A 111635-nucleotide genomic window follows, 5' to 3' on the forward strand; every position below is an offset into this window, starting at 1 on the left:
CGATTAATCTTTACTGCGGTGAGCCTTAACTTGCATAAGGCCTACGGTGATGCGTTTTAAATCGATGAAAACTGCATCGGGGTGTGATCTGGCCGGTGCTGATCCCCGGCGTGCTGGCTTGGAAGCGGAGCCATCCAGCTGCTCTAATCACGGCATTTCTGCCTATGGCCGCTTGTGCCCAGTAAACAGCGCATCAGCCTGCGCATTCAGATCACACACCGATGCAGCCTGGTGATGGGGAACCAGGTAGATCGGGCAGTTAACGTCAGGCTGACGTGGCGCTGGTCGTTCAGTAGCCGAAGTTGTCTTCGGCCCTTCGCATTGCAGCAGCTTCACGCTCACAAGCCTGGGATTCCATTTCGTCCTCCCACTCCTGCAGCTCTTCATCCTCTTCGTCCGGCACACCCGGAATCTCATTGCTCATTTCTGCACCTATCGGCCGTATGGGCCGAAACGAACAAAGCGACCGAACCTGCCCGTGCGAAACCTCTCCGGCAGAGCGATGTTTACCCTCACGGGTCAGAGCACCGGTTACCTTTGGCTTCGGGTTCACCACAGTCGTGGCTACTCTTCCCTAAATCCGCACGTTGGCGACGTATCGCTTTGAACGTTTCGACTTCCCGTCTGGCCCTGTCGCCAAGGCCAGCCAGTGAAATCTGCCGCGACCCGCTACTGGCGTCGGTCGCTGGCTCAAATCTCGTTGTTCCTCCAGCCACGGGCCTTTCGGCTTGTTCTCCCGCTGGATAACTGGTCTCGGCGATTTACGCTGCACGCCCGGGGCAGTTGCCACCCCTCTGGACTGTTGAGGCCTGTCCATCGCTGCCTTCGAATCTGGGCCGGTGTCGATCCGGCAAGGTGTGTCGCTAAAGAGCGGTGAGGCTTGAGGGCCTCCCGAGGGGCTGTGTAGCGCCGCTCGGTGATGTGAACATTAGGCATTCCTTCTTTTCTCGTCAATAGGTATTCCTAACTTTTTTCGCGCAGGAACAAAAAAGCCCGCGCGAGGCGGGCTTCAGGCGGCGGATTTTTTTAATTCGAGAATTTAACCTCGGTGGCCAGAGCCTGCTTGGCGGCCTGGTAATCAGACTTTGCGCGATGATCAGGAATTCGGTATGGGCTCATCGAGGAAAGATAGGCGGACCACTTGGCGTAAAGATCCTTGCTCAGCTCCAGTTGCTTGGGCGGCACCTTGGACGCTTTCAGTCGAGTTACAGCCTCATTGCCCTGGGCGTGGGCGAATTTCACGCACTCCATGAATGAGTTGCTGTACTCGGTTTGCAGGTCGCGCAGGCCATATCGAACAGCATCACGCGCCAGCATTGCCTCCAGATCGCACTGGAATGCCGGCATATCGAGCTGGCTGGCAAAGTTGGCCGCCTCTGGCGATTCCTTGTCATAGGTGTAGGGGCGCGGCTTGAAAACGTGAGGCTCTTTCTTGGCTGGCGCTGCGGCATATCCGCCGGAGCCAGGCTGAACCGGAGCACAGCCAGTCAGAAAGGTTGCAGTAATGATAAATGCTGCCAGGGTGTTTCGCATGACTCTCTCCTTGAGGAAAGGCGTCATGCTATCACTAGGTGGAGCTTGATCGACCTAAAGGAAGATCGACTTCGGCATTTTCCCGTCGACGACTGTCCCTACGATCTCCCAGGTGTCATCTACCGCTCTGGTCGGGTAGGAGCTGTTGAGCGGCTTCAGGTACAACTCGCCCGCGTCGCGCACCAACTGCTTGAAGGTGGCTTCGTTGGTGCTGATCATCCTGGCGACAACGAACTGTCCAGGCCTCGGCTCGATGTCCGGGGCTATCAGGATCAGGAAGCCCTCGGGGAATGAGGGACTACCAGACGAAACAGTCATTGAGTCGCCCGTCACCCTCAACCAGAACGCATCCTCACCAGCCCATACATCTGAGGTGTGCTGAGGGCATAGCGCAACATTACCCATCTCAACCGCCTCCCTTGCGGCGCCCGCCTGAACCCAGCTGATCTCCGGGTAGGAAAAGGACCTGGTTGGCTGTAGCGCAGCCTCTACATTCGACCCCTCGGCCAGGCCTGCGGACTTACGCACTGGCCCGCGACCCGTAGCAAGCCACTTGGGCGCAACCCCCAGAAAGTCGGCAGCAAGAAGCAGGTTCTGACCCTCGATGGTCTTGGTTTTGCCTGAAAGCCAGTCGTTTACGGATGGCGGCTTGATGCCGCACGCCCGCGCCAAAGCGGCCTGCGAGATTTTCGGAGGCCCGGCCATGATCTGCCGAAGTCGTTCTTGAAGTGTGCTCATTAGGGGAGCCTAACAGCTGCCATCTAAGGTATTCCTATTGACCTGCATAAAAGGTATGCCTAATATCTCTACCTAAGATTCCAGCCGGAGAGACCAGGCATGAACCCCAGCGCAATTATCGACGCTCTGGGCGGGACATTTCGCGTAGCCGAGCTGTGCGAGGTACGCCCGCCATCGGTGAGCGATTGGAAAAAGCACGGCATTCCTCGTGCCCGAATGATGTTCCTGCGCGTAGCTCGCCCGGACGTCTTCAAGGCGCTGGAGGAAGAAGCCCAGGAAGAAGCTTCCCAGCCCAGCGCTAGCGCAAAGAAAACCGCTGCTTAACCACTTTCAACCACAAAGGAACCCACCGTGTCGTACTTCGACCCCGACCACCTGCACAACAAGCCCACCAAGGTTCGCTTGGATGAGGCTGCCGACGATCTGCTGTCGGCGATGGCTCGCTTCAAGCGCACGCAGAAGGCAGTGCTCGCCAGGGAAATTCTGGAGCGCGGTCTCGACCAGATGATGCAAGAGCTTAACGCGAAGACTGACGTGGCCTGAAGTGGCCGAGGAGGCCCTGTGCCAGAAAGCAAAGAGCTGGAGATCCAGCTCGACGGGAAGGGCAATTCGGATCTGGCGTATCTCGCCAGGCAGAAGGGCTTAACCCCTGAGCAACTGGCGGCACGAATCATCAATGAGGCTCTCGACCGAATGACGAGAACAGAGCCTGGCCGAAGCAACGTTCGGTCGTTTCGCAAGGGCTTATAAGCCCCTGAGGGACTCATGAGGAACTGCCGTTGAACGCAGCAAAACCCAAACCGCAGGCGCAAAAAAACCGGGTGGCCGCCCGGTTCTTTGTACTGCATTCGTAACGCTTGTGTGAGGTCATCATATATGCACCAGACCACCCAAAGCAATACCGTGGCCCTCGCGCCACAAAATGCGAGCCACAATTTCGTGGCGCGCACAGTCAACCTGTTCAATTTCGAAGGGTTCGACGTTCGCGTCGTACTCATCGAAGGAGAGCCTTGGTTCTCTGCCAGGGATGTGGCGGAAGGCCTGGGCTACTCCAACCCACAGAAAGCAGTGCGCGACCACTGCAAAGGCCCGCGCCCGGTGGGGGTGAACGATTCGTTCACCATCGGTCCATCGGCAAACATCATCCCCGAGCGGGACGTGTACCGCCTGGTAATGCGCTCCAAGCTGCCCCAAGCCGAACGCTTCGAGGAATGGGTGGTTAGCGAAGTGCTGCCCAGCATTCGCAAAACCGGCGGATACACCGCGTCAGCCCAGCCCGCCGACCTGAGCAAGCTGGAAATCCTCCAGATGGCCCTGGAGTCGGAGAAGGCCCGCGTCCTGCTCACCGTCCAGGTCGAGGCCCAGGCCAAGAAGATCGACCACCTTGAGAGCCTCTTCAAGGAAGGCATGAGCCCGGTCCAGTTCTGCAAGGGCCTCAATGGCGTCAACGTCATGCAGGTGAACGCCTTCCTCAAGGCCAAAAACTGGCTCTACACCGAGGGCAGCAGCGGCACGCGCTACCGCGTCCGCAACTACGCCCGCGACAAGTACATGACCGAACACCAGCAGGAGATCACGCCGCACGGGAAAGAGGCGTTCATCAGCTACACGCCGATCCTTCTGCGCAAGGGCGCCGTACGCCTGTACGAGCTGTACCTGGCCGGCGAGCTGCCCATGAAGAAGAACTGGGACGGCTTGCACACCCACGACAAGGCCGTGCGGGGTGCAGCATGAGCGGAAAAATTAACCGCGTCGATACCTATAAAGACCTCGAATCCATTCAAGGCCAAAGCTCCGAGGTGATCGTCGTTGGAGGAAGCGGAGCCTTGCCGCTCATGACCTACCAGATCTTAAATCACGCGTGGACATCTCTCGGCTGTCGCGGGGTGTTTCCAGCCTTGGTCAAGCCTATGCCTTCCCCTGAATCTAAAGGCCCCCGCGGCCGCTGGGGAGGCTTGAAATGAGCGTCCAATCCATGATGTGGGCATTGGGGCAGCAAGAAGTCGATCCGCTCGAAAAGTTCGTGCTGCTCTGCATCTGTGACAACGCGCAGGAGCCGTTTTCCAGCGTCAGTACCGCCTCTATCGCGCGCTACACCAACGTTCCGGAGGATCAGGTCAAGCGCCTCATTGAGGGCCTTGAAGATCGAGGTCTGATCGAGGTTGCGGGGCGCGATCGTTTCATCTTGGCCTTCGAAGGTGATGCTCCCGCCAAACCATCCTACCGGAAGAAGGTGATCGGCCCGAGGGTTCGGCTATCCGTGTTTGAGCGCGACGGGTACGCCTGCCTGCGCTGCGGTAGCCGGGCCGATCTGCGGGCCGATCACGTAGTCCCAGAGATCCAGGGTGGCGAAGCCACGGAAGACAACCTTCAAACCCTGTGTGCCCCTTGCAACAGCTGGAAGGGCACGAAGACCGTAGATTTTCGTGGTCAAGGGAGGCGCACAGCATGAGCATCATCCGCGCGCCTCGCCCTGAGGCCAATTTCTACATGCTCAACAAGTCGATCAGCGAGGACGGGCGCCTGAGCTGGGCTGCCCGTGGCCTCCTGGTGTTCCTGCTGGGCAAGCCAGACCACTGGGCCGTGTCCGTCACCCACCTGCGCAACGAGACCGCCAATTCGTCGAAGCCTACCGGTCGTGACGGCGTGTATGGCCTGCTGCAAGAGCTTATTGCAGCGGGCTATGTCGAGCGCCGCCAGGACCGTGGCGAGTCCGGTTTGCTGGGTGAAACCCACTACGTCGTCTCGGAAACACCGCTTCCGGCTTTGCCGTATCCGGTTGAACCGCTTCCGGCTCAGCCGTATCCGGCAAATCCGACACTAGTAAGTATTGAAGGTAAGCAAGGACTGAAGGGAGTAAGGACTGACTCTCGCGAAGGCGAGTTGGTCGACTTCGAACGGTTCTGGTCGCTGTACCCGCGCAAGGTGAGCAAGGCCGACGCCAAGAAAGCCTGGGCGAAGATCAAGGTCACCGCTGATCTGTTCGACCTGATGGCCAAAGCCCTGGCTGCCTGGACCGTGTCGACCGACTGGACCAAGGACGGCGGCCAGTTCATTCCGCACGCATCCACCTGGCTGAACGGCAAGCGCTGGGAAGACGAACTGCCCCAGCCGGCAGGCGCCGCCCCGTTCGCATCCCGCTGCCCGGCCAGCGGCCCCGACTTCAACGATACCAGCTGGGCTGATGACCTGGGGGGCTTATGAGCGCACAACCGAAACTGCGCAGCGTCACGCAGATCATGGCGGCGACCAAGAACGTGCCTGACGAGGTGCAGGCCCCGGCCAAGCAGCTGGACCCGGGCACCACCGAAGTCGTCAACGCCCTGTTCAAGGAGCTGCAGGCCATCTTCCCGGCGTGGAAGCAGGCCTGGCCTGATGATGACTCGCTGAAGGCTGCAAAACGCAGCTGGATCAAGTCCTTCGTTGCGGCGGACATCAACACGCTCGAGCAGATCCGCTTCGGCATCCAGAAATGCCGAGTGCTTGGTACCGACTTCGCCCCGAGCAGCGGCAAGTTCATCAAGCTGTGTCAGCCGACGCCGGAAGAGATGGGCATTCCGCCGCTTGCGAGGGCCCTGGCAGAGGCGCTGGAGAACTTCCACCCCAGCAGGGCAGGTGCACGCCAATGGTCGCACGCAGCGGTGCGCCACGCGGCCCTGCAGTGCGAAGCGCAGAACCTGGGGCAGATGGAGCCAGAGCGGGCCGAGAAGGTCTTCGCCCGCGCCTACGACATCACCATCCGCATGCTGGTCGCCGGCGAACCCCTGAGCGACATCGCCACCGGCATCGGCCACGACAGCCAGAAGAGCCTGATTGAGTTGGCCGACGAGTACGCAAGCCAACGCCAGGCCCGCCTGCTGGACCTGCAGCAGATCCCATCAACCGCTGCCGCGTGCCGTGCACACCTGCTGGCCAAGTTGAACATCAAGCGCGCCGGGCAGCCGGCCGGGGAGGGCGTATGAACCTTGAAGATCGTGAATTGCTCGACCTGGCCGCCAAGGCTTCGGGTGTAAACATTTGGTGGGATGGAGATTCGCCGAAGGAGGTCGTTCAGCACTGGAGCGGAAATCCTGAAGATGGCGGTGAGACCAGAGACTACCCCTGGAATCCACTTGCCGATCTGGACCAGGCAAAAAACCTTCGGCACAGGCTCTGCCTGAGCACCGGATATGACGATCGATTCTTCGGTCCGTGCGCCTACGCCACGTACCCGACCGGCCCTGACTCTTGCAATTCAATCATGCAGAGCGTGGCAGATGCCGGTGGCAAGCGTGCAGCACTGCGCCGAGCCATCGTCCGAGCCGCCGCCGAGATGGGCAAAGCGATGCAGGAGAAGCACTGATGGACACCAACAAGATGCGCGAGCAGTTCGAGGCGTGGGTGCTGCGCGATTACCCAAACCAGAACATGCGTCGCTTCAATAACGGCGAGTACTGCAGCACGACGGTCGAGCACTGCTGGCTTTCCTGGCAGGCCTCTCGCGAGGTCGTGGTGGTGGAGCTGGGTGCGCCATCGCACTGGGTCGCCGACTACGCAGCCTGTGGCGGCGGCCAGACCGTGTTCGATGCCGAAAAGGCTAGCAAGGTTACCGACCCCATGTGCTCGAAGACTCCTGCTTACACCATCCATGCGCTGGAGAAAGCCGGCCTGAAGGTGGCGCCATGAGGAACATCAAAACGCGCGAAGGTTTCGAGTTCTGGGATCGGCTCAACGCCATCCCGCGCTTCAGCTTCCTGCTGGCGCCTTCAGGCACCCGAATCCAGAGGTTCGAGGACATCAGCGGCAACTGGATCGATGTGCACGAGGCGCAGAAGTTGATGGACGCCGCTCAGGAAGAAATCAACGACCTGCGCGAGCGGCTGGAGCGGCTCCAGCCGAAGGCGGTGGCGCCATGAACGCTTTTGCCATGTGGCTTGGCTATGCGGTCATGGCGTGCGCTGGAGCTGCCTTGGTCGCCCTGGTTCTCTTCGCCCTGTCCTACGCCTGCGTCACGATCGTGAACAAGTGGATCAAGGCGATGATGCGCGCCTACGACCTGAACATCCTGCGCAAGACCATGCGTCAGCTGGAGGCCGAGGGGAAGGTGAGCAAGAAGACAGGAGTTCGACCATGACTGACTTCGTGATGCGGAGCATGGAAGACGCCAGCCGGCTGTTCGGCCTGCTCCAGGCCCAAGACTTCACCCGACCCAAGAAGATCGTCATCAAGGACCAGGACCGCAGCGCCGAGCAAAACAAAAAACTCCACGCCTGCCTGAGCGATATCGCCAAGCAGGTCGAGCATGCCGGCAAGAAGTGGGACGTCCTGATCTGGAAGCGCCTCCTGACGGCCGCCTGGCTGCGTGAGAGCGGTGAACAGCCTCAACTGATACCGGCGCTCGACGGGAATGGCTTCGACGTCGTGTACGAGCGCACAAGCCAGCTCAGCGTGAAGCAGTGCGCGAGTCTGCTGGAGTGGATTCAGGCTTTCGGCGCGGAGCATCAGGTGCGCTGGAGTCAGAAGGATCTGTGGGAGGGGCGGTACTGATGAGTCATCAATTCAAGCCAGGCGACTTGGCACTTGTCATCGCCTCTCCCCGCAAAGACAACCCGAATGTAGGCCGATGCGTTGAGCTTCTGTGCCTGGTCATGCCTGGCGAAACAGTTCCAATGCCATCTGGTCGCGGACTCCACAACGTCAGCGATAGGTCTGCGTGGATGTGCTACGCCCCTGGCCTGTTGTTGGGCGACCTGGATGCTGGGGGCATCGACCTGATACTCCCTGAGCGCCTATCACCGCTGCGCGGGGACTTCACCCCGGAGCAGCAGAAAGCCAAGGAGGCTGAGCCATGCGCGTAGCCGAGATTAAGCCGAAGAAATGCAAGGCGCCAGGTTGCGGCCAGCGCTTCAAGCCGACAATGACCACCCAGAAGGTGTGCAGCATCGCCTGTGCGCTGGCTGTGTCGAAGGATTCGAAGGTGCAGAAGGTGGCGGCCAAGGCCATCACCAAGCAGGCCCGTCAGGACCTGCAGGAGCGCCGGGAGAAGCTGAAGACCCGCCGCGAGCACATGGCCGAGGCACAGACCGCGTTCAATGCCTACATCCGCGCGCGCGACGCCGGCCTGCCGTGCATCAGCTGCGACGCGAACCCAAGCGACCACGACCTCATCACCGGCAGTCGCTGGGACGCTGGCCATTACCGGTCGGTGGGCGCCTGCCCTGAGCTGCGCTTCGAGCCGCTCAACGTGCACCGCCAATGCGTGAAGTGCAATCGGAACTTGTCGGGCAACGCGGTCGAGTACCGCATCCGCCTGGTGAAGCGCATCGGCGCCGCGGCCGTGGAGTTCCTCGAAGGGCCTCATAAGCCCCAGCGCCTGACCATCGAAGACCTGCAGGCCATCAAGGCCCTGTACAGGCAGAAGCTCAAAGATCTGAGGAGGGCAGCAGCATGACACCAGCATGGGGATTCCTGATTTTGGCCACCCTCATGGTGGTGGGCGGCGTATCGCTGTCCTGGGCGGGAGCGGTGCGCCGCAAGCGGTACTACGAAGAATTCATTTTGAGCAAGGCCAGGCGGGCAGGGGGTAAACCATGAAGTACCAGAGCGTTTTGGCAGCGGTGGTTCGCGCCCTTGCGGCAGAGACCATGAGTGGCGTGGGCGGCAGTGACTTCGAGCCAAAGGTCCAGGCATCGAAGCTGAAGGGCGAGATCACCGGGAAGGATGCGGCGATGCTGGTGGATTGCTGGGTGCACGCCCGCCTGCACAGCAAGCTGATCCCACGGCACTGGAATGCGCTGACGGCCAGGTTCTCGACCCACAAAGCCAAGAAGGTCGAGGCCATTGGCAAGTTGGTGCCGCTGATCGCCACCCAGGCGCCTAACCTGTTCCGGTACAAGGCGGTCACCGCCTGGGCGATCCCTCCTGTGAAAGGAGTGCAAACGCATTCGGGGCATGAGGTGGCCAGCCGTGCGGCCCGTGAGCGTGCACAGTTCGACTCGCTGCATGCAGGCGTGGTCAAGCACCTGGAGGGCGGCGAGATGCCCGAGGACGCCGGCCAGGCGCGCCGCGAGCAGTACGTGAAGCGCTCCACCGACATGATCGTGCTCCCGGCCGAGTTCTACGACATCAACACCTGGGATGGCCAGGGCCTGAACAGGACCACGTATTGGCGCTGGAAGAAGGCGATCGAGAAGGTGCTCGATGAGATGGTCGCCGAGGCTTTGGCTGCCTCCAGCAAGATTCTGGAGGACGAAGGCGTTTTGATGGCAACTGCCGCTTGACAACTCTGCAACGGTGCAACAAAATTCTTGCATCCTGTCATTCCTGCGCGTGTTGAGGAGTGATCAAAAAGAACCCGGCCAAGTGCCGGGTTTTTTATTGGCCCCACGAGGGCCTCAAGAGGCCCGGTCATAAGTCAGGATTTAGGGTTCCATACCCGGATAAACGATCTTCGGAGTGCCCACGGCATACGACTCGACACCGGTGATCTGCAAGCGCAAGCCAAACAGGGCCAAGGCATTTTCGACGCTCTCAAGCTTCGACGAGTGCTCGAAGTCAACCAACCTGCCTGCGGCGACAGGAGAGATGCTCAGCATTTCCGCCAGGTCGGACCGGGTCTTGTTGGTCTTAACAAGCATGTTCCAAAGCAGTGCCTTGGCTACGATAACGCCAGGGAGCCGTACATGGTGATCTCCTCGATCAGTCGAATACGGGATTGGCTGTCGCCGCTCAACGTAGATCGACATGGCCAAGGTGATGCCCTCAACTGCGTTTTCTAGCAGTTCGACAAGGGTATCCCCGACGCTGTGCGCCTCTGGAACATCCGGGCAGGATGACCAAAAGTGCCCGTTTTCCTCGTGTGCCACGATTTTGTAATCGAACATAGTTCCTCTCTTGGGGCTGACTGGAAGTGCGTTCAGGGAGGTGGGGCCTCATTTGAGGCCCAGTTGCTTGATGATTTCCTTCCTAAGCCCTTCACCAATCTCCTTGGATCCGTGGCTTGGGAAGATCGTCTGGCGGTCCTTGTAGCGAATCTTGAAGTGGCTGCCGTTGGCTGACTTCGAGAACTCGACCCCTTGGGCCTCCAACCATCTCCTGAACTCGCTGTACTTCATCAACCCTCCGTTGTGTGTTGATGGGTTCATTGTATAAACATTTATGTTCAGTGTAAACACAAATGTTAATTTTATTTGTTGCACTGGGGATCTGATATGGCCGAACCAACAAGCGCCGCTGCCAGCGTAGTGCTGGGCAAGTACGGGGTGGTGATGGCTGCATTCATCGGCTCGATCCTGTCGCTTGGCTTTCTGAAGGATCTGACCCGCTTCCAGGCCGCTACTGCGGTAGCCACTGGCTTCGGCTTCTCGGTCTACCTGACCCAGCCCGTCACCGCCTGGCTTGCCCCAAAGCTTGAGCTTGCGGTCACCGATGATCTGCTGTGTGGAGTAGCGTTCGTGCTTGGCCTCACCGCAATGAACATCATCCCCGCGATCAAGGCTGCCATGGGGTCGTTCGTCACGGCGCGAGGTGCCTGATATGAACAACATCCTGGTTTCAGCGATGACCGCCCTGGACGTGTTCCTGTGCGTCATGGTCGTGCTCGCTGCCTGCGATTACCTGCGCAAGGTCCGCCCGGTGGATCAGCCACTGCTGAGCATCGCCTTCTACCTGGTAGCCATCGGCGGATTCGGTGCGTTCGTCACATCCCTGCAAGGACACTGGGTAAACCCATTCGGCGTGATGCTTCACGCCGGGGTGGTTGCCTATGCCTGGGCCCGTCGCGGTCACGTCTTCAGCTGATCCGCGCCACAAAATCGAGGTGCGCCGTTTCGTGGCGCGGAGAACCGCATGACCACCATCGCATACAAGGACGGCGTGATCGCCTACGACTCCCGGCAGACCCGCAGCGGCTCGATCGTTTCGGATGACGCAGTCAAGCATCAGGTCGTGGATAGCGTGAGCTTCTTCCTTTCCGGCGCTGTATGCGACGAGAAGGCCCTGATCGCGGCCTACTTCGGTACGCCATCACCGGTTCCTGTCGAGTGCTCGGGCTATGTGGTAGATGGCGGAAGGCTGCAGATGGTCGGCCATGACGACAAGACCGGCGTATGGCGGCAGGATCTCGACCCGACCAACCCTGATGCGATTGGCAGCGGGTATGCCTATGCCCTGGCTGCAATGGACATGGGGGCAAGCGCTGAGGAAGCGGTGCGCGCCGCCATGAAGCGTGACATCTACACCGGCGGGAAGGTTCGCACAGTTCGAATCGCCCGCGATCAGTAAGGATTCGACATGAACACCAAGCAACCCGACTGGGAGGCGATCGAACGAGCCTACCGGGCCGGGTCGCTTTCGGTTCGCGCTATTGGGGAATCTCAAGGCGTCAACCACGCCACCATCCTCAAGCGAGCGAAGAAGGAAGGGTGGGCTCGCGATCTGACCGAGCAAGTCAGGATAGCGACAAAGCAGAAGGTAACCACATCGGTAACCAGCACCAGTAACCAGGCACCACCGGTTACCGACGCCGATATAATCGACGAAGCATCCAGCCAGGCTGCTTCGGTAGTGCTCGCTCACCGCACTGGCTTGGCCAACTGGCGTTCGATCGCCGACAAGCTCTCGGTTGCTTTGGCCGATATGGACGTCAACGAAGAGAACCTGGGCGACTTCTCCCGGGCGCTCAATGCTGGCGTCGATGCTCAGCTCAAGGTCATCAAGGGCGAGCGGCAGGCATATGGCCTGGACAGCGAGGAAGGCAACAAGACGGTTGACGAGCTCGCCGCCATGATGGATGAACTCTCGAAGGATGCCTGACCATGAAGCCCGAGCACATGAAACTGCTCCGGGACCGGTTCTGGCGGCTGAACAACCTGTATTTCATCACGGACAAGCAGGGCAAGAAGGTCCGTTTCCGCATGACGCAGGAGCAGATCGATTACTTCCAGGGGATGCACACCCGCAACATCATCCTCAAGGCCCGGCAGCTGGGGTTCACGACCCTGGTCTGCATCGTCCAACTGGATGCCGCGCTGTTCGAGGCTGCCAAGTGCGCCCTGATCGCCCACACCCTGAACGACGCAAAGCGGCTGTTCCGGGAGAAGATCAAGTACGCCTACGACCACCTGCCGAAAGAGATCAGGGCGGCCAACCCAGCGCGCAATGACGCTGCGGGCGAACTGGTGTTCAGCAAGGGCGGGTCGTTGTACGTATCGACCTCCTTCCGCGGCGGCACGCTGCGCTATCTGCACGTTTCCGAGTTCGGGAAGATCTGCGCGAAGTTCCCGCACAAGGCGCGCGAGATCGTCACTGGTGCGTTCGAGGCCGTGGCCGCTGAGTGCTTCGTCACCATTGAGTCGACGGCAGAAGGCCGGGCCGGATACTTCTTCGACTACAGCCAGTCCGCCGAGAAGCAGCAGCTGGCCGGCGTGCCCCTGGGCCTGCTGGACTGGAAGTTCTTCTTCTTCAGCTGGTGGCGCAACCCGTTGTACTGGCTGGACCCGACAGACGTCCTGATCCCGGACCGACTCACAAAGTATTTCGACGACCTGGGCGCCAAGTACGGGATCGTCACCAACACTGGCCAGCGCGCCTGGTACACCGCCAAGGAAAAGACCCTCGGCGACGACATGAAGCGCGAGTACCCGTCGATTCCTGCCGAAGCCTTCCAGCAGACCATCGAGGGCGCCTACTACGCCAAGCAGTTCACCAAGCTCTACGCCGCCCAGCGCATCGGCAAGCTGCCCGACAACAGCCACCTGCCGGTGCACACGTTCTGGGACATCGGCGTGGGCGACTCCACGGCCATCTGGTTCGTCCGGATCGTCGGTGAAGAATTCCACGTCATCGACTTCTACCAGAACAGCGGCGAGGGCCTGCGGCACTACATGAAGGTGCTGAAGGATCGCGGTTATACCTACGGCGAGCACTGGGGCCCCCACGACATCGACAACCGGGAATTTGGTAGCGACGGCAAGACTCGGCGAGAAATCGCGCGAGAGGGCTACGAGATCGACGGACAGCGCTATTCGCTCACCTTCCAGGTGGTGCCGAAACTGAGCATCGACGAAGGCATTGAGCAAACGCGGGAGATTCTGCCACGCTGCGCCTTCGATGAGGCCAAGTGCGAGGAGGGCATCACCGCCCTGGAGAGCTACCGCAAGGAATGGGACGACAAGCGCGGCTGCTGGAAAGACAAGCCGCTTCATGACTGGTCATCCCACCCGTCCGACGCCTTCCGCTACTTCGCCGTAGCCAAAACCAAGCGCTCCAGGGTTGAGCACATACCCGTCACGTTCACATTCTGAGGCCACCATGCCGAATTACAGCGCTACCCGGCAGGAGTACAACGACGCTCTGCCGAGCTGGCGCCTGGTCAAGCGATGCGTGGCCGGCGCCCGAGAGGTGCGAAAGCACGACGAATACCTGCCAATGCCGGACCCGACAAACCAGTCGGCGGAAAACCTCGAGCGGTACCGCCAGCTGAAGAAGCGGGCCATGTTCCTCAACGTGACCGGGCGCACGCGAACCGGCCTGCTGGGCGCCGTGTTTCGCAAAACGGCTGAGGTGCAGTTACCAACTGGCGTGCAGTACCTGCTGGAGAACGCCAGCGGCGACGGCACCAGCCTCGAACAACTGTCCAAGGAGGCCGTAGGCGAGTGCCTGGACACTGGTCGCGGCGGGTTCCTGACCGATTACCCCAAGCTGGAAGGCGAGAGCGGCCGACCACGCACAGCAGCAGAGTCAGCTGGCAATCAGGCCTGGGTGCACCATTACCCGGCCGAGAGCATCGTCAACTGGCGCGAGGATGTGGTTCAGGGGCGCAAGCGGCTCACCCTGGTCGTGCTGCGTGAGCTGATCAACAAGCCCAGCGAAGATGGCTTCACCTTCGACCCGGTGGAACAGTACCGCGCACTCTTTCTCGAGGGTGGCGTCTACAAGCAGCGCGTCTACAGCGAGGACGCACCGGAAGGCGCGGAGAGCATTCCCGCCGACCAGGCTGGTAACGCCTTTGGCCACATCCCATTCCACTTCTACGGCGCCGAGAACAACGACGCCGCGGTGGACAAAGGGCCGCTGGAAGACATCGCCGACGTCAACATCCTGCACTACGGCAACAGTGCCACGGTGGAGGAGGCCGGCTTCATCAGCTCGCAGCCGACGTTGTTCATGACCACCAGCATCACGCCGGAGGACTTCGCCAAGTTCAACCCGAACGGCGTGCACATCGGCTCTCGACGCGGGATCAACCTGGGCGCCCAAGGCAGCGCCACCATGCTGCAGGCCAAGGAAACCCAGCTGGCCCTGGAGCTGATGCGCGACAAGCAGGACCAGATGCTGATGATCGGCGCCCGCATCGTCCAGAAGGGCGGTGGTGCCGAGACGGCAGAGGCCGTGCGCATCCGCTACAGCTCGGACAACAGCGTGCTGGGCACCATCGCCGGCAACGTGTCCGAGGCGCTGAAGCTGGCCATACTCGACGCCGAGCGCTTCATGATCGGGCAGCCTGACCTGGCTGGTACGGTGTTCTGGCTCAATCAGGAGTTCTTCGACGAGGCCATGGATGCCCAGATGATCCTGGCCCAGGTCCAGCTGTGGCAGCAGGGCATCATCGCCAAGCGCGACCTACGCACCAACCTGCGCCAGGCCGGCACCATCGAGTCGGACCGCACGGACGACGATATCGACGACGACATCGAGGCCCAGCCGCCGGTAGCGACCAGCGATCCCGTGACCGGTGGCGAAGATGAGCAGTGAAGGCTATCTGTCTGACGCGGCGACCCGCCACCAGGTCTACGTCCAACGGTACGCGGCCGGCAACCTGAAGCGGGTGGCCAAGTTCATCACCAAGGCCATCAACACGGCAAAGACTGCCGTTCGCGGCGGCCTGAGCGCCTACGGAACGCGCCGTTACACCAGCGAGATCGACGCCTTGCAGCGCGACCTGCAGGGCATCTACAGCGACCTCAAGGGCCAGGCAATGCTGGATCTCGGCGAGTTTGCCGGGTACGAGTCGGCGTTCAGCGCGCGCATGCTTGGTCAGGTGGTCACCGCTGTAGTCCAGACGCAGGTTCCGGCCGCCGACCTTGTCGCAGCTGCTGCGCTGGCTGAGCCAATGCAGCTTGAAGCTCGGGCTGGTGTTCAGCGCATCAGCATTGCCGGCGCTCTTGACCAGTTCGGTACTGCCAAGTCGGCACAGATCGTGGGTGAAATCCAGATCGGTTCCGCCCTTGGCGAGACCAGCCAGCAGATCTCCCGGCGCCTGACCAGCATGCACCAGCTGCAGCAGGACCAGGCATCAGCGCTGGTGCGCACCATGACCAACCACATTGCTAGCACGGCTCGGGCCGAGACGTTCAAGGCCAACGAAGACATCCTGGCCGGGAAGCGACGCATCGCCACGCTGGACGGGCGCACATCGCCGTTCTGCCGGTCGATCGATAACACGGTGGTGCCATTCAGCGCACCGTCGCCGCCTTTCCACTGGAACTGCCGGACCTCCGAGATACCGGTGCTCAAACCCGAATTTGAGCGTGAGATACCGGGCTCGGTCAGGCCGGCAGTGGGGCCGGATGGCGCTGAGCAGGTGTCGAGCAAGACGACATACCAGCAGTGGCTCGCCCGCCAGCCTGTCGCGTTCCAGATCGATGTCCTTGGGCCGGCCCGCTACAAGCTGTTCAGTAAGGGCGAGCTGACCCTGGACAAGTTCGTGGACCAGAACGGCAAGCAGATCACGCTGGACGAGCTCAGACAGCTTGAACCGCGCGCCTTCGAGCGTGCAGGACTTTGAACAGCCGGCCATGAGCCGGTTTTTTTACGCCCGCGGCTGAGCCAACGGCAAATCATCCGGGGGATGACATGAAATACCTGATCGACAAAGCAGCATTCGACGCACTCGAGCCAGCCCTGCAGGCCCTCTACAAGGCCCAGGGCGAAAACTACGTGCTGGCGGTTGAGGGATTGCCTCAGTCCGAGGACGTGGAAGGCCTGAAGCGCCAGAACCAGACCCTGCTGGACGAAGCGAAGGAAGCCAAGCGCAAAGCGCGCGAAGCCCAGGATCAGCTGACCCAGAAGGAACTGGACGCAGCCAAGGCCCGGGGCGACTACGAGTCGCTCTACACCAGCAGCGAGCAGGCCTTGGCCGCCGAGCGCCAGAAGCTGGCAGACCTGCAGGCGGGCATCGAGAAGCGCGACCTGTCCGGTGCCGCTTCCAAGGTCGCGGCGCTGATCGCTGACGGCCCGAACGCCGAGATCCTGGCCGAGTTCCTGGAGCGCCGGCTGCGCATTGTCGATGGCCAGGTACGTGTCACCGATGCCAGCGGGAACCTCACGGTATCCACGCTGGAGGATCTCGGGAAAGAGTTTCAGAAAGAGCCGCGCTATGCCTCCCTGGTGCGCGGCTCCCAAGCCAACGGCGGCGGGGCTGCTGGTGGCAAAGGTGGCGGGGCCGCCAAAACCCTCAGCGACATGAGCGAGCCAGAGCGCATTGCTCTGCAGCGCGATAACCCATCCGAGTTCCAGCGACTGCTGGACCAGGCAAAACGTAAGGAGTAAGGCCCCATGCCTATCACCACCATTGGTGACATCGTTACCGGCAACATCCCGGTACTCACCTCGTACCTCACCCAGGACCCGGTGGAGAAGACCGCGTTCTTCACCTCGGGCATCCTGACCCCGACCCCGTACGCCTCCCAGATCGCCAACGGCCCGTCGAACATCGCCAACATCCCGTTCTGGAAGGCAATCGACGCATCGATCGAGCCGAACTACTCGAACGACGTGTACGCCGACGTTGCCGAGCCGCGCGCGATCAACACTGGCGACATGCTTGCCCGCGTTGCGTACCTCAACGAAGGTTTCGGCCAAGCTGACCTGACCGTCGAGCTCACCAGCCAGAACCCGCTGCAATCCGTGGCGTCCCGCCTCGACAATTTCTGGCAGCGCCAGGCTCAGCGCCGCCTGCTGGCGACCTCGCTGGGCATGTACAACGACAACATCGCAGCAACCGATGCCTACCACACCCAGAACGACATGGTGATCGACGTGTCGGCCGCTGGTGGCTTCGATGCCGGTGCCTTCATCGACGCCACCCAGACCATGGGTGATGCGCTGATGGGGCCAACTGGCCAGGTGCTGGGCGTCATGGCCATGCACAGCTTCGTGTATGGCGACATGCGCAAGAAGCAGCTGATCGACTTCATCCGTGACGCCGACAACAACACCCAGATTGCCACCTACCAGGGCTATCAGCTGGTGATCGACGACCAGATGACCGTGATCGGCACCGGCAACGCCCGCAAGTTCATCAACGTGATCTTCGGTCGCGGCGCCATCGGCTACGGCGAGGGCAGCCCGCAGCACCCGGTCGAGTACGAGCGCCAGGCGGCCCGTGGCAATGGTGGCGGTGTCGAGGTGCTGTGGTCGCGCAAAACCTGGCTGCTGCACCCGCTGGGCTACAGCTTCCTGAGCGCCACCATCACCGGCAACGGCACCGAAACCACCCCGCGCTCCGCGTCGTGGTCGGATCTGGCCTTGGCCACCAACTGGAACCGAGTGGTCGAGCGCAAGCACGTGCCAGTCGCCTTCCTGGTCACCGGCGTACCTGCCGCCTAATCCACCCGGGGCGGTTCGCCGCCCCAATCAGGAGATGAACGCATGGCTACCCCGAAAACTGGCAAGGGCCTGCCCCGATCCATGAAGAATGCAAGGCCCGCAGCGTCGACCGTGCAGGTTGCCGCAGATGCAACCAACGGCGTCACTGCTGGCGACCTTCAAGCCACCATCAGCGCGCTGGCCGCGCGGATCAAAGCACTGGAGAGCGCGTGATGAGCGACAACAACGTGAAGAAAACCCGTTTCGACGGCCTTGAAGTCGGAAGCGATGGCCAGGTGAAGCTCAAGTCTGCCGATGTGCCCGATTCGGAACTGCTTCCGGCAGATCCCCAGTCAGGTGGTGAGCACTTCAACGGCGGCGGCGAGCTGCAAGCACAGTTCCTGCGGCTCAAGGACGAAAACACAGGTCTGGCTGCCGAGAATCAGCAACTGAAGGCCCGCGTATCCGAGCTTGAATCGGCCGAAAGCGATCGCCTCGCGGCTGAGAAGGAAGAGCAAGACCGGCTGGCTGCCGAGAAGGAAGTCGAAGAGCTGAAGGCCAAGCTCGACGCCGCCGGCGTCACCTACCGCGCCAACGCCTCGAAAGAGTCGCTGCAGAAGCTGGTAGACGACCTGCCCAAGTAACACCGGGGCTTCGGCCCCCATTCATCTCAGCGGAGGCCTGATGGCTACCTACATTACCGTCGCGGATGTCGACGCCATCCTGGGTCCAGCCTGGGCGCCCGACGACAAGAAGGCCATGGCGGTAGCGCAGGCCAACGCATACCTCACCTCGTTGCGGCTGTGCGGCATCGACATGGATGCCGTGCCGGAGGAGGTGAAGCAGGCCGGGGCTCAGCTGGCCCTGGTTGCGTCCACCGGCCAGTTGTACCAGCAGCAGACCGAGGGCTCGCTCGAGGCGAAGAGCGTGAAGGCTGGCTCGGTATCAACCAGTCGCACGTATGCCGCGCTTGATCGGACCAGCACTGGCGCGCAGCCAGAGGGCGTTCAATTCGCTCTGGCACTGGTCTCGCCCTGGCGCTGCAACCCGTTCACATTCGCCGTGGACAGGGGGTAGCCATGGGTTTACGCGATGACGTACAAATCGACCTGGCTGCGGCCTTCGACGATGACCTGGCCGATGCCGTGCAGGCATTCGCTGGCACCTACATGGGGCCTGGCGTCACTGATCCAGTAACCGAGGAAACTACCGCCCAGCCGGTAACCTACACCGGTCGAGGCGTGTTCGATAACTACGACAGCCGTCGGATCGACAACATCAACATTCTGGTGGGTGACGTCCTGCTGATCTGCCTGGCCAACGAGGTCACGGACAAGCCAGCCGTAGGCCACGAGATCACCGCCGACGACCTGATCACAGGCGTGCCGGTGAAATACCGCATCGTCAGCCCCGGCATCGACCCGGCCAAGGCCCACTACGAGATCCAACTGAGGAAGTGACCATGTCCAGAAGGGGCTGGAGCACACCGCCCAGCTTGTTCGCTGGAGTGGTGGAGGAGCAACTGAGCCAGCGCGTTCGAGTCATCGCCATCGCGCTCCTCAACGAAATCGTTCTGCGCTCGCCGGTGGACACTGGGCGATTCCGTGGCAACAACATCGTCAGCGTCGGCGCGCCGGTTTACACCAGCACCGTCAACGTCGACCCAACGGGCGCAGAAACCCTCCAGGCGGGTGTGCGGACAGTCACCGGCCTGGAGCCATACACGCAGGTCTTCATCCAGAACAATCTGCCGTATGCAGGCCCGCTTGAGGATGGCCATTCCCAGCAGGCGCCGGCCGGCATCTACGCGGTGTCGTTCAACGGCGTTGCCGAGGCCTACAGGACATGACCTTCGAACAGATCCGGGCCATCGTCACTGGCCGCATGACGCAGTGGGCGGGCATTCCCGCAGACGCTGTCGATTACCCGAACAATCCGCAAGGGCCTTTCAACCCGGCTGGCAAGTCCATATGGGCACGACTGGCAGACGTACCAGGCCTGGCCAGCGCGCCAGAGACCGGGATCGGCCCCTGCGTTCGCCGCACCGGCATCATCATGATTCAGCTGTTCGTCCCCAGCTACAAGGGAACCTTGGCCATCACCAAGGCCGCCGACACGCTGGTGCAGCACTTTGAGTTCTACAGCGACCCGACCGGGCCATTTGACTGCTACGCGGCATCGGCCGCGACGATTGGCGATGACGGCCATGGCTGGTACCAGGTCAACGTGTCGATCCCATACCGGGCCTACTGAACCCTCAACATCCACCGCCACATGGCGGTTTTTTTACGCCTATCGATAGGAGAAACCGCATGTCGAGCGGAGCCAAGGTCCAGCTGGCCTGGATCAAAGAAGTAACCCCCGGCGTGACCCCGGCCGGCGACTGGAACGTGCTGACGCGCATCAGCAACGGCCTGATGCCGACCTTCAACTCGGAAGAAAACAACGAAATCGGCTTCACCCGCATGTCGCAGGGCACTGCCCAGACCACCGTGGACGTGGGCGGCGACATCGAGACCAAGTGGCGCTTCGGCGCGCTGGACGAATTCATGGCCTCCTGCTTCGGCAAGGCCTGGGCGGCGAACGTCCTGACCATGGGCGACGACCGCATCACGTTCTCGATCGCCTCGTACGCGACCGACATCGGTGTGTCGGCCATTGCCCGCGGCGTGCAAGTCGCCACCATGAACTTCGATTTCCCTGGTGACAACGAGGTCACGGTCACTACGACCATGGCCGCGCGCGCCTGGGATGACAAGGGCGACAACACCTCGTTCATCATCAACGCCCAGCCCGAGACCAGCCAGCGCCGCTTCAGCTTCAAGGACATCAGCGGCCTGAAGATCAACGGCGTCCAGGTTGGCGAAGACAACGCCTGCGTAGACAGCTTCAACCTGCAGTTCGACAACGCCGTCCAGACCCAGCGCTGCATCGGCAACGGTAATCCATACCCGGGCAACATCATTGCCACCACGTTCACCCCGTCCGGCGCGATCACCATCAGCTGGTCGAAGATGGCCTACGAGCTGTGGAAGGCCCAGAAGGGTAACGACGCCATCAGCTTGGAATTCACCATCGGCAACGCCGACGGCGGCTACAAGTTCCTGATCCCTGAGATGGAAGTCACCGCAGACTGGCCTGATGGCGGATCGACCGACATCATCCAGGTAGAACTGAACTACACCGCCCGCCGCGTGGCCCCGACCATCACCCGTCTGCCGGCGCCGATCGTTGTGGCTACCGTGGATGTCACCCCGGCCACCCTGAGCCTGGAAGTAGGCGATACCGGCGACCTCGAAGTCGTGGTCACCCCGGCCGGTGCCAGCCAGCAGGTCACCTGGACCAGTTCCGCCCCGGCAATCGCCAGCGTGAGCGAGACAGGCTTGGTGAAAGGCCTGACCGTCGGCACCGCCACCATCACGGCCACCAGCGTCGCAGACGGCACCAAGACCGATACCTGCGCTGTCACCGTCACCGCTTAACCCTTTGCCCGGCGCGCCCTGCGGTGTGCGTCGGGCCTTTTACCGCAGAGGAATACCATGGGCATCACCATTGCACGAAAGCCTGAACTGGATATCAACGGCGAGCGCTGGGTGCACTTCAAGGTCGGCCCGGGCGGCCTGGCTGTGAAGTGCGATCAGGGCCCGGACACGGCGGCGATTCTGGTCGCATCCATTGCCAACCCAATCTACAAGTCGCACCAAGCCGTAATCCGCCGGCACCTCGCCGCGCTGAATCAGCAAGCTGGCGTGGGCACGGCAGGCTTCACCATCGACTCCATCCCCGATGTTGAGCTCGAAACCGACGACGATCTGTTCATCGACCTCGCCACCAAGCACCTGATCAAGGACTGGCAGGGTATCGACGTCGAAGAGCGCCCGGGCGAGCCGGCCAAGTACACCCCGCAGCTGTGCAAGGCGCTGATCGAGCAGATGCCAAGCATCTACTTCCTGGCCCTGCGCACCGGCCTGGACATTGCCAAGCGCATCGAGGAGCAGGCCAAGGCCACTGCGGAAAAGCAGTAGCGGCATATCGCTGGGGTAGGGACTGGGCCGGGCTGGAGAACGAGAAGAAGCGCTGGAAGCATGAGCGCCTTGGCCTCAAGGCCCAGGAGCCCCCAGAGATCGACGACGTGGTCGCCGAGATCCTTGAGGCCTACGGGCATATCGGAAGGTCCAGGCAGTACGTCGGAATGATGGGGGCTCCGGCCCCGATCGCACCGGCAGCCATTGCTGAATACCTCGACCGCTACCCCTCTGTGATATGCCGCGAAGAGTTCGACGCCGCCATCTTCGCCCTGGACGACGAGTTCCGCCGGCGGTGGGATGAGCAGAATCAAAAAGAGGGTGAAAAAGTCAGGTCCAAGAAGTAGCCGCTGCTCAGGCCATCCGTTGGTCCGTGCACCCATGAAGTGCTAGCATCCAGCCATACGTTCATACAGGGATGAGTTTATGTTTGCAGTGAGATTCGTGGTTTTGGCATTTCTGGCTGCTTACAGCTTGGGCATGGGGACCATACCAGCTAATGAGCTGAATGCTTTTGGCAAGCTCGTCGTGTTTTCTGGGCTGATCAGCGTGCCGCTGCTTTACATGCTTCCCACGATCGAAGCTAAGTTGCGCGGGCACACCAATATCGCCTCAATTGCGCTCGTTAACCTGTTCCTCGGCTGGTCGCTGATTGGCTGGGTAGTCGCACTGGTATGGGCCTTCAAAAAGCCAGAAACGGCACCTGCAGTGGCCGCTCCGAACAAAGAGGCGCCGGTAGTGGAACAGGCTGCCGCAGCCACAAAAACCTGCCCATTCTGCGCTGAAGATATCAAGGTGGAAGCCATCAAGTGCAAGCACTGTGGCAGCTCCCTAGTGGTGAGCTAACACCAAACACATACAAGACCCGCTTCGGCGGGTTTTTTTATGCCCGGAGAAAGGTATGACCCAGGAATCCCGCCTGGCGGTAACGATCGACTCGAGGGGCGCGAAGCGCAATGCGGACGACCTAACATCATCCCTTGAGCGCATGGAGAGGGCCGGCGATGCAGCGGCCTCATCTGCCGATGGTGTGAGCAGTAGCCTTGATGATCAGCGCAAAGAGCTCGCCCAGTTGCTGGGTCAGATCAACCCCACGGTTGCCGCCTTGGGCCGTCTTGATGACATGCAGGAAAAGCTGGCCAAGCTGAAGAAGGCTGGAGTCGTCGAGAGCGACACATTCGTCGAGTACACCCAGCGCATCAATACGATGCGAGAAGCTCTCGGCGAAACCACCACGACCATGAACAAGGCTGGAATGTCGGCCAAGGCTTACCAGGCAGCATTGCGTGGAGTGCCTGCTCAATTTACCGATATCGCGGTTAGCCTTCAGGGCGGGCAAGCGCCGCTCACGGTGTTCCTGCAGCAGGGCGGTCAGCTCAAGGATATGTTCGGCGGCGCTCTACCTGCGGCCAAGGCCCTTGGTGGTTACGTCCTTGGCCTGGTGAATCCGTTCACAGTGGCGGCCGCAGCAGCTGGCACACTGGCTCTGGCGTACTACAAGGGATCCGAAGAGTCGGATCGACTGACTGATGCGATTACCAGGAATGGGAACGCAGCAGGTACGAGCTACAGCGAACTTGCCAACCTTGCCGAGCAGGTGGCTAACACTGGCACGACTGTTGGCGCAGCGTCTAAGGTTCTCGAGCAGCTTGCCGGGGCCGGCAACGCTCTCACCCCCATGTATGCGCAGATCACAAAAGCGTCACTGGCCTGGACCAAGCAGACGGGGGAAGACGTTACCAAGGTAGTTCAGTCCTTCAACGAGATCGCTAAAGGTCCAGTTGAGGCAGTGAAGAAGCTCGACGCAGAGCTCAACTTCCTCACTGCCAGCCAGTACGCGAACATCATCTCTCTGGAAAAGCAGGGGAAAACCATCGATGCCGCAAGGGCGGCGACGGATCTGTATGCAACAGCATTGAGCTCCAGATCGGCAGAGATGGAAAGCAATCTCGGCTCCCTGGAGTCCGCCTGGCAATCCCTTGGCAGCTTCGCCAAGAAAGCCTGGGATGCGATGCTTGATGTTGGGAGAAAGACCACTCCTGAACAGGAACTGGCCGATGTCTATAACCAGATCGCCGAGGCACGCAAGTCCATAAGCAAGTACGGGTCTGCCGCGAGCAGCCTTATGGGCGTAAACCCCGACAGCCTCAAGGCGCTGGAAAAGCGAGCCACTGAACTGCAGGGCCGTATTGCCGACGAAGCCTGGAAGGCGTGGGAAGGCAATACCAACAGATTTGTTCAAGACGCCGGCAAGAAAGGCGTGGATCTGATCAACTCGACGTTCACTGCCGCGCAGACCCAGACCCAGAAGCTGCAGAAGCAGCTGGAGGACCTCGACAAGGCCCGCGCCGATGCGATGGCGGCCGGCGGCTTCAATTCCGAACAAGAGACAAAGTACGCCACTGCCCGCAAGAACATCGAGCAGGAAATAGCGGACATCAAAGCCCGCGAGGCAAAGAAAAACGCTCCGAAGAACGTCAACCGTGGCGTGGCCGAGGCCGAAAACACCTTCGCCCGCCTATACGGCCAGTACGACCCAGCAGCCCAGGCCGCCCGAGCCCTCACCAAGGAGCAGGGCCAGCTCGACCTGGCGCTCACCAAGGGCAAGATCACGCAGGAGGAGTACAGCAAGGCGCTGGCCCAGGCTTCGATCAATTATGCCGCGGCGTTAAAGGGTGCCCAAGGGCTCACGGCTGCGGAGCAGTATCGAGCGCAGGTGAACCGCCGGCTGGCCATTGAAGAGGAAGGCTACAGGGTTGAAGCCAACTCTGTTGGCATGGGAGATCTTCAGGCGGACCGGTACCGCCAGCGAGTTCAGCTCGAGCGGCAGATGAACGATGAGATCATCGCCTTGCAGGACAACCTCAGGTTGGCTGAGAACGCCTCACAGCGTGCAGCCATCCAAGAGCAGATAAAGATCCTCGAAGATGCCAACCCGGCCAGGCTTCAAGCCCTGCAGAAGGGCTGGGCGATGATGGACCAAGCCATGCTCAACCCTATCAACGGGTGGACGGCGGCGGTTCAGAACTTCGGCAACCAGGCGCGCGACATCGCCGGGCAGACGGAGTACATCTTCTCCAGCGCGTTCAACAACATCTCGACCGACATCACCGACGCGATCATGGATGGGCAGTTGTCGTTCAGCAACCTGGGTGACATCGCCGGTAACGTCGTGCGCGACATCCTCGCGGGCTTCGTGAAGATGGGCGTGCAGATGGCGCTGAATGCGGCGCTGAATGCCACCTTGGGTACGGCTGCTGCTGGCCAGAGCATGATCCTGGCTGGGACCACGGCCACCGCCTGGGCCCCGGCTGCGGCGATGGCATCCCTTGCAACGCTGGGCGCCAACTCCGTGCCCGCGGCGGCGGCGCTGACTTCGACCACGGCCCTGGCATCCAGCCTGGCCGTGATTCCTGGCTTCGCCACCGGCGGCTACGTGTCCGGCGCCGGTACCGGCACCTCCGACAGCATTATGGCCCGGCTGAGCGACGGCGAGTTCGTAGTCAACGCCGCAGCGACCAAGCGTAACCGGGCGCTGCTGGAGGCGATCAACTCGAACGAGCGGGTATCGGTGGCTGGCGGCGGAGGTTCGGCTGTTACTACGCAGTCTTCGGCGCAGGGCGGCGGAGCGCAGACCAGCCAAGTAATCCATCAGGTCACCATTGAAAACTACAGCCAGAGTCAGGTGGAGGCCAGGACCGATCCGGACGGGCGCCTGAGGGTGCTCGTACAGGCCGTCAAGGAGCAGATCGCTGACGAGTTTGCCGCTGGGTACGGCCCCGTCGTTGATGCGGGCGAGGCAGCATATGGATGGAAGAGGAATCCATACTGATTATTTCTGAGTGGCATATGGCCATTTCAGATGGTTAGACTGGAAAATCCTTCATTGAGGTTTTCACATGGAACAGGAATCTTCAAAGCTTGCCCATCTAGAGCCAATTTCGGACAGCATTGACCGGGATTGGCTGCTGCAGCACCTGGTGACTCATGCCAACCGCACGCAGGATTTCGCTATCCCTATAACCCTTTGGGTTGGTGGAGGCCTGATTTCCGGCATGCTTGTTTCCGGTAGTAAGTTCTTTGACGCCTACACAGAGGAAATTGTGAAAGGCGTCAAAGAAGAAGGCAAAGAAGCCACGCGTAAATTCTTCCGTGAGATGGGAGGCGCTTACTACGAGCCTTCCGATAGCCCAGCGCATAACACGGCATTCATTCATCTGCTTGATGCGAAGTTCTGGAGCCCGTCCGGACAGATTCCATCGTCAAAGCATAACGGTCCGGCGTGGCGCGGGCGAATTAGCCAAATCACCGGCTACAGCCTTGGTCAGCTGATGACCAGGGATTAAACAGAAGCCCCGTCAATCGGGGCTTTTTTATGGGCGCTATTCAGCTCATGCCGCATTCTCTCGAAACCCAGCCAAGAGCAGACCATGACCACCGAAACCGAAGAGGCCGACGACGAGCCGGGCGCAACTGTGCCCGACCCTGTCGTCCAGCCTGATGAGAAAGAGCTACTGCTGCAACGGCGGCTGGCCCGCATCGAGGAAGCGCTGGGCCTCAGCCCTCTCACCTAAACGCAAACCTCAGCTGAGGAATGGCAATGATTCAATACCCGGCAGAATTGCCACTTCCGCTGCAAGATGGGTATGGCTACACGACAGTCGACCCTATACGAGCTACCCCAATGGTGACTGGCAGACGCCGCTACCGAAAGATAAGTAGTTACGTGCCTTCAGCGCTGACGCTGAACTTCAACTTCAGTGAAGCTGAGGCCGGCTTTTTCGAGGCCTGGTATTCGAGAACCCTGAATGAGGGCATGGAGTGGCTGGAAATGCCGCTCCAGTTACCGGCTGGTTTCAAGAAGTATCCGATTCACTTCACTGGGATCTACGGCAGGGTAGAACTGACGCAGATAAAGCGGTGGCGTTACTCCATCGGAGCTGAGCTCAAGAAACGAGAACTCATTCCAGAGGGTTGGGAGCAGTTCCCGCAGTTCTGGCTGAACAAAGACATCATCGACTTGGCGATCAACAGGGAGTGGCCTGAAGCATGAGCCTGATCGAGGAGTGTTATGCCTCGGGCAGAGGCGAGCTGGTCGACACCATCGAGGCGCGGGAGGAGGGCGGCACTGTCTCCCACCTCTACTGCTCTGGCTGGGAAGACCGGGTGTGCACCACCGAGGACGGCCGCACGCTGACCTTTGTCGCGATGGCCATGGACTTGGCCCTACCCAGGAACGACAACAGCGCGTTCCAGAACCTGGTGCTGGGCCTGGACAACGTCACAGGCGAGGTGCAGGAGGTGGTGGAGGCGGCCAAGGCTGCCGACAAGCGCTTCATCATCACCTTCCGGCGCTACCTGGCCGAGGATCTGTCCTTCCCGCAGGAGCGGTACCGTATGACGCTGCTCAGCCGGGAGTATGAGGACGACGTGGCCAAGCTCACTGCCGGCTTCTTCGACCTGCTCAACACCAACGGTCTGCGCACCGTCCTGACCCCATCCTTGGCACCTGGCCTGACGTACCTCTAACCATGATCGACAAATTCATGCGCGCCCCGTATCGCGAGGGTGCACGGGGGCCTATTGCCTTCGATTGCTGGGGGCTGTGCATCGCAGTCCGCCACCAGGTGTTCGGCCTGCCGCTGCTCCCAAGCTTGGGCGTCGTGGGCAAGAACAAGCTTAGGGCCAACACCGAGGCCTATCACGACCTGCGCCAGGGCATGGAAGAGTGCGCTCCGGAGCCTGGAGCCATTGCCGCCGTGTTCCGCGGCGCGCTGTGCCTGCACGTCGGCGTGGTGGTGGAAAGCGAAGGCCGGCTGAAGGTGCTGGACACAAACCCCGGCGGCGCCTGCCTCCGGACAACCGGCGAGTTCGAAGCCGCTCATCCCAAGGTGGTCTATTACCGTGATCGAGTTCTACCCGAACAAGCTCAGTGACACCGCGCCGCTCGGCACCTGGAAGACCGACCGCCGCATGTCGATCGAGGAGTGGCTGAAGTCCCTGGCTCCGTCGTATGAGCGGCGGGAAAGCCCGCCAATCAGCGTTGTGCTCAATGATGAACTGATCGAGCAGCAACTGTGGCACAAGGTGAAGTTCAAGCCTTCCGACCTGCTGCAGATCTACCGCGAACCGAAAGGTACCGACCCGTTCTCCATCACCTTCGCCCTGTTCAAAGGCGCCAAAGCGGTGCTGAAGTCGATCATGCCCAAGATGCCCGGCATGCCTTCCAGTGCAGGCACTCAGCAGGGCGACCCTCTAACCGAGGCCAGCGCGAAGGGCAACAAGGTCAAGCTGGGCGAGCCGGTGCGCCAGATCGCAGGGCACCAGCGGGTCTATCCGTCCTACCTGACCCAGCCCCGCCGGGCGCATGTCGCACCGCGTGACCAGCGGGTGGAAATGCTGCTGTACATCGGCGAGGGCGAGTACGACGTCCCGCTGGCCAAGGTCAAGGTGGGTGAGACCCCGCTGATCTCCCTGGGGTCAGACGCGACCTTCACCATCTACCCGCCAGGCGCTGATCTGTCGGCCGATCCGGCCCACATCAACTGGTTCAACGTGCCCGAGGTCGGGGCAAGCTCCAGTGGGTCGGCCGGCCTGGAACTGACCATGGCCACCGACCTCACCAGGTCGGCCACGGCTTCGGCGTACCAGTTCGTTGGCGACACGATCAGCGTACCGGCTGGCTCCGGCCAGTTCCCGGCCGACTGGTCGAACGGAATCATCATCCGCGTGCTTGCGCCTTACACCTACACGGTGATCGACGGCGGTGCCGGACGCGACATCATCCGTGGCCCGCTGGAAATGCTGAACCCCACGGCGGGCATGCTCATCGAGGTAGCCGGTGCGAACGCGGGGTTGTACGTGGTGCACAGCTACACCCCATACACACCGGCGGTACCGGCCAACCCTGGCACAGCATCGACACGTACCGGATCGGCGGCGCCAACTCGCTACGACTTCAACGTCACGCCGCTCACGTTCAACCTGGTGCGCGGCAGCTCTTCCTATCCCGTCACGCTGAACACGGCCACAACCGATCTGACCGGCCTGGTAGCAGCGCTGAACACTCAGCTCAGCGGATTGCCGTTCGAGGCGCAGCAGAGCAGTGGTCGGTTGCGTTTCGTGGAATTGACCCCGTTTAGTGGCCAGGCCATCTCTGCCACCGGTGCTGCAACCATTCTCGGCTCCTCGCCGGTAGGGGTCACTGGCACCGCAACCACCAGCGGCACTCCGGAGCAGCCAGCGGAAATGACGCTGGATTATGATGGTGGTTCGCCAGTGGTCGGACTGGCGCTGGGGCAGGGGCTGGCAACCATCGGCCCACGCGGGCTGCGGTACCGGATCACGGCATTCAGCACCAGTCTGCTTGAGGTGGAGCGTCTGACCTCGTCTGGCTCGACTGATGCGGGATGGCCTGGCTTCAACGCCATGCAGACGGTGAGCGGCCTGATTACGTTGGACGCTTCGAACCTGCAGGGTGGCTACCGCGGGCCATTCGCCTGCTGCCCAGAGAACGAGCAGGTTACCGAGCTTGAATGGACGGTAACCTACGCCAACGGACTGGCCGGTATCGGGCGGGAGGGGCAAATCTACGAGATAAATACCTACTACGTATTTGAATACCGCGACATGGATGTGGCTGGGGCCTGGACTGTTCTCGAGCGGGCGAACTCTGGAGGAAGCCTGGATGCTCAGGGGTTCACCGGGCGGGTTGCGCTTCCGTATCCAATGCGCGCCGAAGCCAGGGTCCGAAAGCTGTATAAAGATCGGCCTGGGCGCGTCAATGACGAAGCCAGGGATGACGCCACATGGACGGACCTGCGCGGCCGGATGCTAAATTCCCCTACGAGCTACCCAGGTCTGACAGTCATGACCTGCAACATTAGGGGCGGTGACCGCCTTTCGGCGCAGTCGGAGAGCCAGGTCAGTGCCGAGGTAACCCGCATCCTGCCGCTGATGGAGGGCGGCACCGGGCCAAGCCGAGACATCGTGCCGTGGTGCCTTTATCAGTTGAAGCAGCGCGGGTACACGGATGATGACTTTGATCTGCCAGAGTGGCAGGCCTTCCACGATATCTGCGTGGCCCGAGGCGACACCTACGACGAAACGCTGGAGTCGACGATCACCGTCAAGGACATGATCAATAACGCGCTGGCGTGCGGGTTCGGCGAGCTGGTGACTTTCCGTGGCCTGCTGCGCCCGGTTCGGGACAGTGCCCGGGCAGCGTTCGATGTGACCTACGGCCCGAAAACCCAGACCTACTCGCCACAGAACATGACCAAGATGCTGAAGATCAGCGGCGCCATGCCGTCGATCAACGACTTCGACGGGGTGGATGTGGAGTTCTTCTCTCGCACCACCTGGGCGTGGGAGACGGTTGAATGTCGTTGGCCAGGCGACCTCGGCACCAAGGTTGAGAAGATCAAGATGCCAGGGTTCAGCGATGCGACGCGGGCGTGGCGGTTCGGTATGCGCCGGCGTGGCCACCAGAAGTTTCGGACCGACATTTATACCTGGGAAACCGAGATGGACGGCAGCAACAGCGGCTACTTGAGCTTTGCAGCCGTTGCAGACGATGCGCCTAAGCGTTGCCAGAGTGCGACCCTGCTGGACTTCTCGATAACCGGATCGGGGACCCTTCTGCACAGCTCTGAGCCACTGGCCTGGTCCTTCACTGAGGCAAACCTGATTGGTGTGCGCCGCCTGAACGGGACGCTCTCTGGCCCGTGGGATGCGGTACGAATCGACGACTACACCGCCGTGGTCGCAGCATTGGACTTCACCCCTGACCTGAACAGTCCGGAGCCGCCACACATACTGTTCGGCCAGGCGTCCCGATGGGCATACCCAACACTGATCACCAGTTCAGACCCAGGCAAGGACGGAAACGTGTCAATGAAGGGCATGCCATACGACTCCCGCGTTTACACCTACGACGACCAATTCCCGCCGGCCTGACCGGACCCTGACGAGCATGCCCGCCAAGTGCGGGCTTTTTTGTGCCCGGAGAAAACATGGCTTACAACACCAACAACCCACTCGGTTCAAGCGACCCACGGGACCTGTTCGACAACTCGACAAACTTTGACGAGGGGATGAACAGCACGGCGGACTCGTTCCTTGACCGGTTCGGCAGGCCGCGGGTCACCTGGCAAAAATTCCATAACCTGACTATCGCAGCAGAAAGTGAGATCGGGGCGACGGTTACTGATGCCAAGGGCAGAGTCAACGCTGCGGCAGATGCTGGCATCGAGGACATAGACGACTCCGTCGCTGCTGTGGACGCTGCCGAGGCTGCTGCAAAGTCTCAGATGGAGGAGACAGCCGCCAACCTTGGTGAGGACATCGGCAACAAAGCTTTCGACAGCTACGCCGAAATGCTTGCCTACACGCCGAAGTACGACGGTCTTCTCGCCTGGGTTCAGTCCGATCCTACTGCATCCCTGAACGGCTTTTACCAGTGGGACGCTACGGCTATTCCGCCTGCATGGTTCAAGCCCAGCCCGCAGCCAGCACTGAGTACCAGCGTCGAGGCGCTCCGCAAGCAAGTCAGCGTCAAAAAACGCCCTCGCGGCAAGGTCAGTGGCGACGAACCTCTCATTTTTGGTGCGGCAGGAGCTCAAATGCTGTTCGGTGTGCACAAGAAGGTGCCGCGAGGCCCATCCAAAACCAAAGGTACCGTGCCAGTCCTTGGCAGAACCCCCATCCCGACGTTGCGGTCCTTGCTGCGGCCACGTAGCCGAGCTTATCCCGAGCCTGTAGTACTGGTGTCTGGCGAATCCGTGATGCTGAAGACTGGAGGAGCTGAGGACGTAGAAACGCCAGAAATAACCTACGACGCCAAGCTCATCAGTGAGCAAAGCCTGCCGCTTCCACCCAAACGATTCGCGCTGATCACAGATGGGCAAGTGTGGGCCTACGACTCTCTGAGTGCTTCGCAACTTACTCAGGCAGGCACGTGGATTGCTGCCCAAGCAGTTGCTTTCGACATGGTAAGGGCGCTCAAGTCATCGGGGGGCACACTCCAGCCGCATACGATCACGCGTGATGGCCGCCTATTCCGCGACGGTAAGGTCCTGCTGCACAAGCTATCGACCGGGCAGAGCCTCGCCCTGGGCTCCCGCGGCATCGTGCCAGACCCCAATGGTGAATTTGTCATTCAGGGGATCCGGGGAAACCTGGTCTCGCCGAAGTCTCCGGCTGGGTATGCAGATAAGCTGTGGACCCTTGCCGGCGGTCCCAGGCCGGCTGCATGGGAGGGCACCACAGCATTTGAGCCTGTGCGCGAGTATGTGGCCGGCGTGCTGGGTGAAACGCCCGCAACCTCGTACATGCTGGCGATGCGCAAATGGCACGAGCGCACGAGCTCCGTGTCGCCTCAAATGCTGTACAGCGTCTCTGCCCTAGGCGGCACTGCATATGCCGGCATCAAGAAGGGCACCGCTACCTACACCAACGCCTTGTCACAGGTAACCACTGCCAAAGCGATTGCCGAGAGCATGGGCCTCGACTATTTAGTGCCAAGCATCTCGATCGTGCACGGTGAAAGTCAGAGCAACACCACCCAGGCCGAGTATGTGGCGATGATGGCCGAGTGGGTGAGCGATTACCGCAGCGATATCGTTGCGGCAACGGGACAGGCTGTACCGCCGGTAGCGTTCATCTCGCAGATGCTCACCGGTGACCCTGGGACCATTCCGCAGATTCCGTTGGCCCAGCTGCAGGCTCACATCGAGAACCCGAACATCGTCATGGTCGGTCCGAAGTACGTCTACCCGTACTTCGACACTTACCACATGCTCGGCCCTGGCTACTTCAAGATGGGCGAGCTGGAGGCCCGAGCCGAGCGCCTGACCCAGGTCAGCGGCAAATGGCAGCCCCTAAGGGTCATGTCGGCGGCTGTATCGGGATCGACGATTACGCTTCTGCTGAACAACCTGCCGAATGGCAATTCCGGTACGCCTGGCCCGATTGGAACGCTGGTAATCGACACAGCCATCGTTAGCGACCCAGGCAACTTCGGTTTCCAGCTGTCGGCGGGATCCATCAGCACCGTAGCAATAGGTGCTGACGGTGTTTCGATCGTGATCACCGCGACCGCAGCCATTGCCGCCGGCACGGTCCTCACTTATGCCTTGCAGCCCACGCTGAGCGCACCTCAAAACGGAAACGGCCGCCGCGGCTGTGTCCGCGATACCGACCTTCGCGACTTCTCGCGCTATGACATGACGCCGCTCTACAACTGGCTTTGCGCCTTTTCGATGACCTTGGAGATTTGAAAATATGCCTCGCTCTATTCTGACCTTCCCAGGCTCTGCCTCGGTGCCCGGGCTGCCTAAACTCGACGTCTCTGAGGCTGAAATCAGCGTTGCCAACATCGCAGGGCTCAAACACTGGCCAGGTCTTTTCGATTGGGATGTTGCATCTGGCTCCATCCTCGATCGCGTAACTGATGGCGTCATTCCGAGCTACGGCGTTTCACAACCCGGTGCAAACTTCGTCACGATGGTGAACGGCAAGAAGGGCTACAAGATCAATGCTCTGGCGAACACTCTGGTCATGCCAGGATTCGACACCTCTGGCTCGTTCACGGTCGGCTGTGTATGCGGAATTGACCTGACCTTCGGTAGCTTCACCGAAACCGAGTTGAACACCTCCGTTCCAGCTCCATGGGGCATCTACTCCGACGTCAGTCCAACTGGTCAGATCTCAGCTGTATTCGGGTCGATCAGTATCGCGTCGTCTGTGTCAGCAACCTGGCCAATCAAGCTTGCGGCCGACAAGTTGACTGCTGTCGTGATCATCTTCGATCGCGGCGCAGGCAAGCTCAGCATCCGCTACAACGGCATCGAGATGTACGCCAGTACAGTCGCAGCCATTAAAACCGTGAGTATGCACAAGGAGCTGATGATGGGGGGGATGCGTACCGCTGGCACCGGTCGGGCGATCTCAACCCGGCCGATGTCTACCAATGCCTTTGCAGCTTTCGAAACGGCTCTGAAGGGCGAGGACCTCATCGCGCTCGAATCGATGCTGCTTGAGGCTGCCGCAGCTGCCTGACGCCACCCGCATTCAACTACGCCCGCCAAGTGCGGGCTTTTTTTCGTCTGGAGAAACCCATGACCACTCCCCGCGGCGTCCGGAACCGGAACCCCGGAAACATCGATTTCAACCCCCGCAACAACTGGCAGGGCCAGATCGGCAAGGAACCGGGTGGCCGCTTCGCCATCTTCGACACGCCAGAGAACGGCATTCGTGCCTTGGGCAAGCTGCTGATCAACTACCGCGGCAAAGATGGCCTGCCCGGAGTGGGCGGGAAGGGCATCGACACCGTGCTCGAGACTATCAACCGCTGGGCGCCGAGCGACGAGAACGACACCCAAGCCTACGCCTCGGCTGTGGCCAAGCGCCTGGACGTGCGTACCACCGACCCGATCAACATCAAGGACCAGGCCACGCTGCGGGGAATGGTGGTCAGCATCATCATCCACGAGAACGGCGGTAACCCGTACTCGGCGGCGATCATTGATGAAGGCGTGCGGCGGGCGCTGGCGTGAAGGGCTGGGCCATATTGGTTGGTGCTGTGCTGCTTGCATCTCACTGGGCGGCTTATGAGCACGGTCGTTCAGTTGAGCTTGCCAAGGCCGGTCAGGCATCTGCGACCCGCGATAGCGGTGATCGCCTAGCCGAGTTAATTGGCGAGCGCGACGCCCGACAGGAAGAGCAACGACGCGCAATAGCACAAGAGGAGGTGAGTGCACATGCCCAAGAAGAACGGACGATTGCTGACGGTGGCGCTGCTGACGCCGATGCTGCTGGCCAGCGGCTGCACGACGCAAGTGCCAAGCTCGCCGCCACCGTCAGTTGCCCCAGCACGGATACCGCCGCTATCGCTCGAGGCCAGGCAGCCACCCGCGCCGCCATGGTGCTCTCCGACCTGCTCTCACGGGCTGATGCGCGAGCGGGAGAGCTGGCGAAAGCTTATGACAAAGCCAGAATAGCCGGCATGGTTTGCGAAAATATGTATGACGGGCTAATCAATGACACCGAATTCTCAAAAGGACTTTAGGAATTCGATAACCCGATCAACATAGGGGTGCGCAGAAAGCTGCACAATCCCGCTCACGACGGTTGAAGAGTTCGCGAGATGCTGGAGGTAGGCGCCAAGCTTCGATGACTCTACTATCGCAGCTTTCTCTTCAACTGTTTTGTTTGCGTTTTCTTTTAAAGACAAAAGTGCGGCCAGCAAGTATTCCGGTGGCGTTTCCTTAGGTAGGCCCATTCCCTCCAGGGCTGGCACCGGGTCCCGCTCTTCGATTCCTTTTTCTAAGCCGTAGACAAGTGAATTTTCCACGCGTAAATCAGTGCCATGGGATACGGTTACCGCGGTGATCCCCGAAATTATCGTACTATTGGACAATGTAACAGGCATATTTTTCTCCTCATCGCTCATTGAGTCAGCCGATGTATCATAGACACACTTCGTCTCAATCGCCTGAACCAGGAAAAATTCATCAATCGGCTGCTTTAACACGATAGGAAGATTATGATCAACTTTCCAAGCTAGCAGGGCATAGCAGTGGACAAGCGCACGTTTATCGGAATGGTCGAGGCCGGCGAGCCGCTGATTCAGCAGGCAATCGACGCCATGCGCGAGTATCACCAGGCCCAGGATCGGGGCGGTTCGCCAGAGGAAATCGAGCGCCTGCGCCTGCTGGCCGAGTCGCTGTTCCAGGCGGTGTCCGACTACCAGCTGCGCGCTGTTGCCAAGGCTCGGGGTAAGGAGCTGCCGCCGCTTCATTAGGCCGTCGATCGGCAGTTGCCCCGGCATGTGTCGCCATAAGATACTGTATACATATACAGTTAATGGCCTTCCGATATGAGCGCAATCCTCCCACTTGAAGCCGAACACCCGCAGGTTTCGATAGACGAACTGCTCCACCTGCGTGCGCCCAGCGTTTACCTGGTCAAGGTGGACGGCGAAAGCATGCAGGGAGCCGGCATCTACACCGGTGACCTGCTGGTGGTCGACAGATTGGTCGATGCTCGGTCGGGCGACATCATCATCGCCGCGGTAAACGGCGAGGCCACCTGCAAGCGCATGGTCATTCGTGACGGACAGGTTGTCCTGATGGCGGACAACCCGAAGTACCCGTCCAGGTACATTCTCGAGGGTGACCGGTTCGAGGTGTGGGGTGTGGTCACCCACAGCATCCGGAGCCATGGGGCCGGGTGAGGTGTCCCTACTTGCCTGGCAGAACCATGTCGGCCCAGGCCTGCATCATTCCCCGGCGCTGCTCTATATATGTGGCGTGGTTGTACACGTCTCGGATGGCGCTGCTGTCTGCGTGGGCCAACTGCCGCTCGATCCAGTCCTTGTTGTAGCCGCGGCTGTTCATCTCCGTGGAGAACAGGTGGCGGAATCCATGCGGCGACTGCCGGCCCGTGTATCCGCAGCGGTCCATCAGGTTCACAGCGTAGTTGATGCCGATCGGCCGGACAGCGTCAGTTCGGTTCGGGAACACGTACTTGAGGTTGCCGGATATCGGCAGCATCAAGCGCAGGATCTCGACCGCCTGGCGTGACAGCGGCACCACATGGTCGCGGCGCATCTTCATCTTGGCTGCCGGAATCGACCAGGTCGCGGTATCCAGGTCGATTTCCGACCACTCAGCCTTGCGAACCTCCGCGGGCCGGCAGGCGGTGAGGATGAGCAGCTTGGTGGCGCACTGCAGTTGAAGGCCTGACTGGCTTTCCTCAATGGCCTTGATAATGGTGGGCATTTCCGAGAAAGCGAGGAACGGCCGGTTTTTGTGCGGCGCCATTTTCTCGGTTACAGCGTGCATTTCCGCCGTGGGGTTTATCTCAATCATTCCGATCGCCACTGCGTACCGGAAAACCTGACCGGTCCACTGTCGAGTTTTCACTGCTGTGGTGACCGAGCCCCGGCGCTCGATGCGGCGAATAAGCGTGATCACATCCGCACGCTTGATGCTGTCGATCTGCCGCAAACCGAATGCCGGCAGTACATCCAGTTCCATGGCGTTCGAAATCACCTTGATCGTTGATTCGGTCAGGCCTCCCTTCCTGAATTCCAGCCACTCCTCATAGACGCGGCGGAATGTCCTTTCTTGGGCGCCCAAGCGCTCAACCTTCTTCTCTCTCCTCGATTCGCGCGGGTCTTTGCCCTGCGCAACTTCTTCGCGCGCCTCATCCCTCCGCGCACGTGCCTCCTTCAAGCCGATCTCTGGGTATGTCCCAAGCGAAATCCTGGCCTGCTTTCCCAGCCAGGTGAACCTGAAGTGCCAGCTCTTCACGCCGGTGTTGGCGATGTACAACGAGAGCCCGAGCGAGTCCGCAAGTGTGTAGCCCTTGTCCCGGGGCTTGGCCTGCCTGGCTGCAGTGTCCGTGAGTGCCACTAGTACATTGCCTCTCGCTGTGTTTTAGATGTACTGGATGATGTACTACGTTTATTGGATTGGGAAGGTACATCTCGGTACGCGGCGATACGCCAATGACGCCTGTTCTAAGGCGTCATGGCTGTTTGTGGTATCGCTCGGTTTTCGGCGGGAATCCACTGTGGAATCTTTGAAAATTTCCACGCTGTCATAACTCTGTGTGAATCAATAATGCGCGCAGTCTACCAGCATGGCCGTTACAAGGCTTGCAGGCGTTCATGCAGCCGCCCGGTGGCGACCAGCTCCAGCAGCTCGTCGCCCAGGCGCTGGCTTTCAGCGATGGCCTTGTACCAATAGCGCTTGCGGCCTGGTGCATCGCCCAGGAAGCGCTTGAAGTCGTTGCGGTCGGGCAGCTTGCCGTAGGGCAGGGCGGCCAGGTACTGCGGCGAAGGGGTCATCAGCAGCACGTTCTGCAGGCGGGTGGCATCGCCCTTGCGCCAAGGCAAGGCTTTGTCGAACCAGCCCGGTACCACCTTGTCGGTGAAGTGCGGGTACAGCACCAGATCGTCGCCACGGTAGGGCAGGTCGAGGTGGTAGTCGAGCAGGCCGCCGTCGCGGTAGGTGCCGGCGCCAGCGCCGGGGATGTCTTTCACGCCGTGCATGACCATGGGGATCGAACCCGAGGCCAGCAGGGCGTGGCGCAGGTTGGTCAGGTCCAGCGGCAGGTAGCGGGAGGGGAAGTCGGTCAGTGCGTCGAGCGGCGGCGCGGCGCGCCCGTCATGCAGGATGATGCGCTCGAAGTGGCGCGCCAGCCGTGAACGGCCAAGCAGGTTGCTGGCAACTACCGAGCCCAGGCCCAGGCCCAGCCGGCCGCGATGGTCGTGGGCAAGCTGGCCGTGGCTTTTCACTACCAGGATATTCAGGTGATAGTGCGGGTTGGCCAGCAGTTGGGCGTCACGGCCCTGCAGCAGGTCGTCGAGCATGCGTTGGCAACTGTGGCTGATTTCGGCCGGGGTGGCGCCCTTGGCAAAATCCAGTTCGGTGTACAGCTCGCCCAGCCGACGGATACCGGCGATGGGGTCCTCGAGGCAGGCGCTGGCGAAGCGCCAAGCACCGATCGAAGCGCCTATCAGGGCGCGCTGGCGGGGTGCCGAAGGCAGCCACTCGCCGAACAGTGCCAGGTCCAGCCCCTGGATACCCAGCGGCTTGGGCCCACCGGCTGCACCCGGCAGCACCCCGACATCGGCGGCCTGCAGGCCGCGCTTGCGGATGTGTTGCAGGGCACGCTGGCCGGCCTTGAAGGTGAGGGCAGGGTACTTGATGTGGATGGCGCTCATGACGGATCTCTCGGGCATGTCGGTGCGAAAGGGCCGTCATAGCCTACACAACTGGCTGCACCAGCTGCAGACCGAGTCTGTCTGAAGGTGTAACTGCGCTATCATGCCGCCAGCTGTTTTCAGGTTCAATTAAGGACCGGTGGTTAGTCTTGATTGCGTAGACAACTTACACAGTTCTCAGGAGAGAAGAACGATGAAAACCTTGACTGCCCTGTTCGCCGCCACCGCCCTCGCCCTGGGTGCCAATGCTGCTTTCGCCAAGGATGTACAGCCTGACGAAGTGGTCAAGCTGGTCAACGCCAAGACCATCAAGTCGCTGGATGAGCTTAAAGCCGCCGCCGTGGCCAAGCACCCCGGCGCCACCGTCACCGACTCTGAGCTGGAAAACGAATACGGTCGCTACATCTACAAGGTAGAGATGCGTGACACCCAGAACGTCGAATGGGACGTCGACCTGGACGCCAAGACCGGTGAAGTGCTGAAGGACGAGCGGGACAGCTGATGATTCACTTACCGCGGCCAGCGCGCTACCTCGCGCTGGCGCTGTTGGCCGTATGCTCTCTGGCCGCTGCCCGCGACCTTGACCAGGACGAAGCCCTGAAGCTTCGCCAGAAGGGCGTCATCCTGCCGCTTGAGCAATTGCTGGAAACCGCCTTGGGGCGTTACCCCGGGGCGCGCCTGCTGGAAGCCGAGCTGGAAGAAGACGACGATCGCTACGAATATGAAGTCGAGCTGCTGACGGCTGAAGGTGTGGTGCGCGAGATCAAGCTCGATGCCAGCACCGGTGCCCTGCTCAAAGACGAGGAAGACGACTGAATGCGCCTGTTGCTTGTCGAGGACAACGTCCCGCTGGCCGACGAACTGACTGCTGGCCTGCAGCGCCAGGGCTATGCCGTGGACTGGCTGGCCGACGGCCGAGACGCGGTCTACCAAGGCCAGAGCGAACCCTACGACCTGATTATTCTCGACCTTGGCCTGCCTGGCTTGCCGGGCCTGGACGTACTGGCCCAGTGGCGCGCTGCCGGCCTGGCCACCCCGGTGCTGATCCTCACCGCCCGTGGCTCCTGGGCCGAGCGCATCGAAGGGTTGAAGGCCGGGGCCGATGACTACCTGAGCAAACCGTTTCACCCGGAGGAGCTGCAATTGCGTATCCAGGCGTTGCTGCGGCGTGCCCGGGGCCTGGCCAACCAGCCGAAACTGGAGGCGGCCGGGCTGCACCTGGATGAAAGCCGTCAGTGCGTGAGCCGTGATGGCGTGGATGTGCAGCTGACTGCTGCGGAGTTCCGGCTGCTGCGTTACTTCATGCTGCACCCGCAGCAGATCCTGTCCAAGAGCCACTTGGCCGAGCACCTTTACGATGGTGAAACCGAGCGTGACTCCAACGTGTTGGAAGTGCACGTCAATCACTTGCGGCGCAAGCTGGGCCGTAGCGTGATCGAGACCCGTCGCGGGCAGGGCTATATCTATGCCGGGAGCGCTGAGTGAAGTCGATCCAGGCCCGCCTGAGCCTTGGCCTGGTGGCGGTGCTGGTGGTGGTGGGTGTGGTGCTGGCGCAACTGACTCTGTGGCTGTTCGAAGCCGGCCTGCAGCGCTACCTGGAAAACGGCCTGCGCAAGGAAAGCGAGAACCTGCTGGTGGCATTGGTGCGTGGCCCGTCCGGCCTGCAGCTGGATGAGCGCCGTATTTCGGCTGCCTACCAGCGGCCCTTTTCCGGTTACTACTTCCGCATCGATTTCGACAAAGGTACCTGGAGGTCCCGTTCGCTGTGGGATCTGGACATGCCGAAACCTTCGGCGCCCGGGCTCTCCGACAGTCATGAACTCGGCCCGGAAGGCCAGCAACTGTTGGCCCTGCGCGCCGACTACCGGCGCCTGGGCCAGGACATCTCGATCAGCGTGGCGCAGGACTATTCGCCGGTGCGCGAAGGCTTCCGGCGCTTGCAGCAGATCGGCCTGGGCATGGGGTTGGTGGCCCTGATCCTGGTCCTGGTGCTGCAGCGCATCACGGTTACCCGCTCGCTGCGGCCGCTGGAGCGGGCACGCCAGCAAATCGCCCAACTGCAGCAGGGCCAGCGCTCGCAGCTGGATGAGGAGGTGCCCAGCGAATTGGCGCCACTGGTGGGGCAGGTCAACCACCTACTCAGCCATACCGAAGATAGCCTGCGCCGTTCGCGCAATGCCTTGGGCAACCTGGGGCATGCGCTGAAGACGCCGTTGGCAGTGCTGCTGAGCCTGGCCTCCAGCGAGCGTCTGAAGGATTTGCCCGAAGTCCGCGCGCAGATGCGCGAGCAGCTGGAGCAGATTCAGCAGCGGCTGGCGCGCGAGCTGAACCGTGCGCGGCTGGCGGGTGACGCGTTGCCAGGCGCGCAGTTCGATTGTGACGCCGAGCTACCGGGGTTGCTGGGCACGTTGGGCATGATTCACGGAGAAGGCCTGCTGTTGGCAAGTGATGTGCCGCCCGGGCTGTTATTGCCATGGGACCGTGAAGACTTCCTGGAGCTGCTGGGCAACCTGCTGGATAACGCCTGCAAGTGGGCTGACAGCGAGGTGCGACTGGGTATTGCGCCTAGTGCCGAGGGTTATCAGCTGTGGGTCGATGACGACGGTCCCGGCATCCCTGAGGGCCAGCGCCAGCAAGTGCTGGAGCGTGGTTCGCGGTTGGACGAGCAGGTGGACGGGCATGGCCTGGGCTTGGGCATCGTGCGCGATATCGTCGACGCCTGGGGCGGGCAACTGGCCTTGGAAGAGAGCCCGCTGGGCGGATTGCGCGTGAGCATTGACCTGCCGCGCAAGGCCCGGTAATGCAGGGGCCGCTGTGCGGCCCATCGCGACACAAGGCCGCGCAGCGCCCCTTTGGCCCTATCAGTACTGCAAAAAAATTGCAGTACAGCCGCAGTTTTTTGAATTAGCCCAATTTCCCTCCACCCGGCAAAATCCCCCTCACGAAACCCTGCGGTTTCCATCTCTCCACGGACGGAGCCCCTTGTGGTATTGCACGCGCAATACGAGGCCCAGGCCAGCTCGGCTGGGCTTTCTTTTTAATCAGAAATAGCAAAGATCCCGATTACCTAAATGTCTGCCTCGCGTTCCGAAAACCGTCTGCAGCGCCTGTTGCCGGCGCCTCTGAATACCCCTGCAAAAGAATGGTTGCGTGCCGGTATCGGTGCGGTGTTCGGTTTGTTCCTTGCGGGCTGGCTGACCAGCATGGCCTACGGTCCCGACATCGCCTTGCACCTGCTGGGCCCGCTGGCTGCCTCGGCAGTGCTGGTATTCGCCGTGCATTCCGGTCCATTGGCCCAACCTTGGCCGGTGCTGGGTAGCTACGCGCTGGCTGGCGCGGTCGGCCTGGCCCTGCGCCAAGGCTTTGGCCCGGAACTGTGGGTGGCCGCTGCGGCCCTGGGTATCTCGATCCTGGTCATGTGCCTGCTGCGCTGCCTGCACCCGCCGGGTGGCGGGGTGGCGGTGAGTGCAGTGCTGGCCGACACAGGGCTGACCGCCATGGGTGATCACCTGCTTGAGCCGATCCTGCTCAATGCACTGATCCTGGTGAGCGTGGCGGTGCTCTACAACCGCCTCACCGGGGTGCGCTACCCGAAAGGCGTCGCGGTACGCAAAGACTCGCACCACACCCACGACCGACAGCCCAGTGAACGGGTCGGCATCCGTGGCGAGGACCTGGACCAGGCCCTCGAAGAGTTGGGTGAGTTCGTCGACGTTACCCGTGACGAGCTGGAGCGCATCCTCCTGGCCACCGAGCAGCACGCCCTGCAGCGCAGCCTTGGCGGTATTACCGCGGCCTCGGTAATGTCGCGCGATGTTCAGTTTGCCACGCCCCAGACTACCCTCGAGCAGGCCTGGAAAATGCTGGCCAGCCACCACCTGAAAACCCTGCCGGTGTTGCAACAGGGCAGGCTGGTGGGCATCGTCAGCCTTAGCGACCTGGTGGGCCCGGCGATGCAGCATGGCCGCTTCAGCTGGCGGGGGCTGTTCGGCCGCAAGGCGGTACGCATGGAGCAGGTGATGAGCCGGCGGGTGGTCAGTGTCAGCAGTCAGCACCCGCTTGAGTGCTTGCTGCCGTTGCTGTGCGAGCAAGGTCTGCACTGCCTGCCGGTGCTCGATGGCGACCAGTTGGTGGGGGTAATCACCCAGACCGACCTCATCGCCGGCCTCAAGCGGCAACTGCTCAGCAAAGCCGTGGCCTCAGATAACCGGGTCCCAGCGTTGTGACCAGTCGCTGGCGCCGGCGGCGACCAGCCGGCGCAGGATGGCGAAGGCCTGTTGCAGGGCCTCGCTGTCGCGCTTGCGTGGGTATACCAGAAAGGTCGGGTAGGTGAATTCCGGTGCCTGCGGTACCCGCTCGAACACGCCACTGTCCAGGTAAGCCTGCACCACCCGCGTACGAAAATAACCGCTGCCGCCCTGATCGAGGATGAACTGCAAGGCCAGTGGGCCCAGGTTGAAGCTGAGCGCCGGGCGGGCGCAGTCGGGCAGGGCGGCATCGTGCTGGCGGCGGAAGGCCTCGCCCCAGTCGATGTAGACATAGGGCTCTGGCCGGTCGACCCGGCGCACGCGGATCAGCTTCTCTTCCATCAACTGTTCCACCTGCAGGCCCGGCCCGTAGGTCGGCTGGTACACCAGCGCAGCGTCCAGCAAACCCATCTCGACCTTGCGCAGCAGCGACTCGCCGTCGCTCACCTCGCTGCGGATGGCATGGCTGGGCAGCTCACGGTGCAGGGCGCTGACCCAGTCGAGCAGCATCGGGTTGCCCAGGCTCACTTCTCCCCCCACATGCAGCACTTGCTGGCAGCCCTCAGGTAGCGGCAGGTCACGTCGCGCCGCTTCCCAGGTTTGTACCAGCTGGTTGGCATAACTGACGAATGCCTCGCCATCGCTGGTCAGGCTGGCGCCGTTGCGGCTGCGCACGAACAGCTGGCAGCCCAGTTGCTGCTCCAGGCGCTGAACCCTGGCGGTTATGGCCGTTTGTGACACGAACAGGCGTTCGGCGGCGGCGACCAGGCTGCCGCAACGCACGATTTCCAGGAAGGTTCGGGCCTGATCGATGTCCATGGGCTGCTCGGTGGCTGAGGGTGGCCTATTCTAGAGGCTTTGCACCGTTATGGGGCGTTTTTGCGTTGTCTGCAAATTTGCAGGTCGGTTGTGACTTTAGTCCCCTGGCGGCGCGGGTGTAGCGGTCCATACTCAGGGTTCGCCCTTCAATAACAACAAGTACCGGGTTCCCTTCGATATGAGCTATCAGCACAGCTACGCCCATTCCATTTCCGACCCTGCCGCTTTCTGGGCGGAACAGGCCGCGCACCTGGCCTGGCACCGCAAGCCTGCCGTCATCCTGCAAGACAACCCCGACGGTACCCACCGCTGGTTCGCCGACGGCCGCCTGAACAGTTGCTACCTGGCCCTCGATCACCAGATCGAGCAGGGCCGTGGCGAGCAGTTGGCGCTGGTCTACGATTCGCCAGTCACCGGCGTGCAGCAGGCCTACACCTACAACCAGCTGCGCGATGAAGTGGCGCAACTGGCCGGTTTGCTGCGCCAGCTAGGGGTGACAAAGGGCGACGGGGTGATCATCTATATGCCCATGGTGCCGCAAGCGGCCATGGCCATGCTGGCCTGCGCGCGGATCGGTGCAGTGCATTCGGTGGTGTTCGGCGGCTTTGCCGCCAACGAGCTGGCTTTGCGCATCGATGACGCCCGGCCCACGCTGCTGTTGACGGCATCTTGCGGGCTGGAATTCGACAAGGTGATTGCCTATAAGCCGCTGGTCGACCGCGCCCTGCAGCTGGCCCGGCACCAGCCGCGCAATGTGCTGGTGCTGCAACGACCGCAGGCGCAGGCTGCACTGCACCCAGGCCGCGACCTGGACTGGCAGGCAGCGTTGGCCGGCGCCCAGCCGGTGGCTCCGGTCGAGCTGGATGCCGGCGACCCGCTGTACATCATGTACACCTCGGGTACCACCGGCAAACCCAAGGGCATCGTCCGGGAAAATGGCGGCAATGCCGTGGCGCTGTGCTATGCCATGCGCCATATCTATGGCATGCAGGCCGGCGACGTGTGGTGGGGCATTTCCGATGTAGGGTGGGTGGTCGGCCATTCGCTGATCGTCTATGGGCCGCTGATGAGCGGCTGCACCACCGTGTTTTACGAAGGCAAGCCGATCCGCACCCCGGATGCTTCGGCCTACTGGCGGGTGGTGGAGCAGTACAAGGTCAACGCGCTGTTCTGTGCGCCTACCGCCATGCGTGCCATCCGCAAGGAAGATCCGGAGGGCGAGTTGATCCGCAGGCACGACCTCAGCTCGCTGCGTCAGCTGTTCCTGGCGGGTGAGAAGCTCGATTCCAGCACCCATGAATGGCTGGAGCGGGTCACTGGCAAACCGGTGCACGACCACTGGTGGCAGACCGAGACCGGCTGGCCGGTCACCGCGCCCTGTGTGGGGCTGGAAGGCAGTGCGGCGAAGCCGGGCTCAAGCAACCGGGCGGTGCCGGGTTATCACGTGCGGGTGCTGGATGACGAGGGCCACTTGCTGGGCCCCAACCACCAGGGCTCGATCGTCATTGCCTTGCCACTGCCGCCTGGGTGCAGCCAGACCCTGTGGGGCGACCACGAGCGTTACTTGCAGGCTTACCTGCGCACCTACCCGGGGTATTACCACACGGGCGACGGCGGCTTTCTGGATGATGACGGTTTTGTCTACATCATGGGGCGCACGGATGACGTGATCAACGTGTCCGGGCACCGGCTGTCTACCGGCGAAATGGAGGACCTGGTGGCCTGCCACCCGGCAGTGGCCGAGTGTGCGGTGATTGGCGTTCATGATGAAATCAAGGGGCAAGTGCCGTTGGCGCTGGTTGTCCTCAAGGACGGCGAGGGCATTGCCGAGGCGCAGTTGCTGGTGGACCTGGTGGGTAGCGTGCGCGAGTCGATTGGCCCGCTGGCCTGTTTCAACCGGGTTCGGCTGGTGAAGCGGCTGCCCAAGACCCGCTCGGGGAAAATCTTGCGCGCGGTGCTGCGCAAGATTGCCGATGGGCAGGATTACGTACCGCCTTCTACCCTGGACGACCCGGCGGTGCTTGGGGAGATCGAGGCGGTGCTGGCGGATTTGCCCAGGGCGGGTTGATGCTTGACCTCAGGGCCTCATCGCCGGCAAGCCAGCCCCCACAGGTTGGTCACAGACCCTGAAGCCTGCGCGGTACCTGTGGGAGCCGGCTTGCCGGCGATGAGGCCGGTGCGGGCAATTCAGGTCTAGGGGGCTACCTGGTGCAGTTGCCCCAGCCGGCTGCGGGTACGCATCAGGTCGGCGAGTGGGCCGCCCAGGCTCTCTTCCAGCGGCCGTTTGCCAATCACCGTCACCTGTCGGTCCTGGTCATACAACACATCCACCAGGTTGACGAAGCGCTGCTGGGCCGCCAGCGAGCACTGCGCCAGGTCATCCAGACCATCGATGATCCATTCATCGTACTGCTGCGCCAGCGCCAGGTAGTCGATCACCGCGGTGGCTTTTTCACACAAATCGTCAAAGCCAAGTACCACCCGCCGGCCATCGATAGCCAGCGCACGCAGCGGGCGTTTGTTCACTTCAAGCATGACCGGCTGCTCGTGCGGCACGCTCAGCGCCTGGCGCTGTGCTGCCGTCCCTGGCCATACATAGTGGCCCTGGGTAAACCGCTGGTGCTCGCGATTGGCTGGCAAGCTACGGAAGTCGGTGTCGCCACCCACCTCCAGCACTTGCATGCGCCCGTTGATCAGACGGATTACCGGCAGGAAGCGCTCGTGGTACAGCGGGTTGGGCAATAGCCCTTCGGGCGCATAGTTGGAGGTCACCAGCAGGAACACGCCACGGGCGAACAGCGCGTTGAACAAGCGGGTAAGCAGCATGGCATCGCCGATGTCATGCACGTGAAATTCGTCGAAGCACAACACCTGGCAGCCGCCCACCAGTTCGTCGAGGGTCGCGCCCAACGCATCGTCCAGGGCTCGATGGCGGTGCATGCCCTGATGAAGGCGGGCAAAGAAGTCATGAAAATGCAGGCGGCGCTTGGCCTCGACCGGCACCGCCTGGAAGAAGCCGTCCAGTAGCCAGCTCTTGCCGCGCCCCACCGCCCCATAGAGGTACAGGCTGCGCGGCTGGCCGTGTTCAAGCAGTACCAGTTGTTCGGCCATGCAGTGGATCACCTGTCGCTGGCCGTCACTGAGCTGGTAACCCCGGCTTCGGGCTTTGTCCTCGAACCCGTCAAGCAGTTCGCTCTGGTTGACGGGGGCGCCGCGCAGGCGCTGGCCAAGCTGGCGCAGTGGGGCAGGGATCCAGGCAGACACAGGCAACGCTCCTTGGGCGATGGCGGGGCAGCGTGCAGCTTGCCCGAGGGCGGCCGTTTTGACTAATACAGAAAGTGACCGGCAATGATCACTTCATGCGATAGGTCGGGCCGCACACCCGCTTTGCCTAGCCCTTGCGCTCCAGCTGGCGCTCGATCATGTACTTCACTGCCAGGCGGCGCTCCTTGAGGTGGCGCAGGTCTTCGTCGACGAAGTTGCCCGCCGAGATCGATTCGGCGGCCAGTACCTGGTTGTCGATGTCCACATACTCGTCCAGCAGCCGGTCAAGCGCCTTGTCCTGCTGGCGGCGTTGCTGGACGATTTCACGCGGGTAGTGCAGGTCCTGGTAGAGGTCGTGGGAGACAGGCATGAGGTCCTCCTTGGTCAATGCAATGGGCTTATCTGATTGGAAGGGAGGAATGCGATTGTGTTGAAGCGAAGCGGAAGGAAAGCGACGGATGGTCGTTCTCGCACCACTGAAATGACTAACCCGCTGTTTTTTGGTAATTTTTTTCATCAGGGGGTTCACAGACCGAAAGTTTGTTGTTAAAGTGCCGCGCATTCCAAGACAACAACCCAGTTGTCACTCAGTTGGAATTGTCAGAGCAGCGAATGCTGCATCCGATACAGGGGCGTCGCCAAGCGGTAAGGCAGCAGGTTTTGATCCTGCCATGCGTTGGTTCGAATCCAGCCGCCCCTGCCATTTTTCAGATTAAAACGTATGTCACCCGGTGCTTAGAAAAATAGGCGCTGGGTTTTGTCGTTTCCGCAGTGTTCTCATCGATCCGCAATCCCTGCAGAAGCGGCCTTGTGTTGCGATGGGCTGCGCAGCAGCCCCGGGGATCTGCAATCCTTGGGGCTGCCATGCAGCCCATCCGACCGGTCCCGCGCCCCGGCAAGGCCGCTCTTACAGCCGCGGGTTACCCGGTAATGCCCAGCATCTCGTTCAGCACCCTGGCCAGCTGATCACTCTGCACAGGCTTCTGGATCACCACGCTGCCCGGTAGCTCCAGCCCTTGCAGCTCTGCATAGCCAGTCAGGAACACCACCGGCAACTGGGGGTACCCTTCGCGCGCAGCCAACGCCAATTGTGCGCCGTTGAATTCGGGCATTGCGAAATCGGTAAGCAGCAGATCGATTTCATCGTCCAGCAACGCCAATGCCTGCTCGCCGCTGTGCGCCTGACGTACCTGGTAGCCATACTGGCGCAGCACATCGCCAAGCATGTCACGCACCAGATGGTCATCGTCCACCAGCAACACCGTGCGGTTGCGGCCACTTTCGCTGACTGGCTGGTTGAGCATCGGTACCACGGGCTCACTGACGGCCTGGTCCTTTACTGCTGGCAGGTACACCGCCACCTGGGTGCCCTGGCCAGGCGCGGTGTCGATGTGCACGCCTCCCCCGGACTGTTTGGCGAAGCCGAACACTTGGGCCAGACCCAGGCCCGAACCCTTGCCGATGTCCTTGGTGGTGAAAAACGGCTCGAATACCTTGGTCAGCACCTCTTCGTTCATGCCGCAGCCGGTATCGCGGATGCTCAGCATTACATACTCGCCGGGATCCGGATCTTCCGGGCGTTGCGGGCGGGTGTCGATGCGGGTGTTGCGGGTAGTCAGGGTCAGTTGGCCGCCGTCAGGCATGGCATCGCGGGCATTGATCGCCAGGTTCAGGATGATCATCTCTGTCTGGGTGGGGTCGGTCAGTGCCTGCCACAGGGCCTGGTCCAGGTCCAGGCGCACTGAGATGTTGCCCCCCAATGTGCGGCGCAACAGTTCTTCCAGGCCGGTCAGGGTCTGGTTGAGGTTAAGTGCTACCGGCTCCAGGCGCTGGCGGCGCGAGAAAGCCAGCAACTGCGACGTCAATTTGGCGCCACGCTCGCCCGCTTCGCGGATGTGGGTGAGGCGCGTGCGGGCCTTGTCCAGGTCGGCCTTGGCCAGGTCGCGCTCAAGGAAGCTGGCGCCGGTGAGGATCACCGTCAGCAGGTTGTTGAAGTCGTGGGCCACGCCAGCGGTCAGCTGGCCGACTGCTTCGAGCCGCTGCATCTGCTGCAGCGCCGCCTCGATGCGCTCGCGTTCGTTGATCTGTTCACGCAGGCGGGCGTTGGCCTCTGCAAGGCCCAAGGCGGCTTCGCGCTCGCTGGTGATGTCGCGTGCCACCACGTACAGCAGGGTGTCTTCAGGCACCACCACCCACGACAGCCAGCGTTGCTGGCCGCCGGCGTGCAGGATGCGGCCGACGAAACGTACGCTGGTACGGCCATGGGCGAGGGCGGCCAATTCGGTCAGCAGCAGTTCCTGGTCGGGCTCGGGCAGCAGGTGCAGCAATGACGTTTGGCTCAGGCGCTCGCGGGAGAAGCCCAGGCTGGCTTCCCATGCAGGGTTCAGTGCGACTGGGGTCAGGTCTTTGTTCAACACTGCCAGCAGGTCCTGCGACAGCTCCCAGGCACGGTCGCGTTCGCGGGTGCGGCGCTCGACCCTTTCTCCCAGCATCTCGTTGAGCTGACGCAGCGCCTGGGTGGCCAGGCGTTGCGTGTTGACGTCCTGCAGCACGCCGGAAAAACGCACGCACTGGCCATCGACGAACTGGCTCTGGCCGCTGCTGAGCAACCAGCGTGGTTCCAGGCCGTTGGGTTGCGCGATGCGAAATTCGACCCGATAGCGGCCGCCGCTCTCCGGGCGCATGGCGTGTTCCACGGCCTCACGTACCATTGGCAGGTCGTCCGGGTAGATGCCGTCGTAGAACACTTCAAGGCTCATTTCGGTGCTGACAGGCAGGCCGAACAGGATCTTGCAGCGGTCGTCCCACAGCAACAGGTGCTCTTGTGGGCGCAGGTCCCAGGTGCCCATGCCGGCGGCATCGATGGCAATCCGCGCACGTGCTTCGACGTCGACCAGGGCCTCTTCGGCGCGGCGCCGGCGCTGGCGTTCCTGCACTTCGGTCAGGGCCCGGCGTACCGCCTTGGGCAGCAGTGGCAGGTTCTTCTTCAGCACATAGTCAGTGGCGCCCAGGCGGATCATCTCCACCGCGTGCTCTTCGCCGTAGATGCCAGACAAGAAGATGAACGGAGTGTCCGGTGCCAAACGCTGCGAGATGGCCAGCACCTCGGTGCCAGACGACCCCGGCAGGACGCAGTCGCACAGGATCAGATCGTAGCGTGCCTCACGCAGGGCATGTTCAACCCCCACATGGTCGAACACAAGCTGTGACTGCACATGCAGCCCGCTGCGCTCCAGACGCATCAGGGTAAGCTCGGCGTCCATCGAGCTGTCTTCGACCATCAGCAGTTTCAATGGTGTTTGCTGCATCGTTGCGGCGGCCTCAATTGCTACCGCGACGATTCAGCCGCAGTGAGCCGGGTGGCGGTTCGTTAAGCACTGCCCAGAATATCCCGAGGTCGGAAATGGCGGCGACGAATTCCTTGAAATCTACCGGTTTGACCACGTAGGCGTTGACCCCAAGTTCATAGGCACGCAACAGGTCGGGCTCCTCCCGCGAGGAGGTCAGCATTACCGTGGGGATGCTGCGCAGTTCGGCAGTGGCGCGTACTTCCTTCAGCACTTCCAGGCCATCGACCTTGGGCAGTTTCAGGTCCAGCAACAGCACGGCAGGGTTGCCGTCATCGCGTGTGGCATAGCTGTTGCGGCGCAGCAGGTAGTCGAGTGCGTCGGCGCCATCGCGCAGCACGATGACCTCGTTGGCCAACTGGCTGCGTTCCAGGGCCAGCAGGGTCAGTTCCAGGTCCCGGGGGTTGTCTTCGACCAGCAGGATGGGTTTGAGCATGATAGTAGCGGTGCCTCAGGTAGCAGTGTTTCGGGGGAGGGTAAAGTGGAAGCTTGCGCCCTGGTCGGTCTGGCCTTCTGCCCAGACCCGGCCATCATGGCGCTCGATGATGCGGCGCACACTGGCAAGGCCAATCCCTGTGCCCTCGAAGTCTTCCATGCGGTGCAGGCGCTGGAATACACCGAACAGCTTGCTTGCATAGGCCATGTCGAAGCCCACGCCATTGTCGCGAATGCAGATCTCGGTTTCGCCCGGATGCAGCACCGCACTGATCCCGATGTGTGCAGGTGAACGGCCGCGCGTGTACTTGATTGCATTGGCGATCAGGTTGCGCAGCGCCAGGTTGATGAAGGCCGGATCGCCAATTACCTTGGGTAGCGGAGCGATGTCCCAAACGATTGCGCGGCCTTCGTAATCGGGGGCCAGCTCGCTGCGAATGGCATCGACCAGCGTATTGAGGTCCACGTCGGACAGGCGCAGGGCCGAGCGGCCCATCTGCGAGAAGTTGAGCAAGTTGTCGACCAGGCTACCGGCGAAGTTCGCCGCTTCGCCGATATGATTCAGGAAGCGCTTGCCGCGCTCGCTCAGGCCCTGGCCTTCCAGTTCGCCCAGCAGTTCGGTGTAGCCCGCGATGTGCCGCAGGGGGGCGCGCAGGTCGTGGGAAACACTGTAGGAAAACGCTTCGAGTTCCTTGTTCGAACGGCGCAGGTCACCCGCCAGCTGGGCCAGTTCTTCTGCTTTACGCAGGACGATGCCAAGCACGGCGGTGCGCAGTTCCAGTACGCCCTCGATCACCAGCGGGTCCCAAGGCTCGCTGTAGCCGCGCAGTTCTTCCTGCCAGCGTTCGAAACTGTGCCGCGGGTCGAGGTTGCCCTGCGGCCCGACCTGCTTGATCGGCTGGCCCGCCCAGTTCACCGTGCGCACTTGCTCTGGCCGGAACCACAGCAGGTAGTGCGAGTGGATCTGCGAGATGGCCACCGCCAGTACGCCGCCGGCATGGGCAGCGAGCTCGGGCAGGTCAGTGATGTCGCGGCGCACGTTGTCACTGTGGAATACAGTGTCTTCGCCGCGCTGGCCAAGCCAGTGCACCAGCGCGGTCACCTGGGCTTCAGGCGGCGTCTGGCCGATCAGGTCACAGCGTTCGGCCGAGATGACGGCGGCGCCCTGGGCATCGGCAAAAGCCAGCAACACCTGGGGCAGGTCACGCAGGCCATCACTGACGCTGTCGTGGTCGGCCATGGACGAAATCATGCGCACGATGTGTTGGCGCAATGCCAGCAGCTTGCGCGTGTTGGCATGGGACTCGCGCGATTCGATCTGCAGCGACAGCACACTGGCCAGCAACTCGCAGGCTGTACGGGTACGCAGGTCCACCGCGCGCGGCTGTTGATGGTGGCAGGACACCAGCCCCCACAGCTCGCCGTCGACCACGATCGACAGCGACATCGAAGCCAGCGTACCCATGTTGCGCATGTATTGCAGGTGCACCGGCGAGACACTGCGCAGCGCGGCAAAACTCATGTCCAGTGCCTTGCCTGTACGTGGGTTGAGCGCCGGGAGCAGGGGCGAGGGTTGATAGTTGGCATCCTCGATCACGCGGATGCGGTTGACCCGGTACAGTTCGCGCGCCTGGCGCGGGATGTCTGCAGCAGGGAAGCACAACCCCAGGTAAGCGGGGTAACTTGGGTCAACCGCCTCGGCCAGTACCTGGCCGTTGCCCTCGGCATCGAAACGGTACGCCTTGACCCGGCCAAAGCCGGTAATGCGCTTGAGCTGCAACACCGTTTGCTGCAGCAGGTCTTCGAGGCTGCTGGCCAATTGCAGGCTGCCGACAAAGTTGCGCACCAGCGGGTAATAGTCGCCTTGCCCCGCCAGTTCCGGCGATAAACACGGAGGTTCGAATTCGGCAATCAGTACGTCGTCGTGGCCGTGCACCAGCAAATGCAGCGGGGTGCCGTAAGGCGCACCTTGGGACAAGCGCACATCCCCGATGTGAAAGGGGAAGATTTCATCTTCAGGCAGCCGTGCCAGTTGCGTGTGCAGGTCAAAGCCATCGCTGACCAGGTTGGCGAAAGGGCAACCGATCAGTTCACGGGCCGGCAAGCCCAGCCAGTGCTCGACGTTTTCACTGGCCTGCAGCACGCACAGGTCGATGGGGTCCAGCACCAGCAGAAAACCGTGGGGCTGGACGCTGCTCGGCACGTGGATAGGTTCCCGGGCACAGCGCTCCATGGCTTCTGCCAGCGTGGTGTCTGCAGTCATCAATGAAAACGCTCCTGTCATGTCCGTCCATGTATGGCATAGGCGCCTGGCGCTGGATGAACGCTCTTCAGCCTACCAGAAACCAGGCACATTTACCGGCCCTCGGCCATTGGAGACATGGAGTTCGCCTGTGGTTCTGCGCCGTTTCGGGTTTTTTTTAACGGGGCGCTATCGCTTTATCGCTAATACCAAAAAACGGTTGGGTGCCACCGTCGTTGCCCTGCCTCACTGCTACGCTCTGTTCAGGACGTTTCGACAAGGATAACAAGGTGACGGAGCGCTTAATGGCAGCGGTATTGGGCCTGTTGTTCAGCGGCAGTACCGTAGCAGCGGATTTTCTCGTGGAAGTGCGTGTGCTGGTGCAGCGCGGTTGCATGCTGGTCAACCAGCCCCGCGACGCGGGTGCCCAGGCCCTCGGGCGCATTGACCTGGGCTCGTCGGCACGCCTGGACGGCCCCGGCGCGCCGATGAGCGGTGTTTTGCTCAGCCAGCGTCCCCCGCGCCTTGAATGCAATCCGGACACGCCGTATCAGGTGCATGTCGATGGTGGCCAGCATGGTGGCGCCGGCGAGCTGCGCTACCTGGCCAGCGACGACCGCACGGCTCGGCCCATCCCCTATCGCTTGTACCGCGACGCTGCCTGGCGTGAGCCGCTTGCGGTAGGGGTCGCCCAGTCGGCAAGGGTGCCGGGCAGTGGCTCGGTGGAGCTGCCGTTGTACGCACGCATCGACAAACTGGCGTGGGTGCCGAATGCAGGGGTTTACGCCGACCTGCTCAAAGTCACGGTCACCTGGTAGGGACGCCGCCATGCTCAAGGACGCCACGCCATGAACCGCATCTCGATCTTGTTGCTAACCCTTGGCCCGCTGCTGGTTCCCGGCGGTGAGGCGCACGGCAGCACCACCGGTTTCATCCAGGCGCGGTTGGTGATCAGTGCAGCCTGCCAGATCAGCAGCAACGACACGCAACCGGCTGTGCTGGGCAACCCAGGGGTGCTGGATTTTGGCGAGCGCGGCCCGAACTGGGACCAGCCCCTGCGCAGCCGGGTTGATGAGGCGGGCGGCGCGGGCACCCTGCAGATCAGCTGCACGCCCGAAGTGCGGGCCTTTAATGTACGGATCAATGGTGGACTGAATGGCGACGACGGGGTGCGCCGGTTGAGTAATGGCCGAGAACTCATCCCTTATCAACTGGCGGTCGACCCAGGCGGTAATAGCCGCTACGCCATCGGCCAAGCGCGTGCTTTTACCATCAACAGCACCCAGCAGGTGCCAATCCCGATTTATGGCGTGGTAGTGGCACCAGCGCGTGCACTGCCGGCCGGGCTGTACCGCGACACCCTCAGAGTGACCCTGGACTGGTAACCACGCAAGGAGACTCCGATGCGAACGAACCTTACATGCTGCATGCTCGCAGGCCTGGGCCTGGCCTTGGCTTCACAGGCCCAGGCCGCCACGGTGACCGGCAGCATCAACTCGACCCTGACGCTGATTTCGGCGTGCCAGGTAAATGGTAGTTCGGGGACGTCGGGGCTCAACTTCGGTGCCTTGAACTTCGGTACCCAGGATGCCTTGTTCGTCACCGCCAATGCCCAGGTGCTCGGCGGCGGCGGCGGTGCCATGAGCATCCTGTGCTCGGCGGGTACGGTGCCTGCGATCAAGGTGCGCGCAGGCCTGCATGACGGCCAGTCGAGCGGTGGCACGCGTGCGCTCGCCGATGGGGCCGGCAACTTTGTGCCGTATGACCTGTACACCGACACCGGGCGCACGACCTTACTGGCCATTGACGGCACCATCACCCTGCCGACCAGCACGGGCGTGGCCCAGACCGTCAACCTCTACGGCAAGGCCGTGGGCAAGGCGGGCCTGCCTGCAGGAGTCTACAGCGACACCATCTCGGTCGAACTGTCGTTCTGAGCCATGCGCGGCTGGCTGGCAGGTGGCATGACCGGAGTCGGCATGCTGTTGGCCGCCCCGTTGGGGGCGGTGACCACCAGTACCTTCACAGTCACAGCGCAGGTGGTTGCCGGGTGCCTGGTGGTGGGCGGTGTCACCAGTTACGGCACGCTCGATTATGGCTCACAGTCGGCGCTTTCCAAGGGGTTGCTCAGCACGTCGCTGGGTGGCACTACAGTGACCTTCCAGTGCACGCCGGGCGTGGCCATGAGCATGAGCCTGGACGGTGGGCAGAACAGTGCCAGTGGCACACGCAATTTGAAGCGCACCTCCGGCACGCAAGTGCTGGCTTACCAGTTGTACCGGGACGCGGCCTACAGCCAGAGCCTGGGCATCGGCCAAAGCGTGGCCGTGAGCTATTCCGACCCGACGGCGATCAAGCTGCCGGTCTACGGGCGGGTCCAGCTGACCGGCGTGCTGCCGGCTGGGACCTACACCGATGTGGTGCAAGTGACGGTGACCTGGTAATCGCCAGCGCCACCAACGACAAGTGTTTAAGGAGAGCTGCATGCGGGCAGGCGCGAAGTGGGCGCGTGGATTGATAGGCTTGTTCTGGCTGGCGAGCCTGCCGGCCGGGGCAGCCACCTCGGTGCTGATCTGGCCGATCGACCCGGTGCTGGAGGCCGACCAGAAGGCCGGTGCACTGTGGCTGGAAAACCGGGGCACTGCGCCGGCCAACCTGCAGGTGCGGGTATTCGCCTGGCGCCAGGGTGATTATCAGGAGCAGTTCCAGGCGCAGCGCGAGATCATCGGCAGCCCGCCTGTCGCGAACATTGCCCCCGGGCAAAAGCAGCTGATCCGCCTGACCCGAACTGGCCCTTCACCTGCCGGCCAGGAGCAGGCCTACCGCATCATCATCGACGAGATCCCGCCCGCCATCCCGGTCGACAAGGCCGAGCCCGGTGCCACGGCGGCGATTCGTTTGCAGATGCGTTATTCGGTGCCGCTGTTCGTTTATGGCGAAGGGCTTTGGGGTAAGGCCGACCCTGAAGGCAAACGCAATGCCGAGGGCGTGGGCAAGCCGCAGGTCAGCTGGCGGCCGGTGACGGTGCAGGGCAAACCTTACGTTGAACTGCGTAACACCGGCCCCGTGCATGCGCGGCTGACCGATGTAGTGGTGCAGCAAGGCAGCCAGAGCAAGCCACTGGCTGAAGGCCTGTTGGGCTATGTGCTACCGGGCGCCAGCATGCGCTGGCCTGCTCCCATGGCGGCCTCCAGCGGCAGCGTGCTGAAGGGCAGGGTCAATGGCCAGAGCGCAGCGGACGCCATCCGCCAAGGCCAATGAGTCAACGATTGAATGCAGTGCAGGGGCCAGGGAGGACCCGGCAATGGTTGGAAACCGTGTGTGAAATGGCTCTTGGCGACGACGCGCCGCAGGTGCCTGTTGCTGGCCATGGCCAGCCCGGTGCTGGCGCTGGCCGACGACCTGCCCCCGCCACCCACGGAGATGTCCGCCATCGCCGACGCTACCCTGTACCTCGACCTGGTGGTGAACCAGATGCCAAGGGCTGAACTGGTGCCGGTGCAGCAGCGGGCCGGGCAGTTGTACCTGGGCAGCGAGGTATTGCGGGCAGCCGGTATCTCGTTACCGGGCAACCCCCAAGGCGAGGTAGCCCTGGAAAGCATCGCGGGGCTACACACCGACTATGACAGCCAGAACCAGCGTTTGCTGTTGCAGGTACCGCCGGCCTGGTTGCCAGACCAGCAGGTGGGTGATCGCAACCTGTACCCGGCCAGCGACGCGCGCAGCAGTTTCGGCGCCCTGTTCAATTACGACCTCTACCTGAACGACACCGATGAAGGCGGCACCTACCTGGCAGCCTGGAACGAGCTGCGCCTGTTCGACAGTTGGGGGACCTTTTCCAGTACCGGGCAATGGCGCCAGTCATTCAATGGCGCGCAGGCGGACGATACCCGCCAAGGCTTCATGCGTTACGACACCACCTGGCGCTTCACCGACGAACAGCGCCTGCTCACTTACGAAGCCGGTGATTTCGTGACCGGGGCCTTGCCATGGAGCAGTTCTGTGCGGGTAGGCGGCGTGCAGCTGTCGCGCGACTTCGCTGCGCGCCCCGATCTGGTCACTTACCCGTTGCCGGCGTTCGCAGGCGAAGCAGCGGTGCCGACATCGCTCGACCTGTTCATAAACGGGTTCAAGTCCAGCACCACCGAGCTGCAGCCGGGCCCGTACACCCTGACCAACGTGCCGTTCATCAATGGTGCCGGGGAGGCGGTGGTGGTCACCACGGACGCCCTGGGCCGGCAGGTGTCGACCACCTTACCGTTCTATGTCACCAGCAGCTTGCTGCAGAAGGGCCTTTCTGACTACTCGGTGGCCGCCGGTAGCCTGCGGCGTGATTACGCCGTGCGCGATTTCAGCTACGGGCCGGGTGTTGCCTCGGGCAGCCTGCGCTACGGGCTCAGCGACACCTTCACCCTGGAAACCCACGCCGAAACAGCCGAGTCGCTAATGCTTGGCGGCTTGGGCGGCAACATGCGCCTGGGCACCTTCGGCGTGCTCAACGCCGCCTTGGCGCAAAGCCGCTTCGACGGTGACACAGGCCACCAGGTTGCCCTCGGTTACCAGTACAACAGCCAGCGCATCGGCTTCAGCTACCAGCGCCTGCAACGCCGCGGCGACTATGCCGACCTGACCCGGGTCGACTCCCAGGACATGCAACTGAGCAAAAGCAGCGAACAGGTCACCCTCAGCCTCAACCTGAACGAGTACGGCAGCATTGGCGCCGGTTACTTCGACGTGCGCGCCGGGGATGGCACGCGTACCCGGCTGATCAACCTGAGCTACAGCAGGCCGCTATGGGGCAGCAGCAGTGTGTACCTGTCTGCCAACCGTGAAGTGGGTGACAGCCAGTGGGCCGTGCAGGCGCAACTGGTGATCCCGTTCGACCTGCACGGCACCCTGGCGCTGGGCATGGAGCGCAGCAAAGAAGGCGAGACCCTGCAACGGGTGAACTACAGCCATGCGGTCCCGGCGGGTGTCGGCGTCGGCTACAACCTGGGCTATGCGGCAGGCAGCGACCGTGATGCCTACCGGCAGGCAGACGTCACCTGGCGCTTGCAGTCGGTGCAGTTGCAAGCCGGTGTGTATGGCAGCAGCGGCGAGATGACACGCTGGGCCGATGCCAGTGGCTCCCTGGTGTGGATGGATGCCGGGGTGTTCGCCGCCAACCGCATCGACGATGCCTTCGTGGTGGTCAGTACCGCAGGCTACGCCGATGTGCCGGTGCGCTATGAAAACCAGGAGGTCGGCCGTACCGATGGCAATGGGCACTTGCTGGTGCCGTACAGCAGCGGTTACTACCGTGGCAAATATGAAATCGACCCCATGGACCTGCCGCCGGACGTCCTCGCGCCAAGCGTCGAGCAGCGGGTGGCGGTACGACGGGGCAGTGGCTACCTGCTGGAGTTCCCGCTCAAGCGTGTGATGGCGGCCAGTGTCGAACTGGTGGACAGCAACCAGCAGGCGCTCAAGCTGGGTAGCCGCGTTACCCATGCTGAAAGCGGCAGCCAGGCGGTGGTCGGTTGGGATGGGCTGGTGTACCTGGAGAACCTCTCGCCGCATAACAGCCTGCAGGTAGAGGTTGAGGGTGGTGGACATTGTGAGGTGGCCTTCGACCTGCCCAAGGCTGAAGGTTCGATCCCCCTGATTGGCCCGTTGGTATGCAGATGAAGACGGGTTGGCGCATGTTGTCGGCCGTTATACTGCTGCTGTGGGCTGGCTCGGCCTGGGCCAAGTGCACGGTAGTGTCGACCTTGCCGGTGCTGTTCGGCGCAGTCAATTCGACCCAGGTACGCCTGGCCAGCCAAGCCGCCTCTACCAGCAACGCGGGCTTGCAGTGCAACGGAACGGTGCTGAGTGTGCTCAGCAGCAGTGACTCGTTCAAGCTGACCGTGACCCCGGCCACTGGCGGGTTGGTAGGGCCTACTGGTGATGTTATCCCTTACACCCTGTATGCCGATGCCACCACCAACTTCCCGATTACCCGGAATGTAGCCTTCGAGTTTGGTCGCACCGGTATTCTCGACCTGCTCGGCCTGCTCAACGGCACGCCCAAGGCGGTGCCGCTCTATATCCGCACACAGATTGGCAGTAACGTTGCAGCGGGGTTGTACCAGGAAACCCTGTCGCTGGGGTGGGCATGGAACTATTGCGAAGGGATTGCCATCGGTGGGCTTTGCATCGGGCGTGACAATAGCGCTGGCTCTGCAAGCCTTACCGTGAGCCTGACCGTGACGAACGACTGCCAGATCACCACGCCTGACATCAATTTCGCCAGCGCCCCGGTGGTGGCCGGGTTCGGCACAGTAAGCCAGAGCCTGAGCGTTTCGTGCACCAAGGGCAGCAGCTATACGGTGGGCTTGAATGATGGGCAGAACGTGGCCAATGGTCGCCGGCGAATGAAGTCGGCGGCCAACAACTACCTGGCGTATGACATCTTCAAAAGTTCCGGGACGGTGCGCTGGGGTTCATCGGGTGCCGCCAGACGCTCCAGCACGGATGCCGACGTAAACCCCGGCGCGGGTACAGGCACGGGTAGCCAGGTGTTCAACTACAACGCCAAGGTCTATACCGACCAGGCTACACCGCCGGCAGCCACCTATTCCGACAGCGTGATACTGGATGTGCAGTTTTGACTGAACCCCATTCCTGCCTCGGTTCCCTGTAGGAACGGCCTTGTGTCGCGACAGGGCTGCGCAGCAGCCCCGAGATGGCAGACCCAGCACCGATTGCCGGGGCCGCGTGAGGCAAGGCTAGCGCAAGTCGCCAACCATCTCCGCCAGGGTCTTCAGCACCGCTCCGGCCAGTGCCTTCGAGCGCGCCCCCGACCAGCCGGCAACCGCATCGGGCGCGTCGTCGTGCTCCTTGAACGGCATCTCCAGCGTCAGCGACAGGCAGTCATGGGCCATGCCCACGGCATTGCAGGCCAACGTGGTATTCGCCTGCCCGGGCTCGTCGCGGGTATAGCCGTGCACGGTCTGGAAGTCGCGGGTCACGCTGCACAAAAGGCTGCGGAACTGCTCTTCGAGTTTTGCCAGCCGTGGGGTGTAGCCCGGGTTGCCCTCACAGGCGGCGGTGAATACGTGCGGAATTTCTTCGTCACCATGCACGTCAATGAACGCATCCACGCCGTACCGCTTCATCTGCGCCTGGGCGAAGAATACCTCCGGCGTCAGCTCGACGCTGGCGTCCTGCCAGGCACGGTTGAGGTCCTTGCCCTTGAAATTGGTGCGCAGGTGACCGAGGAACGCGCCGTCGGGGTTCATGTTGGGGATCAGGTACAGGTCGGCCTTGGCCAGCAAGCCCTGGAGCACCTCGTCGTTGGCTTGCAGGCGGTCGATCACGCCTTCCATGAACCATTCGGCCATGTGCTCACCCGGGTGCTGCTGGGCAATCAGCCACAGCTTGCGCTTGCCAGCCGCGCCATCGCCGGCTCGCAGCAGGGGAATATCGCGGCCCTGCACACTGCGACCGCTGGCCAGCAACTCGACCCCAGGGATTTGGCGAGCACGCTCGATCAGCTGGTTGTGACGCGCGCGTGGGTAGGGTTCGAAGTAGGCGAACCAGATCTGGTCCTGCTCCGCTGTCACTTCGAACGACAGCGCTGTGCCGTCGAACTGGCTGGGCACGCGGAACCAGGTTTGCTGGTCGTAGGAGGCCACCGCGTTGTAACCGCTCCAGGCGTTTTTGTACGAGGAGCCGGAAGCGTTGTCGAGGCTGAAGCGATGGACCTGGCCCGGCGTCAGTCCACTGACCTTGAAGTGGAACCACTGGTAGTGGCCGCTGTGGGTATCCGGCCGGATGGCCAGGTGCACCTGGGCAGGGTTGCTGGCATCCAGTACCTGGATGTTGCCGGAATCGAAAGCGCAGTCGATCTGCAGGGGGGACAGCGTCACGGTCATGTGCCGGGCTCCTTTGCGGGCGTTGTTGTAGGGGTACTGTACACGGCTTGGCAGGGTTACTGCGCGCGATCAGGTGATACGCGGGCCCTGCGCGGGTACGCTCGCTGGGCTGAATGCGCTTTAACGTCACTGTCATACGGCCATGGCAGCATCCGGGTCCCCCTTCGCACAGGTGAAACCACAGTGCACTCCGGCCTGACCCGCAAGCCCTTCATGCTTCGCACAAGCGATATGCGCAGCGATGATTTCGGTGCCCTGTTCACCCAGATGTTCGGTAGCTTGTATGCCGACATGCCGCCGCTGGCCCAAGGCATCAGCATTGGGGGCGTGTATGGGCGCTTCGAAGGCATGAGCGTGCGCCGCATGCAGTACGGCGGCGATTTCAGCATCACCCTGCCCACACCACAGGATGAGATCACCTTCGTGCTGCCCACCGCTGGCAAGATCATTTTCGATCACCGGGGCGAGTCGATTGGTGGTGCCCACGTGGGGCTGGCGGTCGACAAGCGCGACATTCGCACCGTGCGTTTTGCCGAAAACCATGCCCAGTGCGGCATGTCGATACGGCGCGCGTTGTTTGCTGAGCGCTTGTCACTGTTGTTGGGCCAGCCTTTGGCGGCACCGGTGTGTTTTGCTCCAGTGGTCGACCTGGCGTTGCCGGTGTTCCAGGGCATACGTGCGTTGCTGGAAATGGCCACCGGTACGCAGTTCGACCAACTGATCAATACCGGCATGCTGATGCCCACCCGGCTGCAGGAAATGGTGGTGGATGCGGTGCTGGAGGCGTGGCCGCACACCTATAGCGATGCTTTGCGCAGCCCGGCACCTGCGTTGGCACCGCGCCATGTGAAGCTGGCGATGGCCTATCTGCACGAGCACCCGGCGCGCTTGGTCAGTGGCACTGAGCTGGCGGGGTTGGTCAATGTCAGCCTGCGCGCCTTGCAGGATGGCTTTCGCCGTTTTGCTGGCACATCGATTGTGGGTTATCAGCGGCAGGTACGGCTGGAGAGCGCGCGCCAGGTACTGGCGCGCGGGGAGGGCGTGTCGGTGGCCGAAGTAGCCTTGCGCCATGGGTTCAGCAACGCGGGGCGTTTTGCCCAGTACTTCCAGCAGGCGTTCGGGGTAAGCCCGGCTGAGTTGAGGCGCGGCAGGTAAGGCCTGATACCAGTCAGTAAAGCCAATCGGGGCTGCAAAGCGGCCCCAATGATATGGTTTAGAACGCGTAGCTGGCCTTGAGGCTGCCACTCACCCCGTGGCTGTCGCCTGCGCCCATCGCCGCCACTTCGCCGCCCACACTCAACGCACCCAGGTTGGCCATCAGGCTCACCCCGCCAGTAAACTGGTCGCGGTTGTCGAACGCCGCACGTTGCTCGATATCCAGCCCCAGCAGATGCCCCTGGCTGTCCACTTGCTGATCCCCCAGGGCATGTTCGTAACCCACTTCCACCCCAGGCACCCACTGCCAGCTGCCGACGGGGATGGGCGTGAAAGACGCCTTCAGGTTGGCCCCTGCACTGCGGCGGGTTGCCTTGAGGTCGTCCACTTGCAGGGCCAGTTCGCTGCCTTTTTCGGTAAAGCCGTTCAGGTCGACGTGGCTGACCCGCACGCCAATGCTCGGCTCCAGCACCACGCCATGGGTGGGCAGGCGATAACCCAGCGCCAGGCTGGCGCCAGCCAGCGTACCGTGGCTGTCACCCTTGGCCGTGCCCAGGCCGCCGCCCAGTTCGCGTTTGCTGGAGTAGTCGAGCCAGCCACCCCTGATGTCGGCATCGATGAACAGTCCGTGCTCCAGGCCGCCAGGGGCGAAGCGTGCGCCCAGGCTGAGGAAGGTCAGGTCGGTATCGGCCTCGCCACCGGCCCCGCCCACCTTGCCACGGTTATAGCCAAAACCGGCATGGCCGCTGAGCTGCTCGGAAAAGCGCTGGGTCATGCCCACCATCAACCCCTGGCTATGCGCGTTGCTGCTGGCCGCATGGGCTGAGCCGTCAGTGCCGAGGTAGCCGGCCAGCCCTGTGCTCCACAGGCGCGCCTGGCCGGCCTTGAGGCCGCTGCCGTCGGCAAAGGGCGAAGCCGCACGCTCGACCATGGCGCCCTGGCGCAGCAGGTAGCTGGCGGCATCCGCGTGCACCTGGCCGCCAACGGTCGAGGTCACGCCGCCCAAGCTGCCGGCATCGATGGCCGATTGCAGGTAGTAGTTGTAGGCGCTGTAGCTGCCCGACAGCGAGGTGTCCTGCAGCTCGCGCAACAATTGCGCGCCGGCGGCAGCGTTGCCCAGCAGGCCTGCCTCGCCGGGCAGGGAACCATAGCGCACCATCTTGCCGCGCAGCACGTAGATCGTTTCCTGGCTCAGGCCCAGGCCCTGCTTGAGGTAGTTGTCCATGTTGCCGTAGTTGGCGCTGATTTCATCGAGGCCAGCCTGCAGGTAGCTGGCTTCGACCCCCAGCAGCGGTGCATAGATTTCGGCCATGCTCGCCGGCATCGCCGCCAGCGTGGCAGCCACGCGGGCGGCGGTGTAGCCGTTGGTGGCCAGGTAGTTACTCATGATGCTGGCCTCGTCCACCCCGGCGATGCTCAGCAGCACCGCTGCCGTCCAGCCGGTGCGGTCCTTGCCCGCGGTGCAATGAAACAGCGCGGCGCCATCGGCAGCCGCCAGTTCGTTGAACAGCACGGCAAACTGGCCACGCATGCCGGCGTCGCTGACGAAGGCGCGGTTGGTCTCCTGCATCATCGCCCGCGCCTGTTCTGCGCTGCTGAAGGAAATGTTGGTGATGTTGGAGCCCGATGTGGTGCTGCCAATGATGTCGATGTTGGTGTAGCTGGCGCCGCCCGGCAGCGTATCGGGCGTGCTGGCGATTTCGCTTGGGGTGCGCAGGTCGTACACATTGCTGATACCCAGGCCATTGAGGGTGGCCAGGTCGGCGGCGGTCGGGGTAAGGGCGTTGGCACGGTAGAACACACCCGCCCGCATTGTGCCGTCATGGCTGGTCGGGTAGGCGCTGGTGGTGCCGGCGAGGTCGCGGAAATTATCCATACCGGCCAGGCGTGGGGTGGCGAGCGCTTCGGCGGCATGGGCGGTGGAAATGGCAAGGGTAAGCAGGGACAGGGAGCAGAGCACACGTTGCAGCACGGATCAGGCCTCAGGCAGTGGGTTAGGCTGTCTACTGTCCTGGGGCAACATGAAACTGAATGTTACATTTTGCGGTGATGTGCAAAGGCTTGCGCGATCTGTCCTTGTTTTGCGTCTTCTGTCCCGGCGACTGGGGCGCAAAGCGCCCCGTTAATCACACACTGGCCAGACCTGGAACGCAGGGTTGCTTTCATTTCGGCTGAGACGAGGGTTTGCCTGTTTTTGTTTTTTTGCATATTAGCTTATGAATTTAATTACTTTTATTTATTTGATCTAGCCGGCTACATTCGCAGTTTCTTCAACCTGCAAGGAACTGCGGATGTCCATTCGATCTCGCCTGCTGCTTTTCGCGGCTGCCACACTGCTGGCTACTCAGGCATTTGCCAGTGACCGCCTGACCCTGCGCATCGGTGACCAAAAAGGCAACATGCGCGCCCAGCTGGAGGCAGCCGATGCCCTGCGTGACTTGCCTTACGACATCCGCTGGGCCGAGTTCCCCGCTGCCGCGCCTTTGGCCGAGGCACTGAATGCCGGCGCGATCGATGCTGGCATCATTGGCGATGCACCATTGCTCTTCGTGCTGGCCTCTGGTGCGCCGGTCAAGGCCATTGCCGTGGACAAGTCCGACCCGTATGGCACGGCGCTGCTGGTGCGCCCCGACGCAGCGCTGCACAGCGCTACCGACCTCAAGGGCAAGCGGATCGCCACGGGCCGTGGCTCTATAGGCCACCACCTTGCATTGAAGGCACTGGATCAGGTCGGGCTCAGCGAAAAGGACGTGGAGTTTCGCTTCCTCGGCCCCGTCGACGCCAAGATCGCCCTGGCCAATGGCTCGGTGGACGCCTGGTCGACCTGGGAACCCTACACCGCGCTGGCCGAGCAGAGCGGCCAGGGCAAAGTGCTGGTCAACGGTCGGGGGTTGTCCAGTGGCAACAGTTTCCTGGCCGCCACCGACAAGGCGCTGGGTGATCCGGCTCGCAAGGCCGCATTGCAGGACTACCTTGTGCGCCTGGCCGGCGCCCAGGTCTGGGCTTACCAGCATCTGGACAGCTATTCACAAACCCTGGCTGCGATCATCGGCTTTCCGCAGGATGCTGCCCGCCTGCAGTTCGAGCGGCGCCAACTGGTTTGGCAGGCGATTGACGCGAAGACCATCGGCGAACAGCAGGAAACCGCCGACTTTTACCACGCCCACGGCCTGATGAATCAACGCCTGGACGTGGCCCCGACCTTTGCCAGTGGCTTTAGCGTGCCCGCCCCTGACTCACTGGCCCAACATTGACCCGGAGACGTCCCATGCTGCACCGCAAACGCCTGCGCCACCTGGCCCTGGGCCTGCTGCTCGGCTGCCTGCTACCGTCGCTCGCCAGCGCCGATCAGACCCTGCGCATCGGTTACCAGAAGTCCTCAACCCTGCTGACCTTGCTCAAGGCCCGTGGCACCCTGGAGCAGCGCCTGCAGGCCGAAGGTATCCGCGTCAGCTGGCACGAGTTCCCCAGTGGCCTGCCGCTGCTGGAGGCGCTGAACCTGGGCAATATAGACCTGTCGGCGGATGTGGCCGACACCGTGCCTGTATTCACCCAGGCAGCTGGCGCCAAGCTCACCTATTTTGCTCGTGAGGCGCCATCCCCCTCGGCCCAGGCCATCCTGGTGCCAGCCGACTCGCCGCTCAAGACCCTGGCCGACCTCAAGGGCAAGCGTGTGGCGGTGACCAAGGCGGCGGGCAGCCATTACCTGTTGATCCAGGCCTTGGCCAAGGCCGGTCTTGGTTTCAAGGACATTACCCCGGCGTACCTGATTCCCGCCGACGGCCGGGCGGCGTTCGAGAACGGCAAGGTCGATGCCTGGGTCACCTGGGACCCGTATGTGGCCAGCGCCCAGCGCCAGCAGAACGCGCGCATCCTGGCCGATGGCAGCGAGCTGGCGAGTTACCAGCGCTACTACCTGGCCGGTAGCGATTACGCCAAGGCGCATCCTGAAGTGCTGCAGCAGGTGTACCAGGCGCTGCGCGAGATCGGGGCCTGGACCAAGGCCAACCCTGCAGCGGCTGCCCGGGTACTGGGGCCGCTGTGGGGCAACCTGGACAGCGCGACGGTGCAGCAGGCCAATGGCCGACGCAGCTATGACGTGCAGCCGGTGCAACTGGGCAACCTGGGTGAGCAACAGCGTATTGCCGATGCCTTCTACCGCGAAGGGCTGCTGCCCAAACCGGTGGATGCGCGTGCGGTGACGGTGTTCGAGCCGCACGCTGCTGACTGAGGATACCCGCGAAGAGGCCGGTGCCGACAATCTGTAAACTGAGGGCTACTTGAAGAACTGACTGGGCGTAGTACCGAAGTGGCGCTTGAACATGCTGGCAAAGGCACTGGGGCTGTCATACCCCAGTGCCCCCGCCACGTCGATGATCCGCTCGCCCTGGGCAATCCGCTCCAGTGCCTGCATCAGCCGCGCCTGTTGGCGCCACTGGCCGAAGGTCATGCCGGTTTCGCTGCGGAACAACCGCTGGATGGTCTTCTCGTCCACCCCCAGTTGCTGGCCCCAGTCGGCCACAGTGGCGTTATCGTCGGGCCGCTCTTGCAATCCCGTGCAAATCACCCGCAGGCGCTTGTCGCTGGGTTGCGAGAGCTTAAGCGGCAAGGTCGGCAGTACGCTGATCTCGTCGAGGATCAGGCGCATTACCCGGGCTTCGCGCGAGTCCTCGGCAAAGGGTGCGGTAAAGCCCACCGAAGCCTTGATCAATTCGCTGAGCAGCGGCGAGATGCTGATGGCCTTGCTCTGCAGGGGCAGGCCCGCTGCCGCATCGGTGCGCACGAACACACTGCGCATCTTCACATCGCCCACGCAGCGGATGGCATGCACCTGGCCGCAAGGCATCCACACCCCGCGGCTGGGTGGCACTGTCCAGCATTCGTTGCCGGACTCGACGATCATCAGCCCTTTGATGGCATAGATCAGTTGATGCTTGGCATGGGTATGGGGCTCGATGAACCAGTCGCTGGGGTAGTCCGTTGCACGGCTACCCACTTCCCAGGTCCACTGATCGACCTCCACCAGCAATTCGCGCTGCGGTTTTACCATCGTGACCTCGTATAGATGCAGCCTGGCAGCGCCACTTTAGCAGCAGCGGCTGGGCGGGGCCTTCGAACGGGTTGCTGGCAACAGCGCGGTTACCAGGCCCAGCAGCGGCAGGAACGCGATCGCCTGGTATACCCACTCGATGCCATGGCGGTCGGCCAGCTCACCCAGGCCGGCGGCACCAATGCCGCTGATGCCGAACATCAGCCCGAACATTACCCCCGAAACCATGCCGACCCGGCCCGGCACCGCTTCCTGGGCATACACCACCAGCGCCGCGAAAGCCGAGGACATTACCAGGCCGATGGCCACCGCCAGTATCGCTGTCCAGGCCAGGTTGGCGTGGGGCAGGGCGAGGGCAAAGGGTGCCACGCCAAGAAACGAAACCCAGATCACCGCCTTGCGCCCGATGCGGTCTCCCACCGGGCCACCGGCAAAAGTGCCCAATGCCACGGCTGCGAGGAACACGAACAGATACAGCTGGCTGTGTTGCACGCTCAGGCCGAAGTGCTCGATCAGGTAGAAGGTGAAGTAGTTGGTGAACGAGGCGATGTAAACAAACTTGGCGAACATCAGCACGGCGACCACCACCACGGCGCGCCACATGGCGCCCCGCGACAGCCCGGGGGCCTGCTGGCCGGCGAAACGCTTGAGCCGGGCCTGGCCGTGGCGCATGCTCCAGCCGGTCACCCGCAGCAGCACCACCACGGCCAGCGCAGCCGCCAGCATGAACCAGGCAATGGCCGGCTGGCCGTGTGGTATGACGATGGCAGCGGTCAGCAGCGGGCCGAGGGCGGAGCCTGTGTTGCCACCCACCTGGAAGGTCGACTGGGCGGTGCCGAAGCGCCCGCCTGAGGCCATGCGGGCCACCCGCGAAGCTTCGGGGTGGAAGGTTGCCGAACCTACGCCGACCACCGCAGCAGCCACCAGCAGCATTTCATAGCTGCCCGCGAAGGCGAGCAGGGCGATGCCCGCCAATGTCACCAGCATACCGGCTGGCAACAGGTACGGTTGCGGGTGCTTGTCGGTGTACATCCCGACCCAGGGTTGCAGCAGAGAGGCTGTTACCTGGTAGACGAGGGCGATCCAGCCGATCTGGGCAAAGCTCAACGCGAAGTCGCTTTTCAGCATCGGGTAGATCGACGGCAGTACGGCCTGGATCAGGTCGTTCAGCAGGTGGGCGAAAGCGGCAGCACCGACGATACGGACTACAAAGCCCTGAGGTTGGTCGGCAGGCGGGGCGGCGGCCAAGGCGGCGGAAGTTGTCATGGGCAAGGTTCTTCTGTGGCAAGGGAACAAGGCATTGCCGCCGCAGGTTAGCCAGTACCCAGGTTGCCTGTCTCCCGCCGAACAGGCAGCCACTGTCGCGTTTCGGGCATCCGTGCCCGCACCGCTGTTCCAACCCCCGCTGGTAGCTCAGAGACCCAGCTCGCTCAACCCGGGGTGGTCATCCGGGCGCCGCCCCAGCGGCCAGTGGAACTTGCGCTCGGCTTCGCTGATGGGGTGTTCGTTAATGCTCGAGTGGCGGTTCTGCATCAGCCCATCGTCGGCGAACTCCCAGTTCTCGTTGCCGTAGGCGCGGAACCATTGTCCGCTGTCGTCGTGGTACTCATAGGCATAGCGCACAGCAATACGGTTGCCGGTGAAGGCCCACAGCTCCTTGATCAGGCGGTACTCCAGTTCGTGGTCCCATTTGCGGGTGAGGAACGCCTCGACCTCGGCACGCCCACGGGGGAACTCGACGCGGTTGCGCCAGACCGTGTCAGGGGTATACGCGAGGGCGACTTTGGCCGGGTCGCGGCCGTTCCAGCCATCTTCGGCCAGGCGCACCTTTTCGATGGCACTTTCGTGGGTGAAGGGCGGTAGTGGTGGTCGGGACATCGGCGTACTCCTCAGGTCGTTTGGTTTTTAGCAGGTTAGCTGCCGGTGCCTGGACAGAGAATGGATGTGCGCGACACTTCATAATTGCGGTGCGTGGAACAATACAGGCTTGTGATCGAAGCCATGGCCTTGCCGCGCGCGGGCCTGGCTGTGCGGCAGTGGGGGGCAAGGCGGCCCTCAATGCCTGTATCAAGGCTGAAAAGTTGGGGTGTCAGTCCCAGACCGGCGCCAGGCCGTCAGGGCTGACTTCTCGGCCATTGCGTTCGAGTGTGGCGATGCGTGCCATGTCGTCGGCGCCCAGCTTCAGGTCACGGGCAAGCAGGTTGCTGGCCAGGTTTTCGCGTTTGGTCGAAGACGGGATGACCGCGTAGCCCAGCTGCAGGGCCCAGGCCAGCGCAACCTGGGCGACGGTGGCCTTGTGCTTGGCTGCTATTTCGGCCAGTAGCGGGTCTTTCAGAACCTTGCCGTAGGCCAGGGTCATGTACGAAGTCACGGTAATGCCCTGTTCATTCAGAAATGCTGCCAGCTTGCTGTTCTGCAAGTACGGGCTCAGCTCGATCTGGTTGGTGGCAATTTCGCCTTTGCCGACTACATCAATGGCTTGGCGGGTCAGCTCGATATTGAAGTTGGACACACCGATCTGGCGTGTCAGCCCCAGCTTCTTCGCTTCGGCCAGCGCAGTCATGTATTCGCGCAGTTCCACGCCGTTGCCCGGCGCCGGCCAGTGGATCAGCAGCAGGTCGACGTAGTCGGTGCGCAGCTTCTTCAGGCTCTCGCGCAGGCTGGCAATCAGCTTGTCGGCGGCATAGTTGTCGACCCAGATCTTGGTGGTGATGAACAGCTCGTTGCGCGGCACGCCACTTTCGGCGATGGCCTGGCCGACTTCGGCTTCGTTCTTGTAGATCTGTGCGGTGTCGATGGCGCGGTAGCCCAGCGCCAGGGCCGACTTGACCGAGTCGATAACAGTTTGGCCAGTGAGGCGGAAGGTGCCGAGCCCGAAGGAAGGAACGCTCATTGAGTTACTCCTGAATAGTGGGGGAAATCATGTGACGGCCAGTGTGCAGGTTCGCAAGGCAGCGAATAAGCCGCTGCTGCGTCAAAGTCATTTGAACTGTAGGCAAGAATGATTCCGCGCACATCTGTTCAGAGCGTGAGGTAGCGCAACGGCAGGTTTAACTTGATTCGAGTCGTAAGGCCCTTCAACGCCAGGGGCCAGGAACGAAAAAGCCCGCCGGGTGGCGGGCTGTTCGCTGGAGCGGGACGATCAGCGGCGGCGGAACAGCGGCAGCGGCTCGTCGGTGGCGGCCTGGTAGGTCACCGAGAAGTCCTTGAGGCTTTGCAGCGCGTCTTCCGGGTCCTTGTCGGCCCGGATGGCGAACGCATCGAAACCGCAGCGGGCCATGAAGAACAGCTGGTCGCGCAGTACGTCGCCGATGGCACGCAGCTCGCCCTTGAACTTGTAGCGGTCACGCAACAGGCGCGCATTGGAATAGCTGCGCCCGTCGGTGAAGGCCGGGAAGTTGAGCGCGATCACCTGGAAGTACTGCACGTCTTCGCCGATTTCTTCCGCTTCTTCGTCGCTGTCCAGCCACACGCCCAGGCCGCCGTCGCGGGCCTTGAGCACATGGGCGTGGTCACGCCACAGCTGCAGCGGCACGATGTAGTCGTCGCAGTTGGTCAGCTCGTCGAACGAGGTTTCCTTGGGCAGCAAGTGCCAGGTTTCGTCGACGATCTGGTTGTTCTTAATGATTCGCTGCATAGACGCGTTCCTTGAAGGGGTCGATGCCGATACGCTGGTAGGTGTCGATGAAACGCTCTTCCTCGGTACGTTGCTCGACGTACACGGCGATCAGCTTCTCGATCACATCGGCCATGGCATCCTGGGCGAAGGACGGGCCGAGGATCTTGCCCAGGCTTGCGCCGCGCGCAGCATTGCCGCCCAGCGACACCTGGTAGAACTCCTCACCCTTCTTGTCCACGCCGAGGATGCCGATGTGGCCCACGTGGTGGTGGCCGCAGGCGTTCATGCAGCCAGAGATGTTGAGGTCGATTTCGCCGATGTCGAACAGGTAGTCCAGGTCGTCGAAACGGCGCTGGATGGACTCGGCGATCGGGATCGACTTGGCGTTGGCCAGCGAGCAGTAGTCACCGCCCGGGCAGCAGATGATGTCGGTCAGCAGGCCGATGTTCGGGGTGGCGAAGCCGCTTTCGCGCAGCTCCAGCCACAGCGCATGCAACTGACGCTGCTCGACATCGGCGAGGATGATGTTCTGCTCGTGCGAGGTGCGCAGGAAACCGAAGCTGTAGCGCTCGGCCAGGTCGGCGACGGCGTCCAGCTGCTTGTCGGTCAGGTCGCCCGGGGCAACGCCGGTAGGCTTGAGCGACAAGGTCACGGCCACGTAGCCAGGGCGCTTGTGGGCGCGGGTATTGCGCGAGCGCCAGCGGGCGAAGCCTGGGTTTTCTGCGTCCTGGGCGGCGTAGTCGACATTGTCGAGGGCCAGGTACTCCGGGTCGACGAAGTGGCGCGATACGCGTTGTACTTCGTCTTCGGTCAGGGTGGTACTGCCGCCGCGCAGGTGGACCATTTCGGCCTCGACCTTCTCGGCAAACACTTCAGGTGTGAGCGCCTTGACCAGGATCTTGATCCGCGCCTTGTACTTGTTGTCACGGCGACCGTAACGGTTGTACACGCGCAGGATGGCGTCCAGGTAGCTGATCAGGTCTTGCCACGGCAGGAATTCGTTGATGAACGAGCCGACCACCGGGGTACGGCCCAGGCCGCCGCCAACCAGCACGCGGAAGCCCAGTTCGCCAGCAGCGTTGCGCACCGGCTCCAGGCCGATGTCGTGCACTTCGATGGCGGCGCGGTCTTCCTGCGAGCCGTTGATGGCGATCTTGAACTTGCGCGGCAGGTAGGCGAATTCCGGGTGGAAGGTGGTCCACTGGCGGACGATCTCGCACCAGGGGCGCGGGTCGATGATTTCGTCTGCGGCCACACCGGCGAACTGGTCGGTGGTGGTGTTGCGCAGGCAGTTGCCGCTGGTCTGGATCGCATGCATCTGCACGGTAGCCAGCTCGGCGAGAATGTCCGGAATGTCTTCCAGTGCCGGCCAGTTGTACTGCACGTTCTGGCGCGTGGAGATGTGCGCGTAGCCTTTGTCGTAGTCGCGAGCGATCTTCGCCAGGGTGCGGACCTGGCGGGCGCTCAGCTGGCCGTACGGCACGGCGACACGCAACATTGGTGCGAAACGTTGGATGTATAGGCCGTTCTGCAGGCGCAGAGGGCGGAATTCTTCTTCGCTCAGCTCACCGGCCAGGTAGCGGCGGGTCTGATCACGGAACTGCTTGACGCGGTCCTCGATGATCCGCTGATCGTACTCGTCGTATACGTACATAAAAGTCCTGTCTCAGGCATGCAGCTATTCGCGCGCACGGCCGCGCACTCCGGTACGGAGCCGTGGAACGATATCAGGTTGCGGTTATGCGCTAAAGTGATGTTTTTGCATATGAAAAGAACCAAATGGACTATGTGAGACTGACTGCCATTTGTACGCCGGGCGCAGCCAGGCGGTTATAATCCGGCGTTTGCTTCGCAGAGATGTGACCCCATGCTCAAGGCCCTGTGCCAAAGCTTGTGTCTTGCCCTGCCACTGGCGGCAAATGCGCAGCCGGCCTCGGTGGTGTTCCTCAATCCGGGGCTGTCCACCGAGACATTCTGGACCAGCTACACCCGCTTCATGCAGGCCGCTGCGGACGAACTGGGTATGTCCCTGCGCGTTGAGTACAGCGAGCGCCGAGCCGACCGGGTGCTGACCCAGGCCCGCGCGATCTTGAGTGGGGCGCAGCGGCCAGACTACCTGGTGCTGGTCAATGAGCAGTACGTGGCACCGGAAATCCTGCGCCTGTCGCGTGGTACCGGGGTCAAGCTGTTGCTGGTCAACAACGGCCTGACCGCCAGCCAGGCCCGCAGCATACAGGCCCAGCCGGACAAGTACGCCGAGCCCCTGGGTACCCTGATGAGCAACGATGAGCAGGCGGGCTTCCAGATGTTGCGCCTGATGGTCGCGCAACTGCCTCGCGACGCAGGGCCGGTGGACCTGGTGGCCTTTGCCGGGCTCAAGACCACACCGGCCTCGCAGTTGCGCGAGGAGGGCATGCGCCGCGCCCTGGCCGACTTCCCTCAGGTGCGCCTGCGTCAGGTGGTATACGGCGGCTGGAGCCGCCAGCGTGCCTATGAACAGGCGCAGCAATTGCTGGAGCGTTACCCGGCCACCCGCCTGGTGTGGTCGGCCAACGACGAGATGGGCTTTGGCGCCATGCAGGCGTTCGAGGAAGCAGGGCACACACCGGGGCGTGATGTGCTGTTCGGCGTCGTCAACAGTTCGCCTGAGGCCTTGCGTGCGCGCATCGATGGGCGCTTGAGCGTGCTGATGGGTGGGCATTTCACCCTGGGTGGCTGGGCCATGGTGATGCTGCACGATGATGCCCACGGGGTGGCGCTGAACCGCGACGGCCAGCGTGTGCACAGTGCCCCGGTGTTGCAGGCGATCGATCAGGCCAAGGCCAGGCGGTGGCTGAAACTGCTGGAGCGGGACGACTACGGCGTCGATTTTCTGAATTACAGCGCCGAAGGGCAGCCGGCCAGTTACCAGTACCCGTTCCTGACGTCACCGGTCGAGTATTGAAAGACCCTGCTTGAGGGAAGGGCATTGCTCGTCTTAACTGCTGGTTGTGAAGTGCATTCCCATAACCACTACAAGAGGCAATGCAATGGGAAACTCAACCAAGGTCCGCAAAGCTGACAGCAGTGTCGACGCCTGGGCGATCCTCTGCCTGATCGTCCTGGTGGTGGTCACTGCCGTGTATTGGGTCAGCCACCAGTAGACTTCTCTTTCAGACCGTGATGTAGCAACAGCGCCTGCGGGGGGATGTCCTGCGGGCGTTTTTGTGTGGCCTGTCCCGGCCTCATCGCCGGCAAGCCAGCTCCCACAGGTACAGCGCAGGCCCTGAGGCTGCAGAAAACCTGTGGGAGCTGGCTTGCCGGCGATGAGGCCGGGACAGGCTAGCGGGTAAGGTGCAGGGCCAGTTGCACCAGGCCGATCAGCACCATGATGAAAATCAGGGTGAAGAGCGTCCCCAGTGCAATGAAATGGCTGGCTTTGCCGTGGGTGAAGTCGCGGGTGCGGTTCTTGCCGCTTTGCACGCCGAAGGCGGCGGCGAGGATGCTGTGCAGCATCTGCCAGAAGGTTGGGGGTTTGCCCTGGCTGGAATCATCCATGGTAGCTCCTGAAGATCAGAGGCAATCAGGAACAGTGTAGGCAATGGCGCTAAGGTTGCTTGTGCCGGCCTCTTCGCGGGGCAAGCCCGCTCCCACAGGTTCGGCACAAACCGCCAGGGCAGTGATTTACCTGTGGGGGGCTTGCCCGCGAGGAAGCCGGCACAGTCTTAGCTGTCGTACCCGAGGTTCGGTGCCAGCCAGCGCTCGCTTACGCTCACATCCTGCCCTTTGCGCGCGCTGTAGCGCTCGATCTGGTCCTTGTCGACCTTGCCAACGGCAAAGTACTGCGCCTGCGGGTGGGCAAAGTACCAGCCACTCACCGCCGCCGCCGGGAACATGGCAAAGTGCTCGGTAAGGAACACACCGCTCGGCCCGGTTTCGCCGATGGCGGTGCCGTCGAGCAGGCGGAACAGGGTTTCTTTTTCGGTGTGGTCGGGGCAGGCCGGGTAGCCCGGTGCCGGGCGGATGCCGCGGTACTGCTCCTTGATCAGCGCTTCGTTGTCCAGGTGTTCGTCGCGGGCATAGCCCCAGTGCTCTTTACGCACCTGCTCGTGCAGCCACTCGGCGCAGGCTTCGGCCAGGCGGTCGGCCAGGGCCTTGACCATGATCGAGCTGTAGTCGTCGCCTTTGTCCTGGTAAGCCTTGGCCACTTCCTCTGCACCAATGCCGGCAGTGGTGATGAACCCGCCCACATAGTCGGTGACGCCGCTGGTTTTTGGCGCGACAAAGTCAGCCAGCGACCAGTTGGGTTTGCCGTCGGGCTTGATGGTCTGCTGGCGCAGGTGGTGCAGCGTGGCCAGCGCCTGGCCGTCCTCGCCGTACACCTCGATGTCGTCATCGGCCACCTGGTTGGCCGGCCAGAAGCCGAACACCGCGCGGGCGCTGATCAGCTGCTCGTCGATCAGCTTGTCGAGCATCTCGCGGGCATCCTTGTACAGCGCGGTGGCAGCCTCACCGACCACCTCGTCGGTGAGAATGCGCGGGAACTTGCCGGCCAGGTCCCAGGAAATGAAGAACGGGGTCCAGTCGATGTATTCGGCCAGGGTGCGCAGGTCGATGTCTTCCAGTACCTTGACGCCGGTGAAGGAAGGCACTGCTGGCTGGTAACCGGCCCAGTCGTACTTCGGCTTGGCGGCGATGGCCTGGGCGTAGCTCAGGCGCTCGGTACGGGCGCTGCGGTTGGCGGTGCGCTCGCGCACATCCACGTATTCCAGGCGGGTTTTCTCGACGAAGCCCGGCTTGAGCTCTTTGGACAGCAACTGGGTGGCCACGCCGACCGCCCGCGAGGCATCGGTGACGTAGATGACGGCGTCGTTGCTGTACTTGGGTTCGATCTTGACTGCGGTGTGCGCCTTGGACGTGGTGGCGCCGCCGATCATCAGGGGCAGTTCGAAGCCCTGGCGCTGCATTTCGCGGGCAACGTGGACCATCTCGTCAAGCGACGGGGTAATAAGGCCGGACAGACCGATGATGTCGCATTTTTCGTCGCGGGCGGTTTGCAGGATTTTCTCGGCCGGCACCATCACGCCGAGGTCGACGATGTCATAGCCGTTGCAGCCCAACACCACGCCGACGATGTTCTTGCCAATGTCGTGCACGTCACCTTTTACCGTGGCCATCAGGATCTTGCCCTTGGCTTCTGGCTTGTCACCTTTTTCGGCTTCGATGAACGGGATAAGGTGCGCCACCGCCTGCTTCATCACGCGGGCCGACTTGACCACCTGGGGCAGGAACATCTTGCCTGCACCGAACAGGTCGCCAACCACGTTCATGCCACTCATCAGCGGGCCTTCGATGACCTCGATGGGGCGTGCGCATTGCTGGCGGCACTCCTCGGTGTCCTCGACGATGTACGCGGTGATGCCTTTGACCAGTGCGTGCTCCAGGCGCTTGCCGACCGGCAGCGAACGCCAGGCTTCGTTTTCGACTTCCTTGGTGGCGCCGCCGCCTTTGTAGTCGTCGGCAATGGCCAGCAGGGCATCGGTCCCTTCCGGCGTGCGGTTGAGCACCACGTCCTCGACCTTTTCACGCAGCTCGGCCGGGATCTCGTCGTAGATCTCCAGCTGGCCGGCGTTGACGATACCCATGGTCAGGCCGTTGCGGATGGCGTGGAACAGGAACACCGAGTGGATCGCCTCGCGCACCGGGTTGTTGCCACGGAACGAGAACGACACGTTGGACACACCGCCCGAGCTCAGCGCATGGGGCAGGTGGTCACGGATATAGGCACAGGCCTCGATGAAGTCGACGGCGTAGTTGTTGTGCTCTTCGATACCCGTGGCAACGGCGAAGATGTTCGGGTCGAAGATGATGTCTTCGGGCGGGAAGCCCACTTCGTTGACCAGAATGTCGTAGCTGCGCTTGCAGATTTCCTTCTTGCGCGCGGCGGTGTCGGCCTGGCCGACTTCGTCGAAGGCCATGACCACCACGGCGGCACCGTAGCGCTTGCACAGGCGGGCATGGTGCTTGAACTGCTCGACGCCTTCTTTCATGGAAATGGAGTTGACGATGCCTTTGCCCTGAATGCACTTCAGGCCGGCTTCGATCACTTCCCACTTGGAGGAGTCGATCATGATCGGCACGCGGGAAATGTCCGGCTCGCCAGCGATCATGTTGAGGAAACGGACCATGGCCGCCTGGGAATCGAGCATCCCTTCGTCCATGTTGATGTCGATCACCTGGGCGCCGGCCTCGACCTGCTGCAGGGCGACTTCCAGGGCTTCGGTGTAGTTTTCTTCACGGATCAGCCGGGCGAATTTGGCCGAACCGGTGATGTTGGTGCGCTCGCCGACGTTGACGAACAGCGACTGGCGATCAATGGTGAACGGTTCCAGGCCGGACAGGCGACAGGCCTTGGCAATCTCCGGGATCTCGCGTGGCTTGTATTTGGCCACGGCCTCGGCAATGGCCTGGATGTGGCCCGGGGTGGTACCGCAGCAACCCCCGATGATGTTGAGGAAGCCGCTGGCTGCGAACTCTTCGACCACCGCAGCCATTTCGGCCGGGGTTTCGTCGTACTCGCCGAAGGCGTTCGGCAGGCCGGCGTTGGGGTGGGCGGAAACGTGGGTGTCGGCTTTGGTCGACAACTCTTCCAGGTAAGGGCGCAGGTCTTTGGCGCCGAGGGCGCAGTTCAGGCCCACGGAAATCGGCTTGGCGTGGCGCACCGAGTTCCAGAACGCTTCGGTGGTCTGGCCCGACAGGGTGCGGCCAGAGGCGTCGGTGATGGTGCCGGAGATCATGATCGGCAGTTCGATAGCGTCGTCTTCAAACACCTGCTGCACGGCAAAAATGGCCGCCTTGGCGTTGAGGGTGTCGAAAATGGTTTCGATCAGGATCAGGTCCGCGCCGCCCTCGATCAGGCCACGGGTGGCCTCGATGTAGTTCTCTACCAGCTCATCGAACGTGACGTTGCGGTAGCCGGGGTCGTTGACGTCCGGGGAAATCGAGCAGGTGCGGCTGGTAGGGCCCAGTACACCTGCGACGAAGCGCGGCTTGTCGGGCGTTTCCAGGGTCTTGGCATCGGCTACCTGGCGGGCAATGCGCGCGCCTTGCACGTTCAGCTCATAGACCAGCGACTCCATGCCGTAGTCGGCCTGGGAAATCTGCGTGGCATTGAAGGTGTTGGTTTCTAGAATATCCGCACCGGCATCGAGGTAGGCTTTCTCGATGGCGGCGATCACGTCCGGGCGGCTGAGCAGCAACAGGTCGTTGTTACCCTTTACATCGCTTGGCCAATCGGCGAAGCGCGTGCCACGATAGTCGTGTTCCTCGAGACGGTAGCTTTGGATCATAGTACCCATGCCGCCGTCGAGGATCAGGATGCGCTCTTTGAGGGCGTTCTGGAGTGCTTGGAGACGAGCGCTGCGGTCGGACATAGGAACTACCTGGTCGGGCAAATATCAGAAGGTGCAGAATCATATCAAAGTTGCGCGGTTTTTAGGCGCACCGCCCATTTGCATGAAAACTGCTCATGTTGCTGGCGCGATTAACAGCACCCAAAGACGACCAGGCAACAACAGTGACAGCTTTCAGGACCCAGGACTTTTCGCACATGGTGCATCGTATTCTTGCCGGCGCCTTCGCTCTGCTCATCAGCAGCGTGGTGTTCGGGCAAGCCCCCCAGTCGAGCCCGGCCATTTCCTATACCCGGGACATTCAGCCGATCTTCACCGAGAAATGCGTGGCCTGCCACGCCTGCAACGACGCCGCCTGCCAGCTGAAGCTGGAAAGCCCGGAAGGCGCGGTACGCGGTGCCAGCAAGGTCCCGGTTTACGAGGGCGACCGCAGCAAGGCGGTGCCTACCACGCGGCTGTTCTACGACGCCCATAGCGAGGAGCAATGGCGCAAGAAAGGCTTTTACTCGGTGCTCGACAACCAGGGCAGCCAGGCCGCGCTGATGGCGCGCATGCTGGAGCTGGGGCACAAGACCCCACTCACGCCCAATGCCAAACTGCCCGAGGACATTGTGCTGGGCCTGAGCCGCAACAACATGTGCCCGTTGCCCCATGAGTTCGACGCCTATGCCGGTGCCCATCCCAAGGAGGGCATGCCCTTGGCCGTTACCGGGCTGACCGACAAGGAATACGACACCATGCGCCGCTGGCTGGCGGCCGGGGCGCCTGTTGAGTATCAACCGATCAAGCCAAGCGAAACCGAAGCCAGGCAGATCGCCGAGTGGGAAGAACTGCTCAACCGCCCGGGTTCCACCGAGGCCCTGGTCGGCCGCTGGCTTTACGAGCACCTGTTCCTGGCGCACATCTACTTCGTCGGCGGCGAGCAGGGCCACTTCTTCCAGTGGGTGCGGTCACGCACGCCCAGCGGCCAGCCGGCCGACATCATTGCCACGCGTCGCCCCAACGACCCACCCGGCACCGACTTCTATTACCGCCTGATCCCGGTGCAGGGCGTGATCGTGCACAAGACGCACATCACCTACCCGATGGGGCCGCAGAAGCTCAAGCGGGTGAAGCAGCTGTTCTACGCCGGTGACTGGCATGCTACCGCGCTGCCAGGCTACGGCCCGCGTCACCGCGCCAACCCGTTTGAAACGTTCGAGGCAATCCCGGCAGTGGCGCGCTACCAGTTCATGCTGGATAACGCCGAGTACTTCGTGCGTACGTTCATCCGTGGCCCGGTGTGCCGCGGGCAGATTGCTACCGACGTGATCCGCGACAACTTCTGGGCACTGTTCCAGGAGCCCGCCTTCGACCGCTACATCACGGATGCCAAGTACCGTGGCGAGGCCACCCCGCTGCTGGCCATGCCTGGGCAGATCGATGATGTGGGCAGCGTGCTGAGCCTGTGGCACGCCTACCGCGACAAGCGCAACGAGTACGAAAAGCTGCGTCGCGACGCCTATGCCGACATGCCGGCGCCAGGGTGGTCGACGCTGTGGGCCGGTAACGACAACGCGCTGCTCAGTATCTTCCGCCACTTCGACAGTGCCTCGGTGACCAAGGGCCTGATCGGTGATGTGCCGCTGACCATGTGGTTGTTCGACTACCCGCTGTTCGAGCGCACCTACTACCAGCTGGCGGTCAACTTCGATGTGTACGGCAATGTTTCGCACCAGTTGCAGACGCGCCTTTATTTTGACTTGATCCGCAATGGCGCCGAAGTCAACTTCTTGCGCCTGATGCCGGCCGAAAAGCGCAAGGACATCCTCGGCGACTGGTACCAGAACAGCGGCAAGGTGAAGATGTGGATGGATTATGAAGACATCGACACCGACACGCCCAGTGGCATCTCGCTGGACGCGCGTAACCCCAAGCGCGATTTTGGCCTGAAACTGCTGCAGCGCACCGGCAGCCTGAATGCTGCGCCCGACCCGATAAACCGCTGCCAGGGCGCCTTCTGCTCACGGCCGCAGGTGAGCGAAGAGTTCCGCAATGCCGAGCAGTCGCTCAGCCGCCTGGTGTCGCGCCCGGCTGCGGGGCTGAAGGTGATCAACCAGTTGCCCGAAGCGACCATGCTGCGCATCGAAGGGCAGGGCGGCCAGCGCCAGGTGTACAGCCTGCTGCGCAACCGCGCGCACAGCAACGTGGCGTTCCTGCTGGGTGAGGCGTACCGCTACCAGCCCGGGTTGGATACCCTGACCCTGTACCCGGGCGTGCTCAGCAGCTATCCCAACTTCATCTTCAACGTGCCGACCAAGGATGTGGCGGAGTTTGTCGAGGACCTGGAATATGCGAAAGACGATGCAGCCAGGTTCGAGCGCATCGTCATGCGCTGGGGCGTGCGCCGCAGTCACCCTGAGTTCTGGCGCTACTTCCATGACCTGAACAGCTTCATCAAGGAGACCACGCCGGTCGAGGCGGGTGTGCTGGACATGAACCGCTATGAGAACCTCTGATCGGGTAGGCTGACCTTTCCGAGTACCCTGCGGTCGGAAATGGTGGGTGGTCCGGGGGCTGCTATGCAGCCCAATCGCCGGCAAGCCAGCTCCCACAGGCCTGCGTAGTGCTCAGGCGTGCGCGGTTTTTGTGGGAGCTGGCGTGCCGGCGATGGAGCGTAAAGCGCTCCCGAAGGCCTCAATACACCGGCAAGCGCAGGGTATTTCATGCTGTATTCGCTTCAGGCACTGCGGGCGTTCGCCGCCTGGGTGGTGGTCTGCCACCATTTCATGCAGATCTTCTTCGACTTCCACGCCACCGGCCCCATCGGCCAACTGCTCACCGACCGTGGCGCCGTGGGGGTCGACATCTTCTTCGTCATCAGCGGGCTGGTCATCTACCTGTCGACCCGCGACAAAACCATCGAACCGCGCCAGTTCCTGCTCAATCGGGTGCTGCGTATTGTTCCTGCCTACTGGTTCTACACCGCATTGATGGCCGCGTTGCTGCTGGCCTTCAGCCAATGGATGCCGCATCAGGAATTCGCCTGGCATCACCTGCTCTTGTCAATGTTGTTCATCCCGGCGGAGAACCCCGGAGGCTATGGCCTGTACCCGACCCTGAACGTGGGCTGGACGCTGAACTTCGAGATGTTTTTCTACCTGCTTTTCGGCCTGGCCTTCCTGGTACGCCAACGGCATCACTTGCTGTTGGTTACCGTTGCTCTGCTACTGGTCAGCGAGGTACTGGGGCGCATGGGTGTGGTCAGCCGCTTCTACAACAACGACATCATCTACGAGTTCCTGCTCGGCATCGGTGTGGGCGTGCTGTACCGTCGCGGGATGATCCGCCAGGGCAGGTGGTTGCCGCTGGCTTTGCTGGGCGTGGCCAGCCTGGCGATCTACCACCTGGACGCTTCCCAGCGCTTGCTGCATTGGGGGGTGCCAAGTGCGATGATCGTGCTGGCCTTTGTGGCCCTGGAGCCACTGTTCCAAGGCAATCGGCTGCTCAAGGCCCTTGGCGATTGTTCGTACTCGGTGTACCTGATTCATGTCCTGGTGCTGTATGCCGGCTGGTTCGCCAGCCAGCGCCTGCATCTGAACCCGTATCTGGTATTTGCCCTGTGCGTGCCGTCCATTGGACTAATGTCGTGGTTCAGCTACCGGTGGCTGGAGCGCGGCCTGTACCGGCGCATGCAGGCCTGGCTGGCGGCGCCACGGGGGCCATCCCGTGAATATGCGCTTTCCCGAGTCAATTACTAGGACTTTGTTCAAGGGCCGGGTTGGCGTACACTTGGCCGCAAGTCTGTGAGGAACCTACATGAGCGCTATAACCATTACCGACGCCGCCCATGATTACCTGGCCGATCTGCTTTCCAAGCAGAATACGCCTGGCATCGGCATTCGCATTTTTATCACCCAGCCTGGCACCCAGTACGCAGAGACGTGCATTGCCTACTGCAAGCCGGGCGAAGAGAAGCCTGACGACACCGCCGTGGGTCTGAAGAGCTTCACCGCTTACCTGGACGCAGTCAGCGTGCCGTTCCTGGAAGACGCACTGGTCGACTACGCCACCGACCGCATGGGTGGCCAGCTGACCATCAAGGCGCCTAACGCCAAGGTGCCGATGGTCAACGAAGACAGCCCGATCAACGAGCGTATCAACTATTACCTGCAGACCGAGATCAACCCCGGGCTGGCCAGCCACGGTGGTCAGGTCAGTTTGGTGGATGTGGTCGACGATGGCATTGCCGTGCTGCAGTTCGGTGGCGGCTGCCAGGGTTGTGGCCAGGCAGATGTCACCCTGAAGGAAGGCATCGAGCGCACCCTGCTCGAGCGTATTCCGGAGCTCAAGGGCGTGCGTGACGTGACTGACCACACCCAGAAAGAGAACGCCTACTACTGACGTCGACGCGCTCCTGTAGGGTTCGCGTAAATGCGGCTCTCTTAGCAACAAACTGTTACGGTTTCAACCCCTGCGACAACAGGCCGCAGCCCGGTTTCAAAGGGCTGCAGGCCATCCCCGCCTTCGTCGGGTAGAACCCCTTGGGGTGTCATGCCAGAATGCCCCGGTTTTTCAGCCGGCCCGTCCCGAGGGTCGGCACCTTCCCTGTAAAGGATGGTTTCATGAATGATCTATACACCCGGCGCGCCGTTGTCGCCGGGATGGGCGTTCTCGGGCTTGGCCTGCTGGCAGGCTGCAGCCCGGCCCGGGGGCTCGAGTTCAAGTACGGCAAGAACATGAGCAACGAAATCCTCGGGCGCAAGTTCAGCCTCAAAGACCCGCAAGGTAACGTGCGCACCCTGTCGAGCTTCTACGGCAGCATGCCGATGATCTTCTTCGGGTTCACCCAATGCCCGGCGGTTTGCCCGACCACCCTGGCGCGCGCGGCACAAATCCGCAAGCTGCTCAGAGGCCGCGACCGCGACCTGTTCCAGGTAGTGTTCATCACCCTGGACCCGGAGCGCGACACCCCCGAGGTGCTCGATGCCTATGTCAAGGCCTTTGACCCCACGTTCACCGCGCTCACCGGCACCCCGGAAGAAATCGCCGCAGTGGCCAAGGAGTTCAAGGTGTTCTACGAGAAGGTCCCGGCCGGTGACACCTATACGATTTCTCACTCGTCCACCAGCTACGTCTACGATACGCGTGGCACCCTGCGCCTGAGCCTGGGCCATTCCCTGAATGCCAAGGAATGCGCCGAAGACCTGGTTACCCTGATGGAGATCTGCTGAATGTCGATGCAACCGATCAAACGCGGCCTGGCTGCCCTGGCACTGATGGGTCTGGCCCTGCCGGCCCTGGCCCAGACTACCGTGAGCGATGCCTGGGTCCGTGCCAGCGTGCCGCACCAGCAGTCCACCGGTGCCTTCATGACCCTGACCGCCAGCAGCGACAGCAAGCTGGTGAGCGTGGCTTCGCCCGTGGCCAAGACCGTGCAGGTGCACGAAATGACCATGAACGGCGACGTGATGGGCATGCGTGAGGTGAAGGCTGTCGAGTTGCCGGCCGGCAAGGCCGTGACCCTGGACCCCAATGGCCTGCATGTGATGCTGATGGGCCTGAACGAACAGGTGAAGGAAGGCGATAAAGTGCCGCTGACCCTTACCATCGAGGATGCCAAAGGGGCCAAGGAAACCCTCGACGTGCAGGCCGAAGTGCGTCCGCTCAACGCCGAGGCCGGCGGTGGGCATGACCACATGCACATGAAGCACTGATAACGTTGAACGGGGCAGCCTGTGGGAGCGGGCTTGCCCCGCGAACACCGGCAAAGCCGGTGCCATTCACCGCGTTGTCTCCTTCGCGGGGCAAGCTCGCTCCCACGGCGGCCCCTGGTTCAATCAGCTGCGAAACTTGGGCAGCGGCCTGTCGAGTGTCAGCGAGGTCAGGGTCTTTCGAACCTGGGCCTCATCGGCCTCCAGTGCCTTCAGGCTGGCGCGGATCTTGCCGGCGGCGGGCACATCGCCCTGCCGGTCGATCCAGTCGGCAATCTCCTTGCAGGCGCTGTTCAGGCAGGCCTGGCGCTGGTTCATCAGCGACAGGAGGGTGGTGAGCTCTCTTTCGGACATGGCAGGATCCTCCATTCAGCCTTGTCAGTGTAGCAGAGGGTTGGCGGGGCTCCTGCTGCCTCTGGAGGACATGGCGAAAACGCGGAAAAATGGCCGCTCCGTTGCCCAAGTAACATCGAGTTACTATTTTGGGCGGATAAACGCAATGTTTAAACCGTTGCCACCACTCCGCATGCGGTACCAACCTGCACTGCTTGATCAGGTGTGCTGAATAGTTCTGCGATGCAGTTTTGCAAGGGGTAGGCCTGCTTTCGGCATTAATTAATGGGTGTAGGAATATTCCAAGCCTGAATTTTCCTGCGCTGGCCGTGCCGCAATGGTTACAACTTTAGCGTTGAGCCCGGTGTTGAATGAACTCTAAATTCAGCCGACCTAAACCGCTGGCTCAGGAATACAGCCATGATGCAGGCGTTGAGTCGTAACCCCGGAACACGTTCTCTGGCGGTGGGCTATTGCTTTTCCAAATGTGGTGAGTTTGCGTTCGAAGCTGCGTTTGCTGTGGCAATCGTGTCCATGACCGAGGCGGATCTGCTTTTGATTGGCATCGCCTATTTCTTCCGCTACTTGCCGAGCATGGTGTGTTCACCCTTGGGCGGTTGGCTGGCAGATAGCGCCGACAAGAAACGAATACTTTTGGCGGTAGAGGCGGCCAAAGGCCTGCTGGCACTTGCCTTCTTTACCTTGTTCAGCTTGTCCTCACCCGTGTTACCGGTCCTGGTCGGCCTTGCGATGTGATGACAGCGCTCGAATGCCTTTATGTGCCTGCGTTTCGCGCGTACTTTCCCGAACTTGTCGCAAAGCAACAGCAGGCCTCGGTCAACAGCGGTATTCAGGTGATCGAGGATGCTGCCTCGATTATCGGGCCTCTGGTGTTTTCGGCATGTGTGTCACTGCTGTCTCGCGAAGCAACCTTCCTGTTCTTTGCGGCGTGCCTGGTGTTGTCGGCCATTTCCATCGCTACCCTTGGGCCTGCCAGGCAGGGCGTCCGGCAGGTATTCGATGGGCGCGCCATTGTCCGGGATGCGGCGCGTAGTGTAAGTCAGCTCAGGGTCAGCAATGCGCCTTTGTTTGCTGTTATTGGCTGCACCACGCTCTGTGCGATGTTCGCCACGTCGGTGATTCGCTTCATTCTTCCTGCGTCAGTGCTGGAACACTTCGCCTCTGAAGCGGCGGTGGGTTACGTATTTTCACTGCTTGCTGCAGGCACCGTATTGGGTGGCATGCTCTACACACGCTTCAACCCGCGCACAACCGCACGACTGGTGGTGCGTTACTGGGTGCTGTACGGCGCACTGTTTTTTGCTGCAGCCGTGGCACTGCAATTCAACAGCTGGCTGTTTCTGCTGTTCTTGTTCATGGTCGGCTTCATGGGGGCATTTGTCGACATCGCGATCGTGACCAACATCCAGTGCTTGTCGAACGAGCAGGAAGTTGGCAGAAATTTTTCCCTCTATTACTTCACAGCTGTCATTGGTGACGCCGCTTCAGGGCTGGTTGCCAGCCTGGTCTTTGTGCTTGCGGGGCCGGCCACCTTGATCTGGATGACGCTCATGCTGTTCATCGCGCCAGTGCGCTGGAACCTGAAAGCACATTCCCTTGATGGCGACCATCGTGAATAGCCCGACGTGCGATGTTGGCGCATGGGGCAAGCTTGAGTTGCAGGGCGTCAGGCGGGTAATGCCGAGTGAGCGCATGCCTGCCGATACGCCCCTGGTGTCACCCCGTAGGCCTGCTTGAACTGCCGGCTCAAATGGCTCTGGTCGGCAAAGCCAAGGTCGAACGCCACCTCCGAAGCGGTCAGGCCGCTCTTCAGCATTTCCCGGGCGCGGACCAGGCGCCGCTGCTTCAGCCAGGCGTGCGGCGGCTGGCCGGTGGCCTGGCGAAACACCCGGGCGAAGTGGAAGGGCGACAGGTTGACGGCTGCCGCCAGCGCTTCGAGCGAGGGCGGGTCGGCCAATTGGCTTTCCAGCAGTTCGCGGGCGCGGGCCACGGCCAGGGGTTCGTGGCCGGGGGCCGAGGGTTCGGCGCATTGCCCGTGCCGCTGCACCAGGGCCAGTACCGCCTGGCGCCAGGCGGTCTGTTGCTGCAGGGCGCTGGCGCCGTTTTCGGACAACTGATGGAGTTGGCTGAAGGCGATGGCCAGGGCCGGGTCGTGGATCACGCTGTCCTTGAAGCTGGGCATGCCGTGGCGGCCCAGTTCCAGTTCGTCCAGTACACCGGTGACCCGCTCGTGCTCGGGGTAGAAGCCGCGATAACGCCAGCCCGCCTCATGGGCGGTGGCGCCGGTATGCAGCTCGTCGGGGTTGATCAGCACCATGCTGCCGACCGGCGCCAGGTGCTCACTGCCCCGGTGCCAGAAGCGCTGGGCGCCGGATTCGATCACGGTGAATACATAGCCTTCATGCACATGCGGGGCGAACCGCTGCTGGACGTAGCGCGCGTGCAGCATCTCGACGTCGCCCAGGGCCGGCGCTTGCCAGAGGTGTGTCTGTTCGCGCAGGGGCGGGTTCATGCCAGCCAGCTGCGTAGAAGGAAGAAGATCAACATGCTCACCAGCATGCTCAGCAACACGCTGCGGGTCAACAGTACCAGGGCGATGGCCACCAGAGAACCCAGCAGGTAGGGGTTGAGCAGGCTCAGGTTGAGCTGGTGGTCGGGCATGAAGATGATCGGGCCGCAGATGGCAGTGAGCATGCCCGGCACGGCAAAGCCGAGGAACTGCCGGGCGTTGGAGCTCAGCCGCAAGGGGAGCCGTGGCTCCAGGAACGCGTAGCGGTTGAGGAACACAATGGCGCCCATGGCGAAAATCAGGATCCAGGTCATGCTCGGGCTCCGGCAAATTTCTGGCAGATGAACCCGGCGCTCATGCCCAGCAGGCCTGCGACCACCAGGGCGGTTTCCCAATGCCAGTGGCTGAACAGGACCGAGCAGAACAGCGACACGGCGACGCACACCACGGTCGGCAGGTTGCGCACCAGCGGTGCAATCAGGGCGACGAAGGTGGCGACGATGGAAAAGTCCAGGCCGAGTTGGTCCAGGTGGGGAATGTTCTGGCCCAGCAGGATACCGGCCAGGGTGAACAGGTTCCAGGCGACGTAGAACGTCAGGCCTACCCCCAAGGCGTACCAGCGGTTGAATTGCTGCTGGTCGTACTGGCTGGTCAACGCGAAGAATTCGTCGGTCAGCAGAAAGCCCAGGCCCAACCGCCAGCGCAATGGCTGGCTGGACAGCACCGGGCGCATCGACAGGCCATACAGCAGGTGCTGCGAGGTCAGCAGCAGGGTGGTGAGCAGGATCGACGCCAGGTTGGCGCCGCCCTTGAGCATACCAATGGCGACCAATTGCGCGGCACCGGCGAAGACGATGGCCGATAGCCCTTGCCCCTGCCAGGCACTGAGGTTGGCCTCGATGGCCATGGAACCGGCCAGCAGGCCCCAGGGGGCGACGGCCAGGGACAGCGGCATGATGGCGATAGCGCCGTGGAGGAAGGCTTGGCGAGCGATGTGGGGCATGATGGCTGCAACGCGTGTACGAGGCAGATCAGCATGCCAGACGGGGCGGGGGATGGCTTGAACGATCTTGCTGATCGGGTTTGATTTCAAGGCAACCACAAGCCCTGTAGGAGCAGCCTTGTGCTGCGAAGAGGTCATTGCAGCCGAAAACAATCTTTAGCCTTACCGGCCTCTTCGCAGCACAAGGCTGCGCCTACAGTGATCGCGCGGAATACAAAGTTTGAGTGAGACAGTTGCCCAACAGGGACCGCGTCTGGCAGAGGATCACGGGCGGCTGGTCAGGTGCTGTTGCGCTGTCACGCAGCCGTTGATGTCCACGGCTTTCTGCAGCAGGCTCAGACGGTGCGGTGGGTCCAGGTCGCCGAGCAGGCGGTACACCTCGGCCTGGTAGTCGCGCTGCCGGCCCCAGAGCATTTCGAGACCTTGAGGCTGGCTGCGGCTGCAGGTCAGGCGGGTGGCTGGCTGCGGGTAGTAAGGGGCGTACACGGTGGCCATGCTGGGGATGGCTTCCAGCGCTGCACGGTACTCGCTGCTGGTGTTGTAGGGCCGGCACCAGGTAGCGATCGCTGGCGCGGGTGCAGCAAAACCCTGCTTGAGACTGGCTTCGAGCAACGGGCAGGCGGCATCCGGTATTTGCGTGGCGGGCAGATAAGTCATGTAGTACAGCGCCAGGCGGTACTGCGCAACCGGGTGGCCCAGCTCTACCGACTTTTTCAACAGGGCAACCGCTGTCGGCAGCGTGTGGGCCATGGCTTGGCCCTGGCGGCTGAGCTCGGGGTCGCTGCCCAGGGCGGTACGCAGGGTGCTGGTATCGTCGCCCTGACGATCGGCCTGCTCCAGCAGCGGCAAGGCCTGGCGGTAGAGCAGGTCGGCGTGAGGGTCGATGCTCACCTCCAGCGCGTGCGCAGCCAGCGGCATCAGGGCGACCAACAGCGGGGTCAGGCGTCGCGTGCGGCTCACAGGCAAGCCCCGTGGACGGCCAGGCAAGGAGGGGCGGCTTCGATGTTAATAGCGGTCAAGCGTACGCCTCGGGAAAATCGGAACGACGGCCTATTCTAGCCACCCAAGGGGGGTGGCCGGAAGACCACTCGGCAACTGTCAGACGAGCTTGATCGGTGTGACCTTGCGTTGAGCGTGTTTTTCCTGGGCGAGGCCAAGCTTTGCGGTAATCACTTTGGCCAGGGCGTTGTTACCCAGGTCGTTCAGGTGCAGGCGGTCGATGAACAGGTCCGCGCCGAACACCGGCGAGCTGCTGAGCATGCTGTTCATGTCGTAGCAGGGCACTGGGTCGGCCTGGCTTTTGATACGGCGGAAAAAGGCCGAGTGCAACTGGCTATCGAATGCGCCGTCGAGCAGCCGGTCGAAGTTCGCCGGTTGTTGCTCCAGCGCGGCCAACATGGCTTGCTCGCCAACGGGCAAGGTGTCCCGACACCAGGGCAGCAGCGGCTGCAGGATGAAGGTGAGGGTGGCATGGCTGTCTGCCAGCAACCTGTCCCACTGACGCAAGGTCCGGCCAATGCTGTCGGCCGCGCGAGCCAAGCGCTTCTCCGGGGGTGACAGCGGCCAGAAGGCCGGGGGGGCGGTCGCAGGTGTGGTCAGGGCCTGGCCGATGCGCCGCCACAGTGACTGCCGGCGGGGTGGTGCGGCAGGCTGCATGCCTTCGCTGAAGCTGTTGAGAAAGGCCTGGTAGGCCTTGGCGTGCTGCGGGTCGTTGGGGCTGGCGAGGACTTCGCACAGCGCTTCATGGGCCAGGCTGTTGAGGCCACTGAGCACCACCACGTGGCCGAGTTGGCCAAGGCGGTGCTGGTGAGTCAGGAACATCAGCAGTTCCTGGCCAGCATTGAGACCGCAACCGGCCAGGCTCAGCCACACCTCGCCGGTAAGGGCCGACAGGTGCGAGGCCACCGTGTGCTCGTCGGAGCTGGCGCCGATACCCAGGGCGGTCGAGCCGCCGACCAGCAGGTTGATACGTGAGGCGCCGCCGCGTTCTGCCGCCGAAAAACGCTTGCCGGCAAAGTGGCTGTAGCGCAGGCCAAGGGCATCAGTGTTGATGGTTCCGGACCGGTAGCCGGTTTCATGCACGTGCACAGTGTGCGGCGCACGGCGGCTGCCCAACAGGAGAAAGCGTTGGTAGTCCTGCTGCAACGGTGAAGGAGACGGGCCTGTATCAGTCGCTGTCATGGTCTTTCCTTCTGTTGCACCGGGCGTTTCGCATCCGCTTCAGGCCGCCAGTTCGTTGAGGTTGTACAGCAGGCCGCCAGCGGCAATCAGCAGCAGGGCAACGCCCGAAGCCAGGCTGATCACCCGGTTGCTGCGCTGCGAAGCGATCTTGCCGATGGCGAAGATGTACAGGCTGAGCACGGCGAAATCGATGGCCACCCACAGCAGCGACAACACCACCATGCTTTTGCCGAATGACTCGGTGATCTGGATGAACTGGGGGAAGAAGGCAATGAAGAAAATGATGTCCTTGGGGTTGGAAATGCCCACCATGAAGCCTTGCAGCAGCCCGCCACGCCCGGTTTTGGGTGTTTCGCTCGTCGCGTCCGGGGCCGGCGCCTGCAGCACATCTCTTAAAGTGCCCACGGCGATGTAGCCGATGAACAGGCAGCCCAGCAGGCTCATGGTGCTGAGCCATGCTTTGTCGATGGCGGCACTGGTGAGGATGATCCAGGCTGCGGCACCGATCAGCACCAGTGAGGCCCAGTTGGTGCCAACGGCAGTGAACATGGCCTTGCGCGAACCGGATGCAGCCGCGGTGTTGACGATCAGTGCCACTACGGGGCCTGGGGTGGCGATGAGCAGCAGGACGGTGAGGGCATAGGTGGCGGTGAGTGCGGTATTCACGGTCAGTTCTCGATCAGTAGGTCGGGTGTCGCCGGGTATGCGGCATGTGCGTGGAACGGGCAGCGTGACGGGTTGAGCGAGCCAGCCTCCTGCAACTGGTACTGCTTCCACTCGAAGTTGTCGTCATCGCCGAAAAAACCCAGGGTGTCAGGCATGACGCCGTCGTTGTAGTGGTGCACGCGCTCGCGAATACGCTCGCGGATTCGCTTGCCACTTTCGGTACTGGCGTTGGCCACTTCGTCGAAGTTCGCCCGTGGATTGATGACGAAGGTGATGTGATGCCCCAGGTTGCGGCTTTTCATCTGCTGGTGGCCGGGGAAGTTCATGTTGATGAACAAGGGCATGCCGGCATAGCAGAACGACCAGCCGTTGTCGTCGGGGTCGGTCGGCATGCCCTGCGGCCATGGGTGCGGGTCGCGCGCATGCACGCCACGCAGCACCTTCCAGGCCAGTGCCTGCTGTTCGGCCAGGGTGTAATCGGCGGCGGTTTCGAGAAACACCACCAGCGGGCTGCCGATGCGCTGCTTGGGTGTGATCGGGGCGATGGCGCGCACGTAGTCGGCCAGACCCTGGGCGATATCATCGGCGAGTTGCTCGGCACGGGCGAAGAGTATGTGGCAGGTTTCGCCGTTTACCGCCTTGCGGCCGAACAGGCAAGGGAAGTCGGGGTTGGCGAGAATACTGCGAAAGTGTTCTATGGTTTTGAAAGTCCAGTGTTGCGTAGTGCATCCATGTTCAACGGCCAGCTCTAGCGCATCCAGGCGATAGCAAGTTCCATATCCCGTAAACATGATTTCCCCAGGCGTTAATTAAGTGAACGTTCCAGTCATATGCAGGCAGGATCTTGGTTATCTTTATTATTTACCTGCATTTTCCGAGACGCTCTCGACGTTGTAAAACGCGTGGAACTGTGACCTACTATTAGTCTTATTCATGCTCGGGACGCCGCCATGTCGGAACGGATTCAGGCCTTGCACGCCCTGCGTGCCTTCGAGGTGGCCTCTCGCTATGGCTCTTTTACCCGTGCGGCGGAAGAACTGGCCCTGACCCAGGGGGCGGTCAGCCATCACATCAAGACTCTGGAAGCCCTGTTTGGCTGCGACTTGTTCGAACGGCGTGGCCCGAAACTCAGCCTGACCGAGCACGGGCGCCTGCTGGCGCAAGAGCTGAAAGTTGGCTTCAAGATCATCGAAAATGCTTGCGCATTGCTGCGCCAGGACCGCTACGGCTTGCGCTTGAAGGCGCCTTCCACGCTCACCGTGCGCTGGCTGTTGCGGGCGCTGGATGCGTTCAAGAAGGCCGAGGACAACTGCAGCGTGCAACTGTCCAGCGTGTGGATGGACATCGACACCGTGGACTTCTATTCCGAGCCCTACGACTGCGCCATTCTGTTGGCCAGCGGGCGTTTCCCCGCCGATATCGAGAGTTTCAAGCTGTTCGATGAGTGGTTGATCCCGGTGTGCCACCCCGATTACATGCCACAGGCCCAACCGGCCTTGGCCGACCTCGCCCAGTGCGAAATTCTGCACCCGTCACCCGACCGGCGCGACTGGCGGCGCTGGCTGGCGCGGATGGACGCACTGGACATCAGCATCGACCAGGGGCAGGTGTTCGATACGCTCGACCAAGGTATTTCGGCTGCGCAGCAAGGCCTGGGTATTTCGGTGGTCGACCTGGTGCTGGCCAGTGCCGACCTGCAGGCGGGGCGCCTGGCCACGCCGTTCAAGCATGCAGTGGCCACCGGTGACGGTTACTACATGACCTGGCTCAAGGCCAGCCCGAAAGCGCGGCAAATGCACAAGCTGCGCGACTTCCTGCTTGGCCAGGTGCCACCGCTGGCCCACAAGGACATCAACTATCTGTACGGTTGAACACCCGCTCAAGCATGAAATCGATGAACACCCGTAACTTCGGCGGCACCTGCCGCCCGGACGGCCACAGCAGATAGAAACTGCCACGCCGCTCCATGAAGCTGTCGAGTACGCTGACCAGTGAGCCGTTGCCCAGTTCGCGACGTACGTTGAAGTCCGGCAGGCAGGTGATGCCACGGTGGTTCAAGGCAAAGCAGACGCGTGTCTCGACATGGTTGCAAACCATCGAGATGGGGATGTCGTAGGCTTGTTCGGGGTGCTCCTGGCGCAGCGGCCAGGTTTCCAGCTTGCCATTGCTCGGGAAGCGATAATGCAGGCAGGTATGCGCGGCCAGGTCGCGCGGGTGCAAGGGTGTGCCGCGTTCGTGCAGGTACCCGGGCGAGGCCACCAGGCGGTGCTGGAAGTGCCCCAGGAATTTGGCGTTGAGCCGCGAATCCACCGGCTGCCCACCGCGCATCACCACATCGAAGCCTTCGCCGACGATATCCACCATGCGGTCGGAAAAGTCCAGGTCCAGTTCCACCTGCGGATACAGCGCCATGAACTCCGCCAGCGCCGGCATCACCAGCGCTGTGACCTGTGGCATGCTGACGCGCAAGCGGCCACGCGGGCTTACGCTGGCCTGAGACAGCGCCTGCTCGGTGGCCTCGATTTCGGCCAGAATGCGCCGGCTGCGCTCGAGGAACAGCGTGCCTTCGGCGGTGAGGGTGATGCTGCGTGTGCTGCGGTGGAACAGGCGCACACCCAGGCGGCTTTCCAGGCGCGCAACGCGTTTGCCCACGGCCGAGGCACTGATACCCAGCGACTGGCCGGCGGCGACGAAGCTGCGGGTTTCGGCCACCCGGTTGAAGACCACGAAGCCGCTGAGGCTGTCCATGCTGCTTTCCTGATTGCGGACATGGGTGTCCGGGGTGAGCGGCATTGTAGCCACCTTTTTCCGCAGTAGGCTTCCCTTGCAGACTGTCCGCCTTGTTTTCCTGCTCAAGGCACTTGCAATGTCACAGACATCCTCCCCCCTGCTGCTGGATGCCAGCCGCGAACGCCTGCCCGTCAGCGGGCTGCTGGCGCTGGCCATGACCGGCTTTATCGCCATCCTCAGCGAAACCTTGCCGGCGGGCTTGCTCGACCAGATCGCCAACGGCATGCACATCAGCCAGGCCATGGCCGGGCAATGGGTCACGGCCTATGCGCTTGGCTCGTTGCTGACGGCAATCCCGCTGGTGACCCTGACCCAGGGCTGGTATCGCCGGCGGGCCCTGTTGCTGGCGATCATCGGCTTTGTGCTGTTCAACGGGCTGACTGCCTTGTCGACGTCCAACAGCGTGACCTTGGTCCTGCGCTTTTTCACCGGCGCTGCCGCCGGGCTGGCCTGGGGCCTGATCGCTGGCCATGCCCGGCGCATGGTGCCGGTGGCACAGCAGGGCCGGGCCATGGCGTTGGCCATGCTCGGGCAGCCGATTGCCTTGTCGCTCGGGCTGCCGATTGCCACCTGGCTGGGCGCCGGGCTGGGCTGGCGTGCAACGTTTGTTGTGGTCACCGTGGTGGCGTTGCTGCTGGTGGTGTGGGTGCTGCGCTCGGTGCCGGAGTACCCGGGGCATGCCGCCGGCAACCGCCGGGCGGCCAAGCAGGTGCTGCGCACGCCGGGGGTGTTGCTCGTGCTGCTGGTGATCCTGAGCTGGATCCTTGGCCACAACATTCTCTACACCTACATTGTGCCGCTGCTGGCGGCGGCCGGCATGGCTGCCGACATTGGCCCGGTGCTGATGGTGTTTGGCCTTTCGGCTCTGGCCGGAATTGGCATGGTGGGGTTGCTGGTCGACCGGCATTTGCGCACGCTGGTCTTGCTCAGCCTGGTCGGTTTTGCCTTGGCCACACTGGCATTGGGGCAGGCGTCGTCGTGGTTGATGTACCTGAGCATCGCCCTGTGGGGCCTGACCTACGGTGGCGCACCCACCCTGCTGCAGACCGCCTGTGCCGATGCTGCGGGCGAGGGCGGAGATGTGGCGCAGTCGATGCTGGTGACCGTGTGGAACAGTGCTATCGCCCTGGGTGGGATCGTGGGGGGCGTGTTGCTCGCGGGGGGCGGGACCAAAGCCTTTGGCGCAGTGGTGTTGGTGTTGATCGCAGTGGCTTGGTCGCTGGCCTGGGCGGCGCGCAGAAGTGGCTTCGTGGCGGGGGCTCGCTAGCGTAGAATTGCGTTTTTCAGCAGAGGTCGACGCAGTGGAGTTGCAGCAGGGTTTTGTGCTGACCCGTCATTGGCATGACACGCCCGAAGGCACCTGCGTGGAGTTCTGGCTGGCAACTGATCATGGGCCACGGCAGCTTCGTCTGGCCCCACAGGTTTCGGTGGCATTCATCCCGCAGGTGCATGAGGCGCATGCGCGGGTGTTGCTGGCCAACGAGCCCGGCGTCGAGCTGCGGCCACTGCGCCTGAAGGACTTCGACCAGCGCCCGGTGCTGGGGTTGTACTGCCGGCAGCACCGGCAACTGATGCAACTCGAGCAACGCCTTCGCACGGCGGGTATTGAGGTGTTCGAAGCGGGTATCCGCCCACCCGAACGCTACCTGATGGAGCGCTTCATCACTGCCCCGGTACAGTTCACCGGCCAGCCCGATGCCCAGGGCGTGCTCTGCGATGCTCAGCTCAAGCCCTTGGCTGGTTATCGCCCGCCACTGCGCCTGGTGTCGCTGGACATCGAAACCAGCGAGCGCGGCGAGCTGTACAGCATTGCCCTTGAAGGCTGTGGCCAGCGCCAGGTGTACATGCTCGGCCCGGCCAATGGCACGGTCCACGGCCTCGATTTCGACCTGCACTACTGCGCCGACCGTGCTGCACTGCTGAGCTGCCTCAATCAGTGGATGGCCGAGCATGACCCGGACGCAATCATCGGCTGGAACCTGGTCCAGTTCGACCTGCGCCTGCTACATGAACACGCCAAATCGCTGGAGGTACCGCTGGTGTTGGGGCGTAAGGGTGCACTGATGACGTTGCGTAGCCATGCCGGTGGTGGCCACGTATTTGCCGATGCCCCGGGGCGGCTGTTGATCGACGGCATCGAGGCGCTGCGCTCGGCAACCTGGAGCTTCCCGTCATTCAGCCTCGAGAGCGTTGCCCAGACGCTACTCGGTGAAGGCAAAGCCATCGACACGCCGTACCAGCGCATGGACGAGATCAACCGGCGCTTCGCCGAGGACAAACCGGCCCTGGCGCGGTACAACCTCAAGGACTGTGAGCTGGTTACTCGCATCTTCGCCCACACCCGCCTGCTCGAGTTCCTCCTGGAGCGCTCGTCGGTCACTGGCCTGGCGGTAGACCGTAGCGGCGGATCGGTCGCCGCGTTTTGCCACTTGTACATGCCGCAGATGCACCGCATGGGCTTTGTCGCCCCCAACCTTGGCAGCCGCCCTGAAGAAGCCAGCCCCGGTGGCTTCGTCATGGATTCGCGTCCAGGCCTGTACGACTCGGTGCTGGTGCTGGACTACAAGAGCCTGTACCCGTCGATCATTCGTACCTTCCTGATCGACCCGGTGGGCTTGGTGGAAGGCTTGCGTGTTCCCGATGACCAGCATTCGGTGGAAGGCTTCAGGGGTGGGCGCTTTTCGCGAAGCCAGCATTGCCTTCCGGCCATCGTCGAGCGTGTGTGGCAGGGCAGGGAGGCCGCCAAACGTGATGGTAACGCGGCATTGTCGCAGGCACTGAAGATCATCATGAACGCGTTCTACGGTGTGCTGGGCTCCAGCGGTTGCCGCTTCTTCGACCCCCGGTTGGCCTCGTCCATCACTATGCGTGGGCACCAGATCATGCGCCAGACCCGGGCATTGATCGAGGCGCGCGGCTATGACGTGATCTATGGCGACACCGACTCTACCTTCGTCTGGCTCAAGGGTGCCCATGCCGAGGAAGACGCGGCGCGTATCGGCCGCGAACTGGTGGCCGAAGTCAATCGATGGTGGCAAGCACATTTGCACGAAACCATGAACCTGCAGAGTGCCCTCGAACTGCAGTTCGAAGTACATTACCGGCGCTTCCTGATGCCAACCATTCGCGGAACTGAAGAGGGCAGCAAGAAGCGCTATGCCGGCCTGGTCCAGCGGGCCGACGGTTCTGAAGAGATGGTTTACAAAGGCCTGGAGTCGGTACGCACCGACTGGTCGCCGCTGGCCCGGGCGTTTCAGCAGGCGCTCTATGGCCGTGTGTTTCGCGGCGAACCCTACCGCGATTATGTCCGCGAGTATGTGCGGTGTACGTTGGCGGGCGAGCAGGACGCACTGCTGGTATATCGCAAGCGCCTGCGCAGGCCGCTGGCCGACTACCAGCGCAACGTGCCGCCGCATGTGCGTGCCGCACGCCTTGCCGACGAGTACAACAAGCGCCTGGGGCGCCCCCTGCAGTACCAACGTGGCGGCTGGATCAGTTACGTGATTACCACCGCCGGCCCTGAGCCGCTGGAAAACCTGCAGGCACCGATCGACTACGACCACTACATCAGCCGGCAGCTACAACCGGTGGCAGATGCCATCCTGCCCTTTGTCGGCGATGATTTCGCTCGCCTTACCGACCAACAGTTGCTGCTGTTCTGAACGGGTGGTAGTCGGGTAGGCGTCAACCCGGCGCAACAGTCTTCAGACTCGCATCTCCATGCCATCAAGGAGGCAGAGATGCAGAACACTAGCAGTCAACTACCAGCTGCGGCCGATACCCTTGCCAGGGCGCAAGCCTGCCAGGACCAGTACATCGCGCAGCGGCTGCCGACCTGGATGATGCGGCTGAGCGTGGCAGAATTCACTCTCTTGACTGAGGCGCTGACGCAATTGCTGGCCTGCCGCGAAGGCCTGTCGGCAGCGCTGGCGCAGCTAAGCAACCTGGATGCATTCACACAGACCTTGCTGCAAGAAGCGCTTGGCGCTCACGGCGAACTCGACGCTGATCGGCTGTACTTTCGCCAGTGGTACACCTTCACCTCGCCCACCGTCAGTTATGTGACCAGCAGGCTCCCAGTCGTAGGCAGCGACTACTACGAACTCCCCTTGCTCGAGGCCGCTCTGGGCAACTTTACCGCAGACCAGCTGCGCGAGCAGCCGCGTGGCAACTGCCTGGTGGATGAGCACGGCGTAAAGCGCAGTGAACTGTCTGCACTGGCCTTCGCCAAAATGTGTCGAGCGCTGGACCTTGGGCAGAAGTACCAGGCGCATCTGGACGCTGTCCTGCAGCCCGAAGTCAGAGGGTTGCTGGCGCGAAGGGAACGTTACAGCATGCTGGTAGATGCTCTGCAAGCCAGGGCGCAAGATGTGTTGAGCGCAGGCCAGCTGCAGTGGGTGGTGGAGTTTTGCCTTCAGGGCACGCTGGGCAAGCTCGAAGGCGCACCTGTTCACATCCGACAATTGAGGGTGTTCGGTTGCAGCTTGCAGCAGATCGTGGTGCTGGACGTGATCGATGAGGGCTTGCTGTACAACACCAGCAAGCTAGTGCTGGTGTATGTACCGGGTGACCCGCACGGCCCCTGGAGCGTGCGCAGCGACCTGGAAGATTATGCCCGCCGGGTGCTTGGCAACCGCCTGCGCGAAGAGGGCTATCGGCGGTTTTTCAACCGCTTCGTGCGCCGTCGCGATAGTCAGCGATTCTTCTCGGCCGTCAGCGAACGGCTCGATGACGTTAGCGACTGGGCAACCAGGGACCTGGATGAGCAAACCTGTGCGTATCGCTTGCCGCTGTTCGAACATATCGCTGACGACTGGGTCGCCCGGATCAAGGACGATGCTGCAATCATTGCCCCACCCGTGGCCATGCTTGATCGCGAGGTCCAGGCAGCGCATAACCGCCGTTTGCGCGCTGAAGGCTGGACCCTGGCGGGGATCGCAGGGTACTTCGTGCCCGGCATTGGCGCGGTGTTGCTGGGGGTGATGGCCTGGGAGCTGCTTGAGCAGACGTTTCAGGCTGTCGGGGACTGGCAGGACAACGAGCGCAATGCGGCGCTGGCGCACCTGCTGAATGTAGGCAAAGGCCTGCTGGCTGTCGGGGCAACCATCGCCGTGGTCGCCACGGTGCGTCGCGCCTGCATCGAGGTGGACAAGCTGGTGCCGGCGCAGTTGGCCAGCGGTGAAGAAAAACTGTGGAACGCAGACCTGGTGCCCTATCGCGGCGAAGCCCCGCCGGACGCGGCAGTGCTGGACACGGAGGGGGTTCACCAGCTGGGCGAGCGTCGCTGGATCAGCATGGATGGGCACTGGTATGAGGTGAGTTGGCGCGACGCCGATGAACAGTGGCAACTGCTCCCTTATCAAGGGTATGCACCGCCGCTGCGTCACAACGGTGCCGGCGCGTGGCGGCTGTGGTGCGAGCAGCCCGCCGAGTGGGATGACACACGCCAGCTGTTTCGTCGTCTGGGCAGGCCATTGAGCGATCTCGATGACGCGCAGATCGATCAGTCGCTGGCCATCCATGGCCTCGACGACCAGCACTTGCGGGCATGGCATGTGTATGGCCGGGCGCCAGAAGCCGTGCTGGTGGACACCGTTTACCGCGTGCTCCTCGCCGGCCGCATCCGCACGTTGGTCAATCAGTTGCGTGAAGGCGTGGCCACCGCTGATGCGCAGTTGCTGGAGCGGGTGATTAATCTTTCTCAGGCCGCCGGCATGCAGGGTGCAGCACTGGCTGATGTGGCTTGGGCAGGGCGGCGAGAGCTGTTCCAGGAATTGTACGAAGAGCAGAATCCCGACACGCCGACGGGTCGCTCGCTACGCCGGGATTTTGCCAGCCTGCACCGCTTGGCGGCAGATGAGGTGCTGCGCGATGCCAGCGAGGATGACCTGCAGCAGCTTCGCGAGACCGGCCGCGTGCCCTTGTTCATGGCCGAGGCGGCAAGGTTGCAGGTTGCGCGGATCCGAATCGCGCGCGTGTATGAGGCGCTGAGCATTGATACACCGCAAAACCTCGACCTGGCGCGGGTGGTGCTGAATCTGTTGGGCCACGTGCGGGGTGCGCAGGGGCCTGGGTGGAGATTGTTTGACGGGGATGCCAGCGAGCCGTTGCTGACGATCGAGGGAACGGGGCAAACATTCGACCTGCTTCACCAGCATGGGGTGTTTCGCTTGCGCGATCCTGCGCGGCCTTCTGTCAGTCAGGCGGGCGAGCTGTTCGAGACCCTGGCTGCAGCCTATGACCACCCGTCTCAGGCGGCCATCGGCCAAGGCCATGCTTTCGTGCCCGCACTGCGCCAGGCGCTGGCGAATGTTGCAACCGGTCAAAGGCAGGCGGTGGTGAGTCTGCTTAGGCTGGAGCGGCCAAGCGGCTCGTTTTTCGCGCCGCAAAGGCTTGATGATGGCCGGATTGGCTACCCCCTTGCTGGCGGCCGGTTATGGGCCGCGCTGGGGCTGTCCAGACCGAGGGCGTCTCAGGCACGGCTTCGAGACCTGTACCCGGCCTTCAGTGATGAGCAGATCGGCCGCTGGCTGGCGCAAGACAACGCGCAAGCCAGGTTGCGTACGCTGGAACAGCAATTCGCACTGCTCAACACCCACCTGAACAGATGGGTACGCAATGCCTTTCCGACACCTGAGCTGGCCGCCCGGCGTGAGTTCAGAAAGGGCCTGACCGACTGCTGGCGCTTGCTTGTCCCCGAGCTTCAAGACAGTGCGGCTGTGCAGAGGGGGCGCTTCATGCTGACCCAGACCCGCAGCCGCTTGCAACAACTGCCAGTACTGCCGGCGCAAATAACTTTTCCGCACGTCTCAATCCTGGCCTTGCGCTCCATGCGCCTGGAGCGGATTCCGGATGAGTTCCTGAGGGCATTTCCCAACTTGCGCAACCTGGAAATCACCCATTGTCGGCTCAGGCGTTTGCCTTTGCCGATGATGCTTACCCAAAGGCTGGAGGTGCTCGATCTGTCGGGTAACCAGATCGTGCTTGACGAAAGCCAGGCACTGATTCTTGCGGCTTGTCGTTCGCTGGTATACCTGAACCTTTCGGACAACCCTCTGGGCAGGGCATTTTCCGTTTTCGCAATGACCGAGCTACATGCGCTGCACCTGTCAGGCACCCAAATGCCCGAGTTGCCTTATGGGGTGCTCGAGGTGCCTGACCTGCAAACCCTTGACCTGAGTGACAACAGTATCTCTGCACTGCCCGATGGCTTTTACCGGTCGCAGCTATGGCGCGCAGGCAGAGTCGGGCTTTCTGGCAACCTGCTGGCGGCGACGCCTGAAGGGTTTTCGGCCTGGCACTGGCTTGAGGCAAGCCGGGTTCCCTACCGGCTGCGTTTTCTCGATGTATCGGCAGCCGAACGTCGCGATGAAATGGCCATGCTGTGGGTCCATCTTGAAGCCGACGAGCAATCGGCCGATTTCTTCAATACCCTGTCGGTGCTCACGGCCTCGGGAGCATTCAAGTTCTCTTCGACCGCGTGCGCGCTCGCATCCCGTGTGTTCGACATGTTCCAGGCGATGAACGAGGATGATGCACTCAAGCGTGAAGTGTTCGAACACGCCGCGGCGACCGACTGCCAGGATAACGCCACGGCCCGCTTCGCTGATCTGGAACTGCGGATGATGATATGGCGGGCGCAACGCGGCGGGGTTGCCCAGCAGCCTGAGCGGGCCTTGCTCTGTCTCGGTGGTCGGTTGTGGCGGTTGGCGTTGCTCGATCAGATTGCCGCAGAACACGCCCAACGGCAGGGGGCGGGCAATGAGTCGATCGAATTCGCCTTGGCATACCGGATCGCCTTGCGCAGGGCTTTGGATTTGCCTGGCCAGCCAGACGAAATGCTCTATCCAGGTATTGCTGCGCTAAGCAAGCAGGATATTCGTGTGGCCCGGGACATGGTCCTGGCGGCACAGACCCGGGAAGGCGTTGCACATTATCTGTCACGTCAGTGGTTCTGGCAGGATTACCTGCGCAAGCGCTTCCCCGTTCGCCTGCAAGTGCCGCATCACATGCACGACGAACTGGAGCGGCTGATGGCCCTGGGTGGCCGGGAGGAGGAAATCGCACGGTTGCAGATCAGCAATCAGCAACGGGAGCACGCAGTATTGCTGCAGTTGACGCTGGAAGCGCTGGACATGCATTCGCCGCGTCTTCTCCAGTAGCGGTTCAGACCTCGGGCAGGTGGGCGTTGCGCCAGTGGCTTTGCGCTATGCTCTGAGTGGCGGTGATGTTTGCGCAGATGTTGCCGGCCGGTTATGGAAATCGGAAGTTACCTTTGTGCCGAGCACGTCTGGGGCTGCTGGTTTAGTCTCCCGCGTCGGATCTTTCTCCATGATCTGTAGTCTTTGGTTTATCGAGAGAATAAGGAGATACGCATGCTCGTCCGGTCACTGACCCTCGCTACTTTGCTCGCTGTCACCGGCCCGCTGCTGGCGGCTGACAGTGACGCACCGCTGGCCAAGGAAGTGGGCAAGGCCAGGCCCTTGGTGGTCATTGCGCCTAGCAGCGCAGACCCAACCTTGCGCGGATTGAACAAGGCTCTGGAGGACCCGGCCACCCAGGCGGCCTTCAAGGAGCGCAACCTGGTGCTGTACAGCGTCGCCAGCATGATGGGCAAGCGCGAGGACAAGAACCTCGAACAACAGACCACCATGGCCCTGATTCGTGAGCTGAAGCTGGGCGCGAGCAAGGGCACCAAGGTGATCCTGGTGGGCAAGGACGGTGAGCGGCACATGCTCAAGGACGACGACTCAGGCGAGGCCATCGACCCGCAGGTGATCCTCAAGGCGGTGGATGAACTGCCCGCAAGCGAAAAGGCCGTGACTGCACCTGAACCGGTAGCGGCGGCACCGGAAACCAAGGCCAAGGCCAAGGACAAGGACAGCAAGCCAGCCAAGCCAGCCAAGCCAGCCAAGCCGGCTGCGCCGCCAAAGCCGCTGGAAGACTGAACACCTGCATTGGCTGGCCGTGCGACCGGGCGTGTGTAGCGGTGGGGGGCAGCAGTGTATCGACGGTGCTGGGGTTGTGTGCCGAATTGCAGGTGGTGGCTCGGCTTTCAGTTGAGCTCGATTCGCGCGCACAGCCCGCCACTGTCGCGGTTGCTCAGGATCAGCCGACCACCCATGGCCTGGATCAGCTGGTGGGCAATGGCCAGCCCCAGCCCGGTGCCGCCGGTGCTGCGATTGCGTGAGCCCTCCACTCTGTAGAATGGCTTGAGCACTTCGTCCAGCTCGTCAGCGGGTATTCCAGGCCCATCGTCGAGCACGCGGATCACGGTCATGCCGCCCTCGCGGCACACCTCCAGCTCGGCAGCGCCGGCAAACTTGAGGGCGTTGTCCACAAGGTTCACCAGCACTCGGCGCAGGGCGTGCGGGCGGGTTTCCAGCAGGCTGCGCGTGCTGCCGTTACGCTGCACCTGGGCGCCACTGTCCTGATAGTCGAACACCAGGCTGTCGAGGAAGGCATCAAGGTCAATTCTGCACGCGGCTTCAGTGCTGGTATCCATGCTGCGGGCGTATGCTACGCCTTCGCGCACCAGGTGCTCCATCTCGCCCAGGTCGCTCCACAATTTGTCCTTTTCGACCCCGTCGTCCATCACTTCGACACGCAGCTTCATGCGTGTGATCGGTGTTTGCAGGTCGTGAGAGATGGCCGCCAGCAGCTGCATGCGTTCCTTCAGGTGGGCGCTGATACGCGCCTGCAGGGCGTTGAAGGCCGCCGCGGCGTAGCGCACCTCGCGCGGGCCGCTTTCATCCAGCTGTACGCCGGGTTTGTCCGGATCGAGGTTGTCCACGGCGCGGGCCAGGCGAGTCAAAGGGCCAATGGCCAGGTGCACGGCCAACCAGGTGCACAGCAACAAGACTGCCAGCTGGATCAGCAGCACCATGGGCAGCCAGCGGGCCACCGGGACCGCCGATGGGGTGACGTCGATGGTCAGCGGCGCGCCGTCGGCAAGGCTCAGGTGGGCCTGGAAGTGGGCATTCGGGCCGGGGATGTCCTGGAAGGTCAGGCGGTAGTCGCTGCCGATGGCCTTGACGATCGACTCGGCGGCCATGGGCGGGTCGCTGCCGGGCATCGCCTCGCCGGCCAGGCCTTGGTCGAGACGGTAGCGGTAGGTATGCCGTTCCAGGCGCGGCAGCCAGGCCGCACGTTCGGCTGCAGGCAGGCGGTCGAGGATGGCCACTGACGTGGCCACGTCCTGTTCCAGGTTGCTGAGCATCATCGAGCGGCTGCTGATGTAGCGCTCGTAGGCCTGCAGCCCAAACGACAAGCCGTAGGCCAGGATCAGGCCGGTCAAGAAGATCAGCCCCAGGCGCGAGGCCAGGGTACGAGGCCACTTCATGACGGCGACTCGAGCAGTTGCACCGGCAGCGAGAACACATAGCCTTCGCTGCGCACGGTTTTGATGCAGCTGGGTTCGCGGGCGTCGTCGCCCAGGCGCTGGCGCAGGCGGCTGACCAGCAGGTCGATGGAGCGGTCGAAAAGGTCGGCTTCGCGGCCCTGGGTCAGGTTGAGCAGTTGTTCGCGGCTGAGCACCCGCTGTGGGTGGTCCAGAAACACCCGCAACAGGCGGTACTCGGCGCCACTCAGGGCCACCAGGGTGCCTTCGTTGTCGAGCAGGTGGCGGGCGGTGGTGTCCAGCCGCCATTGGCCGAAGCGCAGCAGGCGGCTGCTTTCGCTGATGGTGAGGTTGGGTGGCAGCATGCGCGTGCGGCGCAGCACGGCATTGATACGGGCAAGCAGTTCGCGGGCAGAAAACGGCTTGGTCAGGTAATCGTCGGCGCCCATTTCAAGGCCGATGATGCGGTCGGTTTCATCGTTGCGGGCCGTCAGCATCAACACGGGCGTATTGCGGTGTTTGCCGGCGCGCAGTTCGCGGCACAGCAGCAGGCCATCGTCGCCGGGCATCATGATGTCGAGAACGATCAGGTCGACGCTGCTGGCTCCAAGGAAGGCCCGCATCTGCCTGCCGTCGGCGACGATGCTGGTGCGCAGGCCGTTCTTCTTAAGGTAGTTGCCGACCAGTTCGCGGATCTCGCGGTCGTCGTCGACGATCAGGATGTGATCGACGTGTTCCATGCGCAGCGTTCCTGTTCGAGTGGGTTTGGCGCAGTGTACCCGGCCCTTTTGCGCTTGCCTGCGGGGGTTTGTATTGCAGTGTATCTGGCAGGTGTATAGAACTGTAGCGGGGGCGGGTGAAGCGGCTCGGGTCAAAGCAGCACAGCACTGGGAGTTGACCGCTTGGCCGATAAAAGCCGGGTTCTGCTCCGGCTCGGAGCCTGGTTGCAGAACAAAGCGTACAATGTCGTTTCGGGTAACTGTATTTCAGTGGCTCATCACCGAGTAGCCTGCATGTACCAGACACACCCCGGAACGCCCCAAAGAGCCCACGAACGCCTCTGCGAGCAAATCGAGACGTTTCTCCAGCGTGGCGGCCAGATCCAGCACGTAGCCATCGGTGTCACCGGTTCCCCTTATGGCGTAGCTAAAGTCCAGTGGCACAAGGAGCGTGCAGCCAAGCCTTGATGGCCTGCCTTTGCGCCTGAACCCACCACCCTTCAGGCGCTTCAATACCCATTCTTGAAGGGGCACGCCCGTGAGCGAAGAGCCGAGCGATTGTGTAATCGCCGTTTGCATAGGTATTTCTGAGCAACAAGTGGCCCACTACCGGCGGGAGAGCTTTCTGCTGGGGGACGGCTCATGGCTCGTGCATTTCGCTTTCATCATGCCCAAAGCGCTTCGTCATCAACTCACAGGCAGTTTTACACTCTTGTTGAAGGCCTCTCGAGCGCCTGGCGATACCCGACAGGCAGACGAGGTAGGACCGTGAGGAAGGTTCAATACAGGCACTGTACGTAAAGAAGGTCGTTGTTATTTATGCTCATAAATAGATTGTGTCCAGTGGTCTGATACCTGTCTTTTATTTTCAGGCAGGGCGCATACTCATTAAGCTCAGATTATCTGGGCTTATGAGAGGTGCTTATGTACGGTAAAAACCAGGCAGGGCAGGGCTCATCGGAGCGTGATCCGGAAATAGATCAGGATCGCCAAGGTTTGGGCAATGATCGTCTTGTTCAGCCTACAACTGATGATCGGAATAATTACATCGATCCTGAACCTGTTACTGAGGCCGGGCCAGAGCCTGCAGACAAGCTTTTGGCCTCGAATGCACCGAAATTCAGCCGCTATTCTGACGGCCCGGATACCCCGTGGAGACGCGCTTGGCTGCACTAGCCCTGCGCTGACAGATCGCATGACAAACCATGCTTTTACCAGCGCTCCACTTCTCGAAGAAAATGATGATGAGCCATTGTAAGCAGGTGGCTTTATCGAGGTTTTTATGAAAGACAAGCAAACTGTTCAACGCGGTAGTTGCTCGGATGAGGGCGACAATAAATCCACTCAGCGTTCCAGCAAGGGTGAAAACAGGGGGCCGCTTACAGAGCGTGCGTCGAGGGCTGAGTTGTACAGTCGTCACGATAAAGTTGAACCGGCGAGTGACAACAAACGTTAGTTTCTAAAAACTTGAAGCTATTGTATCCGTTTGTACAGCCGGGGCGCCCTTCGTGGGCGCCTTCTTTTTTATAACGACCTGCCCGCGCAGGGTTTTCCAGGATTCTACGAGGTTTCGCTGACAGGAATGCAGCTACAGAAGGACGCACATCCCGGCGTTGAGTGACACAGACGGGATACTTGGCAGGCGTCAAATGGCTCTTGACCGGGGAACAACACGCCCCACTGCCAAACGTTACACAGGAGAGATGCCATGAATTTCAAGACTGTCGCCAGCGCCAGCCTGTTCGCCGTGCTCAGCTTTGGTGCCATTGCCGCCCAGGCCACCACCGCACCCATGGGCGCTGCCGGCGCCATGCAGTACCGCTACGGTGAGCATCTGGATGTGAAGAAAGTGCTGTCGGTACAGGACGAGCAGAGCAACGCCTGCGGCCTGGTGAACACCCGCATGGACTACCTCGACTCCAAGGGCCAACAGCAGAGCGTGCAGTACCGCACCTACGCCACTGGCGGTTGCCATGACAACTGATCGCCGCCTGATGCTGAAAGTGGGAGGCATAGCCCTGGCGCTGACGGGGCTGGGGTTGGCCGGGCACCTGATGGCCCGTGACCGCTACGGCGCCATGCCGTCGCTGTCGGGGGCCAGCCAGTGGCTCAACTCGACCCCGCTGGATGGGCCGGCGCTTAAGGGCAAGGTGGTGCTGGTGGACTTCTGGACCTGGGACTGCATCAACTGCCAGCGCAGCCTGCCTCATGTGAACGACTGGGCGCGGCGTTATGCCGATCAGGGGCTGGTGGTGGTGGGCGTGCATACGCCGGAGTACGCCTACGAACATGACCTGGGCACCCTGCGAAACAAGGTGGCCGGGCTGGGTATCGGTTACCCGGTGGCGGTGGATAATGACTACAAGGTGTGGAATGCCTGGGGCAACCAGTTCTGGCCGGCCCATTACTTTGTCGACCGTAAAGGACAGGTGCGCCATGTGCACTTTGGCGAGGGCGATTATGGCGGGCAGGAACAGCTGATACAGGCACTGCTGTATGAGAAAGGTGATTAGGCTGTGCCGGCCTCTTCGCCGGCATGCCCGCTCCTACAACGACAGTGCAATCAGCGAAGTATGCGCACTCTCTGTGGGTGCGGGCGTGCCCGCGAAGAAGCCAACACTTGCCTATCAGGTGAAACTGGCAAAGTGCGCCTGCATCCGCGCCGCATCCGCCTGGCGCCCGCTGAACAGCTCGAACGCCTTTACCGCCTGGAACACCGCCATATTGCTGCCATCCAGCGTGCGGCAACCCAGTGCCCGAGCCGCGCGCAGAAGTTCGGTTTCCAGCGGGAAGTAGATGATTTCCGCCACCCACAGGCCCGCATGCAGCAGCTCGACCGGTAGCGGTGTGCCCGGTAGCTTGGCCATGCCCACCGGCGTGGTGTTGACCAGCCCGTCTGCCTCGGCCAGCGCCGCGGCCAGGTCGGTGCCGAGTACTGCGCGGCCCGTGCCGAAATGCTCATTCAGGTTGTCTACCAGCGCTTGCGCGCGGGCCGCATCCACTTCGAACAGCACCAGTTGCTCGACCCCTTCAATCAGCAGGGCGTGGGCCACGGCCGACCCGGCGCCACCGGCACCCATCTGCACCACCTGGCGCCGGGCCACATCAGGCAGGCCGCGGCGCAAGCCTTCGGCAAAACCCAGGCAGTCTGTGTTATGGCCGACGCGCTTGCCGTCCTTGAGCACCACGGTATTCACCGCGCCGATGCCACGGGCTTCATCCGACAGTTCGTCGAGCAGCGGCAGGATCGACTGCTTGAACGGGTAGGTGATGTTAAGCCCGGTAAAGCCTGTGTGCTGCGCGGCGTCGAGCAGCCCGGGCAGGGCGCTGTCCTCCAGTTGCAACTGGTCGGCATCAATCAGCCGATACAGGTAGCGCAGGGCCTGGGCGTCACCTTCGTGTTCGTGCAGGGCAGGGGTGCGCGACAGCTGGATGCCGCGGCCGATCAAGCCGGCAAGGATGGCGTGCTGGCTCATGCCGTGCGCTCCTGGAACATTTCGGCGAAGTGGCTGAGGGCCATGCGGTAGCCATGGCTGCCCAGCCCGCAAATCACCCCGACGGCGATGGACGATACAAATGACAGATGGCGGAACGGCTCGCGCTTGTGCACGTTCGACAGGTGTACTTCGATGACCGGCAGTTCACTGGCCACCAAGGCGTCGCGGATGGCCACCGAGGTGTGGGTCCAGGCGCCGGGGTTGATCACGATACCGGCGCAGCGGCCGCGGGCGGCGTGGATCCAGTCGATCAGTTCACCTTCGTGGTTGGTTTGGCGGAATTCGATTTCCAGGCCCTGGCCATGGGCAGTGTCGGCACAGCTTTGGGCCAGGTCAGCCAGGGTTTCGTGGCCATATTGAGCAGGCTCGCGGGTACCCAGCATGTTCAGGTTAGGGCCGTTGAGCACGAGAATAAGGGGGTTCATGACGAGCATCGCTTTGTTGTTGTTGGATGCACCTAGTTTTGTACCGCCTGGTTAGTTTAGTCAATTGGACTAAAACGCCGCACCGGGAAAGTGGGCGATTATCGAACTGTTGAGGTGTGCAGGCCCCCGCCTACGGGGGATTTGGCTTTCTGCGCCTGCATTACAAAATTGTAATTTTCCTGCCACCGCCCCGATAAGCACGGCTTCCTACAGTCCTTCGCCTAAACGCGTCGACGAGGATTTGTACGTGCCCATCCCCCGCAAGACCGCTTTGCTCTGCCTGTTGCTGGCCAGTGTCACCAGTGCCCAGGCCAGTCAGAGCCTGAGCCTGCCCCAGGCGCTTGCCGCCGCTCTTGCTCAAAACCCGGAGCTGGCCGCAGCCGGCCGGGAAATCGGCATTGCCGACGGCGAGCGGCGCCAGGCCGGGTTGATCCCCAACCCAGAGCTCGCCTGGGACGTCGAGGACACCCGCCGCGATACCAGCACCACCACCGTCACCCTCAGCCAGCCGTTGGAACTGGGCGGCAAGCGCGGCGCACGTATTGCTGTGGCTGGCACCGGCCAGGCCATTGCCCAGCTTGGCCTGGAGCGCCAGCGCAATGGCCTGCGTGCCGATGTGGTGCAGGCCTTCCACGCCGCATTGCGCGCGCAGACAGCACTGGAACTGGCGCAGCAGTCGCAGGCATTGACCGAGCGCGGGCTGCGCGTGGTACAGGGGCGGGTGACCGCTGGCCAGTCATCCCCCGTGGAGGCCACCCGCGCCCAGGTGCAACTGGCCCAGGCCCAGGCTGAAGTACGACGCGCGCAGACCCAGCGCGGCGTGGCTTATCAGGCGCTGGCACGCCTGACCGGTAGCCCCTTGGCAAGCTTCGATCAGTTGCAGGCTGCCAACCTTTCGCCTGGCGTCGCGCCCAGCGCCGATGCCTTGCTCGACCGGGTCGAACACACCGCCGAATGGCGTCTGGCTGCTGCACAGGTCGAGCGCGGCGAAGCGTCCCTGGGGTCGGAAAAGGCTCAGCGTATTCCCAACCTCACTGTCAGCCTCGGTAGCCAGTACAGCCGCGAGGACCGCGAGCGGGTGAATGTGGTGGGCCTGTCCATGCCATTGCCGCTGTTCGACCGCAACCAGGGCAACGTGCTGGCGGCTGCACGCCGTGCCGACCAGGCGCGTGACCTGCGTAACGCCGTGGAACTGCGCCTGCGCAGTGAAACCCGCAGCGCAGTCAGCCAGTGGCACACGGCGATGCAGGAGGTGGACGCCTACGACCGCACCATCCTGCCTTCGGCGCAGCAGGCCGTGGACACCGCCACCCGTGGTTTCGAAATGGGCAAGTTCGCGTTCCTCGATGTACTCGACGCTCAGCGCACGCTGATCGAGGCCCGCGGGTTGTACCTCGAGGCGCTGGCTTCGGCGACCGACGCACGGGCGCAGGTCGAGCGGATTTATGGCGACCTCGATGACCTGAGCACCCCCTTGAACAGCAGGAGCAAGCATGACTAACCCACGCAAGATAGCCCTTCTGGTCGCCGCCATGGCCGCGCTCGGCCTGGGTGGCCTGGCCTGGACCGGCAACCTGGGCCAGGCGTCGAATGCCCAGGCCCGCCACGACGACCATGGCGAAGACAGCCACGGCCATGGTGCCGAGAAGGCCGATGAAGGCCATGCAGGGGAAGGGCACGGCGAAGAAGAGGGCCAATTGCACCTGTCCATCGCCCAGATCGAGGCGGCCGGTGTGCAGTTGGCTGCCGCCGGCCCTCGTGAGTTGGGTACCGCCTTCAGCTTCCCGGGGGAAATCCGCTTCGACGAGGACCGCACTGCCCACGTGGTGCCGCGTGTACCCGGTGTGGTCGAGGCGGTGCAAGCCGAACTGGGCCAGGCGGTCAAGCGCGGCCAGGTATTGGCGGTGATCGCCAGCCAGCAGATTTCTGACCTGCGCAGCGAGCAGCAGGCAGCCCAGCGCCGTCTGGAGCTGGCGCGGCTGACCTTCCAGCGCGAACAGCAGTTATGGCAGGAGCGTATCAGTGCCGAGCAAGATTACCTGCAAGCGCGGCAGGTGTTACAGGAGGCCGAAATCGCCTTGGCCAACGCCCGGCAAAAGGTCGCCGCAGTAGGCCCGGCGGGCGCTGGCAACCGCTATGAATTGCGCGCGCCATTCGATGCGGTGGTGGTGGAAAAGCATCTGAGCGTGGGCGAGGTGGTCGACGCGACCAGCAACGCCTTCACCTTGTCTGACCTGAGCCGGGTCTGGGCCACCTTCGCCGTGGCGCCGCGTGATCTGGACAAGGTGGTGACCGGCCGCAATGTCACGGTCAGCGCACCAGACCTGGGCGCCCAGGTTGAGGGCAAGGTCAACTATGTCGGCAGCCTGCTCGGCGAGCAGAACCGCGCCGCCACGGTCCGCGCCACCCTGGCAAACCCCAACGGCGCATGGCGCCCCGGGCTGTTCGTCAATATCGCGGTCAGCGTCGAGCGCTTCAATGCCGCCGTGGTGGTGCCGGAAAGCGCCCTGCAAACCTGGGAAGAACAGACCGTTGTGTTTGCCCGCACCGAGGAAGGCTTCGAGGCCCGCCCGGTAAAGGCCGGCCGCCGCGACGCCGGCCAGGTGGAAATTATCAGCGGCCTGGCCGCCGGCACCCAGGTAGCCGCCGCCGGCAGCTTTGTCCTCAAGTCGGAGCTGGGCAAGGGCTCGGCCGAGCATAGCCATTGATCACGGGGACACCTGCATGTTCGAACGCCTGATCCAATTTGCCATCGAGCAGCGCCTGGTGGTGATGCTGGCCGTGGTCCTGATGGCCGCGGTGGGTATCCACAGCTACCAGAAACTGCCGATCGACGCTGTACCGGACATTACCAACGTCCAGGTACAGATCAATACCGCTGCACCCGGTTACTCGCCGCTGGAGACCGAGCAGCGCATCACCTTCTCCATCGAGACCGCCATGGCCGGCCTGCCTGGGTTGAAGCAAACCCGCTCGCTGTCGCGTTCGGGCCTGTCGCAGGTCACGGTGATTTTCGATGATGGCACCGACCTGTTCTTCGCCCGTCAGCTGGTCAACGAGCGCCTGCAAGTGGCCCGCGAGCAACTGCCCGAAGGGATAGAAGCGGGCATGGGGCCGATTTCCACCGGGTTGGGTGAAATCTTCCTGTGGACCGTGGAGGCCGAACAGGGCGCTCTCAAAGAGGATGGCACCCCGTACACCCCGACAGACCTGCGGGTGATCCAGGACTGGATCATCAAGCCGCAGCTGCGCAATGTGCCGGGGGTGGCCGAGGTAAACAGTATCGGCGGCCATGCCAAGCAGTACCTGATTGCACCGGAGCCCAAGCGGCTGGCAGCCTACAAGCTCACCCTCAACGACCTGATCGCGGCCTTGGAGCGCAACAATGCCAACG

The 111635-nt window shown here is 62.3% G+C and carries 117 protein-coding genes, 1 tRNA gene and 1 pseudogene (1 of these 119 only partly in view); 82 read left to right on the top strand and 37 right to left on the bottom strand.

Annotated features, from left to right (window positions below):
• Nucleotides 1-289 precede the first annotated feature (289 nt).
• The 3 genes from CKW35_RS28475 to CKW35_RS00555 form a co-directional block, all read right to left on the bottom strand.
• Nucleotides 290-424, bottom strand: coding sequence for a hypothetical protein (locus CKW35_RS28475; RefSeq protein WP_256583330.1), 135 nt, complete (start codon nt 422-424; stop codon nt 290-292).
• 602 nt (nt 425-1026) lie between these two features.
• Complete coding sequence (locus CKW35_RS00550; protein ID WP_095114724.1) at nt 1027-1533, bottom strand: hypothetical protein; 507 nt, start codon at nt 1531-1533, stop codon at nt 1027-1029.
• Nucleotides 1534-1587: 54 nt separating this feature from the next.
• Complete coding sequence (locus CKW35_RS00555) at nt 1588-2271, bottom strand: LexA family transcriptional regulator (protein WP_095114725.1); 684 nt, start codon at nt 2269-2271, stop codon at nt 1588-1590.
• Between the two features lie 99 nt (nt 2272-2370).
• On the opposite strand from CKW35_RS00555, the gene CKW35_RS00560 reads away from it, so the two are divergent.
• The 15 genes from CKW35_RS00560 (at nt 2371) to CKW35_RS00630 (ending at nt 9530) form a co-directional block, all read left to right on the top strand.
• The gene (locus CKW35_RS00560) at nt 2371-2595 is read left to right on the top strand and encodes a hypothetical protein (protein WP_012273061.1); all 225 of its coding nucleotides are present in this window, start codon (nt 2371-2373) and stop codon (nt 2593-2595) included.
• 27 nt (nt 2596-2622) lie between these two features.
• Nucleotides 2623-2814 (top strand): hypothetical protein, encoded by a 192-nt coding sequence (locus CKW35_RS00565; protein WP_012053015.1) that lies wholly within the window; start codon nt 2623-2625, stop codon nt 2812-2814.
• Between the two features lie 333 nt (nt 2815-3147).
• A complete protein-coding gene (locus tag CKW35_RS00575; protein WP_095114727.1) occupies nt 3148-4005 on the top strand; it encodes a Bro-N domain-containing protein in 858 nt (285 codons plus the stop codon).
• Nucleotides 4006-4231: 226 nt separating this feature from the next.
• The gene (locus CKW35_RS00580) at nt 4232-4723 is read left to right on the top strand and encodes an HNH endonuclease (protein WP_095114729.1); all 492 of its coding nucleotides are present in this window, start codon (nt 4232-4234) and stop codon (nt 4721-4723) included.
• The gene (locus tag CKW35_RS00585) at nt 4720-5475 is read left to right on the top strand and encodes a hypothetical protein (protein WP_095114732.1); all 756 of its coding nucleotides are present in this window, start codon (nt 4720-4722) and stop codon (nt 5473-5475) included. Before CKW35_RS00580 ends, CKW35_RS00585 begins: the two co-directional genes overlap by 4 nt.
• Nucleotides 5472-6233: a replication protein P gene (locus CKW35_RS00590; RefSeq protein ID WP_095114734.1), complete on the top strand. Its 762-nt coding sequence runs from the start codon at nt 5472-5474 to the stop codon at nt 6231-6233. The genes CKW35_RS00585 and CKW35_RS00590 overlap by 4 nt, the downstream gene beginning before the upstream one ends.
• On the top strand, nt 6230-6613 hold the full coding sequence (locus CKW35_RS00595; protein WP_095114736.1) for a hypothetical protein: 384 nt from the start codon (nt 6230-6232) through the stop codon (nt 6611-6613). The genes CKW35_RS00590 and CKW35_RS00595 overlap by 4 nt, the downstream gene beginning before the upstream one ends.
• Nucleotides 6613-6936 (top strand): hypothetical protein, encoded by a 324-nt coding sequence (locus CKW35_RS00600; RefSeq protein WP_095114738.1) that lies wholly within the window; start codon nt 6613-6615, stop codon nt 6934-6936. The genes CKW35_RS00595 and CKW35_RS00600 overlap by 1 nt, the downstream gene beginning before the upstream one ends.
• Nucleotides 6933-7166, top strand: coding sequence for a hypothetical protein (locus CKW35_RS00605; protein ID WP_095114740.1), 234 nt, complete (start codon nt 6933-6935; stop codon nt 7164-7166). The genes CKW35_RS00600 and CKW35_RS00605 overlap by 4 nt, the downstream gene beginning before the upstream one ends.
• The gene (locus CKW35_RS00610; RefSeq protein WP_095114743.1) at nt 7163-7384 is read left to right on the top strand and encodes a hypothetical protein; all 222 of its coding nucleotides are present in this window, start codon (nt 7163-7165) and stop codon (nt 7382-7384) included. The genes CKW35_RS00605 and CKW35_RS00610 overlap by 4 nt, the downstream gene beginning before the upstream one ends.
• On the top strand, nt 7381-7797 hold the full coding sequence (locus CKW35_RS00615) for a recombination protein NinB (protein WP_095114745.1): 417 nt from the start codon (nt 7381-7383) through the stop codon (nt 7795-7797). Before CKW35_RS00610 ends, CKW35_RS00615 begins: the two co-directional genes overlap by 4 nt.
• Before the next feature lie 170 nt (nt 7798-7967).
• Nucleotides 7968-8108 carry a hypothetical protein gene (locus tag CKW35_RS28220; RefSeq protein ID WP_159971650.1) on the top strand — a complete coding sequence of 47 codons (141 nt, stop codon included), beginning with the start codon at nt 7968-7970 and terminating at the stop codon, nt 8106-8108.
• Nucleotides 8099-8701 carry a recombination protein NinG gene (locus CKW35_RS00625; RefSeq protein WP_095114749.1) on the top strand — a complete coding sequence of 201 codons (603 nt, stop codon included), beginning with the start codon at nt 8099-8101 and terminating at the stop codon, nt 8699-8701. The genes CKW35_RS28220 and CKW35_RS00625 overlap by 10 nt, the downstream gene beginning before the upstream one ends.
• Nucleotides 8698-8844 carry a hypothetical protein gene (locus CKW35_RS28305; RefSeq protein ID WP_177434952.1) on the top strand — a complete coding sequence of 49 codons (147 nt, stop codon included), beginning with the start codon at nt 8698-8700 and terminating at the stop codon, nt 8842-8844. Before CKW35_RS00625 ends, CKW35_RS28305 begins: the two co-directional genes overlap by 4 nt.
• Nucleotides 8841-9530 carry a hypothetical protein gene (locus tag CKW35_RS00630; protein ID WP_095114751.1) on the top strand — a complete coding sequence of 230 codons (690 nt, stop codon included), beginning with the start codon at nt 8841-8843 and terminating at the stop codon, nt 9528-9530. Before CKW35_RS28305 ends, CKW35_RS00630 begins: the two co-directional genes overlap by 4 nt.
• A gap of 141 nt (nt 9531-9671) precedes the next feature.
• Here CKW35_RS00630 and CKW35_RS00635 read toward each other — a convergent pair whose 3' ends face one another.
• On the bottom strand, nt 9672-10133 hold the full coding sequence (locus CKW35_RS00635; RefSeq protein ID WP_095114753.1) for a type II toxin-antitoxin system HicB family antitoxin: 462 nt from the start codon (nt 10131-10133) through the stop codon (nt 9672-9674).
• Nucleotides 10134-10181: 48 nt separating this feature from the next.
• The gene (locus tag CKW35_RS00640) at nt 10182-10364 is read right to left on the bottom strand and encodes a type II toxin-antitoxin system HicA family toxin (RefSeq protein WP_024718231.1); all 183 of its coding nucleotides are present in this window, start codon (nt 10362-10364) and stop codon (nt 10182-10184) included.
• A gap of 96 nt (nt 10365-10460) precedes the next feature.
• Here CKW35_RS00640 and CKW35_RS00645 point away from each other — a divergent pair, with 96 nt between their 5' ends.
• The 30 genes from CKW35_RS00645 to CKW35_RS00780 all read left to right on the top strand — a co-directional run bounded on the left by CKW35_RS00645 (nt 10461) and on the right by CKW35_RS00780 (nt 34932).
• On the top strand, nt 10461-10784 hold the full coding sequence (locus CKW35_RS00645) for a hypothetical protein (RefSeq protein WP_054882101.1): 324 nt from the start codon (nt 10461-10463) through the stop codon (nt 10782-10784).
• Nucleotide 10785: 1 nt separating this feature from the next.
• Complete coding sequence (locus CKW35_RS00650) at nt 10786-11049, top strand: hypothetical protein (protein WP_095114755.1); 264 nt, start codon at nt 10786-10788, stop codon at nt 11047-11049.
• 48 nt (nt 11050-11097) lie between these two features.
• Nucleotides 11098-11532 carry a proteasome subunit beta gene (locus CKW35_RS00655; protein ID WP_095114757.1) on the top strand — a complete coding sequence of 145 codons (435 nt, stop codon included), beginning with the start codon at nt 11098-11100 and terminating at the stop codon, nt 11530-11532.
• A gap of 9 nt (nt 11533-11541) precedes the next feature.
• On the top strand, nt 11542-12063 hold the full coding sequence (locus tag CKW35_RS00660; RefSeq protein WP_095114759.1) for a hypothetical protein: 522 nt from the start codon (nt 11542-11544) through the stop codon (nt 12061-12063).
• Between the two features lie 2 nt (nt 12064-12065).
• The gene (locus CKW35_RS00665; RefSeq protein ID WP_095114761.1) at nt 12066-13553 is read left to right on the top strand and encodes a terminase; all 1488 of its coding nucleotides are present in this window, start codon (nt 12066-12068) and stop codon (nt 13551-13553) included.
• Between the two features lie 7 nt (nt 13554-13560).
• Complete coding sequence (locus tag CKW35_RS00670; protein WP_095114763.1) at nt 13561-15003, top strand: DUF4055 domain-containing protein; 1443 nt, start codon at nt 13561-13563, stop codon at nt 15001-15003.
• Nucleotides 14993-16036: a phage minor head protein gene (locus CKW35_RS00675; protein ID WP_095114765.1), complete on the top strand. Its 1044-nt coding sequence runs from the start codon at nt 14993-14995 to the stop codon at nt 16034-16036. Before CKW35_RS00670 ends, CKW35_RS00675 begins: the two co-directional genes overlap by 11 nt.
• Nucleotides 16037-16104: 68 nt before the next feature.
• A complete protein-coding gene (locus CKW35_RS00680) occupies nt 16105-16800 on the top strand; it encodes a hypothetical protein (RefSeq protein WP_095114767.1) in 696 nt (231 codons plus the stop codon).
• 6 nt (nt 16801-16806) lie between these two features.
• Complete coding sequence (locus tag CKW35_RS00685; RefSeq protein WP_095114769.1) at nt 16807-17859, top strand: hypothetical protein; 1053 nt, start codon at nt 16807-16809, stop codon at nt 17857-17859.
• A gap of 42 nt (nt 17860-17901) precedes the next feature.
• A complete protein-coding gene (locus CKW35_RS28225; RefSeq protein WP_159971652.1) occupies nt 17902-18072 on the top strand; it encodes a hypothetical protein in 171 nt (56 codons plus the stop codon).
• On the top strand, nt 18072-18482 hold the full coding sequence (locus CKW35_RS00690) for a hypothetical protein (RefSeq protein ID WP_095114771.1): 411 nt from the start codon (nt 18072-18074) through the stop codon (nt 18480-18482). The genes CKW35_RS28225 and CKW35_RS00690 overlap by 1 nt, the downstream gene beginning before the upstream one ends.
• Nucleotides 18483-18522: 40 nt before the next feature.
• The gene (locus CKW35_RS00695) at nt 18523-18915 is read left to right on the top strand and encodes a protein singed (protein WP_095114773.1); all 393 of its coding nucleotides are present in this window, start codon (nt 18523-18525) and stop codon (nt 18913-18915) included.
• Between the two features lie 2 nt (nt 18916-18917).
• Nucleotides 18918-19298 carry a glutamate 5-kinase gene (locus tag CKW35_RS00700; RefSeq protein WP_095114775.1) on the top strand — a complete coding sequence of 127 codons (381 nt, stop codon included), beginning with the start codon at nt 18918-18920 and terminating at the stop codon, nt 19296-19298.
• Nucleotides 19299-19300: 2 nt separating this feature from the next.
• Complete coding sequence (locus tag CKW35_RS00705; RefSeq protein WP_095114777.1) at nt 19301-19687, top strand: hypothetical protein; 387 nt, start codon at nt 19301-19303, stop codon at nt 19685-19687.
• Nucleotides 19684-20091 (top strand): phage tail terminator-like protein, encoded by a 408-nt coding sequence (locus tag CKW35_RS00710; protein WP_054882226.1) that lies wholly within the window; start codon nt 19684-19686, stop codon nt 20089-20091. Before CKW35_RS00705 ends, CKW35_RS00710 begins: the two co-directional genes overlap by 4 nt.
• Before the next feature lie 59 nt (nt 20092-20150).
• Nucleotides 20151-21320, top strand: coding sequence for a phage tail tube protein (locus tag CKW35_RS00715; protein ID WP_095114779.1), 1170 nt, complete (start codon nt 20151-20153; stop codon nt 21318-21320).
• Between the two features lie 57 nt (nt 21321-21377).
• Nucleotides 21378-21863 (top strand): hypothetical protein, encoded by a 486-nt coding sequence (locus CKW35_RS00720; protein ID WP_017147745.1) that lies wholly within the window; start codon nt 21378-21380, stop codon nt 21861-21863.
• A gap of 107 nt (nt 21864-21970) precedes the next feature.
• Nucleotides 21971-22210, top strand: a complete 240-nt coding sequence (locus CKW35_RS00725) for a hypothetical protein (protein WP_095114781.1) — start codon at nt 21971-21973, stop codon at nt 22208-22210.
• A 79-nt stretch (nt 22211-22289) separates the two neighbouring features.
• Nucleotides 22290-22709, top strand: a complete 420-nt coding sequence (locus CKW35_RS00730; RefSeq protein WP_218192380.1) for a superinfection immunity protein — start codon at nt 22290-22292, stop codon at nt 22707-22709.
• 55 nt (nt 22710-22764) lie between these two features.
• The gene (locus CKW35_RS00735; RefSeq protein WP_095114783.1) at nt 22765-25695 is read left to right on the top strand and encodes a phage tail length tape measure family protein; all 2931 of its coding nucleotides are present in this window, start codon (nt 22765-22767) and stop codon (nt 25693-25695) included.
• Between the two features lie 67 nt (nt 25696-25762).
• Complete coding sequence (locus tag CKW35_RS00740) at nt 25763-26209, top strand: hypothetical protein (RefSeq protein WP_095114785.1); 447 nt, start codon at nt 25763-25765, stop codon at nt 26207-26209.
• 84 nt (nt 26210-26293) lie between these two features.
• Nucleotides 26294-26437, top strand: a complete 144-nt coding sequence (locus tag CKW35_RS28310) for a hypothetical protein (RefSeq protein WP_177434953.1) — start codon at nt 26294-26296, stop codon at nt 26435-26437.
• Between the two features lie 26 nt (nt 26438-26463).
• Nucleotides 26464-26916 (top strand): transposase, encoded by a 453-nt coding sequence (locus tag CKW35_RS00745; protein WP_095114787.1) that lies wholly within the window; start codon nt 26464-26466, stop codon nt 26914-26916.
• Nucleotides 26913-27392 carry a DUF1833 family protein gene (locus CKW35_RS00750; protein WP_095114789.1) on the top strand — a complete coding sequence of 160 codons (480 nt, stop codon included), beginning with the start codon at nt 26913-26915 and terminating at the stop codon, nt 27390-27392. Before CKW35_RS00745 ends, CKW35_RS00750 begins: the two co-directional genes overlap by 4 nt.
• Before the next feature lie 2 nt (nt 27393-27394).
• On the top strand, nt 27395-27799 hold the full coding sequence (locus CKW35_RS00755) for a hypothetical protein (protein ID WP_095114791.1): 405 nt from the start codon (nt 27395-27397) through the stop codon (nt 27797-27799).
• Complete coding sequence (locus CKW35_RS00760) at nt 27768-30821, top strand: host specificity factor TipJ family phage tail protein (protein ID WP_095114793.1); 3054 nt, start codon at nt 27768-27770, stop codon at nt 30819-30821. The genes CKW35_RS00755 and CKW35_RS00760 overlap by 32 nt, the downstream gene beginning before the upstream one ends.
• Nucleotides 30822-30877: 56 nt before the next feature.
• Complete coding sequence (locus CKW35_RS00765; RefSeq protein WP_095114795.1) at nt 30878-33142, top strand: hypothetical protein; 2265 nt, start codon at nt 30878-30880, stop codon at nt 33140-33142.
• Between the two features lie 4 nt (nt 33143-33146).
• Nucleotides 33147-33923, top strand: coding sequence for a hypothetical protein (locus tag CKW35_RS00770; RefSeq protein WP_177434954.1), 777 nt, complete (start codon nt 33147-33149; stop codon nt 33921-33923).
• A 59-nt stretch (nt 33924-33982) separates the two neighbouring features.
• Nucleotides 33983-34420 (top strand): structural protein P5, encoded by a 438-nt coding sequence (locus CKW35_RS00775; RefSeq protein WP_095114796.1) that lies wholly within the window; start codon nt 33983-33985, stop codon nt 34418-34420.
• Nucleotides 34417-34932 carry a DUF2514 domain-containing protein gene (locus tag CKW35_RS00780; RefSeq protein WP_095114797.1) on the top strand — a complete coding sequence of 172 codons (516 nt, stop codon included), beginning with the start codon at nt 34417-34419 and terminating at the stop codon, nt 34930-34932. The genes CKW35_RS00775 and CKW35_RS00780 overlap by 4 nt, the downstream gene beginning before the upstream one ends.
• On the opposite strand, the gene CKW35_RS00785 is transcribed toward CKW35_RS00780, so the two are convergent.
• Complete coding sequence (locus CKW35_RS00785) at nt 34918-35397, bottom strand: hypothetical protein (protein ID WP_095114798.1); 480 nt, start codon at nt 35395-35397, stop codon at nt 34918-34920. The two genes, CKW35_RS00780 and CKW35_RS00785, sit on opposite strands and share 15 nt — an antisense overlap.
• A 45-nt stretch (nt 35398-35442) precedes the next feature.
• Between CKW35_RS00785 and CKW35_RS00790 the strand changes: the two genes are divergently transcribed.
• Both CKW35_RS00790 and CKW35_RS00795 read left to right on the top strand, forming a co-directional pair.
• The gene (locus CKW35_RS00790) at nt 35443-35667 is read left to right on the top strand and encodes a hypothetical protein (RefSeq protein ID WP_095114800.1); all 225 of its coding nucleotides are present in this window, start codon (nt 35443-35445) and stop codon (nt 35665-35667) included.
• A 75-nt stretch (nt 35668-35742) separates the two neighbouring features.
• Nucleotides 35743-36099 (top strand): LexA family transcriptional regulator, encoded by a 357-nt coding sequence (locus CKW35_RS00795; RefSeq protein ID WP_095114802.1) that lies wholly within the window; start codon nt 35743-35745, stop codon nt 36097-36099.
• Between the two features lie 7 nt (nt 36100-36106).
• Here the strand turns inward: CKW35_RS00795 and CKW35_RS00800 are convergent, their stop codons facing one another.
• Complete coding sequence (locus CKW35_RS00800) at nt 36107-37282, bottom strand: tyrosine-type recombinase/integrase (RefSeq protein ID WP_095114804.1); 1176 nt, start codon at nt 37280-37282, stop codon at nt 36107-36109.
• A gap of 236 nt (nt 37283-37518) precedes the next feature.
• Complete coding sequence (locus CKW35_RS00805) at nt 37519-38598, bottom strand: patatin-like phospholipase family protein (protein ID WP_095114806.1); 1080 nt, start codon at nt 38596-38598, stop codon at nt 37519-37521.
• Nucleotides 38599-38791: 193 nt separating this feature from the next.
• Here CKW35_RS00805 and CKW35_RS00810 point away from each other — a divergent pair, with 193 nt between their 5' ends.
• The 5 genes from CKW35_RS00810 (at nt 38792) to CKW35_RS00830 (ending at nt 42824) form a co-directional block, all read left to right on the top strand.
• Nucleotides 38792-39100, top strand: a complete 309-nt coding sequence (locus tag CKW35_RS00810) for a PepSY domain-containing protein (RefSeq protein ID WP_016485920.1) — start codon at nt 38792-38794, stop codon at nt 39098-39100.
• Entirely contained in the window at nt 39100-39414 is a 315-nt protein-coding gene (locus tag CKW35_RS00815) for a PepSY domain-containing protein (protein ID WP_016485921.1), read from the top strand. Before CKW35_RS00810 ends, CKW35_RS00815 begins: the two co-directional genes overlap by 1 nt.
• Nucleotides 39415-40083: a response regulator transcription factor gene (locus CKW35_RS00820; RefSeq protein WP_016485922.1), complete on the top strand. Its 669-nt coding sequence runs from the start codon at nt 39415-39417 to the stop codon at nt 40081-40083.
• Nucleotides 40080-41399: a sensor histidine kinase gene (locus CKW35_RS00825; protein ID WP_016485923.1), complete on the top strand. Its 1320-nt coding sequence runs from the start codon at nt 40080-40082 to the stop codon at nt 41397-41399. The genes CKW35_RS00820 and CKW35_RS00825 overlap by 4 nt, the downstream gene beginning before the upstream one ends.
• 270 nt (nt 41400-41669) lie before the next feature.
• Nucleotides 41670-42824 carry an HPP family protein gene (locus tag CKW35_RS00830; RefSeq protein WP_095114807.1) on the top strand — a complete coding sequence of 385 codons (1155 nt, stop codon included), beginning with the start codon at nt 41670-41672 and terminating at the stop codon, nt 42822-42824.
• Here CKW35_RS00830 and CKW35_RS00835 read toward each other — a convergent pair.
• Nucleotides 42798-43664 carry a LysR family transcriptional regulator gene (locus CKW35_RS00835; RefSeq protein ID WP_023049247.1) on the bottom strand — a complete coding sequence of 289 codons (867 nt, stop codon included), beginning with the start codon at nt 43662-43664 and terminating at the stop codon, nt 42798-42800. The genes CKW35_RS00830 and CKW35_RS00835 overlap by 27 nt on opposite strands.
• 178 nt (nt 43665-43842) lie before the next feature.
• On the opposite strand from CKW35_RS00835, the gene CKW35_RS00840 reads away from it, so the two are divergent.
• Nucleotides 43843-45732 (top strand): propionyl-CoA synthetase, encoded by a 1890-nt coding sequence (locus tag CKW35_RS00840; protein ID WP_070086769.1) that lies wholly within the window; start codon nt 43843-43845, stop codon nt 45730-45732.
• A 125-nt stretch (nt 45733-45857) separates the two neighbouring features.
• Here CKW35_RS00840 and zapE read toward each other — a convergent pair whose 3' ends face one another.
• Complete coding sequence (gene zapE, locus CKW35_RS00845) at nt 45858-46928, bottom strand: cell division protein ZapE (RefSeq protein ID WP_095114808.1); 1071 nt, start codon at nt 46926-46928, stop codon at nt 45858-45860.
• Between the two features lie 127 nt (nt 46929-47055).
• A complete protein-coding gene (locus CKW35_RS00850; RefSeq protein WP_016485928.1) occupies nt 47056-47298 on the bottom strand; it encodes a hypothetical protein in 243 nt (80 codons plus the stop codon).
• Nucleotides 47299-47556: 258 nt separating this feature from the next.
• On the opposite strand from CKW35_RS00850, the gene CKW35_RS00855 reads away from it, so the two are divergent.
• A tRNA-Gln gene (locus tag CKW35_RS00855) sits at nt 47557-47631 on the top strand.
• A gap of 217 nt (nt 47632-47848) precedes the next feature.
• Here CKW35_RS00855 and CKW35_RS00860 read toward each other — a convergent pair.
• The 3 genes from CKW35_RS00860 to CKW35_RS00870 are packed head-to-tail and all read right to left on the bottom strand — an operon-like array spanning nt 47849 to nt 52973.
• Nucleotides 47849-50236, bottom strand: a complete 2388-nt coding sequence (locus CKW35_RS00860; protein WP_095114809.1) for a hybrid sensor histidine kinase/response regulator — start codon at nt 50234-50236, stop codon at nt 47849-47851.
• 13 nt (nt 50237-50249) lie between these two features.
• Nucleotides 50250-50711, bottom strand: a complete 462-nt coding sequence (locus CKW35_RS00865; protein WP_016485929.1) for a response regulator — start codon at nt 50709-50711, stop codon at nt 50250-50252.
• Between the two features lie 15 nt (nt 50712-50726).
• Nucleotides 50727-52973 (bottom strand): ATP-binding protein, encoded by a 2247-nt coding sequence (locus CKW35_RS00870; RefSeq protein ID WP_095114810.1) that lies wholly within the window; start codon nt 52971-52973, stop codon nt 50727-50729.
• A gap of 269 nt (nt 52974-53242) precedes the next feature.
• Between CKW35_RS00870 and CKW35_RS00875 the strand changes: the two genes are divergently transcribed.
• The 7 genes from CKW35_RS00875 (at nt 53243) to CKW35_RS00905 (ending at nt 59584) form a co-directional block, all read left to right on the top strand.
• On the top strand, nt 53243-53770 hold the full coding sequence (locus CKW35_RS00875; protein ID WP_095114811.1) for a spore coat U domain-containing protein: 528 nt from the start codon (nt 53243-53245) through the stop codon (nt 53768-53770).
• Between the two features lie 30 nt (nt 53771-53800).
• Nucleotides 53801-54337, top strand: coding sequence for a spore coat U domain-containing protein (locus CKW35_RS00880; protein ID WP_095114812.1), 537 nt, complete (start codon nt 53801-53803; stop codon nt 54335-54337).
• Nucleotides 54338-54355: 18 nt separating this feature from the next.
• On the top strand, nt 54356-54889 hold the full coding sequence (locus CKW35_RS00885) for a spore coat U domain-containing protein (protein ID WP_016485933.1): 534 nt from the start codon (nt 54356-54358) through the stop codon (nt 54887-54889).
• A 3-nt stretch (nt 54890-54892) separates the two neighbouring features.
• A complete protein-coding gene (locus CKW35_RS00890) occupies nt 54893-55396 on the top strand; it encodes a spore coat U domain-containing protein (RefSeq protein WP_016485934.1) in 504 nt (167 codons plus the stop codon).
• Nucleotides 55397-55436: 40 nt separating this feature from the next.
• Nucleotides 55437-56213, top strand: coding sequence for a molecular chaperone (locus CKW35_RS00895; protein ID WP_016485935.1), 777 nt, complete (start codon nt 55437-55439; stop codon nt 56211-56213).
• A 108-nt stretch (nt 56214-56321) separates the two neighbouring features.
• The gene (locus CKW35_RS00900; RefSeq protein WP_095115093.1) at nt 56322-58619 is read left to right on the top strand and encodes a fimbria/pilus outer membrane usher protein; all 2298 of its coding nucleotides are present in this window, start codon (nt 56322-56324) and stop codon (nt 58617-58619) included.
• Nucleotides 58610-59584 carry a spore coat U domain-containing protein gene (locus CKW35_RS00905; RefSeq protein WP_023049350.1) on the top strand — a complete coding sequence of 325 codons (975 nt, stop codon included), beginning with the start codon at nt 58610-58612 and terminating at the stop codon, nt 59582-59584. The genes CKW35_RS00900 and CKW35_RS00905 overlap by 10 nt, the downstream gene beginning before the upstream one ends.
• 117 nt (nt 59585-59701) lie before the next feature.
• Here CKW35_RS00905 and CKW35_RS00910 read toward each other — a convergent pair whose 3' ends face one another.
• Nucleotides 59702-60850 carry a M14-type cytosolic carboxypeptidase gene (locus CKW35_RS00910; protein ID WP_095114813.1) on the bottom strand — a complete coding sequence of 383 codons (1149 nt, stop codon included), beginning with the start codon at nt 60848-60850 and terminating at the stop codon, nt 59702-59704.
• Between the two features lie 183 nt (nt 60851-61033).
• Here CKW35_RS00910 and CKW35_RS00915 point away from each other — a divergent pair, with 183 nt between their 5' ends.
• Nucleotides 61034-62005, top strand: coding sequence for an AraC family transcriptional regulator (locus CKW35_RS00915; protein ID WP_095114814.1), 972 nt, complete (start codon nt 61034-61036; stop codon nt 62003-62005).
• Nucleotides 62006-62063: 58 nt separating this feature from the next.
• Here CKW35_RS00915 and CKW35_RS00920 read toward each other — a convergent pair whose 3' ends face one another.
• Nucleotides 62064-63977, bottom strand: coding sequence for a tyrosine-protein phosphatase (locus CKW35_RS00920; protein ID WP_095114815.1), 1914 nt, complete (start codon nt 63975-63977; stop codon nt 62064-62066).
• 325 nt (nt 63978-64302) lie between these two features.
• Here CKW35_RS00920 and CKW35_RS00925 point away from each other — a divergent pair, with 325 nt between their 5' ends.
• Both CKW35_RS00925 and CKW35_RS00930 read left to right on the top strand, forming a co-directional pair.
• Nucleotides 64303-65259 carry an ABC transporter substrate-binding protein gene (locus CKW35_RS00925; RefSeq protein ID WP_371855215.1) on the top strand — a complete coding sequence of 319 codons (957 nt, stop codon included), beginning with the start codon at nt 64303-64305 and terminating at the stop codon, nt 65257-65259.
• 14 nt (nt 65260-65273) lie between these two features.
• Nucleotides 65274-66236: an aliphatic sulfonate ABC transporter substrate-binding protein gene (locus CKW35_RS00930; RefSeq protein WP_060518820.1), complete on the top strand. Its 963-nt coding sequence runs from the start codon at nt 65274-65276 to the stop codon at nt 66234-66236.
• Nucleotides 66237-66281: 45 nt separating this feature from the next.
• Here the strand turns inward: CKW35_RS00930 and CKW35_RS00935 are convergent, their stop codons facing one another.
• From CKW35_RS00935 to CKW35_RS00960, 6 genes are all read right to left on the bottom strand, one after another.
• A complete protein-coding gene (locus CKW35_RS00935; RefSeq protein ID WP_095114817.1) occupies nt 66282-67055 on the bottom strand; it encodes a helix-turn-helix domain-containing protein in 774 nt (257 codons plus the stop codon).
• A gap of 36 nt (nt 67056-67091) precedes the next feature.
• Entirely contained in the window at nt 67092-68321 is a 1230-nt protein-coding gene (locus CKW35_RS00940) for an MFS transporter (RefSeq protein ID WP_095114818.1), read from the bottom strand.
• 147 nt (nt 68322-68468) lie between these two features.
• The gene (locus CKW35_RS00945) at nt 68469-68933 is read right to left on the bottom strand and encodes a DUF1348 family protein (protein WP_016485945.1); all 465 of its coding nucleotides are present in this window, start codon (nt 68931-68933) and stop codon (nt 68469-68471) included.
• Between the two features lie 211 nt (nt 68934-69144).
• On the bottom strand, nt 69145-69948 hold the full coding sequence (dkgB, locus tag CKW35_RS00950; RefSeq protein WP_016485946.1) for a 2,5-didehydrogluconate reductase DkgB: 804 nt from the start codon (nt 69946-69948) through the stop codon (nt 69145-69147).
• A 249-nt stretch (nt 69949-70197) separates the two neighbouring features.
• Nucleotides 70198-70692 carry a DUF934 domain-containing protein gene (locus tag CKW35_RS00955; RefSeq protein ID WP_016485947.1) on the bottom strand — a complete coding sequence of 165 codons (495 nt, stop codon included), beginning with the start codon at nt 70690-70692 and terminating at the stop codon, nt 70198-70200.
• Nucleotides 70676-72328, bottom strand: coding sequence for a nitrite/sulfite reductase (locus CKW35_RS00960; RefSeq protein WP_016485948.1), 1653 nt, complete (start codon nt 72326-72328; stop codon nt 70676-70678). The genes CKW35_RS00955 and CKW35_RS00960 overlap by 17 nt, the downstream gene beginning before the upstream one ends.
• A 213-nt stretch (nt 72329-72541) precedes the next feature.
• On the opposite strand from CKW35_RS00960, the gene CKW35_RS00965 reads away from it, so the two are divergent.
• A complete protein-coding gene (locus CKW35_RS00965) occupies nt 72542-73618 on the top strand; it encodes an ABC transporter substrate-binding protein (RefSeq protein WP_016485949.1) in 1077 nt (358 codons plus the stop codon).
• A 377-nt stretch (nt 73619-73995) separates the two neighbouring features.
• Here the strand turns inward: CKW35_RS00965 and CKW35_RS00970 are convergent, their stop codons facing one another.
• Nucleotides 73996-74211, bottom strand: a complete 216-nt coding sequence (locus tag CKW35_RS00970) for a DUF2970 domain-containing protein (RefSeq protein ID WP_016485950.1) — start codon at nt 74209-74211, stop codon at nt 73996-73998.
• A gap of 167 nt (nt 74212-74378) precedes the next feature.
• Complete coding sequence (metH, locus tag CKW35_RS00975; protein WP_095114819.1) at nt 74379-78086, bottom strand: methionine synthase; 3708 nt, start codon at nt 78084-78086, stop codon at nt 74379-74381.
• Nucleotides 78087-78262: 176 nt separating this feature from the next.
• Between metH and CKW35_RS00980 the strand changes: the two genes are divergently transcribed.
• The 5 genes from CKW35_RS00980 to CKW35_RS01000 all read left to right on the top strand — a co-directional run bounded on the left by CKW35_RS00980 (nt 78263) and on the right by CKW35_RS01000 (nt 83761).
• Entirely contained in the window at nt 78263-80563 is a 2301-nt protein-coding gene (locus CKW35_RS00980; protein ID WP_016485952.1) for a fatty acid cis/trans isomerase, read from the top strand.
• A 207-nt stretch (nt 80564-80770) separates the two neighbouring features.
• Nucleotides 80771-81805, top strand: a complete 1035-nt coding sequence (locus tag CKW35_RS00985) for an acyltransferase (RefSeq protein ID WP_016485953.1) — start codon at nt 80771-80773, stop codon at nt 81803-81805.
• A 58-nt stretch (nt 81806-81863) separates the two neighbouring features.
• Complete coding sequence (gene nfuA / locus CKW35_RS00990; RefSeq protein WP_012271640.1) at nt 81864-82448, top strand: Fe-S biogenesis protein NfuA; 585 nt, start codon at nt 81864-81866, stop codon at nt 82446-82448.
• Nucleotides 82449-82669: 221 nt separating this feature from the next.
• Complete coding sequence (locus CKW35_RS00995) at nt 82670-83278, top strand: SCO family protein (protein WP_016485954.1); 609 nt, start codon at nt 82670-82672, stop codon at nt 83276-83278.
• Complete coding sequence (locus tag CKW35_RS01000; RefSeq protein WP_016485955.1) at nt 83279-83761, top strand: copper chaperone PCu(A)C; 483 nt, start codon at nt 83279-83281, stop codon at nt 83759-83761.
• Nucleotides 83762-83884: 123 nt separating this feature from the next.
• Here CKW35_RS01000 and CKW35_RS01005 read toward each other — a convergent pair whose 3' ends face one another.
• Complete coding sequence (locus tag CKW35_RS01005; protein ID WP_024717704.1) at nt 83885-84112, bottom strand: hypothetical protein; 228 nt, start codon at nt 84110-84112, stop codon at nt 83885-83887.
• Between the two features lie 402 nt (nt 84113-84514).
• On the opposite strand from CKW35_RS01005, the pseudogene CKW35_RS01010 reads away from it, so the two are divergent.
• Nucleotides 84515-85731, top strand: a pseudogene (locus CKW35_RS01010) (MFS transporter).
• Nucleotides 85732-85778: 47 nt separating this feature from the next.
• On the opposite strand, the gene CKW35_RS01015 reads toward CKW35_RS01010, so the two are convergent.
• The 7 genes from CKW35_RS01015 to CKW35_RS01045 all read right to left on the bottom strand — a co-directional run bounded on the left by CKW35_RS01015 (nt 85779) and on the right by CKW35_RS01045 (nt 91262).
• The gene (locus CKW35_RS01015) at nt 85779-86624 is read right to left on the bottom strand and encodes an AraC family transcriptional regulator (RefSeq protein ID WP_016485957.1); all 846 of its coding nucleotides are present in this window, start codon (nt 86622-86624) and stop codon (nt 85779-85781) included.
• The gene (locus CKW35_RS01020; protein WP_010953340.1) at nt 86621-86935 is read right to left on the bottom strand and encodes an AzlD domain-containing protein; all 315 of its coding nucleotides are present in this window, start codon (nt 86933-86935) and stop codon (nt 86621-86623) included. The genes CKW35_RS01015 and CKW35_RS01020 overlap by 4 nt, the downstream gene beginning before the upstream one ends.
• Nucleotides 86932-87624, bottom strand: a complete 693-nt coding sequence (locus tag CKW35_RS01025; protein ID WP_024717703.1) for an AzlC family ABC transporter permease — start codon at nt 87622-87624, stop codon at nt 86932-86934. Before CKW35_RS01025 ends, CKW35_RS01020 begins: the two co-directional genes overlap by 4 nt.
• Nucleotides 87625-87888: 264 nt before the next feature.
• Nucleotides 87889-88584 (bottom strand): sel1 repeat family protein, encoded by a 696-nt coding sequence (locus CKW35_RS01030; RefSeq protein ID WP_016485959.1) that lies wholly within the window; start codon nt 88582-88584, stop codon nt 87889-87891.
• A 138-nt stretch (nt 88585-88722) separates the two neighbouring features.
• Nucleotides 88723-89805, bottom strand: coding sequence for a hypothetical protein (locus CKW35_RS01035; protein ID WP_060518814.1), 1083 nt, complete (start codon nt 89803-89805; stop codon nt 88723-88725).
• A 39-nt stretch (nt 89806-89844) separates the two neighbouring features.
• On the bottom strand, nt 89845-90471 hold the full coding sequence (locus tag CKW35_RS01040) for a LysE family translocator (RefSeq protein WP_016485961.1): 627 nt from the start codon (nt 90469-90471) through the stop codon (nt 89845-89847).
• A 2-nt stretch (nt 90472-90473) separates the two neighbouring features.
• Nucleotides 90474-91262, bottom strand: a complete 789-nt coding sequence (locus tag CKW35_RS01045) for a YqcI/YcgG family protein (protein WP_016485962.1) — start codon at nt 91260-91262, stop codon at nt 90474-90476.
• 159 nt (nt 91263-91421) lie between these two features.
• Here CKW35_RS01045 and CKW35_RS01050 point away from each other — a divergent pair, with 159 nt between their 5' ends.
• Nucleotides 91422-92342, top strand: a complete 921-nt coding sequence (locus tag CKW35_RS01050; protein ID WP_016485963.1) for a LysR substrate-binding domain-containing protein — start codon at nt 91422-91424, stop codon at nt 92340-92342.
• Here the strand turns inward: CKW35_RS01050 and CKW35_RS01055 are convergent.
• Nucleotides 92323-93219 (bottom strand): LysR family transcriptional regulator, encoded by an 897-nt coding sequence (locus CKW35_RS01055; RefSeq protein ID WP_024717702.1) that lies wholly within the window; start codon nt 93217-93219, stop codon nt 92323-92325. The genes CKW35_RS01050 and CKW35_RS01055 overlap by 20 nt on opposite strands.
• A 118-nt stretch (nt 93220-93337) precedes the next feature.
• On the opposite strand from CKW35_RS01055, the gene CKW35_RS01060 reads away from it, so the two are divergent.
• From CKW35_RS01060 to CKW35_RS01075, 4 genes are all read left to right on the top strand, one after another.
• Nucleotides 93338-94528, top strand: a complete 1191-nt coding sequence (locus CKW35_RS01060) for an MFS transporter (protein ID WP_016485965.1) — start codon at nt 93338-93340, stop codon at nt 94526-94528.
• A 34-nt stretch (nt 94529-94562) separates the two neighbouring features.
• Nucleotides 94563-96923: a DNA polymerase II gene (locus CKW35_RS01065; RefSeq protein ID WP_095114820.1), complete on the top strand. Its 2361-nt coding sequence runs from the start codon at nt 94563-94565 to the stop codon at nt 96921-96923.
• Between the two features lie 78 nt (nt 96924-97001).
• Nucleotides 97002-101423, top strand: coding sequence for an NEL-type E3 ubiquitin ligase domain-containing protein (locus CKW35_RS01070; RefSeq protein WP_095114821.1), 4422 nt, complete (start codon nt 97002-97004; stop codon nt 101421-101423).
• A gap of 213 nt (nt 101424-101636) precedes the next feature.
• Nucleotides 101637-102209 carry a DUF4174 domain-containing protein gene (locus CKW35_RS01075; RefSeq protein ID WP_095114822.1) on the top strand — a complete coding sequence of 191 codons (573 nt, stop codon included), beginning with the start codon at nt 101637-101639 and terminating at the stop codon, nt 102207-102209.
• Nucleotides 102210-102316: 107 nt separating this feature from the next.
• Here CKW35_RS01075 and CKW35_RS01080 read toward each other — a convergent pair whose 3' ends face one another.
• Nucleotides 102317-103603: a HAMP domain-containing sensor histidine kinase gene (locus CKW35_RS01080; protein ID WP_095114823.1), complete on the bottom strand. Its 1287-nt coding sequence runs from the start codon at nt 103601-103603 to the stop codon at nt 102317-102319.
• Nucleotides 103600-104340 (bottom strand): response regulator, encoded by a 741-nt coding sequence (locus CKW35_RS01085; protein ID WP_016485970.1) that lies wholly within the window; start codon nt 104338-104340, stop codon nt 103600-103602. Before CKW35_RS01085 ends, CKW35_RS01080 begins: the two co-directional genes overlap by 4 nt.
• Before the next feature lie 273 nt (nt 104341-104613).
• Here CKW35_RS01085 and CKW35_RS28780 point away from each other — a divergent pair, with 273 nt between their 5' ends.
• From CKW35_RS28780 to CKW35_RS01105, 3 genes are all read left to right on the top strand, one after another.
• The gene (locus CKW35_RS28780; RefSeq protein ID WP_349816354.1) at nt 104614-104787 is read left to right on the top strand and encodes a hypothetical protein; all 174 of its coding nucleotides are present in this window, start codon (nt 104614-104616) and stop codon (nt 104785-104787) included.
• 1240 nt (nt 104788-106027) lie between these two features.
• Complete coding sequence (locus CKW35_RS01100; protein WP_016485973.1) at nt 106028-106303, top strand: DUF2790 domain-containing protein; 276 nt, start codon at nt 106028-106030, stop codon at nt 106301-106303.
• Nucleotides 106304-106313: 10 nt separating this feature from the next.
• The gene (locus tag CKW35_RS01105) at nt 106314-106832 is read left to right on the top strand and encodes a thioredoxin family protein (protein ID WP_095115095.1); all 519 of its coding nucleotides are present in this window, start codon (nt 106314-106316) and stop codon (nt 106830-106832) included.
• Between the two features lie 114 nt (nt 106833-106946).
• Here the strand turns inward: CKW35_RS01105 and CKW35_RS01110 are convergent, their stop codons facing one another.
• A complete protein-coding gene (locus CKW35_RS01110) occupies nt 106947-107795 on the bottom strand; it encodes a shikimate dehydrogenase (protein ID WP_016485975.1) in 849 nt (282 codons plus the stop codon).
• The gene (gene aroQ, locus CKW35_RS01115) at nt 107792-108241 is read right to left on the bottom strand and encodes a type II 3-dehydroquinate dehydratase (protein ID WP_095114825.1); all 450 of its coding nucleotides are present in this window, start codon (nt 108239-108241) and stop codon (nt 107792-107794) included. Before aroQ ends, CKW35_RS01110 begins: the two co-directional genes overlap by 4 nt.
• Nucleotides 108242-108488: 247 nt before the next feature.
• On the opposite strand from aroQ, the gene CKW35_RS01120 reads away from it, so the two are divergent.
• The 3 genes in view from CKW35_RS01120 to CKW35_RS01130 are tightly spaced (at most 16 nt apart) and all read left to right on the top strand, a layout consistent with a single transcriptional unit that may run on beyond the window.
• The gene (locus CKW35_RS01120) at nt 108489-109742 is read left to right on the top strand and encodes a TolC family protein (RefSeq protein WP_095114826.1); all 1254 of its coding nucleotides are present in this window, start codon (nt 108489-108491) and stop codon (nt 109740-109742) included.
• Nucleotides 109735-110949: an efflux RND transporter periplasmic adaptor subunit gene (locus tag CKW35_RS01125; RefSeq protein ID WP_095114827.1), complete on the top strand. Its 1215-nt coding sequence runs from the start codon at nt 109735-109737 to the stop codon at nt 110947-110949. The genes CKW35_RS01120 and CKW35_RS01125 overlap by 8 nt, the downstream gene beginning before the upstream one ends.
• Before the next feature lie 16 nt (nt 110950-110965).
• Nucleotides 110966-111635, top strand: the 5' end (the start) of a protein-coding gene (locus tag CKW35_RS01130) for an efflux RND transporter permease subunit (RefSeq protein ID WP_016485979.1). The gene runs 2477 nt beyond the window's last position; only the first 670 of its 3147 coding nucleotides appear in the window; its start codon is at nt 110966-110968; the stop codon falls past the right edge of the window.

It is taken from the genome of Pseudomonas sp. Irchel 3F3 (genome assembly GCF_900187545.1).
Taxonomy (GTDB): Bacteria; Pseudomonadota; Gammaproteobacteria; order Pseudomonadales; family Pseudomonadaceae; genus Aquipseudomonas; species Aquipseudomonas fortuita.

What these genes read in the sequence shown, in the direction of transcription:
- CKW35_RS28475 (WP_256583330.1), bottom strand. Translation starts at nt 424, where the DNA reads ATGAGCAATGAGATTCCGGGTGTGCCGGACGAAGAGGATGAAGAGCTG.
- CKW35_RS00550 (WP_095114724.1), bottom strand. Translation starts at nt 1,533, where the DNA reads ATGCGAAACACCCTGGCAGCATTTATCATTACTGCAACCTTTCTGACT.
- CKW35_RS00555 (WP_095114725.1), bottom strand. Translation starts at nt 2,271, where the DNA reads ATGAGCACACTTCAAGAACGACTTCGGCAGATCATGGCCGGGCCTCCG.
- CKW35_RS00560 (WP_012273061.1), top strand. Translation starts at nt 2,371, where the DNA reads ATGAACCCCAGCGCAATTATCGACGCTCTGGGCGGGACATTTCGCGTA.
- CKW35_RS00575 (WP_095114727.1), top strand. Translation starts at nt 3,148, where the DNA reads ATGCACCAGACCACCCAAAGCAATACCGTGGCCCTCGCGCCACAAAAT.
- CKW35_RS00580 (WP_095114729.1), top strand. Translation starts at nt 4,232, where the DNA reads ATGAGCGTCCAATCCATGATGTGGGCATTGGGGCAGCAAGAAGTCGAT.
- CKW35_RS00585 (WP_095114732.1), top strand. Translation starts at nt 4,720, where the DNA reads ATGAGCATCATCCGCGCGCCTCGCCCTGAGGCCAATTTCTACATGCTC.
- CKW35_RS00590 (WP_095114734.1), top strand. Translation starts at nt 5,472, where the DNA reads ATGAGCGCACAACCGAAACTGCGCAGCGTCACGCAGATCATGGCGGCG.
- CKW35_RS00595 (WP_095114736.1), top strand. Translation starts at nt 6,230, where the DNA reads ATGAACCTTGAAGATCGTGAATTGCTCGACCTGGCCGCCAAGGCTTCG.
- CKW35_RS00600 (WP_095114738.1), top strand. Translation starts at nt 6,613, where the DNA reads ATGGACACCAACAAGATGCGCGAGCAGTTCGAGGCGTGGGTGCTGCGC.
- CKW35_RS00605 (WP_095114740.1), top strand. Translation starts at nt 6,933, where the DNA reads ATGAGGAACATCAAAACGCGCGAAGGTTTCGAGTTCTGGGATCGGCTC.
- CKW35_RS00610 (WP_095114743.1), top strand. Translation starts at nt 7,163, where the DNA reads ATGAACGCTTTTGCCATGTGGCTTGGCTATGCGGTCATGGCGTGCGCT.
- CKW35_RS00615 (WP_095114745.1), top strand. Translation starts at nt 7,381, where the DNA reads ATGACTGACTTCGTGATGCGGAGCATGGAAGACGCCAGCCGGCTGTTC.
- CKW35_RS28220 (WP_159971650.1), top strand. Translation starts at nt 7,968, where the DNA reads ATGTGCTACGCCCCTGGCCTGTTGTTGGGCGACCTGGATGCTGGGGGC.
- CKW35_RS00625 (WP_095114749.1), top strand. Translation starts at nt 8,099, where the DNA reads ATGCGCGTAGCCGAGATTAAGCCGAAGAAATGCAAGGCGCCAGGTTGC.
- CKW35_RS28305 (WP_177434952.1), top strand. Translation starts at nt 8,698, where the DNA reads ATGACACCAGCATGGGGATTCCTGATTTTGGCCACCCTCATGGTGGTG.
- CKW35_RS00630 (WP_095114751.1), top strand. Translation starts at nt 8,841, where the DNA reads ATGAAGTACCAGAGCGTTTTGGCAGCGGTGGTTCGCGCCCTTGCGGCA.
- CKW35_RS00635 (WP_095114753.1), bottom strand. Translation starts at nt 10,133, where the DNA reads ATGTTCGATTACAAAATCGTGGCACACGAGGAAAACGGGCACTTTTGG.
- CKW35_RS00640 (WP_024718231.1), bottom strand. Translation starts at nt 10,364, where the DNA reads ATGAAGTACAGCGAGTTCAGGAGATGGTTGGAGGCCCAAGGGGTCGAG.
- CKW35_RS00645 (WP_054882101.1), top strand. Translation starts at nt 10,461, where the DNA reads ATGGCCGAACCAACAAGCGCCGCTGCCAGCGTAGTGCTGGGCAAGTAC.
- CKW35_RS00650 (WP_095114755.1), top strand. Translation starts at nt 10,786, where the DNA reads ATGAACAACATCCTGGTTTCAGCGATGACCGCCCTGGACGTGTTCCTG.
- CKW35_RS00655 (WP_095114757.1), top strand. Translation starts at nt 11,098, where the DNA reads ATGACCACCATCGCATACAAGGACGGCGTGATCGCCTACGACTCCCGG.
- CKW35_RS00660 (WP_095114759.1), top strand. Translation starts at nt 11,542, where the DNA reads ATGAACACCAAGCAACCCGACTGGGAGGCGATCGAACGAGCCTACCGG.
- CKW35_RS00665 (WP_095114761.1), top strand. Translation starts at nt 12,066, where the DNA reads ATGAAGCCCGAGCACATGAAACTGCTCCGGGACCGGTTCTGGCGGCTG.
- CKW35_RS00670 (WP_095114763.1), top strand. Translation starts at nt 13,561, where the DNA reads ATGCCGAATTACAGCGCTACCCGGCAGGAGTACAACGACGCTCTGCCG.
- CKW35_RS00675 (WP_095114765.1), top strand. Translation starts at nt 14,993, where the DNA reads ATGAGCAGTGAAGGCTATCTGTCTGACGCGGCGACCCGCCACCAGGTC.
- CKW35_RS00680 (WP_095114767.1), top strand. Translation starts at nt 16,105, where the DNA reads ATGAAATACCTGATCGACAAAGCAGCATTCGACGCACTCGAGCCAGCC.
- CKW35_RS00685 (WP_095114769.1), top strand. Translation starts at nt 16,807, where the DNA reads ATGCCTATCACCACCATTGGTGACATCGTTACCGGCAACATCCCGGTA.
- CKW35_RS28225 (WP_159971652.1), top strand. Translation starts at nt 17,902, where the DNA reads ATGGCTACCCCGAAAACTGGCAAGGGCCTGCCCCGATCCATGAAGAAT.
- CKW35_RS00690 (WP_095114771.1), top strand. Translation starts at nt 18,072, where the DNA reads ATGAGCGACAACAACGTGAAGAAAACCCGTTTCGACGGCCTTGAAGTC.
- CKW35_RS00695 (WP_095114773.1), top strand. Translation starts at nt 18,523, where the DNA reads ATGGCTACCTACATTACCGTCGCGGATGTCGACGCCATCCTGGGTCCA.
- CKW35_RS00700 (WP_095114775.1), top strand. Translation starts at nt 18,918, where the DNA reads ATGGGTTTACGCGATGACGTACAAATCGACCTGGCTGCGGCCTTCGAC.
- CKW35_RS00705 (WP_095114777.1), top strand. Translation starts at nt 19,301, where the DNA reads ATGTCCAGAAGGGGCTGGAGCACACCGCCCAGCTTGTTCGCTGGAGTG.
- CKW35_RS00710 (WP_054882226.1), top strand. Translation starts at nt 19,684, where the DNA reads ATGACCTTCGAACAGATCCGGGCCATCGTCACTGGCCGCATGACGCAG.
- CKW35_RS00715 (WP_095114779.1), top strand. Translation starts at nt 20,151, where the DNA reads ATGTCGAGCGGAGCCAAGGTCCAGCTGGCCTGGATCAAAGAAGTAACC.
- CKW35_RS00720 (WP_017147745.1), top strand. Translation starts at nt 21,378, where the DNA reads ATGGGCATCACCATTGCACGAAAGCCTGAACTGGATATCAACGGCGAG.
- CKW35_RS00730 (WP_218192380.1), top strand. Translation starts at nt 22,290, where the DNA reads ATGTTTGCAGTGAGATTCGTGGTTTTGGCATTTCTGGCTGCTTACAGC.
- CKW35_RS00735 (WP_095114783.1), top strand. Translation starts at nt 22,765, where the DNA reads ATGACCCAGGAATCCCGCCTGGCGGTAACGATCGACTCGAGGGGCGCG.
- CKW35_RS00740 (WP_095114785.1), top strand. Translation starts at nt 25,763, where the DNA reads ATGGAACAGGAATCTTCAAAGCTTGCCCATCTAGAGCCAATTTCGGAC.
- CKW35_RS28310 (WP_177434953.1), top strand. Translation starts at nt 26,294, where the DNA reads ATGACCACCGAAACCGAAGAGGCCGACGACGAGCCGGGCGCAACTGTG.
- CKW35_RS00745 (WP_095114787.1), top strand. Translation starts at nt 26,464, where the DNA reads ATGATTCAATACCCGGCAGAATTGCCACTTCCGCTGCAAGATGGGTAT.
- CKW35_RS00750 (WP_095114789.1), top strand. Translation starts at nt 26,913, where the DNA reads ATGAGCCTGATCGAGGAGTGTTATGCCTCGGGCAGAGGCGAGCTGGTC.
- CKW35_RS00755 (WP_095114791.1), top strand. Translation starts at nt 27,395, where the DNA reads ATGATCGACAAATTCATGCGCGCCCCGTATCGCGAGGGTGCACGGGGG.
- CKW35_RS00765 (WP_095114795.1), top strand. Translation starts at nt 30,878, where the DNA reads ATGGCTTACAACACCAACAACCCACTCGGTTCAAGCGACCCACGGGAC.
- CKW35_RS00770 (WP_177434954.1), top strand. Translation starts at nt 33,147, where the DNA reads ATGCCTCGCTCTATTCTGACCTTCCCAGGCTCTGCCTCGGTGCCCGGG.
- CKW35_RS00775 (WP_095114796.1), top strand. Translation starts at nt 33,983, where the DNA reads ATGACCACTCCCCGCGGCGTCCGGAACCGGAACCCCGGAAACATCGAT.
- CKW35_RS00795 (WP_095114802.1), top strand. Translation starts at nt 35,743, where the DNA reads ATGAGCGCAATCCTCCCACTTGAAGCCGAACACCCGCAGGTTTCGATA.
- CKW35_RS00805 (WP_095114806.1), bottom strand. Translation starts at nt 38,598, where the DNA reads ATGAGCGCCATCCACATCAAGTACCCTGCCCTCACCTTCAAGGCCGGC.
- CKW35_RS00810 (WP_016485920.1), top strand. Translation starts at nt 38,792, where the DNA reads ATGAAAACCTTGACTGCCCTGTTCGCCGCCACCGCCCTCGCCCTGGGT.
- CKW35_RS00815 (WP_016485921.1), top strand. Translation starts at nt 39,100, where the DNA reads ATGATTCACTTACCGCGGCCAGCGCGCTACCTCGCGCTGGCGCTGTTG.
- CKW35_RS00820 (WP_016485922.1), top strand. Translation starts at nt 39,415, where the DNA reads ATGCGCCTGTTGCTTGTCGAGGACAACGTCCCGCTGGCCGACGAACTG.
- CKW35_RS00830 (WP_095114807.1), top strand. Translation starts at nt 41,670, where the DNA reads ATGTCTGCCTCGCGTTCCGAAAACCGTCTGCAGCGCCTGTTGCCGGCG.
- CKW35_RS00835 (WP_023049247.1), bottom strand. Translation starts at nt 43,664, where the DNA reads ATGGACATCGATCAGGCCCGAACCTTCCTGGAAATCGTGCGTTGCGGC.
- CKW35_RS00840 (WP_070086769.1), top strand. Translation starts at nt 43,843, where the DNA reads ATGAGCTATCAGCACAGCTACGCCCATTCCATTTCCGACCCTGCCGCT.
- CKW35_RS00850 (WP_016485928.1), bottom strand. Translation starts at nt 47,298, where the DNA reads ATGCCTGTCTCCCACGACCTCTACCAGGACCTGCACTACCCGCGTGAA.
- CKW35_RS00860 (WP_095114809.1), bottom strand. Translation starts at nt 50,236, where the DNA reads ATGCAGCAAACACCATTGAAACTGCTGATGGTCGAAGACAGCTCGATG.
- CKW35_RS00865 (WP_016485929.1), bottom strand. Translation starts at nt 50,711, where the DNA reads ATGCTCAAACCCATCCTGCTGGTCGAAGACAACCCCCGGGACCTGGAA.
- CKW35_RS00870 (WP_095114810.1), bottom strand. Translation starts at nt 52,973, where the DNA reads ATGACTGCAGACACCACGCTGGCAGAAGCCATGGAGCGCTGTGCCCGG.
- CKW35_RS00880 (WP_095114812.1), top strand. Translation starts at nt 53,801, where the DNA reads ATGAACCGCATCTCGATCTTGTTGCTAACCCTTGGCCCGCTGCTGGTT.
- CKW35_RS00885 (WP_016485933.1), top strand. Translation starts at nt 54,356, where the DNA reads ATGCGAACGAACCTTACATGCTGCATGCTCGCAGGCCTGGGCCTGGCC.
- CKW35_RS00890 (WP_016485934.1), top strand. Translation starts at nt 54,893, where the DNA reads ATGCGCGGCTGGCTGGCAGGTGGCATGACCGGAGTCGGCATGCTGTTG.
- CKW35_RS00895 (WP_016485935.1), top strand. Translation starts at nt 55,437, where the DNA reads ATGCGGGCAGGCGCGAAGTGGGCGCGTGGATTGATAGGCTTGTTCTGG.
- CKW35_RS00900 (WP_095115093.1), top strand. Translation starts at nt 56,322, where the DNA reads ATGGCCAGCCCGGTGCTGGCGCTGGCCGACGACCTGCCCCCGCCACCC.
- CKW35_RS00905 (WP_023049350.1), top strand. Translation starts at nt 58,610, where the DNA reads ATGCAGATGAAGACGGGTTGGCGCATGTTGTCGGCCGTTATACTGCTG.
- CKW35_RS00910 (WP_095114813.1), bottom strand. Translation starts at nt 60,850, where the DNA reads ATGACCGTGACGCTGTCCCCCCTGCAGATCGACTGCGCTTTCGATTCC.
- CKW35_RS00930 (WP_060518820.1), top strand. Translation starts at nt 65,274, where the DNA reads ATGCTGCACCGCAAACGCCTGCGCCACCTGGCCCTGGGCCTGCTGCTC.
- CKW35_RS00935 (WP_095114817.1), bottom strand. Translation starts at nt 67,055, where the DNA reads ATGGTAAAACCGCAGCGCGAATTGCTGGTGGAGGTCGATCAGTGGACC.
- CKW35_RS00940 (WP_095114818.1), bottom strand. Translation starts at nt 68,321, where the DNA reads ATGACAACTTCCGCCGCCTTGGCCGCCGCCCCGCCTGCCGACCAACCT.
- CKW35_RS00945 (WP_016485945.1), bottom strand. Translation starts at nt 68,933, where the DNA reads ATGTCCCGACCACCACTACCGCCCTTCACCCACGAAAGTGCCATCGAA.
- dkgB (WP_016485946.1), bottom strand. Translation starts at nt 69,948, where the DNA reads ATGAGCGTTCCTTCCTTCGGGCTCGGCACCTTCCGCCTCACTGGCCAA.
- CKW35_RS00955 (WP_016485947.1), bottom strand. Translation starts at nt 70,692, where the DNA reads ATGCAGCGAATCATTAAGAACAACCAGATCGTCGACGAAACCTGGCAC.
- CKW35_RS00960 (WP_016485948.1), bottom strand. Translation starts at nt 72,328, where the DNA reads ATGTACGTATACGACGAGTACGATCAGCGGATCATCGAGGACCGCGTC.
- CKW35_RS00965 (WP_016485949.1), top strand. Translation starts at nt 72,542, where the DNA reads ATGCTCAAGGCCCTGTGCCAAAGCTTGTGTCTTGCCCTGCCACTGGCG.
- CKW35_RS00970 (WP_016485950.1), bottom strand. Translation starts at nt 74,211, where the DNA reads ATGGATGATTCCAGCCAGGGCAAACCCCCAACCTTCTGGCAGATGCTG.
- metH (WP_095114819.1), bottom strand. Translation starts at nt 78,086, where the DNA reads ATGTCCGACCGCAGCGCTCGTCTCCAAGCACTCCAGAACGCCCTCAAA.
- CKW35_RS00980 (WP_016485952.1), top strand. Translation starts at nt 78,263, where the DNA reads ATGGTGCATCGTATTCTTGCCGGCGCCTTCGCTCTGCTCATCAGCAGC.
- CKW35_RS00985 (WP_016485953.1), top strand. Translation starts at nt 80,771, where the DNA reads ATGCTGTATTCGCTTCAGGCACTGCGGGCGTTCGCCGCCTGGGTGGTG.
- nfuA (WP_012271640.1), top strand. Translation starts at nt 81,864, where the DNA reads ATGAGCGCTATAACCATTACCGACGCCGCCCATGATTACCTGGCCGAT.
- CKW35_RS00995 (WP_016485954.1), top strand. Translation starts at nt 82,670, where the DNA reads ATGAATGATCTATACACCCGGCGCGCCGTTGTCGCCGGGATGGGCGTT.
- CKW35_RS01000 (WP_016485955.1), top strand. Translation starts at nt 83,279, where the DNA reads ATGTCGATGCAACCGATCAAACGCGGCCTGGCTGCCCTGGCACTGATG.
- CKW35_RS01005 (WP_024717704.1), bottom strand. Translation starts at nt 84,112, where the DNA reads ATGTCCGAAAGAGAGCTCACCACCCTCCTGTCGCTGATGAACCAGCGC.
- CKW35_RS01015 (WP_016485957.1), bottom strand. Translation starts at nt 86,624, where the DNA reads ATGAACCCGCCCCTGCGCGAACAGACACACCTCTGGCAAGCGCCGGCC.
- CKW35_RS01020 (WP_010953340.1), bottom strand. Translation starts at nt 86,935, where the DNA reads ATGACCTGGATCCTGATTTTCGCCATGGGCGCCATTGTGTTCCTCAAC.
- CKW35_RS01025 (WP_024717703.1), bottom strand. Translation starts at nt 87,624, where the DNA reads ATGCCCCACATCGCTCGCCAAGCCTTCCTCCACGGCGCTATCGCCATC.
- CKW35_RS01035 (WP_060518814.1), bottom strand. Translation starts at nt 89,805, where the DNA reads ATGACAGCGACTGATACAGGCCCGTCTCCTTCACCGTTGCAGCAGGAC.
- CKW35_RS01045 (WP_016485962.1), bottom strand. Translation starts at nt 91,262, where the DNA reads ATGTTTACGGGATATGGAACTTGCTATCGCCTGGATGCGCTAGAGCTG.
- CKW35_RS01050 (WP_016485963.1), top strand. Translation starts at nt 91,422, where the DNA reads ATGTCGGAACGGATTCAGGCCTTGCACGCCCTGCGTGCCTTCGAGGTG.
- CKW35_RS01055 (WP_024717702.1), bottom strand. Translation starts at nt 93,219, where the DNA reads ATGGACAGCCTCAGCGGCTTCGTGGTCTTCAACCGGGTGGCCGAAACC.
- CKW35_RS01060 (WP_016485965.1), top strand. Translation starts at nt 93,338, where the DNA reads ATGTCACAGACATCCTCCCCCCTGCTGCTGGATGCCAGCCGCGAACGC.
- CKW35_RS01070 (WP_095114821.1), top strand. Translation starts at nt 97,002, where the DNA reads ATGCAGAACACTAGCAGTCAACTACCAGCTGCGGCCGATACCCTTGCC.
- CKW35_RS01075 (WP_095114822.1), top strand. Translation starts at nt 101,637, where the DNA reads ATGCTCGTCCGGTCACTGACCCTCGCTACTTTGCTCGCTGTCACCGGC.
- CKW35_RS01080 (WP_095114823.1), bottom strand. Translation starts at nt 103,603, where the DNA reads ATGAAGTGGCCTCGTACCCTGGCCTCGCGCCTGGGGCTGATCTTCTTG.
- CKW35_RS01085 (WP_016485970.1), bottom strand. Translation starts at nt 104,340, where the DNA reads ATGGAACACGTCGATCACATCCTGATCGTCGACGACGACCGCGAGATC.
- CKW35_RS28780 (WP_349816354.1), top strand. Translation starts at nt 104,614, where the DNA reads ATGTACCAGACACACCCCGGAACGCCCCAAAGAGCCCACGAACGCCTC.
- CKW35_RS01100 (WP_016485973.1), top strand. Translation starts at nt 106,028, where the DNA reads ATGAATTTCAAGACTGTCGCCAGCGCCAGCCTGTTCGCCGTGCTCAGC.
- CKW35_RS01105 (WP_095115095.1), top strand. Translation starts at nt 106,314, where the DNA reads ATGCTGAAAGTGGGAGGCATAGCCCTGGCGCTGACGGGGCTGGGGTTG.
- CKW35_RS01110 (WP_016485975.1), bottom strand. Translation starts at nt 107,795, where the DNA reads ATGAGCCAGCACGCCATCCTTGCCGGCTTGATCGGCCGCGGCATCCAG.
- aroQ (WP_095114825.1), bottom strand. Translation starts at nt 108,241, where the DNA reads ATGAACCCCCTTATTCTCGTGCTCAACGGCCCTAACCTGAACATGCTG.
- CKW35_RS01125 (WP_095114827.1), top strand. Translation starts at nt 109,735, where the DNA reads ATGACTAACCCACGCAAGATAGCCCTTCTGGTCGCCGCCATGGCCGCG.